This is a genomic window from Rhizobium sp. SRDI943 (genome assembly GCF_057653695.1).
The window spans coordinates 4465001-4580343 of the sequence record NZ_CM172787.1; the positions used below are offsets into that span (position 1 = coordinate 4465001).

The window sequence follows — 115343 nt, forward strand, 5'->3', positions numbered from 1 at the left end:
AGCATTGGCAATGAGAACGATTAAGTGTCGTAAGGGCATTTGGTGGATGCCTTGGCATGCACAGGCGATGAAGGACGTGATACGCTGCGAAAAGCCGTGGGGAGCTGCGAATGAGCTTTGATCCATGGATCTCCGAATGGGGCAACCCACCTTAAATACCTAGAAAATCATTCTGGTTGTCGGATCTTCGATCCGACATTACGGCGAACGATCGCCGACGGCCTCTGGCCTGTATGGGAGTTTCCCATGCTGTGCGGAGTGCGTCGCCGGTCGTCCGGCGCGCTAACGCAGCGCTGCACGAAGTGCAGAACGAGCGTGAGTGAAAACCCGAATGGTTTCTAGGTATTGTGATAAGGTATCTACACCTGAATACATAGGGTGTAAGAAGCGAACGCAGGGAACTGAAACATCTAAGTACCTGCAGGAAAGGACATCAACCGAGACTCCGCAAGTAGTGGCGAGCGAACGCGGACCAGGCCAGTGGCAATTGTGATTAAAGTGGAACGCTCTGGAAAGTGCGGCCGTAGTGGGTGACAGCCCCGTACGCGTAGATATCATGATTGTCCTAGAGTAGGGCGGGACACGAGAAATCCTGTCTGAACATGGGGAGACCACTCTCCAAGCCTAAGTACTCGTGCATGACCGATAGCGAACAAGTACCGTGAGGGAAAGGTGAAAAGCACCCCGACAAGGGGAGTGAAATAGAACCTGAAACCGGATGCCTACAAACAGTCGGAGCCCGCAAGGGTGACGGCGTACCTTTTGTATAATGGGTCAACGACTTAGTGTAACAAGCAAGCTTAAGCCGGTAGGTGTAGGCGAAGCGAAAGCGAGTCTGAATAGGGCGATTTAGTTTGTTGCATTAGACCCGAAACCGAGTGATCTAGCCATGAGCAGGTTGAAGGTTGGGTAACACCAACTGGAGGACCGAACCCGCATCTGTTGCAATAGATTGGGATGACTTGTGGCTAGGGGTGAAAGGCCAATCAAACTCGGAAATAGCTGGTTCTCCGCGAAATCTATTTAGGTAGAGCGTCGAGCGAATACCCCCGGGGGTAGAGCACTGGATGGGCTATGGGGACTCACCGTCTTACTGATCCTAACCAAACTCCGAATACCGGGGAGTACTACTCGGCAGACACACGGCGGGTGCTAACGTCCGTCGTGAAAAGGGCAACAACCCTAACCTCCAGCTAAGGTCCCCAAGTCATGGCTAAGTGGGAAAGGATGTGAGGATCCCAAAACAACCAGGATGTTGGCTTAGAAGCAGCCATCATTTAAAGAAAGCGTAACAGCTCACTGGTCTAAATAAGGGTCTTTGCGCCGAAAATGTAACGGGGCTGAAGCCATGCACCGAAGCTGAGGATGTGTAGCAATACACGTGGTAGCGGAGCGTTCCGTAAGCTGATGAAGGGAGACCCGTGAGGGCTCCTGGAGGTATCGGAAGTGCGAATGTTGACATGAGTAACGATAAAGAGGGTGAGAGACCCTCTCGCCGAAAGACCAAGGGTTCCTGCTTAAAGTTAATCTGAGCAGGGTTAGCCGGCCCCTAAGGCGAGGCAGAAATGCGTAGTCGATGGGAACCACGTTAATATTCGTGGGCCTGGTGGTAGTGACGGATTGCACAAGTTGTTCATTCTTATTGGATTGGATGGGCAGCGGAGCGGTTCCAGGAAATAGCTCCACCGTATAGACCGTACCCGAAACCGACACAGGTGGTCAGGTAGAGTATACCAAGGCGCTTGAGAGAACTATGTTGAAGGAACTCGGCAAATTGCACGCGTAACTTCGGAAGAAGCGTGACCCCATGGTAGGCAACTATTATGGGGTGGCACAGACCAGGGGGTAGCGACTGTTTATCAAAAACACAGGGCTCTGCGAAGTCGCAAGACGACGTATAGGGTCTGACGCCTGCCCGGTGCTGGAAGGTTAAGAGGAGAGGTGCAAGCTTTGAATCGAAGCCCCAGTAAACGGCGGCCGTAACTATAACGGTCCTAAGGTAGCGAAATTCCTTGTCGGGTAAGTTCCGACCTGCACGAATGGCGTAACGACTTCCCCGCTGTCTCCAACATAGACTCAGTGAAATTGAATTCCCCGTGAAGATGCGGGGTTCCTGCGGTCAGACGGAAAGACCCCGTGCACCTTTACTATAGCTTTACACTGGCATTCGTGTCGGCATGTGTAGGATAGGTGGTAGGCTTTGAAGCGGGGACGCCAGTTTCCGTGGAGCCATCCTTGAAATACCACCCTTATCGTCATGGATGTCTAACCGCGGCCCGTCATCCGGGTCCGGGACAGTGTATGGTGGGTAGTTTGACTGGGGCGGTCGCCTCCGAAAGAGTAACGGAGGCGCGCGATGGTGGGCTCAGACCGGTCGGAAATCGGTCGTCGAGTGCAATGGCATAAGCCCGCCTGACTGCGAGACTGACAAGTCGAGCAGAGACGAAAGTCGGTCATAGTGATCCGGTGGTCCCGCGTGGAAGGGCCATCGCTCAACGGATAAAAGGTACGCCGGGGATAACAGGCTGATGACCCCCAAGAGTCCATATCGACGGGGTTGTTTGGCACCTCGATGTCGGCTCATCGCATCCTGGGGCTGGAGCAGGTCCCAAGGGTTTGGCTGTTCGCCAATTAAAGCGGTACGTGAGCTGGGTTCAGAACGTCGTGAGACAGTTCGGTCCCTATCTGCCGTGGGTGTAGGAATATTGACAGGATCTGTCCCTAGTACGAGAGGACCGGGATGGACATATCTCTGGTGGACCTGTTGTCCTGCCAAGGGCATAGCAGGGTAGCTACATATGGACGGGATAACCGCTGAAGGCATCTAAGCGGGAAACCCACCTGAAAACGAGTATTCCCTATCAGAGCCGTGGAAGACGACCACGTTGATAGGCCGGGTGTGGAAGTGCGGCAACGCATGAAGCTTACCGGTACTAATAGCTCGATTGGCTTGATCGTTCTCATTGACTATGCTCATCTCAAGGCGACCGCAAAGCGGTCGTCCTGACAAGGCGAAGGCGCCAGCCTTTGCCCGGTCCCGGCGAACACGAAGTGTTCGTCCGGTTGGAGCTCTAAAACGTGTTCAAAAACGAAGTCATAGCACTTCACCAGCTTCTCAAAACATATAGTTGCGCTTTGCCGACCTGGTGGTTATGGCGGGGTGGCTGCACCCGTTCCCTTTCCGAACACGGCCGTGAAACGCCCCTGCGCCCATGGTACTTCGTCTTAAGACGCGGGAGAGTAGGTCGCTGCCAGGTCTGCAAAGCGCAACTGATGTAAAACAATCTTCTCATCACAAACTCTGCGGCCCATGCCGAACAAAAAGGGCCGCTCGCAAGCGGCCTTTTGTGTTAGAATGCATCGGCAGGAAAACACGAGACAAATTGCAAAAGCAATTTGCTCGGGCAGTCGGTATTTTGCCAGATGGCAAAACCTGGACGGACGACGCAAGCGTCGCCTGGATAACGCGGGGTGGAGCAGCCCGGTAGCTCGTCAGGCTCATAACCTGAAGGCCGCAGGTTCAAATCCTGCCCCCGCAACCAAACAAATAGCCGCCTTCAGGGCGGCTTTTTGTTTGGTAACGGGTCGAGGGTTTAATGCCTAATCAGGGGCCCGCAAGAAGGCAAAGCCGACGCAGCGGGACAGAAACTACAAATCCTGCCCCCGCAACCAATCCTTTCCTTAGATACTCCCAAGCCCCTGCCATGCAGGGGCTTTTTGTGTTGCCAGAAGAGAGCAATATCGCTGGCGCGAAGACTTCATCTTCGCTGGCGATGGTAGCTCCTCGTCCTGCGGACCATAACCTGAAGGCCGCAGGTTCAAATCCTGCCCCCGCAACCAAACAAATAGCCGCCTTCAGGGCGGCTTTTTGTTTGGTAACGGATCGAGGAGTTGACGCCTCTTCAGGGGCCCGCAAGAAGGCAAAGCCGACGCAGCGGGACAGAAAACTACAAAGCCTGCCCCCGAAACCAAATCCTTCCTCTTAAAGATCAGCATCTACCTTCTTATCGCTGGCGGAAAAGCTTCGCTTTCCCTGGCGATGGTAGCTCCTCGTTCGCAGAGCTCACCATAACCTGAAGGGTGAGCGGTCGATCGGGCCCGCCCGATAAAACAGTCCACTGAACTGTTTAAGACCCAACGGGGCAAAGCCTCAAACCGAAACCAAATTCCCAATAATACGCAAAAGCCCGCCTCGTGCGGGCTTTTGCGTTTGGCCAGATGTGGTCGAGGCAAGCATCCAGGATCAGTAATCGGATTCGGATCCTTCAGTTCAATTCATTCCGGGCCAGGAATTCGGCTGCCTGTATTGTCTTCAAGGCACTCGCTGTCTCCCTGAAGTAAGGCAGGGTTTCCCAGAGGGTGCGATCGCCGACGATATAGAAGCGGCGTTTGGCGCGCGTCAGGGCAACGTTCAACAGGTTCGGCTTCGATGCGGCCCAGGCTGCAGCCCCGCTATGAGCGGCATCGGCGCCGAGCACCATGAAAACCACGTCTTCTTCCTTGCCCTGGAAAGTATGCACCGTGCCGATCCTTTCCTTCAGCCACTTCGACAGTCTTGGCGGAGCCGAGCGCGTATTTCCGTTCCAATCAACCCATGTTGCATGGGCCAGAGCCTGCTTCAGACTGTTCTTGATCTCCTTGAACGGCGAAATGATATAGAGGTCCGGCAATCCGCCGTCCCGGCGATAAGTGGCGGTGAGGAGATCGACGATGAAGCCCGTTTGTTCTGGAACGGCCTGTTTGCCTGACACCCTTCCCCTGACGTCGATCCAGGCGCTGTCGCCATAAAACGGCGGAGCGTCGCCGGCCGGCCGGCGCTCTTCCAGCCCGAAGACCATCTTGTTCTGATAGGCGATCTGGTTGGCAAGGCCGAACATCGGATCGATGCAGCGCCGATGTACCCTGAGGGGGCTGCCGATCCAGAGCCCATCGGCCTCCTCGCCCGAGACCGTCGTCCCATAGCGGTTGTTGGCATCGGCCAACATCTGCACCGACGCACTGTTCGGCGAATATTGTCCTGCCGCCGTATGCGGCGAGAGAGCCGAGGTGGCGGTGATCAGCGCGCTGGGCAGCGTGAAGACCGGTTCGATCTGCTGGGGATCACCGATCACCATGACGCGCCGCGCCCGCAACAGGGCGCCGACGGCCGCCTGCGGCACCGCCTGACCAGCTTCATCGATGAAGACCCAGCCGACCGAGCCGGTGTCGAGACCGTGGAACTGCCGGGCAAAGGAGGCGAAGGTTGTCGAGACGATGGGAACGATCATGAAAAGGCTCTGCCAGATCAACGCAATGTGCTCGCCGTCGGCGGGACCGTTGTTGGAAAGCAGTTTGTTGATGGCGACGATGTTCCCTCCAAAACCTCCGCCTTTCTTGCCCACATCCGCCAGCCACGCTTCATGCAGCGTCAACGCTGCTTCCAACAATGCCGAACGCAGACCTGCCAGTTCGTCCTGATGCCACAGACCGTCAATCTGGAACTGATCGGTCTCGAGATCGGTCAGGCGACCAGGTAGGGTGGGGTGATTGAGAATTTCCCCTAGGCGGCCAAACTCCTCCCTTTTTCTGGACCAGATTTCTCGTTGCGACCGCAGTGCCTGTTCGGCACGTCGATGTCTCCGCAAAGACTGTTCCAGCGCAGGTCTGAGGGTTTTCGTAAGATGATGTTCGCATTCCGCCAGCGCCTTGCGCAGTTCCAGCTGTCTTCGTGCATTGGCGACGACATTGTGCCGATGCTGCCGGGCAGGGTTGGTCGACAGCACTTTCTCCCACCACGCAGGAGCGCCTCGGTCGAGCAGCAGTTCCTCCTCCTTCAGAGGAGACAACCCTTCCCTGAGGCGGAGCATGTCGGCGGCAACCATATCGCATCGGTCCTGTGCGTGTCGAAGTTCGGCCGCACCTGCTCTGACCTTTTCAAGCGCCTCGCGGCAGAAACCATCCTGCGAAACCAGGGCGATTTCGTCATGGAGATCGGCATAGCGTGCATATTCGCCGATCTTGTCGCGAACCACCTTGTCGGCGGCCTGAAATGCCGCCGATGCTTCGGCGAAGTTTGGTCCCTTATAACCCTTTAACCACTCCCAGATGGTCTGTGGTTTGTCGGCACCGGACCAGCCGGGCTTCGGCCTTTCGGCGATCTCCATGAAGGCGAAACGTTCCTTGAAAGCTCGGCGATTCCGGGAATTGCCGAGCGCACAGGCGATTAGCCCCCATGGGCGGTCGCCGTCCGAGAGCCTGACGACCGCCCCATTGTCCTTCTGGCAAGCGACTTTGTGCGCGATGGTCTGCAGATATTGGAAGGAAGACGTTCTCGCGACCGAGCTTCGCTTCGGAAGGTCGCGCGAAATATTCTCCACGGCGGCGTTGTTGGAGGAGGCGACAACCATTTCGAATCCTGCCAGGGCCGGGATCAGCGCCGATATCGTGGCCGTGCTCCGGTCCGCGAAAATGATGCGGCGCGGCGCGCCATCGAAGGCTTCGCGCGCCGTCTTCAAGGAGGCCAGGATGCGAGCGCGCCGAACGATATTATCTGCGAACATGTCGCGAAGCAGCGTCGTCTTTCCCGTCCCTGGCGGGCCGTTGACCGAGAACAGTCCCGTTTCCGACAGCTCGTCGATTGCCGAATTGATCGCGAACTGTTGCATCAGGCTCATGGCGTGGTGAGGTTCGCTGAGCCAGCGCCCGCGGTTGAGTTTTCCAGGATGCAAGGCCCGAACGATCGCCCGGCGTCCATCCTCCGAGTAGAGGTCGATCCGTTTCTCATGCACCAGCGCGGTGAGATATTGCCTGAGCGGCGCGGGGATATCGCCATGCGTGACGCGTATCATCGCCCGCTCGATGTCCTCGATGAAGAAGCTGTTCAAGATACCGATATCGTCTTCAGCACTGGTACTCTCATCCTCCTCGTCGTCGGCATCGAGCGCATTGCTTTCCGGCGGTGGTGGCAAGGAGATGAACTCTGATTTTTCCACCCGGTCCCGGTAACGCATTTCAACAGCGGCAATGGGTTTCTCCTGCTTCGAGGCAAAGCCGGCCCAATCGCAGAGCAATTCATGCAGCGTCAGGATTTCGGCAGCATCGATCGGCTGATCGGTCGTGTCCTCGGAGGATGAAGATCTCAGATGCCGCTGCGCCCGAAAGTTTTGAAGCAATTCCGAGAGTTGCCGCTTGCTGTCGGCAAATGCCTGGTAGCCGAGCGAGGAGAGGCCGGATTTCCGCACCCGTCCCAGAGCCCATGGCAGCGTGGAAACTGAAAATGTTTCGAACAGCGGCTGTCCCAAGGGAGAGAGCTGCAAGCTGGCAAAGCAGGTATCGCCATCGAGGTCGCTGCGTTCGGCGTCGTCATATTCGGCGGTATCGGTCGCAACGCAATCGAAGTGTCTGCGAATATCGGCAATTTCGGATTTGCTGAAAACGCCGAGGAACAGGGTAAAACCCGTGATCTGCTTCTCCTCGGGGATCGCTGGACGACTGAGTGCGGCACCGTCATCGCCGAGCGTTTTCGCATGCAACCAGAAAACACTTCGGCCTTCACCGGAGACGATACGACTGGAGAGATCGTAAGGAATGAAGAACTCGATTTTGTGCCAGAAATCGAGAATGGCCAGAAGCCGTTCCCTTTCGGCGCCGTCTGCATTCGTCTGCATGACTTCTCACTGAGGAGTTGCAAAAATAGGCTCGCGCTTCTTTTAGCAACGATCGCAGCGCAAAATCAAAGACCATGGTGACTGTGCGTCCCGGAGCTGCCGGACCGCATTTCCGCACCATGGCGAAACCACATCAATGCAGACGTGGCCGGCGTCGCTCGCTGAGCTGCCGTCCTCGGTTCCAGCGGGCGATGGTCTCCGGCACGACGTCCGTCTTGCCAGCGGCGGGCTCGGTGATCGAGCGCAGGCGTTCGAGGGCAACGCCCGCCTTGGCGGCATAATCGAGTGCGGTCGGATCGTCCGAATGCACGTCCTGGATCGCGGCGAAAACCGCCTCCGCCTCGGCCAGCCGTTTGCTCGCCGCAAGGGCGATACCACGCTTGTAATGCGCCTGGATGAGATGCGGCCCGATCTCGCCGATCTGACGGAAAGTCTCTGCGGCCTGCTCATATTGATGCAGCGCAAGTTGCGTGTCGCCAAGCCGCATTTGGATCGGTGTCGGGTCGGGTGCTTGCTCGACGAGAGCCTTGTAGGCAGTCAATGCCTCCGTCAGTTTGCCTCGGTCGAACAGCAGATTGGCGAGCCCGAATTCCGCGCCGGTATGGCCTGGCGCCGATTGCAGGACCTGGTTGAAGGCGATCTCCGCCTTGCTCCGGGCTCCATTGCGGTACATGTCGAGCGCCTGTTCATAGACGAAACGAATGCTGCGCGGGTTGAGCGCGCCATGCAGGTTCTGGCCGTTGCGGGTGCGGAACAGGGTGCAGCTGATCCGCCTTTCCTCCACCCCGAACATGTACTTATAGGGTTCGTTTCCGCGCAGGAAGTCATAGGTCTTGAAGCCCTGCTCGATCGCCCGCCGGATGCAGTAGCCATGCAGGATGAGGCCGGGAGACGGCGTCTTCCAGTTCTCGTCGCGGCCGGTGATATAGAAGAGGATGGCCTTCTTCTGCCGGTCGACGATATTCGCCAGCGCGCCGAGCGGCTGGTCGCCATACCAAAGGACCGGCACCTCGAGATTGCCGCAGTTGAAGCTGTCCATCAGCATCTCGCGCGTGGTGATGATCAGCCGCTCGGTCCGCTCTGCGCCTTTGCGGGCACTCCATTTGATCCGCCAGAGATTGAAGAGGGTGTCCAGGTCCCGATCGATGGTCTCGGGAGTTGCCATCGTGATCCTGTAAATATCGTCGCCTTCGACCTTGCGCAGGAACCGCCGGAGCTTCTGGCGCGTCTGGCTGCTCATGCGCTGCTCGAGATAGTCGTCGAAGCTTGCCGGCAGGGGGACGATGGGACAGATCGTATTGTCGATATTCTCGCTGTTCTTGGGCGAGCTGTCGCGAAACATCACCTCCGGTCCCTGCAGCGCCTCGATCATCTTCTCGCGCCGGCTGGCAGGACCGCTGAAATATTCGAGTTTCAGGTCGGTCCAGTTTTGATGTTTGATAAACGAAGCAAAGCCCGCAATGGCGTGATGCTCGTAATCCGGCCTGACGATGAAGCCGGTATAATCGGCCGCAAAATTCCCGGCCATGATGATCTCGTCATAGAAGAGCCCGGTCTTTTCGTTCAGATGCGTGATGAGGCGCAGCGGAAGGAAGGCGACATAGGGTGCTTCGGGATCGCGTTCGCGAAGGGCGAGGATGAACCAGCGGCGTCGGCGCGACAGATAGTTCTTCAGCCATATCCAGGAGAGGAAATGCTGCGCGTCTGGATCTTCCAGGAAGACCTGATCCCAGTTCTCGCGCACCGCCTCGAACCCCGCAATGGTATCGATGATATCTATGCGCATGTCCGCCCCCCAATACCCCATACGTCACTTGGGAGGTTTCATTCTAAAGGGAAACACCGATCTTCAAATAAACCGTCCGGATGATTTGAGGCGCCTAAATGGGATTAGTCCTGAGCCCGGCGCATAACCCAAAATCGCAATCGGTTTTGGTCAAAATCATACACAGATTCAAAGCGATAGAGCCAAACGCGTCCTGAAGGATAACGAGCTTCAACGGACCTCGCCCGAAAGTGTGCAGCGGTTTTGAGAACATGAGTACATAAGGATTAGATCAGAGCTCGCCGGAGATCCGCGGGCTCGCATGGATGAAGGCCCAGAGCGTCCGGCTGATGGCGACGATCTCGGCGATCGACTTTTCCAGAAGGTCGAGCTCGCGCGCGTCCATCTGTTCGATCTTGCCGTAGCGGATCTGCTTATCGTCCTCGACGAGCCGCATCAGCTGTGTGCTCGAGATCTCTCCCTTTTCGTCGAAGGAATAGATGCAGTGATTGTACTTGTTGCGTATCTTGGATTCTTTCTTCAACCGCGACATGGCTGAAAGGATCGCCTTCCGGTCGGAAGGGGAGGTCGAAGCGAGCTTGGACAGCCGTTCGATGAGATCGATCCGTGCGCGTGTGGTGTTCAGCGTCAGGAAAACGACGATTGCTGCATCCTTTTCCACCCGGAGAAGATGGGCGATGATGTAGATCAGCAGGCTTTCGGTGTTCGTCCAGACATAGTTCAGGCGGCCGACCCGCAGCAGGACATCGGACATCGCCGCCATGCTTGACCCTTTCTCCCCGGAGGGAATCCATCCCTCAAGGGATGACATGTGGACATTACATTAGAACAACGCGCAAGTCCGTCATATCTACAGGTCCGCCCGTGCCGGATCGCGAGCGATCAGCGCTCCTTGAAAGCCCGGGACATGCTGTCGGTAATCGGTTTGCTCAAATATTCGAAGAAGGTGCGTTCCGACGTCTGAATCAGCACTTCGGCCGGCATGCCGGGAACGGGATGGAAATTATGCACCCGCGCAATCTCGGAATCGGGTATTCCGACGCGGACGATATAGACGTCCTTGACCGAAGCTCCCGAATTTTCCTCGATCGAATCGGCCGAGACGTAGAAGACCTTGCCCTGCAGAACAGGGGTCGTGCGCCGGTTGAGCGCCGTGAGGCGGATCGAGGCCGTTTCTCCCTCATGCAACTGGTCGATCGAGGTGCGCAATACCTGCGCTTCCAGGATCAGCGGCACATGCGACGGCAGGATTTCCATGATCGGCTTTCCTGTCGTGATGACACCGCCGGCTGTGTGAAAATAGGAGCGCACCACCGTGCCCGACACCGGCGAACGGATAGTGGTCCGTTCGAGCACGCCGGCGGCCTCGCGCATCTGTTCGCGCACACTGTCCAGATCGGTTTCGGCGGTCTCGAGTGCATCGAGTGCCGCCTGCTTGTTGGAGTTGACGGCGATGACGGCTTCCTGGCGGAATTTGGCGATCTCGGCCTCGCTCTCGTTGAGCTCGCCGTTCAGTCGAGCAATGTCGCCCATCGCATCGGCGATCGCCCGCTCGATTGCCAGCAGATCCGTCCTGCGCATATAGCCGACCTTCACCAGCCGAGCCTTGGAGTCGCGTTCCTCGGTCAGCAGCGACAGCTGCCTTTCGAAGGAATCTCTCTGGCCCCTATAGCCGGCGAACCGGAATTCCAGCGACGCGATGTTCTTCCCGATCAGATTGAGCTGCTCCTCGAGCTTGATCTGCTTGCTGTGGAAGACGACGTTCTGGCTCTGGATGATCGCGTTGATATCGGGATCGCTGGCCTCCTTCGTCACGATATTGGGAAGCTGGAGTTCACGCAGGCCCTGCGCTTCGGCACGGAGCCTTGCGACAATGGCTTCCAGGCGCAGACGGCGAAGCTGCAGCATCCGCTCGTTTGAGCGGGATGCTGTAGGATCGAGGGTCAGCAGGATATCGCCTTCCTTGACCGTATCGCCTTCGCTGACGCGCATCTCCTTGATGATGCCACCTTCCAGATGCTGGACGATCTTGTTGTTGCCGGTCGCGACGAAGCTTCCCTGCGCGATAACGGCGGAGGCGAGCGGCGCCGTCGCCGCCCAGAAGCCGAAGCCTCCGAACGAGGTGAAGAGAACCGTCAGGCCGACGATGCTGTGCATCCGGATTGAGCGCGGCACGTCGATATACCATTCGAGCTGCACCGGACCGGCCGTCTCCTGATTTTTCCGTCCCATGTCGTTCATCCCTCGATGCGCGGTGCTTGTTGACCGTTATTGCCGTTGTTCTTGGAAAGCGCCTGCAGCACCTCGATCCTTTCCCCGAACATGGCGACAGTACCCTCCTTGAGCACGAGGATCTTGTCGACGCATTGGAGAAGGGCCGGGCGCTGGGTGATGGTGACGGTGGTGATACCCTGCTTCTTGGCGTGTATCAGCGCCTTGGCAAGAGCTGCCTCGCCTTGTGTATCGAGGTTCGAGTTCGGCTCGTCGAGGACCACGAACTTCGGATTGCCGAAGAAGGCGCGGGCCAGCGCGATGCGCTGCTTCTGGCCGCCCGAAAGCGGAGCGCCGTCACCCGCCACAATTGTTTCGTAGCCCTGCGGGAAGCCTGCGATGAGTTCGTGCACGTCAGCGAGCACAGCGGCCTCATAGATCTGGTGATCGTCGACGTCGTCACGCATGCGGCAGATATTGGCCTTGATCGTACCGGGAAAGAGCTGCACATCCTGCGGCAGATAGCCGATGCTTTCGCCGAACTGGCGCTGGTCCCAGTTGCGCAGATCCATCAGGTCGAGGCGAACATTCCCCGATGTCGGGACGATCGAGCCGACGAGCATCTTGCCGAGCGTCGTCTTGCCGGACCCGGAATTACCGATGATCGCAAGTGATTCCCCCTTCCTGAGCGAGAACGAGATGCCGTTGAGAATGACCTTCTTCTGCGGCGGCGGCACGAAGAGAATGCGTTCGACATCCAGCCGGCCTTCGGGATTGGGAAGACGCAGGCGCGGGAAGTTCAATGGGGAGTTCAACAGCAGTCCTTTGATCCTGCCATAGGCGGCTGCCGATCGGTTGAACTGATGCCAGCCTTCGATGGCGCCTTCGATCGGCGCCAGGGCGCGTCCCGAGATGATCGAGGACGCAATCACCATGCCGCCCGTCAACTCACCGGAGAGCGACAGATGCGCACCCCAGCCCAGCAGGGTGATCTGGGTGATCATGCGGCAAGCCTTCGATATGCCGGAGAAGATGATGTTGCGGTCTTGCGCTTCGACTTGCGATTTCAGCGAGCCCGCCGTTTCCCGGCCCCACATCTTCACCGCCTCGGGGATCATCGCCATTGCGTTGATAATCTGCGAATTGCGCGACATGGAATCGAGATGGAAATTTGCCCGGCTGAGATAGCCGTTGGATTCGGCAAATTGCCGGGCGGTGAATTTCTGGTTCAGATAGGCGATCACGAAAAGCACCGCGCAGCAGACCATGATGATGATGCCGAGATGCGGATGCACGAAATAGACGACGACCACGAAGAACGGCATCAGCGGCGCATCGAGAAACGCGATCAGCGTGCCGGATGTCAAGAAGCCGCGCAAAAGCTGCAGGTCCTGCAGCGTCTGATAATCCTTGCCGCTGCCATGCAGCGACGCCCTCGCCGCGGCGCTGAGGATCGGCGCGCCGAGCTGAACTTCGAGCTCCACCGCGGTGCGCATCAGGATAAAGCGCCGCACCGTATCCATGAAGGCCTGCAGCAGCACGGCGCCGATCACGGCGATCGAGAGCATGACGAGCGTGTCGACGGAGCGGCTTGTCAGCACCCGGTCGGATATCTGGAAGAGATAAAGCGGTATCGCCAGCAGAAGGACGTTGATGGCGACAGTAAACACCATGACGACCACCATGTTGCGCCGTACCGCCGCCATCCCGCGCGAGAGGCTGGCGGCGAAATTCACAGGCTCGCTGCGCTTGTGAAAACCGCCGCCGCTTCCCCCGCCCCCGCCCCCGCCGCCCCCGGGATCGGAATTCTTGCCGTTTCCGCCGCCGCCGGTGCGCAGCCGCCTGTCGTTCTCGCTGATCGGACCGCTTTCTCCTTCGATGGTCTTGCCGAAAGGCATCGTCGGGCTCGATTTAAGCTCGGTCTTCTCTGTCGGCAGTTCGGGGGCCACCCGTGCTTCGATCTGCGGCTGGGCCGGCGCTTCCGCCGGTTTTGCTGTCGCCGGGCCCTGCGCCACCGCGACAGCAGGCGCCGTTTCCACTTTAGCTTCCGGCACCGCCGTCTTTTCCGGGAGGGGCGCCTGCGTTGCGCTTGCGCGTCCGGTATCGGCAGCCTCGGTTGCTGCAGCTTCGGACGTCTGCTTGCCGCCATCGGGAGACGAAGCAGCGGCACCGCTCAGCCTGCGAAGGTTCTCGACCGCCTCGTCGATCGCCGAGATGCACAAATCGGTCATCGTCGCTTCCGAAGGGGCAGCGGAGGGAATAGTGCCCGATCTCAGATCGAGGGCGCTGCCTGCCGCAAAGATTTGTTTCGAAATCTGGTTCATCGTGGTTCCCTCGCAATACTCAAGGTCACGCGACCATGGCTTGCATTACGTCGGCGGGGTGCGTCGACGACCATGAAAAATCATTCCCGGCATTGATGACGCCGTCAGCGCAATTGCCGCCCGCCGGATCGTCGTTGTCGAGAAAGGCGATGACTTCGTTGGCGAGCCTGTCGTCGGCCGGCTGCGGCTGTGTCGTGTCATGCTCCACCAGCCCGCCCTGAATGAGGATGGCGTCTGAATAGAGCTGGCCTGCCAGATAGGTCGTCTGGCCGAAACTGTCGTAGTCGACGATTTCGGCGATGTTGACGACCGCATTGCTGCCCGTGTCGATCGTAACCGTTGCGTCGGGATTGTTTTCGAGGATGGTTGATGCCGCCAGGGTCACATCGTCGGAATCGCCGAGGATGCTGACCTGTTTTATGATCGTCATGTCGTAGAGATTGCCGGTGATATAGAGCACATTGAGGCCGGCATAGCCCTGGAAATTCATATCGAAGGACAGCCCTTCCGGCATGTTGGGATCGCGATCTTCGATCGCTTTCTGCGTTGCGGCCATATAGTCCGGCATGGCCGCGAACGGGCTGTCCGTCCCGACATTGTGGATCGAGGCGAAATTCCAGAGCAGGTTGTTGCCGGTCTGTATGTCGGCGCCGGGATCGACGCCGTCTTCGGCCCGCACCCAGTCATTGTCGTAGAGCAGCGAGATCTGCGTGATGCTGTTGATGTCGAGCACATTGCCGCCGATGATCACCAGATCATACTGCATGCCCATCCCGAAAAAGGAGGAGAAGTTGATGGAGGTATTGCCGCCGGTCAGAACCGTGGCTTCGGATCCAGAAGTGGTGACCGTCATCGTGTCGTTGTCGGTGACGAAGTGATATTGCTCGATCCACTGTACGAAGGAGACGTCGCCGTCGATGACGCTGACGCGCCAGCTGTTCGGGAAAGTCGGCTCGACAGCATCGTTGTCGGCATGGCTCGATGCTTCGAAGGTGCTGTGTTCGAAGAGGGCGATATTCTTGGCGACCGTTCCCGCGTCATCGGCGGAATGGCCGGATGACTGCAGCGTCGAAGCAATCTCGTCGTTGTCGCTGTAGACAAAGGCTTGGGAGATCGCGTCGATCTGGTGATAGTTGCCCATCACCGCCGTGACCGAGGCGATGACGCCGGTATTGATCACCGAGGCGACGTTGACAAGGAGGTTTGCACCGGCGGTCACATCAAGGCTGTTGCCACTCGGGTCGGTCTGCTCGACGGATGTACTGCTGTCGTCTGGTTCTTCCTGGAACTTGGCGAGACCGCGGTCGGGCAGGAAGTCGTCGAGGACAGGGATATCGGTCGTCTCCTCGCCGTTGACATAGACCGTGTCGTTCTTGGGGGCGGTGGTGCTGAAATCATGCGTCGCGTCGCCGCTGCTGGGCGAGGCCGGCCCACTGTCCTTGCTATTCTGGATATAGCTTTCGAGATCCTCGGCGATCTTCAGCGCGCCATCATAGGTATCTGTCCGGTGGAGGCTCGCAAAAGGCGTGAAGATCTCGGCCTCGGTGCTGAAATCCGCGAGCCGCTCGATGACGAAACTCGTGTCTCGAAGGGGATGGACGCCGTCCGTCATATCCAGATAATCGTCGTCGTAGAGGACGTTGACCTGGAGGACATGACTGATCGCCGAACCAGGCCCGGCAAAGACTGTCAGTTCCGGCTCATCCGTGAGCACGATATCCGTAGGATCGCCGAAATGCGGTAACGGGATGTCCTTTCCGGCAATCGCCGCCAGCTTCTCGAGGCTCTCTTCGAAGACGCGGCCGAAATGGCGCGCCGGGCCAAATTCGATGTCGTAGCTGCCGCTTTTGTAGATGATGCCCGGATCGTAGTCCTTGAGCTGGAGATCGGAAGAGAAGGCGGCGGTAAAGGCATCCTGATCCGGCAGAGCCGGTCCATCCGCGCCCGGTCCTGCACCTTCGGCATAGTTCGTACGCAACCGCATCTCGTCGGTCGTCATCTCGAAGAGACCGATGAAGTGCGCAATGATTTCCGAAATCTTCTCGATATGCATGGTTCGGCCCTCCCATTCGAGATGACGATCGGCCTTGGAGGCACCCGCCGGGAGCCGTCGTGTGGTCGTCAAATCGTTTTCAAGCAGTCAAACTGCACCGGCTAGAGCCGGTGCAGTTCGTCTTGGTCGCTGGAGGTCGGTGTCAGGTGCCGGTATCCTCGCCGACGTCGGAGACATGAGAATTGCCGCCGATGACGCTGGAGTCGACCGTATTGCTGAGCAGGTTCGCACCCTGAACGAACTCGAGGTGGAAGCCCGAATTGGCAAGGATTGCCGAAGCATCGGCCGCGCTCGAGCCAGTGGCGTCGTCGCCGGCCTTGAGATCCCAGCCTTTGCCGTCCATCTCCATGCCTTCTGCGCTGTCGGCGGTGCCGCCATTGGCATTCAGGTTGTTCTGAGCGCCTTCGTTGTCCATCTTGACGTTCCAGGCGCTATCCTGGTCAGCCAGATGGTTCGCCTGGACGGCGCTGAAGCCGCTGTCATTGCCTTCGCCGGTCAGCGAATTGTTGAGGATGCTGTCGACGTCGAGAGTGAAGGAGAAGTCGTCGCCGAGGTCGAAGGTGAGGTCGTGTCCGGCAACGCCGAGGTTGGAGTCCTTGACGTCCTCGATGACGGCGAAGTCTGTGTCCGTCTTGTTGAAGCTGTCGGAGGTGTTGTTGCTGTCGGAGACCGTCTTCGTATCCGTATCCGTCTCCGTAACGGTCTTAATATCGGTGTCGGTCACGGTTTTCGTATCGGTGTCCGTGATCGTCTTGGTGTCGGTGTCGTTGTCGCTGTACGACTTGCTGTCATAGCTCCAGTCGTAGTCGGTCTTGGTGTCGGTATCGGTGATCGTCGTGGTCTTGGTGCTCGTATCGTCGTCGGACTTGTAGCTCCAGTCATATTCGTTGTCGCGGTTGTCGCCATTGTTGGCGGCGACGTCGATCTCCGCCTTGACGTCCACGTCGACGCTATTGTCGGTATTGTCGCGATTGTCGCCATTGGCGACGCCGCCGACATAACCGGTCGAATCGTCTTCGATTTCAGTCGAATTGATCGCGCTATTGGCAAAGCCGTCGGCAAGCGCCCCGACCTTTGTGATTTCGGTGTCGTCAGACATTGCATTCTCCAGAAAAAACCGGAGCAGCTTTTCGAAATCCCTCTCATCTCAAATGGGATTTTACTCGCGCTCGCTCCGATACGGTTAAGATCGGCAGATGTATTCGATACTAGTCATCTGCAGCTTCGTCGCGATTTGTTGATCAAATCGTTGGTATTGGGAACGTACGTACTCAGTACAAGGCCGCACATATCCAGCTCCGAATCCTGAAAAGGATAAGGAGTATTCAGGCTTTCTTTTCGTTGAGTTGCCCTAAATGGAAGCCATGTATCAAAAACGCATGACGATACCTGGATTTTCCAGTCGCCACTTGGACGACGATCACAGAATGCTGGAAAAAATGCGGATCCGATAGACACCAATTCGGGCTAAGGCGGATCCGCCCTGTCCGGATAGCCCGCAGATAGTCCCTGTCGTCGGAGTACTAAGATCTGTTCGGCAGCGGCGTCGGCGAGCGGCGACAATCCGGGGCTCCCGGCATTCGCTGCAGGGTTGAGGGGCACCTTTCGACGTTTCCCTGTCTCATATCCGACCCACCCTGCATGACGAAAATATGACAATTTGTACTGAAATATTACATTCAACTGAACATCTATAGTCGAAGCAAATATAGCCTTGAAGTATATATCATAGTGAAAATACAACCAAGGCATTGTATCGTATCGTTTTTCGTCCGCGAAAACTAATCACTTTGGGCCATTTCCTTCCTTCTCAATCCGTATTAACATAATTAAGAAATGTCTAAAAAATAAAGCGGTGACATCCGGGGTCGGCATTTCTTACTATCTTATACCCGCCATCGCTCCACGTTTGAGTAAAGTGTAACGCTAGGGGAGGCGTATATGTTCATGACAGGCTCAGGGATGGAGAATTCTGACCAGGGAAGAAAGTTGAGTACGTCCGGAGATACTATACTAGTGGTAGCCAAGGCGGATCTGTTTTCGGAATGCATGGTAGAAGCACTGGCAAAGAAATTTCCGAACTGTGAAGTGGCAAGCATAACGAGTACAAAGCCGATGCTGGAAAAAGATACCAGCGATTTTAAGCTTGTTTTATTCTATCATATACCCGGCCCGGAGCTTCATGAAGCGCTGCAGGCTGCCCGCGAAAACCACCCTGAAACCTCGATTGGACTTGTCGTCGAAGCGATCGATATGCTCGAGCCCTATGTCAGCCGGCTGGTAGAGGCGCGGATCATCGATGGCGTCCTGCCACTCAACCTGCGGCTCGATGTCTTTATGGCTGCAGTGGATCTGCTAATGAAGGGCGGCGAACATTTTCCGTCAGCACTTCTCAATCGCCTCACCAACAACAACGCCCAGCTGGAGCCTTCGCTCTATCAGACAAAATCGGTCGATGCGGCGCGCAGCAATGCGCTCAAGCTGAGACGCGACAGCATCTCTGCTTTGACCACCCGTGAGGTTCAGATTCTGGATCTCATATGCAAGGGCACGCAGAACAAGATCATCGCCGACAAGCTGCATCTTTCCGAAAATACCGTGAAGGTTCACGTCCGCAACATCTACAAGAAGATGAACGTCCGAAACCGCACGGAAGCTGCATCCCGCTTCTTCAATGAGCATTCCGCCGGTGAAGGCGACATGTCCGGTCGGTGGCGCAACTGATCTAACGCTTTCTTTTGCTTCAGATCGAAGGACGCGCAAAGCAACGTGACTTCTGTCCGAAGCCGCTTGGAGAGCAGATATAAGGCGCCGAGCCATGATAGGCTACGCTGCGGGCCGTTGCTGCAGTCGGGCGCTCGGCCCGATTTGCCGGATAGGCATAGGCCTTCGAGACGCGCGGTGCCTCGACCACGACGATGTTCTTTTTCGCGACGACCGCGATATCGTCATCAACGACCGCGCAAGCCGTTGGTCCGATTGCAACGAGCGCCGTTCCCCAGACGAACATCGCCAAGCGGAAACGCCGGCCTTTCAGCTGCGGTGTATCTTGTTTTTCTAACATGGCCAAAACCCCTCGCATATGGCGCTTCAGGATGCAAGACCGGCCGTGCCGTTGAGCGCGGCCAATCTCCCGCCTTCCCTCGTATATTAGCTGCATTGAGTGAAGCTTAAGCGGCGAGTGAGAGGCGTTGTTGCGGATCGGAAAATGACTAGAGTGATTAATCATTCGTTATCTTGAAGAATACTTGTGTAATTATTTGGATACTTGGAATTTTTAAAGTTGACCTCCACGCTAATCGTCTTATCATTTGAGTAGTAATTCAGTTATCCGAAGAATAACTACAAAGTTATTAGCGTCTTGATAGGAGGGTTCACGAACATCCAGGCGGATAAGGAAGACTTGAGGCGCATAAATAAATCAAAAGACTAAATACCTGGGAAGGAGTTTGTAATGCGTAGTTTCGTTCCCAACGAAGGCTATTCTAAAGTGTCAGGCATACCGGTGCTCCAAGGGCGACGCACCGTTCTTGTGAATGGTGGGGGCGGCTTCCTCGGTTCACATCTCTGCGAAAGGCTCCTGCAGCGCGGCCACAGCGTCACATGCCTCGATAATTTTTCGACCGGCCGTCGTGCGAATGTCGCTCATCTTGCGTCGAACACCCGCTTCCGCATCGTCGAGCACGATGTTAGGCAGCCCTTCGATATTGACGCGTCGCTCATCTTCAATTTCGCCTCCCCCGCCTCTCCGCCCGATTATCAACGGGATCCCGTGGGAACGCTGCTCACCAACGTGCTTGGCGCCGTCAATACCCTTGATTGCGCGCGAAAGACCGGTGCGATCGTCGTCCAATCGTCGACGTCGGAGGTCTATGGCGACCCAACCCAGAGCCCGCAGCACGAATCCTATTGCGGCAATGTTAACCCGATCGGACCGCGCGGCTGTTACGACGAAGGCAAGCGCAGCGCCGAAACGCTGTTCTTCGATTACCACAGGACTTACGGTGTCGACATCAAGGTCGGCCGCATCTTCAATACCTACGGACCGCGCATGCGCCTGGACGACGGGCGGGTGGTTTCCAATTTTATCGTGCAGGCCCTGCGCAATGCCGACCTGACGATCTATGGCGATGGTCAGCAGACCCGTTCTTTCTGCTATGTCGACGATCTCATCGAGGGTTTCCTGCGTTTTTCGGCCGCGGGCAGCGCCTGCAACGGCCCGATCAACCTCGGCAATCCAACCGAAATGTCCGTTCGGCGCCTGGCGGAAATCATCCGGGACCTGACGAACTCGCGTTCCCGGATCGTCCACCTGCCTGCGGTCACCGACGACCCTCGTCAGCGGCGACCGGATATTTCCCGCGCCATGGCCGATCTTGGCTGGAAGCCCCGCATCGGGCTCGAAGCCGGCCTGGCTCGCACCGTCGAATATTTCGACGGACTGCTGGCCGGCACAGAGAAGGCGGAGGTCCTATGAGATGCCCCGCTACATTCTCGTCACCGGCGGCGCCGGTTTCATAGGCAGTCATATCTGCAAAGCGCTGTCGCGCGCCGGCATGATCCCGGTTACCTACGACAATCTCTCCACGGGACATGCCGACAGTGTACGCTGGGGGCCGCTCATCCGGGCTGAGCTTGCCGATGCCGCCGCGTTGCGCCGGACTCTTGCGGAGTTTTCGCCCGATTGCGTCATCCATTGTGGTGCCAATGCCTATGTCGGCGAATCCGTCGACATGCCCAGGAAATATTACCGGAATAACGTCGTCGGCAGTCTGACGTTGCTCGAGGCCTGCCTCGATCAGGAGATCGATCGGATCGTCTTTTCGAGCAGTTGCGCCACCTATGGCGTCCCCGCTTCATTGCCGATACGGGAGGAAAGCCCGCAGCATCCGGTCAATCCCTATGGGCGCACCAAGCTGATCTTCGAGATGGCGCTGGAGGACTTTGCCGCCGCCTACGGCATCCGCTTTGCCGCATTGCGTTATTTCAATGCGGCCGGAGCCGACCCTGATGGTGAGCTTGCCGAGCGCCATCAACCCGAGACCCATCTCATCCCGCGCGCCCTTCTCGCTGCCGCCCGCAGGTTGGAGCGGCTTGATATCTTCGGCACCGATTATGCAACCGAGGACGGAACCTGCGTTCGCGACTATATTCATGTCAGCGATCTCGCGCAGGCGCATCTCGCCGCCGTCAATCATCTGATGGCGGACGGCGGCTCGCTCAGCGTCAATCTCGGCTCCGGCCGGGGCACCTCGGTGCGCGAGATTCTCGAGGCGATCCGTCGCGCCAGCGGCCGCGAAGTCCCCGTGCGTTATCGCTCCCGCCGCGCCGGCGATCCGCCGATCCTCTTTGCCAATACCGCAAGGGCGAAAGCGGAACTCGGCTTCGCGCCGGTTTTCTCGGATATCGATACGATCATCCGCACTGCCGGCCCCACCTTCGGGCTGGAGATGAGGGCATGAGCAATGTTTCGCAAATCGGCCATGGCGTCAGGACCGCCAAAGCCGTCAATGCTGATGCATTCGATCTTGTTTTCACCGGCTGGAACCGTGTCGCCTATGGCTTCGGCATTCTCTGCTGGCTGACGGCACTCGGCTTTTTCTGGATCTGGTGGTGCCAGTCCGCCCATATCATTTCTTGGGCCACATTCGTGCTCGTCACCCTCGTGCTTGCCTGGATCACGCTTGTACCGGCCTATTTCATCCTGATCTTTGTCGATGCGAGGACGGTCAGCCCTCGCGCAGGGCTGCCGGAAGGGCGGGTGGCTATGGTCGTCACCAAGGCGCCGTCCGAGCCCTTTGCCGTCGTCCGCACCACTTTGCAGGCGATGCTCGACCAGATCGGCGTCGATTTCGATGTCTGGTTGGCTGACGAGGACCCTTCGGAGGAAACCAGGCGTTGGTGTGCGGCGCACGGCGTGCTGATCTCCACCCGAAAGGGTGTGGCGGAGTATCATCGCACCACCTGGCCGCGCCGGACGCGTTGCAAGGAAGGCAACCTCGCCTATTTCTACGACCACTTCGGCTATGCGCGCTACGATTTCGTCGCCCAGTTCGATGCCGACCATGTGCCGACGCCGACCTACCTCCGTGAAGTCCTGCGCCCCTTTGCCGATCCCGGCATCGGTTATGTCTCCGCTCCCAGCATCTGCGATGCCAATGCCGGGGCAAGCTGGGCGGCGCGCGGCAGGCTCTATGCCGAGGCAAGCCTGCACGGTTCGCTGCAGACGGGTTACAACAATGGCTGGGCGCCTCTTTGCATCGGTTCCCATTATGCGGTTCGCACATCAGCCCTTCGTCAGATCGGCGGCCTCGGCCCAGAACTTGCGGAAGACCATTCGACAACGCTGATGATGAATGCCGGCGGCTGGCGTGGCGTGCATGCGGTCGATGCGATCGCTCATGGCGACGGACCGGCGAGCTTCACCGATCTCGTCGTCCAGGAATTCCAGTGGTCGCGCAGCCTGGTCACCATTCTGCTGCAACATTCCCGCCGCCACATCATGCACCTGCCTTGGCGGCTGAGGTTCCAGTTCGTGTTCTCGCAGCTCTGGTACCCGCTCTTTTCCGTCTTCATGGCCATGATGTTCCTGCTGCCGGTTGCCGCGCTGCTGACGGGCCGTGTCTTCGTCAATGTCACCTATCCGGATTTCCTGCTGCATTTCGTGCCGATGTCGATCGTACTGACGCTGTTTGCCTTCTTCTGGCGGGCAACGGCAACCTTCAGGCCGCACGATGCGAAACTGCTCGGCTGGGAAGGGCTTGCCTTCATCTTTCTGCGCTGGCCGTGGTCGTTGGCCGGCAGTCTTGCCGCTGTTCGCGACTATATCTGCGGCTCCTTCGTCGATTTCCGCATCACGCCGAAGGGAAAGCAGCAGCAGCGGTCTTTGCCGCTGCGCGTCATCGCGCCCTATATCGGGCTCGCTGCCCTTTCCGCCGCTGCAATGATGTTTGCGACCGATGCCGCGGCCGCCCAGGGTTTTTATGTTTTCGCCATGATCAACCTCTCGGTCTACCTGTCGCTGACGGTGCTGATCGTCGTTCGCCATGCGGTCGAAAACGATCTGCCGCTGCTGCCGCAATCGCGCGGGCTGTGGCTTGCGACAGCCACCGGACTGGCGATTTTCGTCGCTGGCGGCACGCAGGCGGGGAGCCACGGCCTGCGCGGCCTCGAAGCTCTTTCGCACGGCCAGACGTTTGTCAGTTTCACCGAAACGCAATTTGCCGTGGCCGGCGCCGGCCTCGGCGGCGGCAAGACCAGGATCGTGAAATTCCACCTGAGATGGAATGGTTTCGGCAGAACCGGCCGAGACGAACAGGGTGCGTGAGCCGGCGGAACCGGCAGGTGTCGAGTATGGAGGATGTAATGGGTATCGGATCGAGACTATGGGGAGCAGCGCTTGCTCTCAGCCTGTGCCTGCCGGTGGCAGCGCACGGCGCCGAGGTTGCCAAAATGAAGGCGCCGACGCCGCTCAGCGCCTATGAGCTCTATCGGATCTATGGCGACAAGACCTGGACCTGGAACACCGGCGGCGGCCGTTTCTTCGATGAGGGCCGACGGTTCGTCGCCTGGAGCAATGATAAGGGGAGGCCGTCCTTCGCCGAAGGCAGATGGGTGGTCGACGATCTCGGCCAACTCTGCATGCGCGCCACCTGGACGAATGCCGAGGGCGCGGCCCGCGCCAGCACCTGTTTCGGGCATCGCAAGATCGGCAACACGATCTATCAGCGGCGCCAGCCGGACGGCAAGTGGTACGTCTTCCGCCATGCATCGGGACTCCCGGACGACGAGTTCGGCAAGCTCGTTCCCATGGACACCGTGAGCGCGAAGGCAAGCGAAGTGAAGCAGATCCTGCTGAGCCAGGAAGTAGCCCGAAAAGGAGGGTGAGCCATGAAGAAGCTGATGAAAAAAAACCTCTCGACCGCCGCGTTAGCGCTGTTGCTGTTGTGCGTCGCGGATCTGCCGGGCCGAAGCGAAGTGCAATATGCCGGCATTGCCCCGAACCCGGCGGCGGCCGTGCGGACGATCATCGATAAGCGCCCCGTCCTTCACACCGACGGCATTAAGTTCGGGGCCTACGATCCGCACGGCGATTTCGGCGCGCAGGCGAATGTCGCGACCGAAGCCCTGTTTCTGCCATGGGAGGACGTCGATCTCGAGACGTTGCGCGTCGCCGATGCCTATGCGCAGGCCAGAGGCCGCAACCTGCTGATCACCGTGGAGCCATGGTCTTGGGACGTCGATTGGCGGCTGACCTCCGCAGAGCTTCGCGCCAAGGTTCTGCGCGGTGACTATGATGTCAACATGCGTTCGATCGCGCATATGATATCTGAGCTGAAAAGCCCGGTGATCGTCCGCTGGGGACAGGAGATGGAGGACAAGTCAGGGCGGTTCTCATGGTCCGGCTGGAGCCCGCAGGACTATATCACGGCCTACAAGCGGATGATGGACATCGTCCGCCAGGAGGCGCCCAGCACCGAGCTCATGTGGTCGCCAAAGGGAGAGCCTGGCCTTGAGGCCTATTATCCCGGCGACGATTATGTCGACCTCGTTGGGCTCTCGGTCTTCGGCCTGCAGCGCTACGACGAACTCGCCTACAATGAGCACCGAACATTCTCGGAAGCGCTGAAGCAGGGATATGATCTCGTCGCCGGCTACGGAAAGCCAATCTGGGTGGCGGAGCTGGGCTATGAAGGCGGCGACGCCTATATCAGGCCGTGGATCGAAACTGCCACACTGAAGCAGAGCGCCTTCCCGAATCTGCAGGAGGTCGTCTATTTCAACGACCGGGATGTGCATGCATGGCCGTTCGATCTTGGCCGGCCGGACTGGCGCGTGGCCGAAAACCTGGGCAACTGATAGTCCGGAAAACAGAGGCTTGAAAAACGGAGAGGCCCGCCGGGGTGTTGCGGGCCTCTCCGCATGTCGGGCGACCGATCATCCCTTGATCGTTGCCTTACCCTCTTCGATGAGCCGGGTCGCCGCATCGGCGGGCGAAATCCGTTCGAAGGCGAGTTCGTCACAAAGCGGGCGCAGCACGCGCTGGTCGAATTGGGTTGCGCCCATCGGCACCGGTGGCGGATATTCGCCGACCTGATCCTTGAGCAGATTCACGTATTTGACCGTTTCCTGCTCTGTCGGGTTGAGTTGCGGCAGGATGGCTTCGCGCACGGTAGGCGACATTGGCACGCCGCGTTCCACGCCAAGGATCTTGCCGGCTTCGGGATCGTTGACGAAGAAGCTGATAAACTTCGCGGCAGCTTCGCCATGCTTGCTCGTCGCGCCCACACTCCAGATCAGTGCCGGACGGTAATAATGGCCGGACGGACCGCCCTTCTTGTCCCGTGGCAGCATGGTGATGCCAAGCTTGTTCTTGATGATCAGTTGATATCCGACCATCTGGTTTGAATAGGCCATCCCAATCACCGATTTGCCGAGACCAAGGCAATTGGTGTCGATTGTATTTTGATCGAGCGTCTGCACGTCGGCGGCAACGGTGCCACCCGCTTTGCGCAGTTTCTCCCAGTAGTCGAACCATTCCTTGGCATCGTCAGCCGTGAAGCCGAGCCCAACGCTTTCCCTCGCAAAGAGGCTCTTGCCGCGCTGGCGCAGCCAGGCATCGAACACATAGGCGTAGCGCGCCGCATAGGGGCCGCCGCCCTTGCCGGAAGACTTGGCGAGTTCGACGGCGAGCTTGGCGTACTCATCCCAGGTGAGGTCGGGCGTCGGCAATGGGATGCCTGCCTTTTCGAATTCGACTGTGTCGAAGAACATCGAGAAGGAATTGAGGCCGAGGCCAACACCATAGAGCTTGCCGTCGATGGTGGTCAGTTTCAGCATGTCGGCGCCAAAGGACTGAACGTCCAGCGTGGAGGGGACGAATTCATCGAGTGGCAGGCAGGCGCCGCGCTTCGAGTAGTCTGAAATTGTTCCCGGCTCGAGCTGGAAGATGTCGGCGATCGAGCGCCCGGCCATCTGCGTTGCGAGCTTCGTCCAGTAGCCGTCGCCCGAAAGTGATTCACCGACGAGAGTGACGCCAGGCGATTTCGACTGATAGAGCTTGGCAACCTCAAGCGTGCGCTTGGCGCGGTCGTTGGATCCCCACCACATGGCGCGGAGCTGTGCGTCTTCGGCAAAAGCCGGAATGGCGCTTCCGGCACCAAGGGCGAGACCGGCGGCCGCACCGGCTGAACCCATCAGAAATGAACGGCGATTGACCTGCATTGATAATCCTCCTTGTCCCAACTGCCCGCTGCCATCCTCCAACGGCATTATCGAGCACTTCGGCAATCAGATTACGCAAAAAAAATATTATTGCAAGAAGCAACCATTTTCTTGCAAATTTGCATTACTTGCATAATGTTTGCCTATGAACGACCAAAAGATCAGACGGCCGCGTCAGGCCGATATAGCTACATTGGCCGGCGTTTCCGTCTCCACGGTGTCACGCGTGCTCGCCAACGAACCTGGTATCAGCGAAACGGTGCGCCGCCAGATATTGAAGGTGGCGGCCGAGAACGGCTATCCCGTCAAGCCTGCTTCCGAGGCCGTTGCGGGGGGGCTGGCACTGATTGCCAGTGACGGCGTCACCGGCACTCTCAGCGTCTTTTATGAAGCGATCGTCGACGGCCTGCGTGCCGGCGCTGCCGAAGCGGGCATGCCTTTCGAAGTCCGGTTGGTCCGCGAGGACCGAACCACCCCGGATGCCGTGCGTGACTATATGCAGACGGCAGGCGCCGAAGGCCTCTTTCTCGTCGGCATCGATCCGAACGAGACGTTGCGCGACTGGCTGCAAACCAGCATGACACCCACGGTTCTTGTCAACGGCACCGATCCGAGGATGCAGTTCGATGGCGTTTCGCCGGCTAATTTCTTTGGTGCCTATGAGGCGACCAGCCGGCTGACAAAAGCCGGCCATCGCCGCATCCTGCATCTGAGCGGTTCTCACCGCCATACGATCCGGGAGCGCGTGCGCGGTTTCGAGGCGGCGATCGCCGCCGTCCCCGGCGCTGAGGGCCGTCTCCTGTCCCTGGCCCTTCAAGGCAGCGCCAGCCGAGAGGCGCATGAACGCACGGTAGCAGCACTTGCCGAGGATGCCGGTTTTACCGCCGCCTTCTGCATGAATGATTTCATCGCCGTCGGCGTGCTCGAAGCCGTCACCGAGGCCGGCCTGCGTGTGCCGGAGGATTTCGCGATTGTCGGCTTCGACGATCTGCCCTGCGCGCAAATGACCAATCCGCAACTTTCCACCATGCGTGTCGACCGCGCTGCCCTCGGGCGCGAGGCCGTTTCGCTGATGCTGTCCCGTTTCCGCAACAGGACGGCCTCTGCGCGCCACATCTGCCAGGCGGTCGTTCCCATTCCGGGAGGGACCGTTCCGAACGCCTAGAACAGGATGATTGAGGCCGAGGCCTAAAATCTGAATCCTGTTCTAAATTAAAGAGTTAGAGCATGATGGCGTCCGAAAACCGCTCACACTTTTTCGGCGTCATGCTCTAGAACCTGTGAGTGATACCGATGCCCTATGATCCCGCCAGCGCCAACCCGCTCGCCGGCAATCCGCTGGAAACCCGCGCCGATATGAGCCGCGCCCTTCTTGCGCTCTTCGATCCGCTGCTTGCCTGTTTCTCGAACGGCAATGCCCGCGTCACGCTCAATGGCGGCGGCGCCCATTTCGACCGGGCGGCGGCCGATCTGGAAGGGTTCGCCCGCCCGCTCTGGGGATTGGCGCCGCTTGGCGCCGGCAACGGCGACTTCGCCCACTGGCATCGTTTTGCCGAAGGTCTCGCAAACGGCACCGATCCCGCCCATCCCGAATATTGGGGAACGGTCAATGGCCGCGACCAGCGGATGGTCGAGCTTGCGGCTCTGGGTTTTGCGCTGGCTCTGGTGCCCGAAAAGATCTGGGAGCCGCTCGATGCGCGCGCCCGTAGCAATGTCATCGCCTATCTCAAGCATGCCCGGCAGTTCGATTATGCCGACAACAATTGGAAATTCTTCCGGATCTTTGTCGATATCGCGCTCGATCGTCTCGGCGCCGATTTCGACCGCAGCCTGACGCGGCAATATCTTGAGGAGCTCGAAGGCTTTTATATCGGCGACGGCTGGTATCGCGACGGAAACGTCCGCCGCATCGACCACTACATTCCCTTCGCCATGCATTTCTATGGCCTGATCTATTCGAAGCTCGTCGACGACGATTATGCAAAGCGCTACCGCGAGCGCGCGGTCCTCTTCGCTCGCGATTTCCGGCATTGGTTTGCCGCCGACGGGGCGACGATCCCCTTCGGCCGCAGCCTGACCTATCGTTTTGCCTGCGCCGGCTTCTGGTCGGCGCTCGCCTTTGCCGATCTCGAGGCTCTGCCCTGGGGCGAGGTCAAGCATCTCTGCCTGCAGCATCTGCGCTGGTGGAAGGACAAGCCGATTGCCGATCGCGACGGTGTGCTGTCGATCGGTTTCGGCTATCCGAACCTGCTGATGTCGGAGAGTTACAATTCCGCCGGCTCGCCTTACTGGGCCTTCAAGGCCTTCCTGCCGCTGGCGATCGCTGAGGATCACCCATTCTGGACGGCGAAGGAGAAAGTGCCGGAACAAGCACCTGAGATCGTCCCCCAACGTCATCCCGGCATGGTGATCATGCGGGCGGGCGGCGATGTCATTGCGCTGTCGTCCGGCCAGGAAAACCTGCAGATGCGGTGCGGCACGGAAAAATATGCGAAGTTCGCCTATTCGGCCCGCTACGGCTTCAGCGTCGAGGCCGATGAGCGTGCCTTTGCGCTTGCCGCCTTCGATTCAGCGCTTGCCTTCAGCGATGACGGCCTGCACTACCGCGTCCGCGAAACGAACGAGGAAGCCAAGCTCGCAGGGGAGGTGCTTTATGCGAAATGGTCGCCTTTTGCCGATGTCGACGTTGAAACCTGGCTCGTGCCCGCTGCACCTTGGCATATCCGCCTCCATAGGATCAGGACAAGCCGGCCGCTACGGATTGCCGAAGGCGGATTTGCCATCGGCCGCCGGGACTTTGAGCTGGATACCCTGTCCGCTTCGGGTGGGTTTGCCTATGCGGTCGGCGAAGCCGACTTCACAGGCATTCTCGATCTCGGCTCTTCGGTCAAACGTTCGGGTGTTGTCCAGAAGGCAATGCCCAACACCAATGTGATCGTCGCGAAAACCCTCGTGCCGCAGCTGCGCGGGCAGATTCCGACCGGTGAAACCATCCTGATGACGGCAGTGCTGGCGCTTGACGATCCCGCCGCCCTCTTGTCTGCCTGGACGAGACCGCCGAAAGCGCCTGAGATTGCAGCGCTGGAGGCCCTGGTGAGGGAAAAGGGCGTGACAGTCAGTGCCATCGAAGCGCCCGGACAAATGCCATGAGCCAGCCGGCCATTATCCTTGCCATGCAACCGTCGCGCACGCAGCATGTCCTGCCGGATGAGGTCCTGCGCCGCCTGGGCGGCATCGGTCGCCTGCTGGATTCTGAGCCGCTACAGCGCTTCGACGACGAGCGTGCGAGGCGTCTGCTGGCCCAAGCCGAAATCCTGATCACCGGCTGGGGCGGGCCCTATGTCGGGCCTGAAATCCTCGCCGCAGCACCGCATCTGAAGCTCATCGTCCATGCCGCGGGCACGGTAAAGGGCGTCATCGACGACGCCATCTTCGAAGCCGGTATCCCGGTCAGCCATTCGGCCGAGGCCAACGCCGTGCCGGTGGCCGAATTCACGCTGGCGGCGATCATCTTCGCCGGCAAGCGTGTTTTCCGTTTCCGCGACCTCTACGTCGCCGACCGAAATCGCAACCGGACACATTTGATGCAGCGCGAAGCGATCGGAAACTACCGCCGCACTGTCGGCATCGTCGGCGCTTCGCGCATTGGCCGGCGCGTGATCGAGCTCCTGAAACCCTTTGACTATAGATTGCTGCTCGCCGACCCGACGCTTGATGCCGCCGAGGCAGCGGCCCTCGGAACGGAAAAGGTCGATCTCGACGAATTGATGCGGCAGGCGGATATCGTTTCCCTGCATGCGCCGTCGCTGCCGTCGACACAGCATATGATCGATGCGCGAAGGCTGTCGCTGATGAAGGACGGCGCGACGCTCATCAACACGGCACGCGGCATTCTCATCGATGAGGCCGCCCTGCTTTCGGTGCTGAAGACCCGCCGTATCGACGCGGTCCTCGACGTCACCGACCCGGAGATCCCGGAGGCGGGCTCCGCTTTCTACGATCTGCCGAATGTCTTTCTGACGCCGCATATTGCCGGCGCCATCGGGCTGGAACGGGCGCGCCTCGGCGAGATGGCGGTGGATGAAATAGAACGCTTCGTGACCGGCCAGCCGCTGCTTTACCAGATCCACCAGGCAAATCTCGAAAACATCGCCTGAGGCGGCCTCAGGCGAAGGGTATCAGCGCGACGTCCTCAGCGAATTTGGCGAACCGTCATTGGCAAGTTCGGGCATGAGATCGGCAATGTTGACCACCTTGCCGGTGCGCGAGCTCTCCAGCGCCGCAATGCCGCAAAGCACCGACATGGCGCCCGCCCGCGTGCCGGCGCGTTGCGCAAGCTTGTCTTCCATATCGGGCTTGAAGATCATGTTACGCATCCGGTCGTCGCCGCCGTAATGGCCGCCGGTGAAATGCGGAACAACGATGCGCTCCACTGCCTCCTTACCATCAGGGAAATTGCGGATGAGCAGGATCGTGTCCTGCTTCGGCTCTTCCCAGGGCTGGGCTTCATACTGGCGAAGCTCGATCCGCCCTTTGGTGCCGTTGAAGGCAAGGTGATGGCCTTCGATCGGCTGGAAGGTGTTCAGCGAATAGGAGACGTGGACATTGTTGCGGTAACGGAGCGACACCACCATCGTATCGGGAATGTCGATGTCCTCGCGGAAGACGCAGCCGTCACGGAAGTAGCCGTCGATCTTCGAGGGATCCTCGTAGAGTGAATCAAGGAAGGGATCGGCCTCGAGATCGAGATAATAGTCGCATTCATGCGCGTGCGGACAGAGCTTGCAGCGCGGGCCGCGGAACGGGCCCTTGCGGCCGTAATTCTGCAGGTCGGCGAAAGAGGTGACGGCATCGGGATCGCTGTCGAGGTACCAGTTCAGCAGATCGAAATGATGCGTTGCCTTGTGGACGAACAGACTGCCGGAATTTTCCGTATAGGCATGCCAGCGGCGGAAGTAGTCGGCGCCGTGCTTAGTGTTCAAATACCAATGAAAATCGACTGAGGTGACTCGGCCGATCTCGCCGGCATTCAGCAATTCCTTGATCTTCGCGGCCGTCGGCGCATAGCGATAGTTGAAGGACACGTCGACCCGGCGACCAGTGCGCTTTTCGGCATCCAGAATCCGGCGAATCTTCTCGACCGAGGTCGTCATTGGCTTTTCGGTGATGACGTCGATGCCGGACTCCAGCGCCCGCACGACGATATCGTCATGCGTATGGTCGGGCGTACAGACGATGACGAGATCCGGCTTCTGCTCAGCAAGCATCGAATCGATGTTTTCGTAGAGCGGCGCATTACTGCCGATCATGTTGCGGGCGCGCTCGCCGCGCAGCGAATTCTTCTCGACAATGGCGGTCAGGTCGACATGCTCGCGCCAGCCGGCAAGCAGATCCTTGCCCCACATGGTGGTGCCGCGGTTTCCCGTACCGATCAAGGCAAAACGGCGTTTCTCCATCGAATGATCCTCCTGCATACGTGATGAAACAGATACTGAAATCAGGCCTGGCAGCAGCTCCTGAAGCGCTCGACGCAGGTGGCGATCACTTCGTCGGCCGGGCGTTTCCACCAGTTTTCGGCCGAAAAGATCTCCACCTCCTGAGCGCCGAAGAAACCGGCGGCCTCCACCATCCGTCTTATGCCTTTGAGGTCGATCACACCATCGCCCATCATGCCGCGGTCGAGCAGCATGTCCTTTGTCGGCACCAGCCAGTCGCAGATGTGGTGGGCAAAAATACGTTTCATGCGCCCGGCGCGAGCGATCTGATTGGCAAGATCGGGATCCCACCAGACATGGTAGACATCGACCGCAACGCCGACATCCTCGCCGAGCTGCTCGCACATATCGAGCGCGTGGCCGAGCGTATTTACGCAAGCACGGTCGGCGGCATACATTGGATGCAGCGGTTCGATGGCGAGCTTCACGCCGGCAGCCTGCGCATGCGGCAAAACGGCGGCGATGCCGTCGAACACCATTCGGCGCGCGGCGACGATGTCCTTCGAACTATCCGGCAGACCGCCGACGACGAGCACGAGGCAATCGGCGGAAAACGCTGCCGCCTCATCGATGGCCCGCCTGTTGTCGTCGAGGTTTTTCTGCCAGTCGGCATCGTTCGCCGCCGGGAAGAAGCCGCCGCGGCAAAGGCCGGTCAGCTTGATGCCGTTCGATTTGACGATCCGCACCGCCTCGTCGAGACCGACCTTGGCGACCTGGTCGCGCCACGGTGCAATCGAAGTGATGCCGTGTTTGAGGCAGATATCGACGGCTTCGGCAAAACCGCATTGCTCGCGAATCGTCGCCAGGTTGATTGAAAGTCCTTCGACCTGCATGTCATTCTCCTCCCATCACTACAGCGCCGCGCGTCTTTTCAGACGCGCAAAGGACGCTGTAGCACTTTGAATTGCTGCATAATTTTGTCCTCAAATCGGTTCCGACTTAAGGACAAAATTATGCAGCAGCCCGTGCTTCAGTTGACGCCGTGGACGGCAAGCACCTGTTTCATGCGCGCCGTTGCGAGTTCCGGATCGGCGAGAACCCGGGCCTTGTCGGCCAGGCGGAAAAGTTCGGCCAGATGCGTCAGCGAGCGGGTGCTCTGCTGGCCGCCGACCATGACGAAATGATCCTGCAGGCCGTTGAGATAGGCGAGGAAGACGACGCCGGTCTTGTAGAAGCGGGTCGGCGCCTTGAAGATGTGGCGCGACAGCGGCACGGTCGGCTCCAGCAGGTCGAAGAATTCATGGTTGCTCTTGCGGCCGAGCGCCTCGAGGGCCGCCGAGGCTGCCGGAGCGATGGCATCGAAAATGCCGAGCAGTGCGTCGGAATGGCCCTCTTCGTCGCCGGCGATCAGTTCGGCATAGTTGAAATCGTCGCCGGTATACATGCGCACGCCTTTCGGCAGCCGGCGGCGCATCGCCACTTCCTTCTCCTTGGAGAGCAGCGAGATCTTGATGCCGTCGACTTTTTCGGCATGGGCTTCGATTACCTCGAGGCAGGTGGACATTGCCTTGATATGATCACCATTGCCCCAGTAACCTTCGAGCGCCGGATCGAACATTTCACCGAGCCAATGGATGATGACAGGTTCCTTGACCTGGCGGAGGATCCGGTCATAGACGCGGATGTAGTCGTCCGGCCCTTTGGCGGCAGCGGCAAGCGCCCGGCTTGCCATCAGAATGATGCGGCCGCCGGCCGCCTCCACGGTTTCGATCTGCTCTTCGTAGGCCCTGAGGATCGTGTCGATAGTGACGTCGGGTCCCGGCGTCAGATGGTCGGTGCCGGCGCCGCAGGCGATCAGCGCATCCTTGCGGCCGGCCGCCTCACTGAGCGCCCGGCGGATGAGGTCGCGCGCTTCCGGCCAGCCGAGGCCCATGCCGCGCTGCGCCGTATCCATCGCTTCGGCAACGCCGAGGCCGAGATCCCAGAGCCGATGGCGGAAGGCGAGCGTGCGCTCCCAATCGATCGCCGGCGTCAGCCAGGGATCGTTGTCGGCGAGCGGATCGGCGACGACATGGGCGGCGGCAAAGGCGATGCGCGGAAAGGCCTTGGCGTCGCGCTTGGCGAGCACGATCGGCGTGCCGGTCAGCGTGTAGGGAACGATCTTGCCGTCGAGAGGGAGATTGATCGTCGTCACGGCTCAGAACTCCAGTGCTGGAACGTCGAGCCAGCGACGCTCGGCCCAGGATTTCAGGCCGAGTTCGGCAAGCTGCACGCCCTTGGCGCCGGCTTCCAGGCCATAGGGCCACGGCGCGTCTTCGACGACATGGCGGATGAACATTTCCCACTGCGCCTTGAAACCGTTTTCGAAGGCCTGCGTGTCTGGAACCTCATCCCAGGTCTTGTAGAAGTCGATCGTCTGCGGCTGGTCCGGATTCCAAACCGGCTTCGGCGTGTTGACGCGGTGCTGACTCCAGCATTTCGTCAGACCGGCGACGGCCGAACCATGCGTGCCGTCGACCTGGAAGGTGACGAGGTCATCGCGGCGGACGCGGACGGCCCAGGAAGAATTGACCTGCGCGATCGCGCCGCCTTCGAGCTCGAAGGTCGCATAGGCCGCATCGTCGGTGTCGCAGTCATAGGGCTTGCCCTGCTCGTCGATGCGGCGCGGAATATGCGTAGCACCGAGGCAGGATACGGCTTTGACCTCCCCGAACAGGTTGTCGAGCACGTAGCGCCAGTGGCAGAGCATGTCGAGGATGATGCCGCCGCCGTCGCCCTTGCGGTAGTTCCAGGACGGGCGCTGGGCCGGTACGCCCCAATCGCCTTCAAAAACCCAGTAGCCGAATTCGCCGCGCACCGAGAGGATCTTGCCGAAGAAGCCGGAATCCCTGAGCAGCGCCAGCTTGCGCAGGCCGGGCAGGAAGAGTTTGTCCTGCACGACGCCATGCTTGAGGCCGGAGCCGCGCGCCTTGCGGGCAAGGTCGAGTGCCACCTGCAGATCGTCGGAAATCGGCTTTTCGCAATAGACATGTTTGCCGGCATCGAGCGCCTTGGACAGCAGCTCGGCCCGCATCAGCGTTGTGCCGGCGTCGAAGAAGATCGTGTCGTCGGGATTGGCGAGAGCCGCATCGAGATCGGTCGACCAGCGCTTGATGCCGTGCTTCTTCGCCAGCTCTTCCATCTTGGCGCCGTTGCGGCCGACGATGATCGGGTCGATCTCGAGTTTCTCACCCGATTTCAGCGTAATGCCGCCCTCGTCGCGGAAGGCGAGAATCGAACGCACCAGGTGTTGATTGTAACCCATGCGGCCGGTGACGCCGTGCAAGATGATCCCCAAGCGTGCCATTTTTTCCTCCCAGCAGATTTTTGCGGCGGGAGCGGGCATCCTCGTCCGGTCCTCCCGAGCCGGTAACTAAACAGTTACTTGATGGCAGAAGAGCAGCGCGGCTGTCAATAGTCAAATCGGAATTTCGAGATCAGAGCCTTTCCGGGTCAGATTGCGGCATTCTGCCGGAGCAGGTTTTCGTCAGGGCAAAGGCGATTGGCGAAGGGCATACCTTGGTACGTCCGAGGCGATCGCCTTTGCCCTGGCGGAAAGATGCCCGGCCCTTCGGGTTGGCTGAAACGGGCCGGTCGACCATCCGACTCCGTTTGAGCCAACAGAATGCTGCAATCTAACCCGGAAAGGGTCTAGCGCTTGATCGAGGTCAGCGTCACGTGGACGATATGCCTTTCCCAGGCATTGAGATGGGTCGGCTCGATCAGATCGCGGCCGAAGATCGTCGAAAGCGTGTACTGGTTGGACAGGTAGAAATAACCGAGCGACGCGATCGTCAGGTAGACATGCAAGGGATCGGCGGTCTCGATGAAGACGCCCTGCTTCTTTCCCCGCTCGAGCACGTCCGAAAGCTCGCCGATCAAATGCGAATGCAATTCCTTGAGCCGGACGGACTGGCGCAGCCAGCGGGCCCGATGCAGATTTTCCGTGCCGAGCAGGCTGAGGAATTCCGGATGCTGGAGGAAGTAACGCCAGGTGAAGAGCGCCAGTTCGCCGATGCCTTCCTCGGGGCTGCGGTCGCCGATATGCAGCGCGCGTTCGGCGGTCCGGATGCCGACATAGGCCTCTTCGAGCACTCTGAGGTAGAGCTGCTCCTTGTCGCCGAAATAATGATAGAGCATGCGCTTGTTGGTGCCGGCGCGCTCGGCGATGGCGTCGACACGAGCCCCGCCCATGCCGTTTTCGGCAAATTCCCGGGTTGCCGCGTCAAGGATCGCGGCGCGCGTCCGCTCCGGATCGCGTTGGGCCGTTCGTTCGGCAGGTGGGCGCCGAGACCTTTTCTTTTCCCCGTTCTCGCCGCTGTCGTTCATTTCTCCACCTCCGCCTTCCCATGTTGCGCTCATAAGCCTTCGGTGCGAAATTGTAAAAACCGAATTTGAAAAGCCCGCGAGCGACACCGCTTGACACGCTCGCCGCTTTGCCCGTAGCTTGTAACCAATTAGTTATTTATGCAAGGGTAACTAGGTCCGGAAGCGTGTGGAGGCGCTTCCCTTTGGAGGAGGAAAAGAAATGACATTCCGTGTAAGCAGACGTAATTTCGTTGCGGGAGGAGCGACGCTTCTTTCGCTCTCGGCGCTGGGAACCAGCGCTTTGGCACAGGAAACGCGCTTGCGTCTCCTGTGGTGGGGCTCGCAGCCGCGTGCGGATCGCACCAACAAGGTGTCGCAGCTCTATCAGTCGAAGAAGCCAGGCACCTCGGTGACCGGCGAATTCCTCGGCTGGGGCGACTACTGGCCGCGCCTTGCGACCCAGGTCGCCGGCCGCAACGCGCCCGACGTCATCCAGATGGATTATCGCTATATCGTCCAGTATGCGCGGCGCGGCGCGCTCGCCCCGCTCGAATCCTATATGCCGGCCAAACTCAACCTCGACGATTTCGACAAGGCGCAGATCGAAGGCGGCAGCGTCGACGGCCATCTCTACGGCGTCAGCCTCGGGGCGAATTCGGCCGCCACGGTCCTGAACACCACCGCCTTCAAGGAGGCCGGCGTCGATCTGCCGACCCAGGCGACCACCTGGGAAGAGTTCGCCCGCATGGGTGCGGAGATCACCAAGGCAGGCAAACGCAAGGGCATGTTCGGCTTGGCCGACGGCAGCGGCGGCGAACCGCTGTTCGAAAACTGGCTGCGTCAGCGCGGCAAGGCGCTTTATACCGCCGACGGCAAGATCGCCTTCGACGTGGACGATGCCTCCGAATGGTACGACATGTGGGCCAAGTTCCGTGCGGCCGGCGCCTGCGTTCCTGCCGATGTCCAGGCTCTCGACAAGAACGATATCGACACCAACACGGTTTCGCTCGGCAAGTCGGCCGCCGGTTTTGCCCATTCCAACCAGTTCGTCGCCTATCAGGCAATGAACAAGGACAAGCTGGCGCTGACCAACTACATGCGCATTAAGCCGGAATCGAAGGGCGGCCACTATCGCAAGCCTTCGATGTTCTTCTCGGTCTCCGCCCAGTCGAAAGCCGTGGACCTGGCCGTGGACTACGTCAATTTCTTCGTCAAGAACCCCGAGGCAGCGCTGCTTCTGGATGTCGAACGCGGCATTCCGGAATCGAGCGCCATGCGTGAGGTCGTCGCGGCGAAGCTTGATGAGAACGGCAAGGTTGCGCTGGCCTATGTCAGCGGCCTGGGCGATCTCGCCGGCAAATTGCCGCCGCCGCCGCCTGCCGGCGCCGGTGAAGGTGAGTTGATGTTACGCAACATCGCCGAACAGGTCGGCTTCGGACAGCTGTCTCCCTCCGACGGCGGCAAACAGCTTGTCGCTGAAATCACGCAGATTCTCGCACGAGGCTGATCCCGTATGAGCAATGCGATGCGCACGCCCGCAGGGGCCATCAATGTGGAAAGATATCAGGGGGCCGTGGCCGAAGGACGCTTCAGGCGTCTCTGGAATGCCAATGCTCCCGGCTATCTCTTCCTTCTTCCATGGCTCATCGGCTTTTTCGGGCTGACGCTCGGGCCGGCCCTGATTTCGCTCTACCTTTCCTTCACCGACTTCGACATGCTTCAGTCGCCGCGGTGGGTGGGAATGGCGAATTACGTGCGCATCGCCACGGCGGACCCGAAATTCTCGGCCGCCATGCATGTCACCCTGACCTATGTCGTCTTCTCGGTGCCGTTCAAGCTGACCTTCGCATTGCTGGTCGCCATGGCGCTGAACCGCGGCTTGCGTGGGCTGTCGGTCTATCGTGCCATCTTCTATCTGCCGTCACTGCTGGGCGGTAGCGTGGCGATCGCCGTGCTCTGGCGTCAGCTTTTCGCCAGCGATGGCCTCGTCAATGCCGCGCTTTCATATTTCGGTATCGAAGGTCCAAGCTGGATCTCGCATCCGAACTATTCGATCTACACGCTGGTGGCTCTTTCCGTCTGGCAGTTCGGCTCGCCGATGATTATTTTCCTGGCCGGCCTGCGCCAGATCCCGCAGGATATGTATGAGGCCGCGAGCCTCGATGGCGCCTCCAAGTTCCGGCAATTCTACAAGATCACGCTGCCGCTTCTGACGCCGGTGATCTTTTTCAATGCCGTCGTTCAGACGATTGATGCTTTCAAGGCCTTCACGCCGGCCTTCATCATATCAGGCGGCACCGGCGGTCCGATCAACTCGACGCTGTTCTACACGCTCTACCTCTATCAGGAAGCCTTCGGCAATTTCCGCATGGGCTACGCCTCGGCGCTCGCCTGGATCCTGGTGGTGATCATCGCGATCTTCACCGCCTTCTCCTTCCTGACCTCGCGTTATTGGGTGCACTACGATGACTGAGATGACCGCTTCCGTCACTGCGGCCAGGCCGCCATCCGACATCACCAAACGCAGCCTGCCGGCGTCGCTGATCATCCACGCCCTGCTGATCGCTGCTTCACTGTTGATGCTTTATCCGCTGTTGTGGATGGTTTCGGCATCGGTCAGGCCGGAAAACGAGATCTTCTCGTCGACCTCGCTCATCCCGTCGTCGATCGATTTCTCCTCCTATGCGCGCGGTTGGGTCGGCCTCGATGTCAGCTTCGGCCGGTTCTTCTGGAATTCGCTGGTCATCTCGCTGCTGGTGGTGACAGGCAATGTCATCGCTTGTTCGCTGACAGCCTTCGCCTTTGCGCGGCTGCGTTTTGTCGGCCGGAACTTCTGGTTCGCGATCATGCTCGGCACGTTGATGATCCCCTATCACGTGACGCTGATCCCGCAATATGTGCTCTTTCTCGATCTCGGCTGGGTCAACACCATCCTGCCGCTTGTCGTGCCGAAGTTCCTGGCAAGCGATGCCTTCTTCATCTTCCTGATGGTGCAGTTCTTCCGCGGCATCCCGCGCGAACTCGATGAGGCGGCGATGATGGATGGCTGCAGCGCTTGGCGCATCTACTGGAAGATCATGCTGCCACTGTCGCTGCCGGTGATGGCAACGGCTGCGATCTTCTCCTTCATCTGGACCTGGGACGATTTCTTCGGTCCGCTGATCTACCTGAACGATATGAACACTTATACGATCCAGCTCGGCCTGCGCACTTTCGTCGATTCCACCAGTGCATCGGATTGGGGCGGTTTGTTCGCCATGTCGACGCTGACGCTCGTGCCGGTGTTCTTCTTCTTCCTGTTCTTCCAGCGCCTGCTGATCGAGGGCATCGCCACGACGGGTATGAAGCGTTGATGGCGATAACGGGAAAGAGCGACATGAGCATCAGGACGGTGGCGATCGTTGGTTGCGGTATCGGCCGCTCCCACATCGTCGAAGGTTACCTGCCGCATTCCGATAAGTTCAGGGTCGTGGCGATCTGCGACCTGAACGAGCAGCGCATGGCGGTGGTCGGCGACGAGTTCGGCATCGAACGGCGCACCACCTCTTTTGCGGAACTGCTGGCCGACGACACGATCGACATCATCGATATCTGCACCCCTCCCGGCATCCATCTGGAACAGGTTGTCGCGGCCCTGGCTGCCGGTAAACATGTCGTCTGCGAAAAGCCGCTGACGGGCTCGCTTGCCGCCGTCGATACCATCATGGAAGCGGAAAAGACCGCCAAGGGCGTGCTCATGCCGATCTTCCAGTACCGTTACGGCGACGGCATTCAGAAGGCCAAGCGGATCATCGACGCCGGTATTGCCGGCAAGCCCTATACCGCTTCGGTCGAAACCTTCTGGCTGCGCAAGCCGGAATATTACGCCGTGCCTTGGCGTGGCAAATGGGCGACGGAGCTTGGCGGCGTGCTCGTCACCCATGCCCTGCATCTGCACGACATGCTGATGCATCTGATGGGTCCGGCGGCCAGGGTCTTCGGCCGCGTCGCCACCCGCGTCAACGATATCGAGGTCGAGGATTGTGCCTCCGCCAGCCTGCTGATGGAAAACGGCGCCTTTGTCTCGCTGTCCTGTACGCTTGGTTCGCAGGAACAGATTAGCCGGCTCAGGCTGCACTTCGAGAATGTCACTTTCGAAAGCAGCCACGAGCCCTATACCCCCGGCAAGGACCCCTGGAAGATCATCGCCGCGAATGACGATGTGCGGGAGCAGATCGAACGGGTGGTTGGCGACTGGCAGCCGGTCGCGCCGCGTTTCACCACGCAGATGGGCCAGTTCCACGCTTTCCTGAGCGGCCATGCGCCGCTGCCGGTGACGACAAAGGACGCTCGCCGCGCGCTGGAACTCGTCACCGCCATCTACCAGTCTTCCGACAGCGGCGCTGACGTGCCGCTGCCGGTCGGTCCCGACAGTCCGAAATACGCCGATTGGCGCGCAAGAACGAAGTAACCGGTAAAATAAGAAGAGAGGGTTTGAGAAGATGGCAACCAGTGTCGTTCTTCAGAAGGTCGAGAAGCGCTACGGCTCGCTGGATGTGATCCATGGCATCGATCTGACGATCGATCCCGGCGAATTCGTCGTTTTTGTCGGCCCCTCGGGCTGCGGAAAATCGACCCTTCTGCGCATGATCGCCGGTCTCGAGGAGATCACCGGCGGCGGGCTGCTGCTCGACAACGAACGCATGAACGAGGTCGCGCCCGCAAAGCGCGGCATCGCCATGGTCTTCCAGTCCTATGCGCTCTATCCCCATATGTCGGTCTACAAGAACCTCGCCTTCGGCCTGGAGACGGCGGGTTACAAGAAGGCCGATATCCAGCCGAAGGTGAAGCGCGCCGCCGAGATCCTGCAGATCGAGAAGCTGCTGGAGCGCAAGCCGAAGGCGCTCTCCGGCGGCCAGCGCCAGCGTGTCGCCATCGGCCGCGCCATCGTGCGCGAGCCGCGGATCTTCCTGTTCGACGAGCCGCTGTCGAACCTCGATGCCGAACTGCGTGTGCAGATGCGCGTCGAGATCTCCCGCCTGCATCGCAGCCTCGGTAATACGATGATCTATGTCACCCATGACCAGGTCGAAGCCATGACGATGGCAGACAAGATCGTAGTGTTGAATTCCGGCCGTATCGAGCAGGTCGGCGCGCCGCTCGATCTCTATAACAACCCGGCCAACCGCTTCGTTGCCGGTTTCATCGGCAGCCCGAAGATGAATTTTTTGAAGGCCCGCATCGAGCAGGTCGGCGAGACCGAAACCAGCATCCATGTCTGCGGCAATTCCGTCCGCCTGCCGCGCCGGCTGAAAGGCGGGGCAGGAGAGGAGGTCACCTTCGGCATTCGCCCCGAGCATCTTTCGCTGGCCGAAGGCGCCATCACGCTCTCGACCGTCAATGTCGATCTCGTCGAAAATCTTGGCGGTGCCACCATGCTCTACACCACCACGCCGGATAACCAGCTCCTGACCGTCGCGCTTGACGGCCAGCAGAAGGTGGAGCGCGGCGCCAATGTGAAGGCTTCCTTCGATCCGGCCCGCTGTCACGTCTTCGACGCGGCCGGCAAGACGATCTGACCCCACGGCATAATTCCTTAAATCGGAATCGATTTAAGGATAAATTATGCAGTAATTTAAAGCTGTTACAGCGTCCATTGCGCGTCTGAAAAGACGCGCGGCGCTGTAGCGGCTGCTTGACAGCCGATCCTCCTCTGGCCCATCATTTCACAAGGGGCCGCAAGGGGGTTGAGCATGACGCCTGAAGATAGGATTCATGCGCTTGGCATCTGGCAGGGGCCGATCGCAATCTCGCCGATAGCAGGCGGCATCACCAACAGAAACTATCTGGTCAGCGATGCCCTCGCGCGCTGCGTGGTCAGGCTCGGCACCGATATTCCCATCCATCACATCAACAGGCAGAATGAGCTTGCCGCAAGTCGTGCCGCCCATGCAGCCGGCATTTCACCGGCGGTCATCCACCATTCGCCAGGCGTCCTGGTGCTCGAATATATCGAGGCGCGGGCGCTTTCGCCGGAGGATATCAGGACGCCGCAAATGCTCGCCCGGGTCTTGCCGCTGGTGCGCGCCTGCCATCGCGACATCGCCCGGCATTTCCGCGGCCAGGCGATGATCTTCTGGGTCTTCCACGTCATCCGAGATTACGCCGCCAATCTGAAGGCGTCGGCGAGCAGCTATCTTCCTCTGCTGCCGGGGCTCGTCGGCAGGGCTGAGGCCCTGGAAGAAGCGGCAGGGCCTTTCGAGATCGCCTTCGGCCACAACGACCTGCTGGCCGCCAACTTTCTCGATGACGGCAAGCGGCTCTGGCTGATCGACTGGGACTATGCCGGTTTCAACACGCCGCTCTTCGATCTCGGCGGATTGGCCTCCAACAACGAGTTCTCGCAAGCGGCTGAGCGCACGATGCTGGAGACCTATTTCGACCGGCCGCTGACCGATGATCTCAACAGGCGCTACGCCGCGATGAAATGCGCCTCGCTGCTGCGCGAGACGCTCTGGAGCATGATTTCGGAAATCCATTCCAGCATCGATTTCGATTACGCCGGCTATACGGCCGAAAATCTCGCGCGCTTCGAGCGCGCCTATCAAGCCTTTGAACAGGAACAATAAATGACGAAGGAATTACCGAAGACGGCGAAAGCCGTGGTCATCGGCGGCGGCATCATCGGCTGCTCGACGGCCTACCATCTCGGCAAGCTCGGCTGGACCGATACCGTGCTGCTGGAGTGCAAGAAGCTTACCTCGGGCACCACCTTCCACGCCGCCGGCCTCGTCGGCCAGTTGCGCACGAGCGCCAACATCACCCAGCTTCTCGGCTATTCCGTCGATCTCTACAAGCGGCTGGAAGAGGAAACGGGCCTCGGCACCGGCTGGAAGATGAATGGCGGCCTGCGCCTTGCCTGCAACGAGGAACGCTGGACCGAGGTCAGGCGCCAAGCGACCACCGCGCAGTCCTTCGGCCTCGAAATGCAATTGCTGACGCCGCAGGAAGCCTTCGATCTCTGGCCGCTGATGACGGTCGACGATCTCGTCGGTGCCGCCTTCCTCCCGACCGACGGTCAGGCCAATCCCTCCGACATCACCCAGGCGCTGGCAAAAGGCGCCCGCATGTCGGGCGTTTCGATCTTCGAGGATACCGAAGTCCTCGACCTTGAAATCGACAAGGGAAAGATCCGCGCCGTGATCACGGCGCAAGGGCGCATCGAATGCGAGCGCGTCGTCGTCTGTGCCGGTCAATGGACGCGTGCCTTCGCCGCCCGCTTCGGCGTCAACGTGCCGCTGGTCTCCGTCGAGCATCAATACATCATCACCGAATCCTTCGGCGTGCCCTCCAACCTGCCGACGCTGCGCGATCCTGATCGCCTGACCTACTATAAGGAAGAGGTCGGCGGCATCGTCATGGGTGGCTACGAGCCGAACCCCATTCCCTGGGCGAAAAACGGTATCCCGGACGGTTTCCACTACAGCCTTCTGGACAGTAATTTCGATCATTTCGAGCAGATCATGGAACAGGCGCTCGGCCGCGTTCCGGCGTTGGAAAATGTCGGCGTCAAGCAGCTGTTAAACGGCCCGGAAAGCTTCACGCCGGATGGCAACTTCATTCTCGGCGAAGCGCCGGAGCTGAAGAATTTCTTTGTCGGCGCCGGTTTCAACGCCTTCGGCATCGCTTCGGCCGGCGGCGCCGGCATGGCGCTTGCCGAATGGGTGACGAAGGGCGAACCGCCCTATGATCTCTGGCCGGTCGATATCCGCCGTTTCGGACGTCCGCATTTCGATACCGACTGGGTGCGGACACGCACGCTCGAAGCCTACGGCAAACATTACACCATGGCCTGGCCGTTCGAGGAACATTCGAGCGGCCGCCCCTGCCGCAAATCGCCGCTCTATGACCGGCTGAAGGCGCAGGGCGCCTGTTTTGGCGAAAAGCTCGGCTGGGAGCGGCCGAACTGGTTTGCCGACCTCTTCGCCAACGAGGAGCCGAAGGATGTCTACAGCTACACCCGGCAGAATTGGTTCGACGCGGTCGGCCGCGAGCACAAGGCGGTGCGTGAAGCGGCCGTCATCTTCGACCAGACGTCCTTTGCCAAATTCGTGCTGAAGGGCAGGGATGCTGAGGCAGCGCTGTCCTGGATCGCCTCCAACGATGTCGCAAGGCCGGTCGGCTCGCTCATCTACACGCAGATGCTGAACGACAAGGGCGGCATCGAATGCGACGTGACGGTCGCCCGCATCGCCGAGAACGAATATTACATCGTCACCGGTACCGGTTTCGCCACCCATGACTTCGACTGGATCGCACGCAATATCCCGGCGGCGATGCAGGCCGAGCTGGTCGACGTCACATCTGCCTATTCCGTGCTGTCGCTGATGGGACCGAATTCCCGCGCCGTGCTGGAAAAGGTGACGGGCAGCGACGTCTCGAATGCAGGCTTCCCCTTCGGCAAGGTCAGGACCGTCGGCATTGCAGGCTGCCCCGTGCGGGCCCTGCGCATCACCTATGTCGGCGAGCTCGGCTACGAACTGCATATTCCCATTGAATATGCGACCACGGTCTATGACGTGCTGATGGCATCAGGCGGCGAGCTCGGCCTCGTCAATGCCGGCTACCGCGCCATCGAGAGCTGCCGCCTGGAAAAGGGCTATCGCGCCTGGGGTTCGGATATCGGTCCCGACCATACGCCTGTTGAAGCCGGTCTCGGCTGGGCAGTGAAGATGCGGAAGAATATTCCGTTCCGCGGCCGTGAGGCGATCGAGCAGCAGCTTTCGGAAGGCGTCAAGAAGCGCCTAGCCTGCTTCATTCCCGAGGATGCCGATGCCGTGCTGCTCGGCCGTGAAACGATCTATCGCGACGGCAAGCGCGTCGGCTGGCTGTCGAGCGGCGGCTTCGGTTATACGCTGGGCAAGCCAATCGGCTACGGCTACGTCCGCAATCCCGACGGCCTGACCGAGGATTTCGTCCTCTCCGGCACCTATGAGCTTGACGTCGCGCGGGAGCGCATCCCCTGCAAGGTGTCGCTATCGCCGCTCTACGATCCCGATATGGCGCGGGTGAAGGCCTGACGATCGGAACTCTCTCATTCTTTGCTTTCGAGCGAAGCTTTGAACAGAGATGACGAGGAGAGGGCACGCCGTGTGAGCCCCCTCTGCCCTGCCAGGCATCTCCCCCACAGGTGGGGAGATCACAAGTGGCTAAACCTTCGTGCCCATCTACCGTTTCGCCCTGCTGTGACACCAGTTGTTTGGGGAAGCCGTCGCGCCCAGCCAATCTCCCCACCTGTGGGGGAGATGCCCGGCAGGTGTCCGACCCGGATAGATAGGTAACAGAACGGACCGTTTACATAGGTGACAGTTCTCTAGCAGCCGGGAGGGCCCGGCGATGGTTTGGAGAGAGACTGGCATCATGGACGAGCGGCTGCGCTTTGTTGGGGAATGTCTTGCGGGCGAGGAGACGATGACGGCGCTGTGTGCGGCCTACGGGATATCGCGCAAGACGGGCTACAAATGGTTGGAGCGGTATCGGGCGCTCGGCCCTGCGGGGCTTATCGACCTGCCGCGGGCGCCGCTTGAGCACGGGCGGGCAACGGCGGCGGAGCTGGTGGCGCGGATCGTGGCGGAGAAGGAGGCGAATCCGCAGTGGGGGCCGAAGAAGGTGCTGGCGCGGCTGAAGCGGTCGGCGCCGCAGCTTTGCTGGCCGGCGGCCTCGACGATAGGCGAGATCCTGAAGCGACACGGGCTGGTCGGGCGCCGGCGGCATCGCTGGCGGGCGGCTGGTTGCGGCCCGTTCACGCCGGCCAACGGGCCCAATGCGGTGTGGAGCGCCGATTACAAGGGCTGGTTCAGGACCCGCGATGGGCGGCGCTGCGAGCCACTGACGGTGATGGATACGGCGAGCCGCTTTCTGCTGGCGCTGGAAGCCTGCGCGACGCCGGCCGAGGTAGAGGCCTGGCCGGTGTTCGAGCGGCTGTTTGCCGAGCACGGACTGCCGGAGCGCTTTCGCAGCGACAACGGTTCGCCCTTCGCGGCGATCGGCGTCACCGGGCTGACGACGCTTGCTGTACGGTTCATCAAGCTCGGCATCGGCCTCGAGCGCATCCAGCCGGGCAAACCGCAGCAGAACGGCCGCCACGAACGCTTCCATCTGACGATGCTGCCGCTGGCCATGGCGCCGGAGGTCGACCATGCCGCGCAGCAGGCGGTCTTTGACGCATTTCGCCAGAATTACAACGCCGAGCGTCCACACGAGGCGCTCGCTATGGACGTGCCTGCTGATCATTACCGACCATCACTGCGGCGCCTGCCCGACCGCCTGCCTGAACCGGACTATCCGGCCGAGGCGGCGGTGCGCCGGGTGCGCTCCAATGGCGAGATCAAATGGAACGGTGACCTCGTCTATGTCGCAGCAGCGCTGGCCGGCGAGGTCGTGGCGATCGAGGAGAGTGAAGCGGGCATCTGGACGCTACGCTTCCATGCCCATCCGCTCGGCATCATCGACAAGAAGACCAAGCGGCCTGTCCGCCCCAGCGCCCTGCAACCCCGACCAGCCGGCGCAGGGGCGGACACTGGTCTACAAGGGGGAGAACTGTAACCCATCTATTCGGTTCAATCTGTTACCCATCTATCGGCTGGACACAGGGCAGAGGGGGGCGACCACGGCACGCCCTCTCATTACAAGAACCCAGCCACCCCGCGTTGGCGTGACCTATTATATTTGCGGAAAACGACTCTCCTGGGCTAAAGAAGAGCCTGAGCCAGAGGCTCCAAGCCTCAGAACAGCGGCAGCCGGTCGTCTTGAATCAGGATCTCCAGCTTGTCGGAGACATCCTGCGTCCACGCCCGATTTCCTGTCAAAGCTGCCGGGAAAAGTCCAGGAAGGGTGAAAAGAGCTGCCGAAATCGCAAGGCCGGTGCGCGGGACATCGGCGATCAGAGCGGCAATTTCCGCCGCACGGGGATCGCGCAGTTCATAGCGCTCGCCATTGCCATGCTCGCCGATCGCATAGCGCATCCATGCCGCAACGGCGATCGCATAGGTCTCCGCCTTGTCGCCATGCGCCAGTGCCTCGCTTGCCGGTTCCAGCAGCCGCTGCGGCAGTTTCTGCGTGCCGTCCATGGCGATCTGATAGGTGCGATGCGCGATCGCCTTGTTTGCAAAGCGCGCTATCAATTCGCTGGCATAGTCATCGAGGTCGATGCCGGGAACCGCATCGAGCGTTCTCGCAGCCGCATGCATGTGGCGGTAGGCAAGGGCCGCCAGGCCGGCATCATCCATCACGTCGCGGATGAATTCATAGCCGCCGATATAACCGAGATAGGCGAGCAGTGAATGCGCGCCGTTCAGCATCCGGAGCTTCATCTTCTCGTAAGCCGAAACATCGGTGACCATCAGCGCGCCGGCCTTGTCCCAGGCCGGCCGGCCATTGGCGAAATCATCCTCGATCACCCATTGCGTGAAGGGTTCGGTCTCGATCGCCGCCAGATCCTGCCGTCCGGTCAGCCGTTCGGCATCCTGGTAAGTCGCCTCGGTGCTGGCCGGCGTGATGCGATCGACCATGGTCGAGGGGAAGGGCACATTTGCCTCGATCCATTGACGAAGCGAGGGGTCGACGCGTTCGGCAAAATCGAGAACCAGCCGCTTCAGGACGGCGCCGTTGCTCGGAAGATTGTCACAGCTGAGCGGTGTGAAGGGGGCGATGCCCTTCGCCCGGCGCCGGGACAGTCCCTCGACCAGATAGCCGATGACGCCGCGCGGCGCATGGCGGTTGGCAAGGTCGGCCGCCACATCGGCATGGTTGAGATCGAGCCCTCCCGTCGCGGTATCCATGCCATAGGCTTTTTCCGTCACCGTCAGGCTGACGATGCGGATGGTCGGATCTTCCAGACGATCCAGCAGTCCTGACGGATCGCGTGTCGCCACATGTGCCCGCAAAATGGGGCCGGTCACCTGCGCCACCGTGCTCGACGTATCGCGGATCAGCATCGTATAGAGGCCGTTCTGTTCGTTCAGGTGATCGGCGACATCAGCAGTGCGCAGACTTGCCACCTCGATGCCCCAGTCTCCGCCCTCTGCGGCAAGTGCGGCATCGGTAAACGGCGCGAAATGCGCGCGGAAAAAGGCGCCTGGCCCAAGATGCAGGATGCCGCTTTTCAGCTGGTCGCGGTCATAGGCGGGAAGCTTCGCCGTCGAGGCGAGGCCGGAAAGGGTCTGCAGTCGTTCGGTCACAGCTTGTAGGCCTTCTTTGCGTTGCCATAGGAGAGCTCGCCCGCGACGATCTCGGCTTCCCGCTTGGAAATCCGGTGCTCGGCGGCAAGCTGGGCAAGGAAGCGGCAGACTTCGCGGCGCCAGACGTCATGCCGCGCGGGGATCGAAAGCAGCGCCCGCGTATCGTCGTTGAAACCCGCCATATTGGCAAAGCCCGCCGTCTCGACGACTTGGTCGAGGTAGCGGCGGATGCCGTTCGGGCTGTCGTGGAACCACCAGGGCGGTCCGATCATCAGGCAGGGCCAATGGCCGACCATTGGCGCCATCTCGCGCGCATAGGTCGTCTCGTCGAGCGTGAAGAGCAGCACGCGCAGCCCCGGCGCATGGCCGTATCTGGAAAGCAGCGCATTCAGGCCGCCGACCCAGTCGCTGCTTGTCGGGATATCGGCGCCCATATTGGGGCCTCGGGTCGAGAAAAGTCCGCGGTCGGTATTGCGTCTGGAGCCGGCATGGATCTGCATCACCATGCCGTCCTCAGCCGAAAGCCCGGCCATCTCGGTCATCATCTGGCCACGGAAGAGCTCGGCCTCTTCGGCCGAAAGCGGACCCTTCAGCGCCTTCTCGAGCAGCGCCTGCTTTTCCGCAAGCGGCAGGTCGGCGGTAAAGGCTGTGGGCACGCCGTGATCGGTCGCGGTGGCGCCGAACTGGCGGAAATAGGCGCGCCGTCGCCGATGCGCCTCGATCAGGCCGTCCCAGCGCGTCACCTCTGTGCCGGTGATCTCTCCGAGCTTGACGAGATTGTCGCGGAAGCCGACGGCATCGGGATCGGTGACGCTGTCCGGCCTGTAGGTGGTGCGCACCTTGCCGATCCATCCGTCGGCCGCCATCTTCTGGTGATGCGCCAGAGGATCGAGCGCCCCATCCGTCGTCGCGATCGTTTCGATGCCGAATCGCTGATGCAGCGCCCGCGGGCGGAATTCGGGAAGGGCAAGCTGGGCATTGATATGGTCGTAGAGCGCATCGGCATTGTCAGATGTCAGCGGCTCGGTGCAGCCGAGTACGGCCGACATGGCGTGGTCGACCCAAAGGCTCGAAGGCGTCCCGCGGAAAAGGTGATAATGCGCGGCAAAAGTCCGCCATATCGCCCGTCCCGTTGCCACCTGTTTGCCGTCGAGCCGCGGCACGCCGAGCTCGTCTAACGTGACGCCGACGCTGTGTAGCATGCGGAAGAGATAGTGATCGGGAATGACCAGCAGCGAGGCCGCGTCTTCAAAGGGCTTGTCGTCGGCGAACCAGGAGGGTTCAGTATGCCCATGCGGACTGACGATCGGAAGATTGTGCACCGTCTCGTAGAGATCTCGCGCGATGGTCCGTGTTGCCAGATCAGCCGGAAAAAGCCGGTCCGGATGAAGAAAGCCGTTTCCTGCATCCATCAGTATTCCTCCCAGATGGATAACGGCCTACCCCACAACATCCGGCGCGGCAAGGTCTTTTAGTAACCAAACGGTACAGTTTTGCGCATGGCCGCGCCGGGCATGGAAAGCATTGACGCGGCGGCCTATTTCCGCTTTGGGAGAACCATCTGTTCTGCCGGTTTCGGCAAAGGAGGATCTAGAGCCTTTCCGGGTTAGCTTGTATCATTCTGTTGGCTCAAACGGAGTCGGATGGTCGACCGGCCGGCGCGCGTCGTAGCCCGGCTCTACGGCCAAGCCGGCCGGTCGATCAGCCGGCCCGTTTCAGCCAACCCGAAGGGCCGGGCATCTTTCCGCCAGGGCAAAGGCGATCGGCTCGGACGTACCAAGAGGTATGCCCGTCGCCAATCGCCTTTGCCCCGACGAAAACCTGCTCCGGCAGAATGCTGCAATCTAACCCGGAAAGGCTCTAATGTCCGACGAGACGAACCGCATCACCCAGCTGGAAGAAATGCTGGCCCACCAGGCAAAGACGATCGAAGAGCTTTCCGATCAGCTCGCCGAGCAATGGAAGACGGTCGAGCAGATGCGCACCAAGCTCGACCGGCTCACCGAACGCTTCCTGTCGCTGGAAGAGCAGTCATTGGAAGCGCCTGGCATTACCCGCCCGCCGCATTATTGACGGCACGCGGCGCAATGCCGCGTGCCCGTCTCATTAGGATGATCAATCAGACGCCGCCGATGCAGAGATATTTCATTTCCAGATAGTCGTCGGCGCCGTGCCGCGAGCCCTCGCGGCCGAGGCCGGATTGCTTGATGCCGCCGAAGGGTGCCGTCTCGGATGACATCAGGCCGGTATTGATGCCGATCATGCCGTATTCCAGCGCTTCCGCCACCCGCCAGACCTTCTTCAGGTCGCCGGCGTAGAAATAGGCGGCGAGGCCGAATTCCGTATCATTGGCTTGGGCGATGACATCCTCGACCGTCTCGAAGCGAAAGAGCGGCGCCACCGGCCCGAAGGTCTCCTCGCGCGCTACCTTCATGCCGCGCGCAACGCCTGTCAGGACCGTCGGCGTGAAGAAGGTGCCGGCGCCGTCGATGCGCTTGCCGCCGGTCAGTACCTTGGCGCCCTTGGCAAGCGCGTCGCTGACATGGTCCTCCACCTTGGCAAGGCCTTGCTCGTCGATCAGCGGCCCGATCACGACACCCGGCTTGAAGCCGTCGCCGACCGACATCTCGGCGACCTTGGCGGCAAGCTTGGCGGCGAAGGCGTCATAGACGTTCGACTGGACGTAGAGGCGGTTGGCGCAGACGCAGGTCTGGCCGGCATTGCGGTATTTGGAGGCGATCGCGCCTTCGACGGCAGCGTCGAGATCGGCATCGTCGAAGACGATGAAGGGCGCGTTGCCGCCGAGCTCCAGGCTCACCTTCTTGATCTGGTCGGCGCACTGCCGCATCAGGATACGGCCGACCTCGGTCGAGCCGGTGAAGCTGATCTTGCGCACCTTTTCATTGCCGCAGAGTTCGCGGCCGATCGCCGGGCCATCCACGCCGACGATGACGTTGAAGACGCCGGCCGGAATGCCGGCCTGCTCGGCGAGCACGGCAAGCGCGATCGCCGTCAGCGGCGTCTGTTCGGCCGGCTTCGAGACCACGGTGCAGCCGACGGCAAGCGCCGGGGCGATCTTGCGGGTGATCATCGCCGCCGGGAAGTTCCACGGCGTGATCGTACCGACGACGCCGACTGGCTGCCGGATGACGATCATCCGTTTATCGTCGGAAGGCGCGGGGATCGTCTCGCCATAGATGCGTTTGGCCTCTTCCGCATACCATTCGATATAGGCCGCGGCATAAAGGATCTCGCCGCGCGCTTCCGGGAACGGCTTGCCCATTTCGGCGGTCAGGATCGCCGCGAGTTCGTCGGCATTGGCGACCATCAGGTCGAACCATTTGCGCAGGATCGTGCTGCGCTCCTTGGCCGGACGGGCCGCCCAGCCAGGCTGGGCGGCATGGGCCGCATCGATTGCCGTCCGCGTCTCGGCCGCGCCCATATCGGGCAGTGAGGCGAGCAACTCGCCGGTTGCCGGGTTCAGCACGTCGAAAGTCCGAGTGGCATCGCCTGATGTCCAGACGCCGTCGATATAGCCGGCATCGCGCAGCAGGGGCGAGGAGAAGGGAACGTGCTTGGTCAGTGCGCTGGTGAAAGCCATGTCATATCCACCTTGGGAGTGCGGTTGCCGGTTGCCGGCAGCCATTGAAATCCAGTTCGGGTGCGATCACTTGGCCGCGCTTGCTTGCAGCATGGAGGCCTCGAGAATATCGAGCGCTTCGCCGAAGATCTCGTCCTGGATGGTGATCGGCGCGAGGAAGCGGATGACATTTCCGTGGACGCCGCAGGTGAGCAGGATCAGGCCCTTATCGAGCGCGATCAGCCGCACCTGGTTGGCGAATTCCGCGCTCGGCAGTCCCGTCGTCCGGTCGTTGAATTCAACCGCATTCATGAAGCCCGGTCCGCGAATATCGACGATCTCGGGCACCGTCTCGCGCAACGATTCCAGCCGCTGCTTCAGCCGTCCGCCAAGCTGGTTGGCGCGATTGCAGAGATTCTCATCGACAATGACGTCGAGCACGGCATGGGCGGCGGCGATCCCGAGCGGATTGCCGCCATAGGTGCCGCCGAGCCCGCCCGGTCCCGGCGCATCCATGATTTCGGCGCGGCCGGTGACGGCGGCGAGCGGAAAGCCGCCGGCCAGGCTCTTTGCCATCGTCGTCAGGTCGGGCGCCACCTCGTGATGATCCATCGCGAACATCCTGCCGGTGCGGGCAAAACCGGTCTGCACCTCGTCGGCAATCAGCAGGATGCCGTGCTGGTCGCAGAGCTCGCGCAGCGCCTTCATGAAGGCGACGGGTGCGGAGTAGAAGCCACCTTCCCCCTGTACCGGCTCGATGATGATGGCGGCGACGCGCTGCGGATCGACATCGGCGGCGAAGAGTTTCTTCAATGCCGCCAGCGACTGATCGGCGGTGACGCCGTGCAGCTCGACCGGGAAAGGTATATGGAACACGTCGCCAGGCATCGCGCCGAAGCCGACCTTGTAGGGCACGACCTTGCCGGTCAGCGCCATGCCCATGAAGGTGCGGCCATGGAAGCCGCCGCCAAAGGCGATGACGGCCGAGCGGCCGGTTGCGGCGCGCGCAATCTTGACGGCGTTCTCAACCGCTTCGGCGCCCGTCGTGACGAAGATCGTCTTCTTCTCGAAATCACCAGGCAGCAGCGCGTTCAGCCGTTCGGCAAGGTGTACGTAGCTCTCATAGGGAACTACCTGATGGCAGGTATGGGTGAAGCGGTCGAGCTGGTCCTTGACCGCTGCGATGACCCGGGGATGGCGGTGGCCGGTGTTGAGAACGGCGATGCCGGCGGCGAAATCGATGTAGCGGCGGCCCTCCTTGTCCCAGATCTCCGCATTCTCTGCACGATCCGCATAAATCTGTGTCGTCATGCCGACTCCACGTGAAATAGCGGCGTTCTTCCGGTCCGTAAGGCTTGTCGCGTTCATCGATGGCTCCTCCGCTTAAAAGGGGTTGAAAACTATCTTGCATATTTGCTGCAAGATGTATACAAAACACCTACATTTTTCCTGCAAGAAAACAAGCGGCATTTTTTGCTTCAAACATCACGTTTTTTGATGAAAGCTTTGGAGCGATTGGAATCAGGGATATTGGCGGATGAACGATAACGGGCCTGTGCGCTACAAGGTGGCGGAAGCCGCGCGGCTGGCGGGCGTGTCGGCCTCGACGCTGCGCCTCTGGGAAAGCCAGGGTCTGGTGGTTCCCGGCCGTTCCGAAACCGGCCATCGGCAATACAGCGCCGACGATGTGGCGCGGTTGAAGCGCATCTCCTGGTATCGTGTCGAGCGCGGGCTCAATCCCGCGGCAATCCGCGAGGCGTTGGAGAGCGAGGAACCTTCCGCCGATGGCGCCGAGGCAAGCCAGGATGCCGGCCTCGGCCGCAAGCTGCGCAGCCTGCGGCATGCGAGCGGCAAGACGCTCGATCAGGTGGCCGGCGACATCGGCGTCACCTCGTCGACGCTCTCGACGCTGGAGCGCACCTCGCAGGGCGTCAGCTTCAAGACGCTGCATGATCTCGCCGAATATTACGGCACCACCGTCTCCCGCCTCTCCGGTGAGGAAAGCGGGGAGGTATCGGCGCATGTGCGCGCCGGCGAATGGCGCGCCTGGCCGGAAACGACGCCGGGTGTCGCGGTGCAGCTCCTTGCCGAAGGCCGCAGGATGATGGATTGCCATCGTTTCGTACTGGCGCCGGGTGCTGCCAGCGAAGGCGCCTATCGCCACGAGGGCGAGGAATTCATGCATGTTCTGTCCGGCCGGCTCGAACTGGTGCTCGACGGCGATCAGTTCTTCGATCTCGGGCCTGGCGATTCACTCTATTTCGAAAGCCGCCGCGACCATTCCTGGCGCAACCGCCATGATGGCGAAACCGTGCTTCTCTGGATCAACACGCCGCCGACATTCTGAACCGCTAGCACGATGCGGAGATTAAAAGAGGCAGAGTGTCCTATGTCCATCCGAGAGGACGTACGGCGCTCCAGCGGCAGGAAAGCGGTTTCGCACTCTGCGCCTTTGCGCTATAGCGCTGCTGCATAATTCCTGAAATCGGAATCGATTCAAGGATAAAATTATGCAGCCATTCAAAGTGCTACAGCGTCCTTTGCGGCTCTCGAAAAGACGCGCGGCGCTGTAGGGGATGCATTCGAACGAAAGATAGTCTCATGGCGGCGACCATACGTTATCACGAAGGCGATATTTCCGCGGCCGATGCCGCCCGCTACACCGGCGCGATTGCGATCGACACCGAAACGCTCGGCCTGGTGCCGCGCCGCGATCGGCTCTGCGTCGTCCAGCTTTCGCCGGGTGACGGCACCGCCGATATCATCCGGATCGCCGCCGGTCAGAAAGAGGCGCCCAATCTCGTCGCCCTGCTCGAAGACCCCACCCATCAGAAGATCTTTCATTACGGCCGCTTCGATATTGCCGTGCTCTTCCATACCTTCGGTGTCACGACGACCCGGGTTTTCTGCACCAAGATCGCCTCCCGCCTGATCCGGACGTATACGGATCGCCACGGCCTCAAGGATAATCTCAAGGAGATGCTCGACGTCGACGTCTCCAAGGCGCAGCAATCTTCCGATTGGGCGGCCGAGACGCTGTCCCCGGCCCAGCTCGAATATGCCGCCTCCGACGTGCTTTATCTGCATGCGTTGCGCGATAAGCTGACGGAACGGCTGATCCGCGACGGCCGCTACGATCATGCGACGGCCTGCTTCGAATTCCTGCCGACCCGCGCCAAGCTCGACCTGCTCGGCTGGGAAGAGGCCGATATATTCGCTCATAGCTGAGCGAATTGCCTTCATTCTGCGCTTGTTAATAGCCGTGCGGCAGGCTTGCCCGCGGCCGTTAGCGATTCGTTAACGCCTGTTTATTAATATTCCTGTTAATTTTTATGCATTTCGATGACGCCGGAACTGCGTCATGCGGACAGGAGGATCTGCTGGGATGCAAGGGGACCGGATGAGCGCGGTCCTTTTCTAGAGCCTGCTTTCATCGTCACTTTACGAAAGGAGCATGCCATGTTGACTCCCGTTCGTGCAGCGTCCAATGCAAGCTTTTCGTCCCAGGGTCAGACAGCGGCGATCGTCGCCAGTGGTCTCGGTCACTCCGTAATTGCCCCCGCGCCTGTCAACGCCGTCGAAGCCGCCGACCTCAATTCCGCCATTGCCGGCAAGCTCAATATTCTGCTTCTTGCGGCGCGCGAACGCATGGTCGAAGCCCTTTTCGATGTCATCGACGCGGCAGGCCACTCGCTCTCGCTGGATCGTGGCGAGGACGAGAGCAATCTTGCCTTCGCCTCTCGGCTCGCCGATGCCATCCGGCAGCTGCCAACCGCCAGGATCGACGAGGTTGAGCGCCAGCTCACCGAGCAGGGGCATAGCGTGCCGCTCCGGACGATCGCCGAGGCTCTGAAGAACCCGACAGGCCCTGAAGCCGCCCGCATCGTCGCCTATCTGGAGATCGTCCGCTACAAGGATCGCGATCTCGCCGCCCGCGCCGTCGTCCGCTCCTATGGCCAGAACGATGCATCGCCGATGCGCGCCGAAGCTCGCCCCGAGATCCGGCTGCCCGAGATAAGACTGCATGAGGACAGGCTGCCTGCCGCCATGCGTCAGTCGGCTGACACGACGCCCGCGTCAGCCGATTCGCTGATCGAGGCCGCAGCTTTGGCGACGACCGAGGAAGCGGTCATCGCCGAAGCCGCGGAAGCTGCCGATCCCGAAGCGCCGAAGGCTGAGAACCGGGCTCAATCCGCCCCGGCGACGGCAAGAGAGATCGCCCCGGAAAAATCTGCGCCGCAGGAGATCGAAGCCGGGCAACCGCTGCCGATGGAAGCCGCAGCGGCCGACGATACGCAGGCAACGCCGGAGCCGGCTGCCATCCAAACCAGCGCGATGTCGGAAAAGGTTGATCCTGTCATTCCCAGGAACTGGGCAGGAATTGTCGCCTCCATGACCGAAGAAGTCTCCGAGATGATCGCCACCATCATCCGCGAGCAGGACATCGAAACCGTGCTGGAGGATGTTCCCGTCGAGGCGGCAGTGGAGATCGACACTATCCTCGACGACGCCGTCATCAGCGATGCGACCGAGACCTTGACCAGGCAGCCGGTCGAATTCACCGCACCCGATCCCCGCCAATCAGCAGCACTCCGCCCACCGCAGATGGATGAGGCCGCGGCGGCGGCAGCCCGTCAGCCGAAAGAAATCTCCGCGCAACCGCAGATGATGCCGATACCCGAGACGGCCGAGGCTTCCTATCTGCCGCTGGCGGCAAGGATGCCGGAGGGATTTGCCTACAGCCAGCTGCCCTACCAATTCGCCAAGGATACACCGTCGAACGAGAAGGCAGGCGAAACGCACCACCAGCATCAGCACCAGCGCGACGATGGGTCCGAGGATCAGCAACAGGCACAGTCCGGTGGCGAGGATGCCGAGCCCGATGCCGAAACGACCGATGCGGCACCCGAGCGCAGGACGCCGAGGATGATTGATGCCGAACCTTCGGCTTATCAGCCAGGCCGCCCGGACGATGACCCGGTCTACGCGCTCTATCAGCGCATGGTCGGCTGGGAATAACATTCTCATCGCCTAAAAATGAAGAACCCGCCGGATCGCTCCGGCGGGTTCTTCAATTCAAAGGCGGATGCGAGGCTTATTCGCCGCCGCGGTTCTTCAGGGCTGCGCCCAGGATGTCGCCGAGCGAAGCGCCACTGTCGGACGAACCGAATTGGGCAACGGCTTCCTTCTCTTCCGCAATCTCCAGAGCCTTGATGGACAGCATGATCTTGCGGTCCTTCTTGGAGAAGTTGGTGACGCGGGCGTCGAACACCTGGCCGACCGAGAAGCGCTCAGGACGCTGCTCGTCGCGGTCGCGGGCGAGGTCGGCGCGACGGATGAAGGAAGTGATGTCCTCGTGGTTGACGAGCTTCACTTCGACGCCGCCGTCGTTGACCGCGATCACTTCGCAGGAAACGACTGCATTCTTGCGCAGGTCGCCAGAAGCAGCGGCGTCGCCGACTGCATCCTTGCCGAGCTGCTTGATGCCGAGCGAGATGCGTTCCTTCTCGACATCGACGTCGAGAACGACGGCCTTGACGACGTCACCCTTGTTGAACTCCTCGATGACCTGTTCGCCTGGACGGTTCCAGTCGAGGTCGGAGAGGTGCACCATGCCGTCGACATCGCCGTCGAGGCCGATGAACAGGCCGAATTCGGTCTTGTTCTTGACTTCACCTTCGACTTCAGTGCCGGCCGGATGGCTGCGGGCGAATGCTGCCCACGGGTTTTCCAGCGTCTGCTTGAGGCCGAGCGAAATACGGCGCTTGGACGGATCGACTTCGAGAACGACGACTTCGACTTCCTGGCTCGTGGACAGGATCTTGCCGGGATGAACGTTCTTCTTGGTCCAGGACATTTCCGAGATGTGGATCAGGCCTTCGATGCCCGGCTCCAGCTCGACGAACGCACCGTAATCGGTGATGTTCGTGACGGTACCGGAAATCTTCTTGCCTTCCGGATACTTGGCCTGGATGCCATCCCACGGATCGCTCTCGAGCTGCTTCATGCCGAGCGAGATACGGTGGGTTTCCTGGTTGATGCGGATGATCTGAACCTTGACCTGCTGGCCGATGTTCAGGATTTCCGACGGATGGTTCACACGGCGCCATGCCATGTCGGTGACGTGCAGCAGGCCGTCGATGCCGCCGAGGTCAACGAACGCACCGTAATCGGTGATGTTCTTGACGACGCCGTCAACAACCTGGCCTTCTTCGAGGTTCTGAACGATTTCAGAACGCTGCTCGGCACGGGATTCTTCCAGAACCGTACGGCGCGAAACCACGATGTTGCCGCGGCGCTTGTCCATCTTGAGGATTTCGAAGGGCTGCGGGTTGTGCATCAGCGGGGTCACGTCGCGGATCGGGCGAATATCGACCTGAGAACGCGGCAGGAAGGCGATCGCACCGTCGAGGTCGACCGTGAAGCCGCCCTTGACCTGGTTGAAGATCACGCCTTCGACGCGCTCGCCAGCTTCGAACTTGGCTTCAAGCTTGACCCAGCTTTCTTCGCGGCGAGCCTTCTCGCGCGACAGAACGGCTTCGCCAAGCGCGTTTTCGATGCGCTCGACATAAACTTCGACTTCGTCGCCGACCTTCAACAGGCCGTCCTTGGCGCGCGCGCCGAATTCCTTGAGCGCGATGCGGCCTTCAACCTTCAGGCCGACGTCGACAACGGCGACGTCCTTCTCGATGCCCGTGACGATGCCCTTGGTGACATAGCCTTCGGCCAGGTCGTTCTTGGCAAAGGACTCTTCGAGAAGAGCCGCGAAATCCTCGCGGGAGGGGGTAGCTACTGACATAAAATCTCCTGCGTGTCCTGAAACGGAAGCGGACACGTATGCGCCGGTTGGTTTGCGTTGAACGGGCCTGAACCCAGTCCGCCCTCTCTGACGAAGGCAATCCGGCGCTTGGACGGAATTTCAGGCTTGCTGTATTAGAAGCGATCCATGCTCAGAGCACGCAAAATCGCTTGAATTTAGGCATTTCGGCTCAAGACCGCATCGATGATCGATTGAGCAGCTTGAAACGCGGCCTCTATACTCATTTCCGACGTATCAAGCAAGTGCGCATCATCAGCTGGTTTCAAAGGGCTGTCGGCCCGTCCCATGTCGCGTTCGTCGCGCCGCTTGACGTCCTCGAAGATCGCATCGAAATCCGCCGCAGCACCCTTGCCCAGGATCTCGTCATAACGACGTCTTGCGCGAACCTCCGGCGACGCCGTTACATAGAATTTCACCGCCGCTTTCGGACAGACGACCGTGCCGATATCGCGCCCGTCGAGTACGGTTCCCGGCACTTTCGTCGAAAACCGCTGCTGCGCTTCGACCAGCGCCCGGCGCACCGCGGGCATGACGGCAATCTTCGAGGCAGCTTCGCCGATCTCATGTTTGGAAAGTATATCGCGATCCAATCCAGCGAGTTCAACCTCTCGTGCGATCTTTTCCGCCACCGCCTCGTCGTCGAGCGGCAGGCCGGCATCGAGCAGCGCCTTGGCCGTGGCGCGATAGGTCAGGCCGGTATCCAGATGATGGAAGCCGTATTGGTCGGCGATGCGGCGTGAAAGCGTGCCCTTGCCGGCCGCCGCCGGGCCATCGATGGCGATGGTGAAGGTCTCGTTCGTCATATGATCAATCCTGCGGCAGCGCCGAAACGGCGAATGAGTTTGTCTTCGCGGATTGCCGCGGCCGGTAGATCATTCCGGCACCTCCTCGATCTTCGCTCCAAGGCCGGTCATCAGCTGCATGAATTCCGGAAAACTGGTCGCGATCATCGCCGCGTCGTCGATCGTCACGGGATGCTCCGAGGCAAGCCCCATGACAAGGAAACTCATGGCGATGCGATGGTCGAGATGTGTGCTGACCCTGCCGTCGGCAGCATTGCCGAGGCCCTTGCCGTCAGGCCGGCCGCGCACGATGAGAAAATCCTCGCCTTCGTCGCAGTCGACGCCATTGAGTTTGAGGCCATCGGCGACGGCGGAAAGACGGTCGGACTCCTTGACGCGCAGTTCCTCCAGCCCCTTCATGATAGTCGCGCCCTCGGCGAAACAGGCAGCGACGGCGAGGATAGGATATTCATCGATCATCGACGGCGCACGTTCTTCGGGAACGGTGACGCCCTTGAGCTCGGAATGGCGCACGCGCAGATCCGCCACGTCCTCGCCGCCGGCAAGACGCGCATTCGCCACCTCGATATCGGCCCCCATCTCCTGCAGCGTCAAGATCAGCCCGGTGCGGGTCGGGTTCATCAGCACGTTGACGATGGTGATGTCGGAGCCGGGAACAAGCAGCGCCGCAACCAGCGGGAAGGCGGTGGAGGAGGGGTCGCCCGGAACGTCGATCACCTGGCCCGCCAGCTTGCCGCGCCCTTCGAGCCGGATTGTGCGCACACCCTCGCTATCGGTCTCGACTGAAAGGGCAGCACCAAAACCCTGCAGCATCTTTTCGGTATGGTCGCGCGTCATCACCGGCTCGATGACCGTGGTGATACCCGGCGTATTGAGGCCGGCAAGCAGCACGGCCGATTTCACCTGGGCGGATGCCATCGGCACCCGATAGCGGATCGGGCTCGGCGTTCCCGGGCCTCTGAGCGTCACCGGCAGCCTGTCGCCCTCGGAGGCGCTGACCTGCACGCCCATTTCGCGCAGTGGATTGAGCACGCGGCCCATCGGCCGTTTCGAAAGCGAGGCGTCGCCTGTGAAGGTGGAGCGAAAATCGTAGGTGCCGACGAGGCCCATGGTCAGACGTACGCCGGTGCCGGCATTGCCGAAGTCGAGCGGCGCGTCAGGCGCAAGCAGTGCACCGTTGCCGGTGCCCTCGATCACCCATTGCGCGCCATCCTTGCGAATTCGGGCGCCCATCGCCTGCATCGCCCGTCCGGTATTGATCACGTCCTCGCCTTCGAGCAGGCCGGTGATCCGGGTTTCGCCGGAGGCGAGTCCGCCGAACATGAAGGAACGATGCGAGATCGACTTGTCGCCCGGAATACGGACGCTGCCCGTAAGGCCGGCGGATTTGCGGGCGGTGGCGGGCTTTGGCGCGGAGCCGTTCAGCATGGCGCAATCCTTTGCAAATGCAGTCTATTTTTGCCGCGAGACAGGCTTGGCCGGTCGCAATTCCCGTCCGCTTCTGCAGCTGTTGCGGCTCGTTAACATAAACGCGCCGGGCGGTCATCCGTCGGCTTGCCAAAAACCCGGCGCCCGGCTCGCAAAGTTTGGCTTTGACATGGGAAGCCACAGCGATTAAGGGGACCGGCTTATAAATTCCGATGGAACGCCGGCTTGATCGGCATTTGCCGAATCTTGCATTCGGTCATTCACACGAGGCTTATAGTGGCGAAAGCGGAACTTGGAACCAAGCGTACCGATCCGGAAACCGGCAAGAAGTTTTATGATCTGAACCGGGATCCGATCGTCTCTCCTTATACCGGCAAGTCCTACCCTCTGTCCTTCTTCGAAGAAACCTCGGCGATCGCCGAAGTTGCCGAGGAAGAGGAGGTCGCGGAAGTCGATACTGAAAACACCGAAGTCGAACTGGTTTCGCTGGAAGATGCCGATGACGCCGCCAGCGGTGACGACATCCCCGATATCGGCGATGACGATGTCGAAATCGAGGGCGACGACGACGACGATACCTTCCTCACACCCGACGAAGATGACGATGATGACGACATGAGCGATATCATCGGCGTGACCGGCGACGACGACGAAGTCTGAGACCGCATTTCGGCCCGGCGAGGAAAAAATTCTCCGGGCCAGATTTTTTAGGCTTGCTATCTCCGGAATCCGGAAGTAATAAGCCGCCACTCCGAAGGGCACGCCTTGAGGAGTATCCCAGGACCGGCCGCGAGCCGGACCACCTTGATGGGGCTATAGCTCAGCTGGGAGAGCGCTTGCATGGCATGCAAGAGGTCAGCGGTTCGATCCCGCTTAGCTCCACCACGCTTCGCCCTTACGGGCTTCGCGTGGCGCAGCCGCGAGAAACCGTTAGGCCGAAGCAGTGCCCGGCATAGCCCGAAGGGCGACGACGGGCTGAAACGCTGATGTGGTACGTCTATATTCTCCGCAGCGTCGATTTTCCCGATCAGGAATACACCGGGTCTACCGCAGATCTGAAACAACGATTTGCGGCACACAATGCCGGAAAATCCGCCCACACTGCCAAATTCGCACCATGGAATTTGCTCTGGTATTGCGCCTTTCCCGACAAACTCAAAGCCCTTGAATTCGAAACATATCTGAAATCGCATTCCGGCAGGGCTTTTGCCAGCAAGAGATTGGTCCAGCCGAACCGGACCCGGGTGGCCCTCGCCAATTGGAAGACTGATTCCCATTAAGTGCCGCCTACCGCCGTGCAAACTGTTGCGCAACGCCGACCACTGGGTCCACGCGCAAGCCGCTTGGCGATGGAAAGATGCATCGCTGCAGGCCACAAGTGAGAATTCACCGGCAATAAGAAAATATCGAAGGCGGCTGTTTCGGGCAAACAGTCAAAATTAGAATATTTTGTCTATTGATTTGATGGATTATAGCGTTCCATAGCCCTGTCGATTTTAACAATAAGATTTTCGAACGTCCGGCGAATGCGTCGTTGGGCGCATGTGACTTGCCGTCTTCTTCCAAGATCAGCCAGGAGATATCCATGAGCAATCCAGTTCTCGTCAATCAGATCATTCCCGAGTCCGATGTCGTGCCGCTGACCGGCCGCGTCGGAGCCGAAATCAGGGGTATTCGCCTCGGCGGAGACCTTTCCGACGCGACGGTCGCAGCCATCAACCAGCTTCTCCTGAAACACAAAGTCATCTTTTTCCGCGATCAGGACCATCTTGGCGATTCCGAACAGGAATCCTTCGCGCGCCGCCTGGGCGACCTTGTGCCTCATCCAACTCAGGGTCCGGTGGCCGGCACGGCTTCCATCCTCAATCTCGATTCCAGCCGCGGAGGCGGCAGGGCGGACCAGTGGCACACCGACGTCACCTTCGTGGATGCCTATCCCAAATTCTCGGTCCTTCGCGGCGTCGTCATTCCGGCGGCTGGAGGTGATACGATCTGGTCCAACACCCATGCCGCATACGAAAGTCTGCCAGCATCGCTCAAATTGCTGGCGGACAATTTGTGGGCCATTCACAGCAATGCCTATGACTACGCAGCCGTGCGCCCTCGCGCCACCGCTGACGAGAAGAAGCATTTCGAGGAAGTTTTCACGTCGACCATCTACGAGACCGAGCATCCAGTCGTGCGTGTCCATCCCGAAACCGGCGAAAGATCGCTGCTGCTCGGCAATTTCGTTCAGCGTCTCGTCGGCTTGTCGAAGAGCGACTCCGCAAAACTCTACGAGGTGTTCCAGTCCTATGTTACCGCGCCGGAAAATACCGTGCGCTGGCACTGGAGAGCCGGTGACGTCGCGATCTGGGATAATCGTGCGACCCAGCACTACGCTGTCAACGACTACGGCGACCAGCACCGGGTCGTGCGCCGCGCCACCGTTGACGGCGACGTCCCCATCAGCGTCGACGGCCGCCGCAGCGTAACCCACGTCAAGGCCGCCAAGCCGAAAGCAAAGGCCGCGTGAGCGCGGCCGGACTAGGAACAACCATGAAGCTTGATATAGCGCGGCGCTTTCCGCGCTACTCGATCGGCGAACGCGCGTCATAAAGGGCGAACTGAGCGCGGTCACATTTCCAGGCATGCTGGTTGTGAACGCGCCCGCGACACGGCGACAAGGGGTGCGCCGGTAGTGCCCAGATGGCGAGCGCTCGGTTTGCTTGAAGCAAATTCCTGATACACCAAGGAGAAATCCGAAGAGGAGAACACCCATGGTTAGTCAACCCGTTACCACCCGCATCGTCCTTGCATCGCGCCCATCCGGAAAGCCGGTGGCTGCGAATTTCCGGCTCGAGCGGGAGACGGTTCGGGATCTCGCCGAGGGCGAGATTCTTCTCAAGACGCTCTATCTTTCCCTTGACCCCTACATGCGGGGCCGCATGGACGACGCCAAGTCCTATGCCAAGCCGGTCGAAATCGGCGGTGTGATGGAAGGGGGCACGGTTGCGCAGGTCGCGCGCAGCCGCAACACGGCGTTCAAGGCGGGGGATATCATCCTCTCGCATTCCGGCTGGCAGAGCTATGCGATTTCCGATGGTACGGGCTTGCAGAAGCTCGATCCGGAAACTGCACCGATCACGACAGCACTCGGCATTCTGGGAATGCCCGGCTTCACGGCTTATGCCGGACTTCGCAATATCGGCAAACCCAAAGCCGGCGAAACACTTGTGGTCGCTGCAGCGAGCGGCGCGGTTGGCTCGGCAGTTGGGCAGATGGCAAAGATTTACGGTGCGCGTGTTGTCGGAATCGCAGGCGGGTCCAAAAAATGTGACCACTTACGCCAGGAACTCGGCTTCGATGTCGCGATAGACCATCACGCGAGCGATTTTCCGGCACAACTCGCGGCCGCTTGTCCGAACGGAATCGATGTCTATTTCGAGAATGTTGGTGGCCACGTCTGGAGCGCCGTGTTTCCATTGCTGAACGACTTCGCACGCATACCGGTCTGCGGGCTCATCGCGCATTACAACGAAACCTCCTCTGTCTCGAGCGGACGTGATCAGCTTCCTGCTGTGATGCGTGCCATCCTGCGGAAAAGCCTCACCATACGAGGCTTCATACAGCGCGAATTTGCCGACCACCGTCCTGACTTCTATCAGCAAGCCGCGGCGTGGATCTCCCAAGGACGGCTGAAGTACAAGGAAGATGTCGTTGACGGCCTTGAAAACGCTCCGGAGGCTTTTCTTGGCCTTCTGGAAGGGAAGAATTTCGGAAAGCTGATCGTACGCGTCACGCCCTGACCCGACGCCCCGGTGTTCTCTATTTCGCGGCGCAGTTCTTTTTGCTCACGGTCGGAACAGAACAAAAAAGCGAATCCCGAAGAAGCGTGTACCGGAGCACGTATATTCTATCAAAAATATAGAGACGCTTTTAATTTGGTCTCGTCTTATTCCGGAGGGTATGATGAAGATCACAAGGCGAGCTTTTACTGCAGTGGTGGCAGGTGCCATCGCGACACCTTTGACTCATGTTCGGCTGGCCGGCGCCGCTGACAAGGTCGTGCGTATCGGCTACCAGAAATATGGAACGCTGGTGCTTCTCAAGGGCAAAGGCACGCTGGAGAAGAAACTGGAACCCATCGGCTACACGGTTGAATGGACCGAGTTTCCGGGCGGTCCTCAACTGCTCGAGGCCCTGAACGCTGGCGCTGTCGATTTCGGATCGACCGGCGAAACGCCGCCGATCTTCGCCCAGGCCGCAAACGCTCCGCTTGTCTATATCGCACACGAGCCGCCCGCCCCGCGCGGCGAAGCCATACTGGTCCCGAAGGACAGCCCCATAAAGTCCGTCGCGGAACTGAAAGGCAAGAAAGTCGCCTTCAACAAGGGCTCGAACGTGCATTACCTGCTCGTCAAGGCGCTCGAAGAAGCCGGCTTGAACTATGAGGACGTCGAATCATCCTTCCTCGCTCCGGCCGACGGCCGCGCAGCCTTCGAAAAGGGCGCGGTGGATGCTTGGGTCATCTGGGATCCCTTCCAGGCAGCGGCGGAAGTCGCGGTCGAAGCGCGAGAACTCAGAAACGGCGAAGGCATCGTTCCCAATCATCAGTTCTATCTCGGCACCAAGGCGCTGGTCGACGGTCACGCCGAGGCGATCGATGTCTTGATCGACGCCATTTCCGAGATCGACGAATGGACCAAGTCCGACACCGCGGCTGCGGCTGCGGAGCTCTCACCATCGGTCGGCATCCCCGAACCTGTCCTCGTCAAGGCGCTCGAGCGCCAGTCCTACGGGGTCAAGAGCCTGGACGACACCGTCGTCGCGCAGCAGCAGAATATCGCCGACACCTTTTTCAAACTCAAGCTCATTCCCAAGGAGGTGACGATTGCCGACGTTGTCCACAAGGGCAAGGCGTAGTGCTCCTCTCCCCACCGACGTCTGCATGCCGGACGTCGCGACGTCCGCCTGCAGAAGGAAGCTAGCATGACGGTTCCACTGGTCAGCGTGAGCAATCTGTCGACGGAGCCATCCCCTTCGCCTCAGGTTGCCGCGATATGGGAGGCTCTTTGCGCGGAGGCCGTCAATGCTTCGGCCAAGGATGCAGCACTCACGCGCGCCATGAATTCCGCAGTGCTTTATCATGCGAGTTTCGCCCAGGCGCTCGCTCAGCGGGTCGCGATCAAACTGGCCAATCACGACCTCGACCATGAAGAGCTGCTGGCGGTGATCGCCCAGGCGTTCGTCGGTAATCGCAATATTGTCGCCGATGCCGCCGCCGATCTGACCGCGATCAAGGAACGCGATCCATCGAACACGGAAATCCTGACGCCATTTCTGTATTTCAAAGGCTTTGTGGCGTTGCAGGGACAACGGGTCGCCCACTGGCTTTGGCATCATGACCGCCTCCATTTGGCGCGCCACATCCAGAGCCGAATTTCTGAAGTTTTCGGCGTGGACATTCATCCCGCCGCAAGGATGGGCAGGAGCATCATGCTCGATCATGGAAGCGGCCTGGTCATCGGCGAGACTGCGGTCGTCGAAGACGACGTCTCCATCCTCCAGAATGTTACATTGGGAGGGACGGGCAAGGATACCGGCGACCGGCACCCTAAGGTACGGCGCGGCGCTCTTATCGGAGCGGGGGCAAAGATTCTCGGCAATATCGAAATTGGCGTCGGCGCCAAGGTGGGTGCAGGCAGCGTGGTCATCAATACTGTTGCAGCCTACACTTCGGTCGCCGGCATTCCGGCGAGGCAGGTGGGCAAGCGCCACTTCAACCTTCCGGGCATCACGATGGACCAGACCTTGTCTGAACCGGAGTATACGATCTAAGGCCTGGGGTAGGCTTGTCTGGGCGAGGTTGGCGTCACGAGTGACTTGAAATCGCGCCGCCCTACATCACCTCCGGCAGGCCGCTCTCAAAGCCCGCCGGCGCGCCTCTCACCTCACATCTCGACGACAACAGCCGTCACCCGCTTTACCACCGGCAGCATCAATAGCAGGACGGGAAAGGCGATCGCCCAGGAGAGCGCCCAAGCGGAGGGCCACATGGCAAGGGCAGGGGCGGTCAGGCCCTGTGCTCTGACGATGCTGATCGCCGAGACGACTGATGTCATCAATAACGAGAGGATGAGCGGCATGACGATCGTATTGTAACGTTTGGGGAGTTTGCCTTTGGGCATTTTGATCTCCGTAAGGTGCCAATCAGACAATTGCGCAGCGCCGATCGGCGGGTTGCGCGTTGATTGACGTAAACGCTTACGGAGCTTCGATCTGAAGCAACGCCGTTTCTATGGCCGAAAATGTCTTGCCGTTCAAGTCCACCCATCCCGCTTCCGATCGCCTTTGCCAATTCCTCAATGAGAGGATGTATGTTCGGTGCTGGAATCTCAGCGATTCGGCTCCAGGACCCTCAGCCAATGACCAGAGCAAGACGCCGCCGCATCATCCGGACCCGACGAACCCTGACCGGGCTCGCCCTGGTCGGCTCGATCTCGTTTCTGGCGGGTATGACTGATGCCACCGGTCTTCTGCTGACCGGCGACTTTGTCTCCTTCATGACGGGCAACACGACGCGGGCCGCACTGGCCTTGAGTGAGGGCAATCTTTATCACGCGGCGGTCCTGATCTCCGCCATCGTCGTTTTCGTGCTCGGCAATGCGGCTGGCGTCGTCATCTCCCATGTCTCCGAGCGCCGGATCTTCGTGGTACTCGGCTGCGTCGGGCTGGTTCTGGCGCTCGCCTCGATGATGACGGTGCAGAACATGCTGTTCGCGCGGTTCTACATGATCGTCTTTTCCATGGGCATGGTGAACGCTGCCGTCGAGCATATAGAAGGCCTGCCGATCGGGCTGACCTACGTGACCGGCGCCCTGTCGCGTTTCGGCCGCGGCATCGGCCGCTGGATCATCGGCGATCGTCGTGTCGAATGGACGATCCAGATCGTGCCCTGGGGCGGCATGGTGCTCGGCGCGATCGCCGGCGCCGTCCTGACGCGCCTGACGGGCGCGCATGCACTGTGGCTGGTCTCCCTCTTCGCCATGCTGCTTGCACTTGCCGCCATGCTCATCCCGCGGCCGCTTCAGCGCCGCTTCAATCAGAAGGTCGCACCGAGCGGATCGGCCATCACGCGCGCGAAATAAAACCGTCGCATTCCTGTCACCGTCGAATCGGATAGGAAGGATCGCCGCCAATCCTCAAGGAGTGGGTCTTGTTCCTGATTTCGAAGCTTGTCTGGATTTTTGCTCAGCCGCTGTCGCTGGCATTCTTCCTCGTCTTCTTGGCCCTCATTGCCGGCCTTCTGCGCTGGCGTACCTTAAGTATCCTGGGCGCAACGGGTGCGGCCCTTATCCTCTTCGTCACGCTCTACACCACGGCCGGCAACCAGCTGATGCAAGGTCTCGAGCAGCGCTTCGCAAAGCCCGCCGCCGATCCAGATAGCCTGCAATGCATGATCGTGCTCGGCGGCGCCTTCGAAAACGAGGTCAACACGGCACGCCACGGCATAGAATTCAATGGTGGAGCTGATCGCTTCATCGAAGCCCTGCGGCTTGCGCAGAAATTTCCGCAGTCGCGCATTCTGGTGTCCGGCGGCGACGGCTCCATTTCGGGCATCTACGAAGGTGATGCGGCGGCATCGGAGCGTTTCTTCCCGCTCTTCGGCGTTGGCAGGGATCGACTGATCGAGGAGAGGCAATCGCGCACGACCTTCGAAAACGCCGTCAACACCAAGGAATTCCTGGCAAGCCAGGGGCTTTCCAATTGCCTGCTGATCACATCGGGTTTTCACATGCCGCGCTCCGTCGGCATCTTCCGCAAACTCGGCATCGATATCGTGCCCTGGCCGACCGACTATCGCACCGACGGCCAGGTGAGGCTCGGGCTCGATTTCACTCAGCCGAACCTCAATACGCAAAACCTGGCGACGGCAATCCGCGAATGGTACGGGCTGGTAGGATATTATCTCGCCGGCCGCACATCCGAACTTTATCCGCAATAGACCGCCGCGCGTCCGATAGGACGCGCAAAGGACGCTCTATCACTTTGAATTCGCGCATAATCCCGAAAATCTTTCGGGATTATGCGCTGAAATTTACTTTTTCGAGATGGTGACGAATTTCGTGCCGCGGACACGCGCCGTTACGATGCAGGGATCACCTTCGGTGCGGTCGCAGAAACGCGGATGCATCTTCATCGCCAGCACCATGTTGCCGAAGCGCTGGACGAAATCGTAGCCGTAGATCTGTGCGGTCGCGATCATGAAATAACCGCCTTCGGCAACCTGCAGGTAGAAATTATAGGTACAGCCGTCGTCATTGCATTGCGGCCCCTTCTGGCCGTCGCAGGTCAGTTGGCCCTCGTTGACCACGGCGTCGATCAGGCCGTCATTGTTGATGTCCTGCCGGATGATGAAGCCGTCGGCAAATTCAGCCGTCTTGCACTGCTCCTGGAAATGTTTCTTCTCGTAGATCTCAGGATCGGAAATCAGCGATTGCTGACTGAGGGCGACAGCCGGCATGGCAAGCAGCAGGACGATATTCAGAACGGCGAGCACCAGCGTTTTCACGGCTTTCCTCTTTTGGATAAAGGCTCTGCAGCCTAATGCACGTCGCCCTAAACTGTGCAGCGGTTTTTGGACGACGACATGCATTAAATCAAAGACTTCAGCTTTATGGCCGCGCCGCCTTGCGCCGCCCTTGCCGCCGTGATTGATTCCGCAAAACTTCTGCCGGTTCCGGGGTTCGCATGTCTCTACTCGTCTATCTCGATTATGCCGGCATTGCGCTGTTTGCCGCGACTGGCGCGCTCGCCGCCTCGCGTAAGCAGCTGGACCTGATCGGTTTTTTGTTTTTTGCCATGGTGACGGGAACGGGCGGCGGCACCGTACGCGATATCGTGCTCGGCCGCGTGCCGGTCTTCTGGGTGCTGAACCCCGCCTATATCCTCGTCTGCTGCATCATGGGCGTCATCGTTTTCTTCACCGCCCACCTGCTGGAATCGCGCTATCGGCTGCTGATCTGGCTGGATGCGATCGGCCTTGCCGCCTATTGCGTGATCGGCGCCGCCAAGGGCCTCGCCGCCACCGGTTCGCCGACCATCGCGATCGTCACCGGCACGCTGACGGCGACCTTCGGCGGTATATTGCGAGATCTGATGGCAAACGAGCCTTCGGTGTTGTTGAGGCCGGAAATCTACGTGACCGCAGCCCTCATCGGCGCCGGCGTGTTCACGCTCGCCAATGCGCTCGGAATGCAGCTCTATCTGGCGTCTGCCTGCGGCGTCGTGGCGGCCTTTGCGGTGCGCGGTGGAGCCCTGTGGTTCGGCTGGACCTTCCCGACTTACCGGCACAAGCCCGGCCGGCATCCCGACGATGTCATGTGAAGCCTAATGCATGTCGCCCAAAACTGCGCAGCGGTTTTGGGACAACAATATGCATAAAAATAAAGATTTAAAGGGCGTCGTATTGGCCCGATGCGGTGCGATGCGCTTTAGTCGTCAGCCCTGCTTCGCTCGCAGGCGGATCACCACGTCGACATGGGCGATCTCCATGCCCTCCGGCGGTTCCGGCAGATTGGCGATCGTCAGGTTGCTGACGGGAATGTCGAGCACCTCGTTTTCGCCTTCGACGAAGAAATGGTGATGGTCGGAAATATTGGTGTCGAAATAGGTCTTGGCGCTCTCGACGGCGAGAACGCGGATGAGACCGGCTTCGGTGAATTGGTGCAGCGTGTTGTAGACGGTTGCCAAGGAGACTGGCACGCCGGCGGCAACCGCCTCCTCATGCAGTTCCTCGACGGTCAAATGCCGATCGCCCTTGGCAAACAGGAGGTCGCCGAGCGCGACACGCTGGCGGGTGGGGCGCAGGCCTGCACCGCGCAGCCTTACCTCTATTGCGATCGGGAGTGCACCCGTCATCAAAACCAACTCCGGTTATTCTGGCATAAAGCAATCATGTTTCTTTAAGGGGTATAACTTTTGCATCGGAGCCTTTCAATAGTTCAATGGGGACAGGAGCCTGATAAACGCGGCAAAAACGGGCTTTTGACGCAAATAGGTCTGGTCCCGGCCCTAGCCTTCCTGTATGCGACCACCAAATAATGGCGCAAGCCTGGTCCGGGGAGATGAATGAAGCTGCCTTGCTTGTGCTTCATTTTCTGAAGAACTTGGACTACACGTTCACATCCATCGGCTTGGCGCGGGGGGGAAAAGAAACTTTATGACGACCAGACAGTCCAGCTTCTCGTATGAAGAACTCATCGCTTGCGCACATGGCGAGCTGTTCGGCCCCGGCAATGCGCAGCTGCCCCTGCCGCCCATGCTGATGGTTCACCGCATCACGGATATTTCCGAAACGGGCGGCACCTTCGATAAGGGCTACCTCCGGGCCGAATATGACGTTCGCCCCGACGACTGGTATTTTCCTTGCCATTTCGAAGGCAATCCGATCATGCCGGGCTGCCTCGGTCTCGACGGCATGTGGCAGCTGACCGGTTTCTTTCTGGGTTGGCTCGGCGAGCAAGGCCGCGGCATGGCGCTTTCAACAGGCGAAGTGAAATTCAAGGGCATGGTCCGGCCGCAGACGAAGCTGATCGAATATGGCATCGACTTCAAGCGTGTCATGCGCGGCCGTCTGGTCCTCGGCACCGCCGACGGCTGGCTAAAGGCTGACGGCGAGACCATATATCAGGCGGCCGACCTTCGCGTCGGTCTATCGAAAGACAAGACGGCCTGAAACCGCATTTCGAGCGGCTGACGAAAACAACAAAGGTTTGATCAGATGAGACGGGTAGTTGTCACAGGTCTGGGTGTCGTGTCCTCGATCGGAAACGACGCGGCCGAAGTCACCGAATCCTTGCGGCAGGCAAAGTCGGGTATCTCCTTTTCGAGCGATTTCGCTGAACATGGGTTCAAGTGCCAGGTCTGGGGCAGTCCGAAGCTCGGTTCGGCGGAACTTGCCGAACTGGTCGACCGCCGCGCCATGCGTTTCCTGTCGCAGGGCGGCGCCTGGAACCATGTCGCCATGAAGCAGGCACTTGCCGATTCCGGCCTGGAAGAGAAAGACTACGCTCAGAACGAGCGCACCGGCATCATCATGGGCTCCGGCGGTCCGTCCACCCGCACCCTGATCGAAGCTGCCGAGATCACCATAAAAAACAACAGCCCGAAGCGCATCGGCCCCTTCGCCGTGCCGAAGGCGATGTCCTCGACCGCATCGGCCACGCTCGCCACCTGGTTCAAGATCCACGGCGTCAATTATTCGATCTCGTCTGCCTGCTCGACCTCGGCGCATTGCATCGGCAACGCCGCCGAGATGATCCAGTGGGGCAAGCAGGACGTGATGTTCGCCGGCGGCCACGAGGATCTCGACTGGACGATGTCCAACCTCTTCGACGCCATGGGCGCGATGTCCTCCAAATATAACGACACGCCGGACAGCGCCTCGCGCGCCTATGACGTCAACCGCGACGGTTTCGTCATCGCCGGCGGCGCCGGCGTGCTGGTGCTCGAGGAGCTGGAGCGCGCCAAGGCCCGCGGTGCCAAGATCTACGCAGAAATCGTCGGCTACGGCGCAACCTCGGACGGCTACGACATGGTCGCCCCCTCGGGCGAAGGCGCTATCCGCTGCATGCGCCAGGCGCTCGCCACCGTCAAAGGCGACGTCGACTACGTCAACACCCACGGCACATCGACGCCGGTCGGCGACAGCAAGGAAATCGGCGCCATCCGCGAAGTGTTCGGCTCGAAGATCCCGCATATCCAGTCGACCAAGTCGCTGACCGGCCATTCGCTTGGCGCTGCCGGGGTGCAGGAATCGATCTATTCCCTGCTGATGATGCAGCAAGGCTTCATCGGCGAAAGCGCCCATATCACCGAGCTCGATCCCGAATTCGAAGGTGTCCCGATCGTGCGCAAGCGCATAGACGACGCCAAAATCGACATTGCCCTCTCCAATTCCTTCGGCTTCGGTGGCACCAACGCCACGCTCGTCTTCCAGCGTTATAACGGATAATAATATGACGGGATTCATGCAGGGTAAGCGCGGGCTCGTTATGGGCGTCGCCAATAACCACTCGATCGCCTGGGGGATTTCAAAAGCTCTCGCCGCACAGGGTGCGGAACTCGCCTTCACCTATCAGGGCGATGCGCTCGGCAAGCGCGTCAAGCCGCTTGCTGCCGATGTCAACTCGGATTTCGTGCTGCCCTGCGACGTCGAGGACGTCGCCTCGGTCGATGCCGTGGTCGACGCGATCAAGGAGCGCTGGGGCAAGCTCGATTTCATCGTCCATGCCATCGGTTTTTCCGACAAGAACGAGCTGAAGGGTCTCTACGCCGATACGACGCGTGAGAATTTCAGCCGCACCATGGTCATTTCCTGTTTCTCCTTCACCGAAATCGCCAAGCGCTGCGCTCCGTTGATGGAAGATGGTGGTGCGATGCTGACGCTGACCTATAATGGCTCGACGCGCGTCATCCCGAATTACAACGTCATGGGCGTCGCCAAGGCAGCGCTCGAGGCTTCGGTGCGTTATCTCGCCGCCGATTACGGCCCGCGCGGCATCCGCGTCAATGCCATTTCCGCCGGCCCGATCCGCACGCTTGCCGGCGCCGGCATCTCCGATGCGCGCGCGATCCTCTCCTGGAACCAGCGCAATGCGCCACTGCGCAAGACCGTCACCATCGATCAGGTCGGCAGCTCGGCTCTCTACCTGCTCTCCGACCTTTCCTCCGGCGTCACCGGCGAAATCCACTTCGTCGACGCCGGCTTCAACATCACCTCCATGCCGACGCTGGAAACGCTGCGCAAAGCGGACGTCGAGTAAACACTATTCGATGGAAACTCAAAGGCCGTGCGCAGATGATGCGCACGGCCTTTTGCTATCGGTAGGGATGATCGTATCGAGGCCTTGAGCCTATTTCTTCGCCCAGAGAACCTTGAACCGGGCGTTGCGGCAAGTTTCGCCACTTTCCCTGAAATTCGCCGCCAGAACCGGCTCGTAAGGCAGGCCGCGATTGGCGACGAGCAGCAGGCGGCCGCCGCCGCGAAGGGCGGATGCGGCAGTCTTGATCATTGCCTGGCCGAGCGCCGGATCGGCCGCGTGTCCCTCATGGAAGGGTGGGTTCATGATGACGAGATCGTATTTGTCTTTGACCGGCTCACCCGCCAGATCGTGCCAGAAGAAGCGTGCAGGCGCGTTCGGGCAGTTCTTAGCCAGATTATCCCTGGCAGCCTCCAAAGCCGCGTGATCGGCCTCGTAGAGGTCGAGACGCGTCAGTCCACGCGACTTCCGCGCCTGCTCGACGGAGAGATAGCCCCATCCGGCGCCGAAATCGGCAACGTCGCCGGTGAAATCCTCAGGCAGGCGCGAGGCCAGCAGCTCCGATCCTGCATCGATGCGGTCATGCGAGAACATGCCTGGAGTCGCTTGGAAACGACCATCGACGCGCACCGGCGCCTTTGCCAGCTTGGAGATAATCTCGTCTGCATCCGCCGGCCGGCCGAACCAGAAGGCGACGCCGTGATATTTCGGCATATAGTCGACGGCAATATTGAAACCTTCCATCCGCTTGCGTAGCGGCTGGATGCCGTCTTCCTTGGCGCCGGCAACGACGATCAGGCCGCCGAGCCGGGTGCGGGCGATCGCAGCGGCGAGATTGGCCTCGTTCTCGCCCTTGTGCTTGGTGCAGAGCACCAGAGCCGCATCATAGTCTTCGCCGTCGATCTCCGGCTTCGCTTCGATCCGCTGGGCCAGCAGCTGCCGATAGAGCGGCCGGAAGCCCTGGACGGCGCTGAGCGAGGCGGCAAAGCCTTCCGGCAGCGCAAAGCCTGCCTCGGCGCCGAGGAAGAGCACGCGCTCGCCCTCGCCGGGCGCCGCGACTGTGCCGCTGGCAAAGGGATGGAACAGGGTCTTCAGCGTCTCGCTGCTCATGGTCTCGTCTCGTCCTAAAGCATGTCGCGCAAAAGTGTTCAGCGGTTTTGCGAGCACGACATGCGCAAAACCAAAGACCTGAAGTGCGGCTAGAGCGCCGCGCGTCTTTTCAGACGCGCTAAGGACGCTCTATCACTTTGAATCTGCGCATAACCCCTTCCGAAAATCGATTCCGACTTTCGGGGTTATGCGCTAGCGATCTGAAAGATCGCGCCGCGCTTTAGGATACAAAAAAGGGCGCGGAAGCATTCCCGCGCCCGGTATTGAATCTGGAAGGCGGCTTATTCGGCCGCTTCTTCCTTCTTCTTCTCGTTCGGGATTTCCTGGCCGGTGGCCTGGTCGACGACCTTCATCGACAGGCGAACCTTGCCGCGTTCATCGAAGCCGAGCAGCTTGACCCAGACCTTGTCGCCTTCCTTGACGACGTCCTGCGTCTTGGCAACACGCTCGGAAGCGAGCTGGGAGATGTGGACGAGGCCGTCACGGGCACCGAAGAAGTTGACGAAGGCGCCGAAGTCGGCGGTCTTGACGACCGTGCCTTCGTAGACCTGGCCGATCTCAGGCTCGGCGACGATCGAGTGGATCCACTTGCGGGCCGCTTCGATCTCCTTGCCGGAGGACGAAGCGATCTTGACGGTGCCGTCATCCTCGATGTTGATCTTCGCGCCGGTCTTTTCGACGATTTCGCGAATAACCTTGCCGCCGGAGCCGATGACTTCACGGATCTTGTCGACCGGGATGTTCATGACTTCGATGCGCGGAGCGAATTCGCCGAGCTGGCCGCGGCTTTCGGTGATGGCCTTGGACATTTCGCCGAGGATGTGGACGCGACCGCCTTGGGCTTGGCCAAGGGCGACCTTCATGATCTCTTCGGTGATACCGGTGATCTTGATGTCCATCTGCAGCGAAGTGATGCCGTCGGCGGTACCGGCGACCTTGAAGTCCATATCGCCGAGGTGGTCTTCGTCACCGAGAATATCGGAGAGGACAGCGAAGCGATCGCCTTCCAAAATCAGACCCATGGCGATGCCGGCAACCGGCTTTGCCAGCGGAACGCCGGCGTCCATCAGAGCGAGTGAGGTACCGCAGACGGTCGCCATCGAGGACGAGCCATTCGACTCGGTGATCTCGGAGACGACGCGCAGCGTGTAGGGGAATTGCTCAGGCGTCGGCAGCATCGGACGGATCGCGCGCCATGCGAGCTTGCCGTGGCCGATTTCGCGGCGACCCGGGGAGCCCATGCGGCCGGTCTCGCCAACCGAGTAGGGAGGGAAGTTGTAATGGAGCAGGAAGCGCTCCTTGTACATGCCCGTCAGACTGTCGACATACTGCTCGTCTTCGCCGGTGCCGAGCGTGGCAACCACGATCGCCTGGGTTTCGCCGCGGGTGAAGAGTGCCGAACCGTGGGTGCGCGGCAGAAGGCCGACTTCCGAAACGATCGGACGAACGGTTTCGAGGTTGCGGCCGTCGATGCGGCTCTTGGTGTCGAGGATGTTCCAGCGGACGATCTTCGCCTGCAGATGCTTGAAGATCGCGCCGACTTCTTCGGCCGTGTACTTGGCTTCGCCTTCCTCGGGGAGGAAATGCGCCTTCACCTTCGCCTTGACGGCGTCGACGGCGGCGTAGCGATCAGCCTTCTGGGTGATCTTGTAGGCTTCGCGAAGTTCACCTTCGGCAAGGCCGAGCATTTCGGTTTCGAGAGCGGAGTAGTCTGCCGGCTGGAAGTCGCGCGGCTCCTTGGCGGCCACTTCGGCGAGCTTGATGATCGCGTCGAGAACCGGCTGGAAGCCCTTGTGGCCGAACATGACGGCGCCGAGCATGATGTCTTCGTTAAGTTCCTTGGCTTCGGATTCCACCATCAGCACGGCGTCATAGGTGCCGGCGACGACGAGGTCGAGGCTCGATTCGTCCATCTCGTCGAGATGCGGGTTGAGAACGTATTCGCCGTTGATGTAGCCGACGCGCGCACCGCCGACGGGGCCCATGAAGGGAACGCCGGACAGCGTCAGCGCAGCCGAGGTGGCAACCATCGACAGCACGTCGGGATCGTTTTCGAGGTCATGCTGGATAACGGTAACGACAACCTGCGTGTCGTTCTTGTAGCCCTCAGGGAAGAGCGGGCGGATCGGGCGGTCGATCAGGCGGGAAACCAGGGTTTCCTTTTCGCTCGGACGGCCTTCGCGCTTGAAATAGCCGCCGGGGATCTTGCCGGCGGCATAGGTCTTTTCCTGGTAGTTGACGGTGAGCGGAAAGAAGTCCTGGCCGGCCTTCGGCGCCTTGGCCGAAACGACGGTGGCGAGAACGACGGTTTCGCCGTAGGTGGCGAGAACGGCGCCGTCGGCCTGACGGGCGATCTTGCCGGTTTCGAGTTTCAGCGGGCGGCCAGCCCACTCGATTTCCACTGTGTGTGTATCAAACATGTCTTGTCCTTCAATGCGGGAGCACGCGCCATCGCCGATATCAAGGCGCAGCGCACAGTCGACCGCAATCAATGTGACGTATCACGGGCAAGACAACGGGAGGCTTTTCATCCTCGGTTTCCTCAGGCATTCCTGAGAAACCGGGCCAAAGCTCATTGACAAGCCTTGGCCGAAAGCATCCGGCAATCCTGCCCCATGACAGGTCAACGGTTGGTTTGGCAGAACCGGCCCATCCGGGTCTGCCGGTCTTTCCACCGCTAAAAGATAGGGCGCGGCTGGAACATTTCATCGGGAGACGTGTCCCGAAACAGATCCGGCGGGCGCTCGGAAAGCGCCCGCCGGATAATCTTAGCGGCGGATACCCAGGCTGGTGATCAGCTTGGAATAGCGGCCTTCATCCTTCTTCTTGAGATAATCAAGAAGCGAGCGGCGGCTCGAAACCATCGTCAACAGGCCACGGCGGGAATGGTTATCCTTCTTGTGGTCCTTGAAGTGTTCGGTCAGGTTATTGATGCGTTCGGTCAGGATAGCGACCTGGACTTCCGGAGAACCGGTATCGCCTTCAACGGTCGCATATTCCTTGATCAGCGCAGACTTGCGCTCAGCAGTGATCGACATCGGGTTATCCTTTCTAAGAGGAGGAGATAAAGTCGCCAAAAGCCGGGATGTCGTCCAGCTTTGGCCGTGAATGCAAACGGGCGTACCCGATGCTGGCGCTGCCTATAAACCAAATATGGATCGATGGAAAGAGGGGTCGTCCTTGGCGGCTTCAACGGCCCGCCATGGCGCCCCGGACCATCCCGTCATAGGCTGCAGGATCCTGCAGCATGGCGAAATGGCTCACATCTTTCAGGATAACGAGTTTGGCGCCCGGAATCTGTTTTGCCATCATTTCCGTATGGTCGAGCTTTACGGCTTCATCATGATCGCCGATGGCAAGTGTGACCGGCACCGAGATCTTGCCAAGATCGGCGGCCGTCCAGGCCGGCTGGGTTGCCCACATTTCGGAGATCTGCTTGACGAAGGCGTCGTATTCGTTCGGCGTCGGCGAAAGCTTCCGGTACTGCTCGCCGGCGACGTTGATGTAGTCGTTGAAGGTCTTGTTGTCCATGACGTCAGCCTTGACGCCGTCTGTTGTGACGTTGGCTGCCTGGGCAATGACGCGGGTCAATTTTTCCGGGTGTTTCATCGCCATGTCGATGCCGATGATGCCGCCGTCCGACCATCCGACAAGCGTCACCTTGTCGATCTTCAGATAGTCGAGAAGTGCCACATAATCCGATGTCATCAGGTCATAGCCGAAGGGCTGCTGGCTGCGCGTCGAACGTCCATGGCCGCGGCTGTCGGCAACGATGACCCGATGATCCTTGGCAAAATCGGCGACCTGGTGACCCCAGACCTCGGCATTTCCAAGACCGCCATGAATGAACAGGATGGGGTCGCCTTCGCCGTATTCGGCGTAATACATCTTGATGTCGTTCACCTCGGCCATGCCGCTCGTCTTTGCCACCGGCATCGAAGGAAAGGCCGGAAGCTCGGCCCAGCGCTCGGCGGATTGAGCGCCGGTGACGGCGAGAAACATCGAAAAGAACGTCAGGATTGCGATAGCAGTTACGCGCATAATCTTTCCCTCTGTCAGGCCCCCATGGCCCCTCGGGCCGCTATGGCTGCCCGACAGGGAAGATATCGCATCGCGACCGGCTGACAATCGCTGTCTTGTCGGAAAGCCAGATAGGCTCAGGCGAAAACCCGCTTCGGGCGAAACTCGCCCTGGCCGATCTCGCCGATCGCGATCAGCTTGCCGCGGGCCGTCGCATAGGCTTCGCTTTCGGCAACCGGCGCATCGCGGCCACGCACCAGGATCGGGTTGCCCATCTTCAGCCGGTGCGCCTGGTCGTCATTGATGACCAGATGGGGCAGGGAGGATAGCGCTTCGCAGGTGTTGATCAGCAGCGCGTCGAGGGCCGCCAGGCGCTCGTCCATATCCTCGATCGCCTCCAGCGCCACGAGATCCGCGAGCGGCACCATGGCCTCTTCCGCGAAAGGCGCGACGAAGGTGCGCCGCAGCCCGGACACATGGCCGTAGCAGCCGAGCTCGCGCCCGAAATCGCGCGCCAGCGCCCTGACATAGGTACCCTTGCCGCATTCCACTTCGAAATGCGCGCTATCGGCGTCCGGGCAGGCAATCAAGGTCAGCCGGAAGATATCGACCTCACGCGAGGGGATTTCGACGGTTTCGCCTTCGCGCGCCAGATCATAGGCGCGTTCACCTGCGATCTTGATAGCGGAAAACTGCGGCGGCACCTGGCTGATGGTACCGATATATCCAGGCAGGATGTCGCGGATCTGCTGTTCGCTCGGGCGTTTGTCCGAACTCTCCGTCACTTCGCCCTCGAGATCGTCGGTCGCCCGCTCCTCGCCCCAGCTCACCGTGAATTCATAGATCTTGCGGCCGTCCATCACGTAGGGGACGGTCTTCGTCGCGTCGCCAAGCGCGATCGGCAGCATGCCGGAGGCGAGCGGATCGAGCGTGCCGGCATGACCGGCCTTCTCAGCCTTATAGAGCCACTTGATCTTGGAGACGGCTTCCGTCGAGCCGAAATCCACCGGCTTGTCGAGGATCAGCCAGCCGGAAATCGGCCGGCCTTTGGGTTTGCGTGGTTTGGACATGCGTCTCTTCTGTTTATTGTTCGTCATTATCGCCGTCGAGGTCGCGGCTCACCTCGGGCGAACGCAGCAGCTCGTCGATCTTCTTGTAGTTGTCGAAGCTGGTATCGTCGCGGAAGCGTACCTCCGGCATGTATTTCATCTGCCGAAGCTGCGGCCCGAGCCGGCCACGGATGAACCTTGCATGGCGGTTCAACGCCTTGATGACGATGCTGTGGTCTGAAACGCCGAGCGGCGTCACATAGGCGGTAGCGATCTTGAGGTCCGTCGACATGCGCACTTCCGAGATCGAGATCACGGTCGCCTCGATGATTTCGTCACGCACTTCGCCGCGCTGCAGCACCTGGGTGAGAGCGGCGCGAACCTGTTCGCCAATGCGCAGCATGCGCTGCGAAGGCGCGGAAGAAGTTGGTCTGGTCATTGTTATCTCTATCTGCCGATGCGGCTGGGAATCGAACCCGTCAAAGGAGAGCGTCCATGACTCTTTTGGTCCAAAAGGTCAAGTCAGCAGATGCCCGAAAGCCATCCGCCGGCTGGCGGATGGCTTTCGGAAAAGTTCAGGCGCAGCAGCTTAGAGCGTGCGCGTGATATGCTCGACGCGGAAGCACTCGATGACGTCGCCGGCGCGCATGTCCTCGTAGTTTTCGAAGGCCATGCCGCATTCCTGACCCATCGGCACTTCGGACACTTCGTCCTTGAAGCGCTTGAGCGTCTTGAGCTTGCCTTCGTGAACGACGACGTCGTTGCGGATGAGGCGGACGCCCGCACCACGTTCGACCTTGCCTTCGACGACACGGCAGCCTGCGACCTTGCCGACCTTGGTGATGTTGAACACCTCGAGGATCTCGGCATTGCCGATGAAGGTTTCGCGCCGCTCCGGAGACAAGAGGCCCGACATCGCTGCCTTCACATCATCCACGAGGTCGTAGATGATGTTGTAGTAGCGGATTTCGATGCCTTCGCGTTCGGCGAACTGGCGTGCCTGCGTATTTGCACGGACGTTGAAGCCGATGATGGCCGCGTTCGAGGCTTCGGCGAGCGAGATATCCGACTCGGTGATGCCGCCGGCGCCCGAATGGACGATGCGGGCGCGCACTTCGTCGGTGCCAAGCTTCTCCAGCGCACCGGCAATCGCTTCGATCGAGCCCTGCACGTCACCCTTGATGACCAGCGGGAACTCCTTGATGCCGACGCTCTGGCGTTGCATCATCATCTGTTCCAGCGAACCGCGCTGTCCCGACTGGCGGGCAGCCGCCTTGTCGCGGGCCAGACGCTGACGATATTCCGAGATTTCGCGGGCGCGGCTTTCGCTTTCGACGACGGCGAACTTGTCGCCCGCCTGCGGCGTGCCGGAAAGACCGAGAACCTCGACCGGCGTTGCCGGACCGGCTTCCTTCACATGGTCGCCCTTGTCGGTGACGAGAGCGCGCACGCGGCCCCAGACGTCGCCGGCGACGATGATCTGGCCGGGACGCAGCGTGCCCTTCTGCACGAGCACGGTCGCGACCGAACCACGGCCACGATCGAGCTGGGCTTCGATGACAGTGCCTTCCGCCGTCCGGTTCGCATTGGCCTTGAGATCGAGAATTTCCGCTTGCAGCAGGATCGCCTCGAGCAGTTTGTCGAGGTTCTTGCCGGTCTTGGCCGAAACCTCGACGTCAAGCACTTCGCCGCCCATCGATTCCACGAAAACTTCGTGCTGCAGCAGCTGGTTGCGGACCTTCTGCGGATCAGCCTCGTGCTTGTCGACCTTGTTGATCGCCACGATGATCGGAACACCGGCCGCCTTGGCGTGGTTGATCGATTCGATCGTCTGCGGCATCACGCTGTCGTCGGCTGCGACGACCAGGATCGCGATGTCGGTCGCCTGCGCACCACGGGCACGCATTGCCGTGAAGGCGGCGTGGCCGGGCGTATCGATGAAGGTGATCTTCTGACCGTTCTGCTCCACCTGATAGGCGCCGATATGCTGGGTGATGCCACCGGCTTCGCCGGAGACCACGTTGGCATGACGGATGGCGTCGAGCAGCGAGGTCTTGCCGTGGTCGACATGGCCCATGATGGTAACGACGGGCGGGCGCGAAACCAGTTCGCCATCGTCGTCGGACACGTTGAAGATGCCGAGTTCGACGTCGGATTCCGACACGCGCCTGACCGTATGGCCGAATTCGCCGGCGATGATTTCGGCAAGGTCGGCGTCGATGACGTCGCCCGGCTTCATCATCTGGCCTTCCTTCATCAGGTACTTGATGACATCGACGGCGCGTTCGGACATGCGCTGCGACAGTTCCTGAATGGTGATGGTCTCGGGCAGAACCACTTCGCGGGAGATCTTCTCGCGGGTTTCCTGCATCTGACCGCGGCGGAACTTCTCCTGCCGGCGACGCATCGCCGAGAGCGAACGACCGCGGGCATTGTCCTCGCCGTCGACGTTGGCAGTGGTGATCGTCAACTTGCCGCGACGGCGCTCTTCATCCGTCTTCGGACGAGTCGTGACCGGCTTTGCGGGTTCCGGGCGAACGACGCGGCCACGGACTGGGCCGCCACGCGCTGCGCCACGATCGTCTTCTTCCTTTTCGTCGCGGCGACCGCGAACGGCTCCTGGAACGGCAGCTCCGGGTGCCGGACGGGCAGCAGGTGCTCCAGCCGCATCGGGCCGGCGTGCGGCCGGTGCCGACGTTGCGGGCTGCTGCGGCCGTGCGGCGTCGGTGCGTGCTTCGGCAGGAGCCGGTTCTGCGGCTGCAGGTTCAGCAACAGCGGGTGCCTCAGCCTGCCGGATAGCCTCTTCAGCGGCCCGGCGGACTGCCTCTTCCGCTTCGGCTGCCTTGCGGATAACCTCTTCGGCGGCACGGAGCTTTTCTTCCTCGGCGCGGCGGATCGCATCCTGCGCGTCACGCGCCTGGGAGTCGGCAAGCGCGCGGCGGCGGGCGTCCATCTCTTCCGGCGACAGATGGTTCAGCACCACCGGGCGCGGACGATCGTTCTGGCGCGGCTGCTGGTGAGACTGCTGCGGCGGACGCTGGTTCGTCTGGTTGTTGTTGCCCTGCTGAACCCGCGGTGCCGGCGTCGGCTGCTGCGGACGCGCCTGCACGGGTGCGGGCGCCGGTTCGGCTGCGCGCACGGGGGCCGCCGGAGCGACAGGCGTGATCGGCTTTTCGTCTTCCGGGCGCATCGGGCGCCGCTTACGGGTCTCGACGACGACCGCCTTGGTGCGACCTCGACCCATATCCTGGCGAACGGTACCCTGGCTCATCCCCGATGGTTTCAGGGTGAGTGTCTTTTTGCCCGCTACGCTGATTGTCTTGTCGTCGTTACTATCGGTCATTCGTTCCCGTTCCTTCGGACAGGGAGCGATGACTAGATCAGACCCTGTCGTTCAATACTGTCGATCAATGAGGATGGGACCGGCCGATGCCGGTGACCGCCTCATTGTTTTAGCCGGCCAGCGCCGCCCGCTGCCCGGGACTGACCGCCAATACGGTACTGTTCGAGCATCTTTGCGCGCTTCACTACACCTTCACCCGCCTGCCCTGCAAGCACTGCGGCATGGATAAAAGCATTCTGGCCCATCAGGCCTTCCATTTCGCTCTCCGAGAAGAGACGGAAGGAAGGTATCTCCTCCTCGGTCTCCATTCCGAGGTGCCAGGCCTTGCGGGCCTGGTCGATTTTCCGGACGCCGTCGTCCGCTGCACCAGTCGCGTGGAACACCGCAAGGGCTGCTCCACTTCTGACCGCGGCATCCACTTTCGAGGAGCCGCTGACGAACTGGCCGGCTTTCCGCGCCATGTTCATCATCTGCATCAATTGCGCCGCGAGCAGCCGATCGACACTCGCGCCGAGATCGTCCGCCGCCTTTACATCCGTCTTCAGCGCGCGGGCGAAGAGCTTCTTCGCCACTGCCCTGTCGACCAGCGACCGGTCGATCTTCACCCAGCATCCGCGTCCCGGAAGCTCGCGCTTCAGATCGGCGACAACTGTTCCATCGGGAGCGGCGACGAAGCGGATCAGCTCTTCCGGCGATCCGCTTTCGCGCGTCACGATGCACATACGTCCGTTCACGTCATAACCTGCAAGATCGTCGTCCTCGAGAGGAGCGTCCGGTTCATGCGCGGTCATCATGCTTCTTGTTCGGCTTCGGTGACCTCTTCTTCGGTCCCCTTATCCAGGTCCTCTTGCGTGATCCAGCCAGCCGAAAGGCGGGCCTGGACGATCATCTGTTCTGCTTCGACGCGTGAGACGTCGAACTTCGAGAACAGGCCTTCGAACTTCTTCGTTTCGCCGTTCTTGCGTTCCGACCAGCCGACGAGATCGTCGGCAGCGCAGCCGGCAAAGTCCTCGATCGACTTGATGCCGTCTTCGCCGAGCGCCACCATCATCTGGGCGGTCATGCCGTTGATTTCACGCAGTTCGTCCTGGACACCGAGCGCCTTGCGCTTCTCGTCCATCTCGGCTTCGAGACGCTCGAGGAATTCGCGGGCGCGCTGCTGGATTTCCTGCGCCGTCTCCTCGTCGAAACCGTCGATCGAGGAGATTTCGTCGAGATCGACATAAGCCAGTTCTTCAACTGCGGCAAAACCTTCCGAAGCCAGAACCTGGCCGACCATCTCGTCGACATCGAGCGAATCCATGAACAGGTTGGTGCGCTCGTTGAATTCCTTCTGGCGGCGTTCCGATTCCTCGGCCTCCGTCATGATGTCGATATCCCAGCCGGTCAACTGCGAAGCGAGGCGGACGTTCTGGCCGCGGCGGCCGATCGCAAGCGACAGCTGCTCGTCGGGAACGACCACTTCGATACGCTCGGCATCCTCGTCGAGAACGACCTTGGCGACTTCGGCCGGCTGCAGGGCGTTGACGACGAAGGTCGCCGGGTCCTGGCTCCACGGGATGATGTCGATCTTTTCGCCCTGAAGCTCGCCGACCACGGCCTGAACGCGTGAGCCGCGCATACCGACGCAGGCACCGACCGGATCGATCGAACTGTCGTTCGAGATCACCGCGATCTTGGCGCGCGAACCCGGGTCGCGGGCGACCGATTTCACCTGGATGATGCCGTCGTAGATCTCCGGCACTTCCATGGTGAAGAGCTTCACCATGAATTGCGGATGCGTGCGCGACAGGAAGATCTGCGGGCCGCGCTGCTCGCGACGGACATCATAGACATAGGCACGGACGCGATCGCCATAACGGACGTTTTCGCGCGGGATCATTTCGTCGCGGCGGATAATGCCTTCGCCACGGCCGAGATCGACGATAACGTTGCCGTATTCGACGCGCTTGACGGTACCGTTGACGATTTCGCCGACGCGATCCTTGAATTCGTCGAACTGGCGGTCGCGCTCGGCTTCACGCACCTTCTGCACGATCACCTGCTTGGCCGACTGTGCGGCGATGCGGCCGAAATCCATCGGCGGCAGCGGATCGGCGATGAAATCGCCGAGTGCGGCGTCCGGGTTGCGGTCGCGGGCCAGCTCCAGCGGGATCTGCGTCGAATAATCCTCGGCCTTCTCGACGACTTCGAGCAAGCGCTGCAGGCGGATTTCGCCGGTCTTCGGATTGATGTCGGCTCGGATGTTGGACTCGGTGCCGTAACGGGAGCGTGCCGCCTTCTGGATGGCATCGGCCATTGCGGCCAGCACGATCTCGCGGTCGATGACTTTTTCGCGCGCCACTGCATCTGCGATCTGCAGAAGTTCGAGCCGGTTCGCACTGACTGCCATTGTCTTGTTTCTCCGTCTTTACTCCAGGGTTCCCGTCCCTGGAGCGGTCTGTTGATCGGTTATTCTTCGTCGTCCGCTTCGTTCTGGTTGGCGGCCTGGGCTTTCGCCAGCTTGTCGGCGCGCAACGCGTCGCGGATCAGGTCGTCGGTCAGAATGAGCTTCGCATCGCTAAGCGCCGTGAAGGGAATGGTGACCTTCTGCTCTTCCCCATAGGCGATCTGGTCACGCTCGAGCGTGAAACCATCTGTGCCTGCTTCGACGATCTTGCCGCGGAAGCGCTTGCGATTGTCGATCAAGATCGACGTCTCGCATTTCACAAGGTGGCCCTGCCAGCGGACGAAATCGGATTTCCGCACCATCGGACGGTCGATGCCGGGCGAAGACACTTCCAGATGATACTCTTTATCGACCGGATCTTCCACATCGAGGACGGGAGAAATCGCCATCGAGACTTCTTCGCAATCCTGGACCGTCATCGTGCCGTCGTCGCGTTCGGCCATGACCTGCATCGTCGCGCCGTTCTGGTTCATCATGCGGACGCGGATAAGCCGGAATCCCAGGTCGACGAGAACGGGTTCGATGATATCGGCAAGACGCTGGTCGAGCCCGGTTTCGGTAATCAGCCGCGGCTCACGTTCGTTGTCTGCGTTTGTCAGATCCGACAAGCGGTGCGCTCCTCGCAATTTCATGCTTTTTCGGCGATCGCGGTAATAAAAAAGAGCGGGTCCTTGCGGCCCACTCTTCATCAAGCGATCAAGAATTTGAGAGGCATATAGTCGGGTTTTTCCGAAATTGCAAGGTCTGCGACCGATTCGGCCAATTCGCTTCCGGCGACGTGATGAGGCCTATGGCCAGCGCCGGTGTTGCGCATATATTGCCGTTGGCGCGCAATAACAAAAGCGGGAGAAATCGTGGCCTACACTTCGTCGACATTGGCGCCTTTGCGGCACGATACCTACCGCACCATCTGGTTTGCGAGCCTTTCTTCGAATTTCGGCGGCCTGATCCAGGCGGTCGGCGCCGCCTGGATGATGACGACGATCACCGCCTCGGAGGACATGGTGGCGCTGGTGCAGACCTCGACGGCGCTGCCGATCATGCTGTTTTCGCTGATATCGGGCGCGCTGGCCGACAATTATGACCGCCGCCGGGTGATGCTGACGGCGCAGTGCATGATGCTCACGGTCTCGGCGCTGCTGACGGCCTCAGCCCTTCTCGGCTGGATCACGCCCTGGCTGCTGCTCTTCTTCACCTTCCTGATCGGCTGCGGCACCGCGCTCAACAATCCCTCCTGGCAGGCCTCGGTCGGCGACATGGTGCCGCGCGCCGATCTGCCGGCCGCGGTCACGCTGAACAGCATGGGATTCAACATCACCCGCAGCGTCGGCCCGGCGATCGGCGGCGTCATCGTCGCGGCTGCCGGCGCGGCCGCGGCCTTCGCGGTGAACACGCTGAGTTACCTCGCCTTGATCTATGCCCTGCTGCGCTGGCGTCCAGTCGCGCCCGTCTCGACCCTGCCGCGCGAGGCGCTCGGCAGCGCCATCTTCGCCGGCCTGCGTTATGTCTCGATGTCGCCTAATCTCGAAAAGGTCCTTGTCAGGGGACTGCTCTTCGGCATCGGCGCCAGCTCGATCCTGGCGCTGCTGCCGGTCGTCGCCCTCGATCTCGTTGCCGGCGGGCCGCTGACCTATGGTTTCATGCTCGGCGCCTTCGGCATCGGCGCGATTGGCGGTGCGGTGCTGAATGCCAGGCTTCGCCAGGTGCTTTCCAGCGAGATGATTATCCGCCTCTCCTTTGCCGGCTTCGCATTGAGCGCGGTCATCGCAGCCGTGAGTCCGAGCGCCGTCCTGACCTCTGCCGGGCTGCTCGTTTCCGGCGCCTGCTGGGTCTCCGCACTTTCGCTCTTCAACACCATCGTCCAGCTTTCGACGCCGCGCTGGGTGGTCGGCCGGGCGCTGTCGCTCTACCAGACCGTCACCTTCGGCGGCATTGCCGGCGGCAGCTGGCTGTGGGGCGTCGCCGCCGATCGTTACGGCGTTGCCGATGCGCTGCTGATGTCATCCGTCGTCATGCTGCTCGGCATCGCCATCGGCCTGCGTTTTTCGATGCCGGCCTTCGCCTCGCTCAATCTCGATCCACTGAATCGCTTCACCGAGCCGGCCCTCAGTCTCGACATTACACCGCGCAGCGGCCCGATCGTCATCCAGGTCGATTACGAGATCGCCGATGAGGACCTTGCCGAGTTCATGGAATTGATGGGGGAACGCCGACGCATCCGCATCCGCGACGGCGCCCGCAACTGGGCGCTTATGCGTGATCTCGAAAATCCCAGCCTTTGGACGGAAACCTACCACACGCCGACCTGGGTCGAATATATTAGACACAACCAGCGGCGCACGCAGGCCGATGCCGAAAATACCGACAGGCTGCGTGCGCTTCACCGCGGCGAAGGTCCGCTGCATGTCCACCGCATGATCGAACGCCAGGCCATTCCGCCCGGCGACGACGTCTTCCACAAGGCGCCGATCGATCTGCATCATTGAGACTAGCTAGCAGAGATCAAAAATGTATAGATTCAGGCTCGCCCGCCAATCCGATCTGGCCGCCATCATCCGGCTTCTGGCCGATGACGATCTTGGCGGCAGCAGGGAGATCGTTTCGGATCCTGTCGACGCGCGTTATCTCTCGGCCTTTGCCGCAATCGAGGCGGACGCCAATCAGCTTCTGGCCGTCGCAAGCGATGCGACCGATCGGGTCGTCGGCTGCCTGCAGCTGAGTTTTGTTCCCGGTCTTTCGAGGACGGGTATGTGGCGCGGCCAGGTTGAAAGCGTGCGTGTGGCAAGCGATCTTCGCGGTTCTGGCCTCGGCGCGCAATTCATCGAATGGGCGATCGCCCAATGCGCCGAGCGCGGCTGCGGCCTGGTGCAGCTGACATCGGACAAGACGCGAGGGGATGCGATCCACTTCTACGAGAGGCTCGGTTTCGTCGCCAGCCATGAAGGTTTGAAACGCAATCTCTGAAGCCGGTTACTTCAGCTTGCCCTTCATCGTCGCCTCCGGAAAGCATGTCGGCTTCATATCGTTCTTTGCCTGCCACTGGCCGATTGAACGCCGGGTCTTGTAGCCCGGCAGACCGTCGGAACCGCCGACATCATAGCCCTGCCGTTCCAGCGCCTTCTGCATGGCGGCGACATCCGAGCGCAGCATCTTGCCGACATCACCCCATCTGCCCTGGAAGGCGCCGTCATTATAGGCGATCCGGTCGGCGAGGTTGCCGATATAGAGCGCGTAGAGATCGGAATTATTGTATTCCTTGATGATGTAGAAATTCGGCGTGACGATGAATTCCGGTCCGTCGCGGCCGGCCGGAACCAGCATCATGCCCTCAGCCTTCATCTCGCCGGAGGGAAAGCCCTTGCCGGAGATGCGGTCGATTCCGAGCGAGGCCCAGTGCGACAGCGGCTTTGCCAGATCGGGTCCTTCCTGCGCGCAGGAAACCGCCTCCGGTATCGACACCTCGAAGCCCCAGTCGCGGCCGCGCTGCCAACCTTTCTTGACCAGGTAATTGGCGATCGAGGCGAGCGTATCGGGCACCGAGGTCCAGATATTGCGGTGGCCGTCGCCATCGAAATCCACGGCATATTTCAGATAGCTGGTCGGCATGAATTGCGGCTGGCCGAGTGCGCCCGCCCACGAACCCTTGAAATTAGCAGGTGTGACGTCACCGCCGTCGAGAATATGGAGTGCGGCCACCAGCTCGGTGCGGAACATCTCCTTGCGCGTCGACATGAAGGCCTTGGTCGCCAGCACCTCGATCGCCGAATTCGGGATCTTCGCCGCACCGAAGCCGGTCTCACGGCCCCAGATGGCCAGCACGATCGAGCCCGGCACGCCATAAGTCTTTTCGATCCGCTTCAGCGTCGAGCCGTATTGGGCGGCAAAGCCGCGACCCGTTGCGGCAAGTTTCTTCAGCTGGTCTTCGTTGAAATAGGGAGCGGGCGAGGAAAATTCGGCCTGCGTCTGCTTCTGCTCCTTCGGCGGGAAACCGGGCGGGGCGAGATCGGGCAGGTTCCAGTTCAACGTGATGCCGGAGAAAGCGGCTTGAAAGACCTTCTCCGAAATGCCGTTCGCCTTCGCCTCCGGCCAGAGGTCACTCTGCACCCATTTCTCGAACTGCGCCTCGACATCGGCTTTCGAAGGGGCCGCGTAACAGGAGAGGGGCAGGAGAGCTGCCGCCAACGCGAGTGCGAATATCCGCAGCCGCCGTGGAACACCCCCCTCTGCCCTGCCGGGCATCTCCCCCACAGGGGGGGAGATCGGCCGGGCGCGGAGGTTTCCGCCGATAATCGACGTTTCTGCGCGGCAAGCTGACAATGAAGCGGGAAACCAAAGCCACTTGTGATCTCCCCCCTTGGGGGGGAGATGCCCGGCAGGGCAGAGGGGGGTGTGGTGCAACATACGCAAGCCTCTCATATCACCGTCCGCGCCCGAAGTGCCGCCGCAAGCGTGCCCTCGTCGAGATAGTCGAGCTCGCCGCCGACAGGCACGCCATGCGCCAGCCGCGTGATCTTCACATCGAGCCCCTGCAACTGGTCGGTGATGTAATGCGCCGTCGTCTGTCCCTCGACCGTGGCATTGACCGCGATGATCAGCTCCCGGATGCCGCCTTCGCCGACCCGGTCGATCAGGCCGCGAATGTTGAGATCGTCAGGACCGACCCCGTCGAGTGGTGACAGCGTGCCGCCGAGCACGTGATAGGCGGCGTTCATCGCGCCTGCCCGTTCCAGCGCCCAGAGATCCGAGACGTCCTCGACGACGATGATGACGGATTGATCGCGTTGCGTGTCGGTGCAGACAATGCAGGGATCGACCGTATCGACATTGCCGCAGCGCGAGCAGATCTTCACCTTGTCATAGGCCTCGCCCATCGCATTCGACAGCGGGCCGAGCAGCTGGTCCTTCTTCTTGATCAGATGCAGTGCCGCCCGGCGCGCCGAGCGCGGCCCAAGGCCCGGCACCTTTGCCAGAAGCTGGATGAGTTTTTCGATTTCGGGGCCGGTGACTCGTTTTGCCATGCGCCGTTCTTAACTGATATAGAACGAAAACGGAATCGCGGAAGGATTGCCCGTCCCATGAAAATCCTGGCCTTGTGCACCGGCAATCCGGAAAGACTGCCGGGCAAGAGCTACAAGACCGGCATCTTCAAACACGCCGTCAACGGCGCGGTGATGATCGACGCCGAAGGTCTTGTCGGCGATGCGATCTGCAACCGCAAACACCATGGCGGCGTCGACCAGGCGGTCTATGTCGAGGGATCGCTGACGCTCGACTGGTGGGCGCAGGAACTGGGCCGACCCTACGAGGCGGGTACTTTCGGCGAGAACATGGTGATATCAGATCTCGACAATCGCGACGTCGCCGTCGGTGACCGCTTCGCCGCTGGCGATCTCATCCTCGAGGTCACGGCATGCCGTATGCCCTGCGCCACCTTCGCCGCCAGGATGGTCGATCCGAAATTCGTCAAGCGTTATACCGCCGCCGCCCGTCCCGGCATCTATTGCCGCGTCATCCGAGGCGGCGTGGTCGAGCCCGGGATGCCGATGGAATACACTTCTTTTTCGGGAGACAAGATTACGATGCCCGAGCTAATGGAGACCTTCGGCCGAAGGCTTCAGGGCGCAGATCGGGCGCGATATCTCGCGGCCCCAATTCACTACAAGCTTCGGGCCATGCTGGAATCCCAAGCCGACGAAGCACACTAGCTCACACACCTTGATATGTGGACCGCCTCAGAACGGCAGCTTGAAGCCGGGCGGGATCGGCAGGCCTGCGGTCAGTGCCTTGGTCTTTTCGGCGGCGAGTGCCTCGGCCTTGTCCTTGGCGTCCTTGTGGGCGGCGACGATCAGGTCCTCGAGGATCTCGACATCGTCTTCCTTGAACAGCGACGGATCGATCTTCAGGCTCTTCAGCTCGCCCTTGCCCGATATGACGACGGCAACGAGACCGCCGCCCGCCTTGCCTTCGGCCGTGAGCTCGGCGATCTCCGCCTGCATCTGCTCCATCTTGGCCTGCATTTCCTTGACTTTGCCCATCATGCCCATGATGTCGCGCATCGTCTCGCTCCTTCTTAAACCTAGAATTCTATATCGTCGCCCGGCAGGATGTCACCTTCCTCGGATTCGGCGGCGGCCGGCGGCGTCGCCTCGCCTTCCTCCTCCGGTTCGGGCGCCCGCACGCGCACGTCGATGATCTTGGCACCCGGAAAATGCGCAAGGATCGCCGCCACGTCAGGGTCCTGGCGCGCGTCGATCACATGCTGTTCCCGCGTCCTGGCCTCCGCTTCGACAAGCGTCGGCTGGCCCTCGTCGCGGCTGAGGCTGACGATCCAGTGGATGCCGGTCCATTCCTTCAGCTTGACGGCAAGCTCGTTGAGCAGCGTCGTCGGCGCACCGGGAGCCAGGCTGACGTCGAGCCGGCCGGCTTCGATCCGGACCGGGCGCAGGAAGGTGCGCACCATCGCCTTCAGCTTCGGATCGCGTTTCTCGGTGGCGAGGTTGACGATATCATTGACCGAATTGACCGGGACGAGCGGCTTAAGGGCTTCCGCGGGCTTTGGCTCGATCCGCCCGACAGACATGGTCTCGGGCTGGCTGCTCGGCACGGCACGCAGCATCGCCACCGGCGCGGAAGGCTGTGGCGGGCTCGGTGCGGTTTCCGCGGCGCGCGCCGCGACACTGTTCTGATAGGAAACCCGTGTCCCGTTGCCGCCGCCATTGCCGGACGGCGGGGAAGAGGGCCGTGGGCCGGTATTGTCACCGGAAAATTCGGCAAGCCGCCGCGCCGCGTCTTCGGGCGCCGGCAGATGCGCGGCATGCGCAAGCCGGATCAGCACCATCTCGGCCGCCCCTGCCGTCCGCGACGAGCCTTCCGTTTCCGGAATGCCCTTGAGCAGCATCTGCCAGATGCGCGACAGCGTCGTCACTGCAACACCCTTCGCAAATTCCGCTGCCTTAGTGCGTTCGACCTCGCTGAGCGAAGGATCGTTGGCCGCATCCGGCACATATTTCAGCCGCGTCACCAGATGGGTGAAATCGGCAAGATCGGTCAATACGACCACGGGATTGGCGCCGGCTTCGTACTGGTTCTGGAACTCGCCGAGGGCTGAGGCCACATCGCCTTTGACGATGTGCTGGAAGAGATCGACGATCCGGGCGCGATCGGCAAGGCCGAGCATGCCGCGCACGGCTTCCGCCTGCACCACGCCTGCGCCATGAGCGATCGCCTGGTCGAGCAGCGACAGGCCGTCGCGCGCCGAGCCTTCGGCCGCACGCGCGATCATCGCCAGCGCGTCGGCTTCCGCCTCGATGCCTTCCTTGGCCGCGATCGTCGTGAACAGCCCAACGAGATCCGAGGCGCTTATGCGGCGCAGGTCGAAACGCTGGCAGCGCGACAGCACGGTGATCGGTACCTTGCGGATCTCGGTGGTGGCGAATATGAACTTCACATGCTCCGGCGGCTCTTCCAGCGTCTTTAACAGGCCGTTGAAGGCCTGCGTCGACAGCATATGCACTTCGTCGATGATATAGACCTTGTAGCGCGCCGAAACCGGCCGGTAGCGCACCTGCTCGATGATCTCGCGGATATCGTCGATACCGGTATGGGAAGCGGCATCCATCTCGATCACGTCGACATGCCGGCCTTCCATGATTGCCTGGCAGTGCTCGCCCGGCGTGCGAAGGTCGATCGTCGGCTTGTCGATTTCTGATGTCTTGTAGTTCAGCGCCCGCGCCAGGATGCGCGCCGTCGTCGTCTTGCCGACGCCGCGCACGCCGGTCAGCATGTAGGCTTGGGCGATGCGACCGGTCTCGAAGGCGTTGGTGAGGGTGCGGACCATCGGCTCCTGGCCGACCATCAGGTCCGTGAAATCCTTGGGGCGGTATTTGCGAGCCAGCACTCGGTATCCGGTGCCCGTCGAGGCGGCATCTTTTGATTGTCGCTCGGTGTCGCTCATCGCCCTGCTTGTCGCCCGGCTATCGGGCACTTCGTGGAGAGAAGGTGGGAGGCTGGCACGATGACCCGTGCCGGGCTCGTTAGGGCTGCTTCCTTCCGGACCTGACCCGGTTGGCGAGTGGCTCGTCCACCACCAACCTCCCGGATGCACATATCGGCAATATCGTCATCAAAAGCAAGCCAACATGCGAAAAAACTGCTAGTCGTTGGAAAACATGAGGAGAATGCCCTTTGAAAGGTTTCGCGCTCGATCCCCGGCTGGAAAACGACAGCGTCAGCATCATGGTCACCGGTCTCTGTGATCTGAGATTGTCGAGGGACGCCCGCTGGCCCTGGCTCATTCTCGTGCCGCGCCGGGCTGACATTACCGAAATCTTCGAGCTGACGCCGCTCGACCAGGTGCTGCTTGCCTTCGAGACGGAGCTGGTCACCAAGGCGCTGAAGGAGATCACCGGCGCGACAAAAATCAATGTCGGGGCTCTTGGCAATATCGTCCGCCAGCTTCATGTTCATGTCATTGCCCGCTTCGAAGGCGATGCCAATTGGCCGGGTCCCGTCTGGGGCTTCGGGCGCGCGGAACCCTACGAAGACGGAAAGAGAGACGAATTTATAGCGAAGCTGCGGGAAGCCCTTTCATCATGAGTCATTCGCTTTTCGATTCGGATGTGCCGCATCCGGAACCCAGCAATCTCACGGCCTTTGCCGCCAACGACCTCAACCGCGATTCCGAGCATCGCGACGAACAATCCGTCGAAAAGGCGCTGGCCAAGGAAGGCACCCATATCTTTGCCTTCGCGGGGGATAAGCTGGTGCTGAAGCATGACGGCCAGGTGCTCGACCCGCTCTTTGCCCGCTATGAGCTGCAGGGATTGCAGCCGGATTGGGATGCAACGGTGCTTCTCGGCTACCGCAAGACCGGCGAGCCGCGCCTTGCCGTTCCCGTCGGCATCGATGTCGACGACCTCACCAGCCAGTACAAGCCTGCCGACGGCCGCACGCTGTTTCGCGAAATGCTGATCGACGAGGTGTTGCTCGGCGAATTCGCCCAGGCCGCGAGCCTCATCCGCTGGAACGGTGACAACCGCTTCTGCGGCCGCTGCGGCTCGGCGATGGAGATCCACATCGGCGGCTATAAGCGCGTCTGTGCCGCCTGCGAGCACATGATCTTCCCCCGCACCGACCCCGTCGTCATCATGCTGACGGTTGACGAGCAGCGCGACCTCTGCCTGCTCGGCCGCAGCCCGCATTTTGCGCCCGGTATGTATTCCTGTCTTGCCGGCTTCCTCGAACCCGGCGAGACCATCGAGAACGCCGTGCGTCGGGAAACGCTGGAGGAATCCGGCATCCGCACCGACCGCATCCGCTATCATGCCTCGCAGCCCTGGCCGATGCCGCATTCCCTGATGATCGGCTGTTATGCCGAGGCGAAATCGACCGAAATCAGCCGCGACGAGACCGAGCTGGAAGATTGCCGCTGGTTCACCCGCGAGGAAACGATCGAGATGCTGGAACGCCCGAGCGCGACAGGCAAGGCCTCGCCGCCGAAAGGGGCGATCGCCCACCGCCTGATGCGCGACTGGGTGGAGTGGAAGCGCTAGCGCCATGCCGGTCGCCCGCTCGGAACGGCTGCTGACGCTGCTCCAGACGCTCCGGCGTTACCGGCGACCGGTGACCGGAACGGTGCTGGCACAAGAGACCGGGGTGAGCCTGCGCACGCTCTATCGCGATATTGCCAGCCTGCAGGCCCAGGGCGCGATGATCGAAGGCGAAGCCGGCATCGGCTACGTGCTGAAGCCCGGCTTCATGCTGCCGCCGATGATGTTTTCCGAAGAAGAGCTGGAGGCATTGGTGCTCGGCTCGCGCTGGGTGGCCCGCGCCGCCGAGCCGCGCCTTGCCGGTGCCGGCGCCGATGCACTGGCCAAGATTGCCGCCGTGCTGCCGGCCGATATGCGCGAGATGATCGATTCGGCAGCGCTTTTTGTCGGTCCCAAACGCAGGGACGAAGACAAGGCTGACGTTTCGGCCATCCGCAGGGCGATCCGCCTGGAGCGTATCCTTGAACTGCATTATGGCGACGAGCAAGGCCGTATCTCACGCCGCCGCGTCTGGCCTTTCGGGCTCGGCTATTATGAGCATGTGCGCGTCCTCATGGCCTGGTGCGAACTGCGCCAGGATTTTCGCCATTTCCGCACCGACCGCATCATCGACATGGCGTTGCATGAGGGGCGCTATCCGCGCCGCCGCACGGTGCTCCTCAAGGAATGGCGCGAGACGCAGGACGTGCCGATCGAGAGCTGAACGCTGCTGCCATAAACTGTCAGCAGGACGGGTTATTATCAGTACCAATCCAACAGGAAAGGAGTACTGATCATGGTAACGCCTTCAGCCATTCATTTCGCGAACGACCGTTTTGCTGCCGAGTCCTTTGCCGATGTCATTTCGGCCGAGACTTTTGCCGATGTCCGCCAGTCAGCGCGCTCCGGCCTGCTGGACTTGTTGATGAACGTTTTCCGATTCCGCAGGGGAGAGCGCACCAGCCTCGACCTTGACGCGACTCCGGACTACCTGAAGCGCGACCTTGGCTTCATGGATGGACGCGACCCGCATTGCGAGGACCGTTTCCCGCTCTAAATCATATCGTGCAAAAGTGCGCCGCGGTTTTGCGACAACGACATGCGTAAAAACAAAGACCTAAAGCGCCAGTAGCGAATCTGAAGATCGCGACGCATTAGGCCACCCTAGCCTTATCAACATTCCACCCGACGAGAACGGGGGCGTTGCGATCGCTGCGCCCTCTGCACTCTGCTGCCATTCATTGTCAGCAGGTGATCCCTCGCGGCGCCATTCTACAACAACGGGAGAACCGAAATGACCAGCCCCAATCTCATTATTCTTTACGTCAAGGACCCAGGTGAAAGCGCCAGCTTCTACCGGAACCTGCTCAATCGCGAACCGGCCGTGGAGGCGCCGAATTTCGTCGCTTTTCCGCTTGAGGGCGGCTTCACGCTCGGTCTCTGGCGGCGCAGCAAGGTCGAACCGCAGCCCTCCGCCATCGGCAATCGCGGCGAAGTGGCCTTCATGGTCGAGGGAGAAAATGCTGTCGCCAGGCACTACGAAGACTGGCGCCAGCGCGGCCTGCCGATCGCCCAGGAACTGACCGAACTGGATTTCGGCCCGACCTTCGTCGTGCTCGATCCGGATGGGCATCGGCTGCGTGTCTGTGAGCCGGATAAATAATTTAAGGCCTCGCAAGGCCTGTTTAAAGCAGGCCTCGCATCGCATGCCCCTTGTAGACGCCGAGGATGCGCACTTTCTCGGAAAAGAACCGCAGTTCCTCCAATGCCCGGCGCACGTTCGGATCGTTCGGATGGCCTTCGATATCGGCGTAAAACTGCGTCGCCACGAATTTTCCGCCGAGCTGGTAACTTTCGAGCTTCGTCATGTTGATGTTGTTGGTGGCAAAACCGCCGAGCGCCTTGTAGAGCGCGGCCGGAATGTTGCGGACGTTGAAGACGAAGGTGGTGACGACCTTTTCTTCCGCCGAATTCCGTTGCGCCCATTCCTCGTCGCGGGACAGAACGACGAAACGGGTCACATTGTTTTCCGTATCCTCGACATTTTCGGCGATGATCTCGAGCCCGTAGAGATCGGCGGCAAGGCGGGGCGCCAAGGCGGCCATCGAGCGGTCGCCGGTTTCCTGCACGAGCTTTGCCGCCCCTGCGGTATCGCCGGCGATCACCGGTTTCCAGCCATTGGCGCGAACAATCTTGCGGCACTGGCCGAGCGCGTGGATATGGCTGTGGACCGTGCGGATCTCGTCCTTGGTAACACCGGGCAGTACCATCAGCTGGAAGCGAATCGGCATGAAATATTCGCCGATGATGTGCAGTCGCGACTCCGGCAGCAGATGGTGGATATCGGCGACGCGCCCGGCGATCGTGTTCTCGATTGGGATCATCCCGATATCGGCATCGCCGTTGTCGACCGCCGTGAACGCATCCTCGAAGGTCTGGCAGGGCAGCGGCTCCATGGTCGGAAACATGTCGCGGCTGGCCATGTCGGAATTGGCGCCGAATTCGCCCTGGAAGGCGATCCTGTTGGTCTTGATGTTCATGATGGTTCCGTCAGTTCGACTTTGCGGAGAGGATGCGCCGCGCTTTTTCGAGGTCGGCGGGAGTATCGACACCGAGCGGAACCGTGTCAACGATCTCGGCGTCGATGCGCATGCCGGCTTCCAGCGCCCGCAGCTGCTCCAGCGATTCGCGCTTTTCGAGTGTCGAGGGACCGAGCGAGACGAACCGTTCCAGTGCCGTACGCCGATAGGCATAAAGGCCGATATGATGGTAGAGCGGCCCCTGGCCGTAAGGCGCGGTTGCGCGCGTGAAGTAGAGCGCGTGCAGCCGGTTGCCGGAAATCGGCGAGCCGACAATCTTGACGATGTGCGGCGCGGTCTTGTCCTCGTCGTTGTCGATTTCGGTTGTCAGCGTTCCGATATCGACCGCCTCGTTCTCGAGCGGGCGCAAAGCCGCGCGCACTGTTTCCGGATCGATCGTCGGCAGATCGCCCTGGACGTTGACGATGATTTTCGCCTTGCTCTCCGGATCGACTTTCGTCAGCGCCTCAAAGATCCGATCAGAACCCGACTGGTGGTCCGTGCTGGTCATGACGACTTCGAAGCCGGCGGCGGCCACCGCATCGAACACTCGGGCGTCGTCGACGGCGACGACGACACGGCCGATGGCTGCCTCCCTGGCGCGCAGCGCCACCTGAACGATCATCGGCAGACCGCAAATATCGGCCAACGGCTTGCCCGGAAGCCGGGTGGAGGCCATGCGCGCCGGGATCAATACGAGCACGCCGTCTAAATTTGAATCACTCATTGTTCGGGCCTTCTATTCCGGGCTGAAAAGTGTCAAAAAGTCTCACGCACAAGACCATTTAGACAGTTGCAACGATCAACCAAAAGACATAGGTTCCGCGCGATTTCAAGATGGTCCGGTTTATGGTCTGCCGGCTGCAAGGGGAGCATTGCAGATGAATTCATACGTCAATACGGCCGTCGGGGCGCTGCTCGGAACGATTTTCGTTCTGATGTCGGTCTCCATCGCGTCCGAAGGGATCTTCCATTCCGAAGCACCGGAAAAGGAAGGTTTCGCGATCGTTGCCGAAGAGGCGCCCGCCGCTGGCGGCGAGGCTGCGCCTGCCGTTGCCGTTCCGATCGCGCAATTGCTCGCTTCTGCAGATGCCAAGGCCGGTGAAACGGTCTTCAAGAAGTGTCAGGCCTGTCATGACGGCACCAAAGGGGGACCGAACAAGGTCGGTCCCAACCTCTTTGGTGTCGTAGATCGCCCGATCGCCTCGCATGCAGGCTTCGCCTATTCCGCTCCCATGAAGGATTTCTCCAAGGGCAGCAGCGAGAAGTGGACCTTCGAATATCTCAACAAGTTCCTGCTGGCACCGAAGAAGGACGTCCCGGGCACCGCCATGGGCTTTGCCGGTTTGGCGAAGGATCAGGACCGCGCCAACGTCATTCTCTACCTGCACACGCTCGCCGATTCGCCGGTGCCGCTGCCGGATCCGAACGCCGCGACCCAGTGACGCGGCAGACAATCGGATGACATCGAAGCCCGGCCCGCAAGCCGGGCTTTTTGCTGTGCAGAGAACCAATTAAAACATGTCGCGCAAAACTGTGCAGCCGTTTTTAGACTACGACGCGCTTCAGGCGCCGAGGAAATAGGCCCAGAGCGAGACCGTGATGGCGCCGAGCGCCGTCGTCACGGTGATCGTCGAGGCGGCGAGGCTGTGACCGACGCCGAAGCGATTGGCGATCAGCCAGGCGTTGACGCCTGTCGGGACGGAGGAGGTCAGCACGATCGCTGCCGTCCATTCGGGGCTGAGACCGAGGAGACGGCTCGCCGCCCACACGCAGCCAGGCAGCAGCAGCAGCTTCAGGCTTGAGGTGACGCTGGCGATGCCGAGATTGCCGGAGACACCGTATCTCTCCAGCGCCATGCCGAGCGATATCAGCGCCGCCGGGCCGGCAATGCCGGCGATCTGCCCGACGACCGTTGCCAGCGTCGTCGGCATGGTGAGACCGGAAAGGTGCATGGCCATGCCGGCCGCAAGGCCGATCACCAGCGGGTTGCGCACGAGATTGACCGCGATCTGGCGGAGCACGAGCATCATGCTGCGATCGCTTTTGCCGGCGATCTTGCGCTCCGCATGCTCCATCAACACCGTGCCGGCGACCATCATCACGGGCAGATGCACGGCAAGCAGGATCGACAGCGCCACCAGCCCTTCGTCGCCGACGGTCCGCTCGACGAGCGGCAGGCCGATGAAGATATTGTTGGCGAAGGCCGAGGAGACGCCGGCCAGCACGCCGATACGTTCGTCGCGGCCGAAGAGCCGTGTCGCGGCGATATGGCCGGCTGTCCAGGTGATGGCGACGCCGGAAAAGTAGACGACCCAGAGACGAAAAGGCGAGGCGCCATGAAAATCCGCCTCGGCGATGGTGCGGAAAAGTAGAAGCGGCACGGCGATCTTGAAGACGAATTCGCTGAGCGCTTCGCCGACATTCGACGCCATCAACCCGCTGCGGACGATCACCCAGCCGATGAGAATCAGGATGAAGATGGGAAGGACGTCGAGAATGATGGCTGACATAGGGGAGGCTGCTCTGCGCGGGGGAATATTCGACGTCTACAGCGCCGCGCGTCTTTTCAGGCGCGCAAAGGACGCTGTAGCACTTTGAATTGCTGCATAATTCCTTAAATCGATTCCGATTTAAGGAATTATGCAGTAGCAGCAAACTGCTTGGATTGAAAAGGCAACCGCCGTCCAATCAGGCGCATCGGCAAAACAAAAAAAGCGGGCATAGCCCGCTTTTCCGCTCCGGCCTTGCCGGATACCCGGATCACGAAGCTGCCAGTTCATCCGTGGTCAGCAACGCGCCGGTAAGATCGAAGGGATCATCCCTCGTGCGCCCGGCTGCAACTGAAAGCTGCTCATGCCGGTCTTCTTGCGAGCATTTCTAGATTTCGAAAGTGACAGGGACATGACGAATAGGCGGCACTTTTGCGAAGAAATAGAGAGGCCATCCACCATTTATCCTTCCAAACCGCGGAAATTTCGCTAAGACCAAACCCCGGCTATCACAAACTCCGGGACCCCCCATTTCATGACAAGATTCGATGTTCTGACAGTCGGCAACGCAATCGTGGATATCATTGCCCGTTGCGACGACCAGTTCCTCATTGACAACCAGATCACCAAGGCGGCGATGAACCTCATCGATGCCGAACGCGCCGAACTCTTGTATTCGCGCATGGGACCGGCGCTCGAAGCTTCCGGCGGCAGCGCCGGCAACACGGCGGCGGGCGTTGCCAGCCTCGGCGGCAAGGCTGCCTATTTCGGCAATGTCGCCCAAGACCAGCTCGGCGACATCTTCGCGCACGACATCCGCGCCCAGGGCGTCCACTACCAGACCCGGCCGAAGGGCACCTTCCCGCCGACGGCGCGTTCGATGATCTTCGTCACCGAGGACGGCGAGCGTTCGATGAACACCTATCTCGGCGCTTGCGTCGAGCTCGGCCCGGAGGATGTCGAGACCGACGTCGTGGCCGACGCCAAGGTTACCTATTTCGAAGGATATCTCTGGGATCCGCCACGCGCCAAGGAAGCGATCCTCGATTGTGCCCGCATCGCCCATGAAAACGGCCGCGAAGTGTCGATGACGCTGTCGGACAGCTTTTGCGTCGGCCGCTATCGCGACGAATTCCTCGATCTGATGCGCTCAGGCAAGGTCGATATCGTCTTCGCCAATCGCCAGGAGGCGCTGTCACTCTACGAGACCGACGATTTCGAAGAGGCGCTGAACAGGATCGCGGCCGATTGCAAGATCGCCGCCGTCACGATGAGCGAGGACGGTGCCGTCATCCTCAAGGGCAAAGAGCGTTATTACGTCGACGCCATCAGGATCAGGGAAGTGGTCGATACGACAGGCGCCGGCGATCTCTTCGCCTCCGGCTTCCTCTATGGCTATACGCAGGGCCGTTCGCTTGAGGATTGCGGCAAGCTCGGTTGCCTGGCTGCCGGCATCGTCATCCAGCAGATCGGCCCGCGTCCGATGAGCTCGCTTTCCGAGGCCGCCAAACAGGCAGGGCTTATTTGAAGGCTTCGCCGGGATAGGCGCCCCAGATCTCCGACTGCGCCACCCAGCCAGAGGCGCCGTCGGATTCGGCGCGGCACCAGTCGCCGTTGCATTCGCCGATCGTCAGCATCACGCCGGGTTCGAGCTTCGCGACGATCGAGGCGGAGGGCTGCGCCTCGCGGCGCAGATTGACATAGATGCCCTTGCCCTTGGTCTTCATCCACGGGGCGGCGATCGCCGCGCGCTGGCCTGACAGCAGCGACTGGTTGACCCAGCCTTCGGTGCCGTCGGCATCGCGGATACGGCGCCAATTGTCGTATTCCTGGATAATCTCCACCGGCAGGCCAGATTTCAGGTACATCCACGACACGGCGTAATCCGTTCCCGGACCGATGCGCAGGTTGACGCGCTTGGATTTCAGCGTGACGAAACGCGGCAATGGCAGCCCGCTTGGCCCCTTGGCCGCCTGCGCATGGGCGAACTCGACGCTTCCCATGGATGCAGCCAGAACGATGGCAAGGGCGAGGCAGGACGTCAGGACTTTGCTGCGCATGGAAGTTTCCGTTTGCTCGAATTCGCGGGCAGGCCCGGCCTGTTCGCGGTCCGGGCTCTGACATTCCCCGGCTGCACCACGAGTTTTGTTTGTCTTCGCGTGCGGGTCTGGTAGAAAATGCCCGGATGGGAAAATTATCACCCCTCTTGGTTAAAGACCTCTGAACAAGGCACCACAGGCAGCCATGACAGCGAAGAAAAAACCGAAGGTCTACATCACCCGCAAGCTGCCGGATGCCGTCGAAACCCGGATGCGCGAACTCTTCGACGCCGAGCTGAACATCGACGACGCGCCGCGCTCCGTTGCCGAGCTGATCGCCGCGGTCAAGACCGCCGACGTGCTGGTGCCGACCGTCACCGATCGCATCGACGCGGCGCTGATCGAAGAGGCGGGACCGCAGATGAAGCTGATTGCGAGCTTCTCCAACGGCACCGATCACATCGATGTCGAGGCGGCGGCGCGCAAGGGCATCACGGTCACCAACACGCCGAACGTCCTGACAGAGGACACCGCCGATATGACCATGGCGCTGATTCTCGCTGTTCCGAGAAGGCTCGGCGAAGGTGCGCGCGTGCTGACCGACAAGCCGGGCGAGTGGGCAGGCTGGTCTCCCACCTGGATGCTCGGCCGGCGCATTCACGGCAAGCGCATCGGCATCGTCGGCATGGGCCGCATCGGCACGGCAGTGGCCCGCCGTGCCAAGGCTTTCGGCCTGTCGATCCACTATCACAACCGCAAGCGCGTCAATCCGGCCGTCGAGGACGAACTGGAGGCGACCTATTGGGAAAGCCTCGACCAGATGCTCGCCCGCGTCGACATCGTTTCGATCAATTGTCCGTCGACGCCGGCGACCTTCCACCTGATCTCGGCCCGCCGTCTGGCGCTGCTGCAGCCGACAGCCTATCTCGTCAACACTGCGCGCGGTGACGTGGTCGATGAAGCTGCACTGATCAAGTGCCTGAGGGAGGGCCGGATCGCCGGCGCCGGCCTCGACGTCTTCGAAAACGAGCCCGCCGTCAATCCGAAGCTCGTCAAGCTCGCCAATGAGGGCAAGGTCGTTCTGCTGCCGCATATGAGTTCGGCGACGATCGAAGGCCGCGTCGACATGGGCGACAAGGTCATCATCAATATCCGCACCTTCATCGACGGCCACAGGCCGCCGAACCGCGTGCTGCCGGGTCGCTAGGCGCATCTCAGGATCGAATCACGCGAGGCGCATCACGGCGCAAGAACCTTGCGCATTTCGACGAACGTCGTCCTGGCAAAGCCGGGATGCGCCTTTTCGCCGGTTCTGGAAAATCCCCAGGCGGCAAAAACGGCGTGGTTGTCGGTGAGTTCGATCCGCGTTTCCAGCCGCAAGGCGGGAAGGCCGAGCGCCGCAGCCGTCTCCTCGGCAATCGTCAGCAGCCGCTTGCCGAGGCCCTTGCCCTGTACCTCAGGCAGGACGGCGAGCTTGCCGACATAGAGACAATCGGCCTCCGGCCGCAGGAAGAGGCAGCCGATCAGTTTTTCGCCGTCGATGGCGACATGGCCGATCTCGGTCCTGGCCTTTTCGGCCAGTGATTCCGTCGTCAGCTTGAGCGCCGAAGATGGCGGGTCGATCCTGCCGTTCATCGAGGCGAAGGAGGCGAGGATGAGTGCCAGCAATTCGTCCCAGCGCGTGAAGGTCTGATTAAGAGAAATAATCGTCATCCGGCCTGTCTCTGTGTCGTACGGCGTCGTTTGTAGCGGATGGTGTCGAACCGGGCCGAGAGCGCGTCGTAGAGCAGCAACCGTCCGACCAGCGGTTCACCGGTGCCGGTGACGAGCTTGATTGCCTCCATTGCCATCATCGTGCCGATGACGCCGGTCAGCGCGCCGATGATCCCGGCCTCGGCGCAGGCGGGAATCAACCCGGCCGGCGGCGCTTCCGGAAACAGGTCACGATATCTGGGGTTGGGCGTTCCGTCCTCAGCCGTCTCATAGGGCTTGAGAACAGTCAGCGAACCGTCGAAGCGCCCGACGGCGCCGGTGACGAGCGGGATGCGCCCTTCATCCGCGGCATCCGCGGCGGCATAACGGGTGTCGAAATTGTCGGAGCCGTCGATCAGCAGATCGAAACCGGAGAGCTGACGGCGGGCCGCCTCCGGGGAGAAGCGTTCCTCGAAGCGGATCAACCGGACATGCGGATTGAGCCTGGCGATGGCGAAGGCGGCACTCTCCGTCTTCAATTCGCCGATCGTGCCGGAATCATGGATCACCTGGCGCTGCAGGTTCGACAGCGACACCCGGTCGTCGTCGACGATACCGAGCGTGCCGACGCCGGCTGCGGCCAGATATTGCAGGACCGGCGCACCGAGACCGCCGGCGCCGATCACCAGCACCCGGGCGGCTTTCAGTTTCTGCTGGCCGGCGCCGCCGATCTCGGGCAGCAGGATATGGCGGTGATAGCGCGCGATTTCTTCCGGGCTGAGCGGTTCCATGGCGCCGATGTTATCATGACGCCCGACGCCGGGAAAAGCTGCCTCCGTCATTCGAACACTCTTCCGTCGGAAACCGTGAAAAACTGCGCCCTGTCGCCGAGTGCCGCAAACATCGCGCGATCCGTTCCGGTCATGAAGGACTGGCCGCCGAGCCCGTCGATAAGGTCGAATAGCGCGGCGCGGCGGCCCTCATCGAGATGCGCCGCGATCTCGTCGAGCAGCAGAATCGGCGCATGGCCGGTGAGGTTGCCGACGAGCCGCGCATGCGCAAGCACCAGGCCGACTAGCAGCGCTTTCTGCTCGCCGGTGGAGCAACGCTCCGCCTCCATCGCCTTTTCGCGGTGATGCACGATGAGATCGGCCCGATGCGGCCCCTCGAGCGTGCGCCCTGCGCCGGCATCGCGGTAGCGGCTCTCCGCCAGCATCGCCGCGTAGTCATCTTCGAGGTCGACCGAGGGGCGCGAGAACTGACCGTCCATGAAGCCCGAGAGCTGCAGCGATGCCGAAGGGAAGGGCGAGCTTTCCCGTGTTTCCTCGATCAGCCGGGTCAGCAGGCCGAGCATCTCCTGCCGGGCGAGCGCCATGGCGATGCCGAGGCTTGCCATCTGCTCCTCGATGCCAGCAAGCCAGGAGGGATCAAAGCGCCCTTCGTCCAGCAATTTGTTGCGGCTGCGCATGGCGCGCTCGAAATCGCCGGAGCGGCGGCCATGGGCGGGATCGAGCGACAGCACCAGCCGGTCGAGAAAGCGGCGTCGGTCGGAAGAGGCGCCGGTAAAGAGGCCGTCCATTGCCGGTGTCAGCCAGAGAAGGCGCAGATGGTCGGTGAGTTCGTCGGCAGTCTTTGCCGTCGTGCCATTGATGCGCAGCCTGCGGGCGGTGGTCTCCTCGCTCGTTTCGATGCCGGTGCCGATCTCGACGTCGCCTTCCATGCCGTCGAGTGCGGCGAAGATCGAAAAACCGCCGGCGGCGCCGACACGGGTAATGTCGCCATAGGCCGCGCGGCGCAGACCGCGGCCAGGCGAAAGCAGAGAAACTGCCTCCATGAGATTGGTCTTGCCGGCGCCGTTGTCTCCCGTCAGTACGGCATGCCGACCATCAAGGGTAAGGGCCGCCGCCGCATAGTTGCGGAAGTCTGTCAGCTTCAGACGGGAAAGAGAAACCTTGTGCGGCATCGAATGTCCGGAATCGTAAAGCGTGACAGCTAAGCCGAAGCGGCGCTGATGGCAAGGCTGGCAGCTCTTTGGCCGTGGATCGCGCACCATCGGCGCTGCGGGAAATTAAGTCTTTGATGGTATGTAGGGACGCAGCGGCTGGCGCCACACAGGACATATATTCCAGATGATCCCGTGACCAAAGCCCTTGTGTCCGACATCCCCCGATGGAACGACAGCCATGGCACTTTCGAAATTCGGTTAAAAATACAACCACCGGAGATGGTTTGACATCGCCAAACCGATCCCGTCGACAGTCATTGGCAATGTCTTCCAGCGCCGGATATTCAAGGTTTGCCGCCATCCCTTAAGGCTACTGACGTTACGTAATGCCCAAAAAAAGTCGGTTGAATTTTGCAACTGCAGGGTTGAGTTATCTGGCGCAGACGATATGGTAAACGAACCGTTTATGTATAAGAGAGTGATGAAGTGCCAGATCCGGTTGATATTATCGTCGGTCGCAACGTCAGACAGTTTCGCGCCCTTCGCCGTGTTTCCCAGCTCGAGCTTGGCGAAGCACTCGGACTGACTTTCCAGCAGATCCAGAAATACGAAAAGGGGGCGAACCGCGTTTCCGCCAGCAAGCTGCATCAGATCGCGGTTTTTCTCGACGTCGAGATCTCTGCTCTCTTCGAGGGTGCCGGCATGTCGCCATTCGGCAGCCGCGTCGAACTCAGCCCCGACGCCTATGCGCTCGCGCTGAGCTACGACAAGCTGAACTCACCGGCAGGCAAGGAAGCGGTCAAGACGATCGTCACCCTCATGACGGGCGAAGCGGCCGAAACCGCCGCCTGATTCCACTGGGCAATCAGGATTCCCACGGAAAAGCACGACCTATTCAAGATCTGGATGATTTCCGGACACGTGCAGGTGTACATGTGGTCTTGGAGGGATGACGTGCATCAGGACAAAGACCGGTAGCAGACCGCCTGATTGAGGTTCGATGCCGCGCGCTTCAGTGAATCTCGCATTCGTGCAGCGCCATCAGCAGATCGTCCTGCGTCTGGTGGCCGGCATGATAGAGGTCGATCGCGATGCTGGCGATGGAAAGGCCTTGCTGGCTGCGAAGCTTGATGTTGCGCTCGGCGCACCATGTGTAGATGGCGCCGGCGAGAACGTCGACGTCTTCGGACTGAGATGAATAGGCTGGCGCCATGGTCGATACCCTTGGTTTGTTTGTTCCCGCTAGCGCTAAGGACGCTCTATCACTTTGATTTGGTGCATGACCCCGAAATCGATTCCGATTCTCGGGGTCATGCACTGACGGCAGAGACTGAATTCATTTGGAAAACTTGCAAGCGGCATCATCTGGCTGCGTTAACGCAAGTCGTCGTCCCGCCCGCCGCCGTATCGATCCGGGACAGATTCGCCGGCATGGACGGCGAATGTCGCAAATCAGGATTCTTAAAACAAAAAAAGCCGGAAACGTTTCCGTCCCGGCTTTTCTTAATGGGTATGTCGGTCGCGGCTCAGCCTTCGAAGAATTCTTTCATGCGGGCAAAGAAGCCCGTCGATTCGGGATTATTCTCCTTGGAGGAAAGCTGCTCGAATTCCTGAAGCAGTTCGCGTTGGCGCTTGGTGAGCTTTTGCGGCGTCTCGATCTGGATCTGTATGTAGAGGTCGCCCGTCTGCACCGAACGCAGCACCGGCATGCCCTTGCCCTTGAGTCGAAACTGTTTGCCGACCTGCGTGCCCTCGGGCACCGTCACGCGCGACTTGGTGCCGTCGAGCGTCGCCACGTCGAAGGTGCCGCCGAGCGCCGCCGTCGTCATCGAGATCGGAACGGCGCAATAGAGATCGGCTCCGTCGCGCTGATAGAATTCATGCGGTTTGACGGACAGGAAGATATAGAGATCGCCCGCCGGTCCGCCCCGGGCGCCGGCCTCGCCTTCGCCCTGCAGGCGGATGCGGGTGCCGTCCTCGATGCCGGCGGGAATATTGACCGAGAGCGAACGCTCTTCCGTCACCCGGCCCTGGCCGTGGCACTTTGGGCAGGGATCGGGAATGATCTGGCCGCGGCCGTGGCAGGTCGGGCAGGTCCGCTCGATCGAGAAGAAGCCCTGTGCCGCGCGCACGCGTCCCGTTCCCTGGCAGGTGCCGCAGTTCTTCGGCTGCGTGCCGGGCTTGGCGCCTGAACCGGAACAGACGTCGCAGGTGATCGATGTCGGAACGCGGATCTGCGCCGTCTTGCCGGAGAAAGATTCTTCCAGCGTTATTTCCATGTTGTAGCGAAGATCGGCGCCACGCTCGCGGCCGCCCGACGAGCGCTGGCGCGCGCGCCCACCACCCATCATCTCGCCGAAGATATCCTCGAAAATGTCGGAGAAACCGCCGCCGGCAAATCCGCCGCCACCGCCGCCCATTCCGCCATGCTCGAAGGCCGCATGGCCATAGCGATCATAGGCCGCCCGCTTCTGCGGGTCCTTGAGCATCTCGTAGGCTTCGTTGATTTCCTTGAACTTCCGCTCGGCGTCCTTGTCATCCGGGTTCTTGTCCGGATGGAATTTCATCGCCAATTTGCGAAAGGCGCTTTTCAGCTCTTTCTCGTCCGCCGTCTTGGCTACACCCAGAGTTTCGTAAAAGTCCGCTTTTGCCATTAAGGATTAAACCCCGGAAATGGATTTTCCGGCTGCCATGGTGAGCAGCCGGATCAGGTGTTGAAGCATAACCACGCCGTCGCGGATTACGCGGACTTCTTGCGGTCGTCGTCCTTGATTTCCTCGTAGTCGGCATCGACGACATTGTCGCCGCCTTCCGCGGAGGCATCGCCAGCAGCGCCGCCTTCGGCCTGTTGTGCTTCATAGATCGCCTGGCCGAGCTTCATCGACACTTCCATCAGCGTCTGGGTCTTGGCCTTGATGTCGTCGGCATCGGGCTCCGATGCTTCCGACGCCGTCTTCAGCGCGGCGATCGCATCCGAGATCGCGGCGCGGTCGGCCTCGGAAACCTTGTCGCCATAATCCTTCAGCGACTTTTCCGAGGAATGGATCAGGCTTTCAGCCTGGTTCCGGGCTTCGACCGCCTCGCGGCGCTTCTTGTCTTCGCTGGCATGGGCTTCGGCATCCTTCACCATCTTCTCGATGTCGGAGTCGGAAAGACCGCCGGAAGCCTGGATGCGGATCTGCTGTTCCTTGCCGGTGCCCTTGTCCTTGGCTGAAACCTGCACGATGCCATTGGCGTCGATGTCGAAGGTGACTTCGATCTGCGGCATGCCGCGCGGCGACGGCGGCAGGCCGACGAGGTCGAACTGGCCGAGCAGCTTGTTGTCGGCAGCCATTTCACGCTCGCCCTGCGAAACGCGGATGGTCACAGCCTGCTGGTTGTCTTCGGCGGTCGAAAACGTCTGGCTCTTCTTCGTCGGGATCGTCGTGTTGCGTTCGATCAGGCGGGTGAAGACACCGCCGAGCGTCTCGATGCCGAGCGACAGCGGCGTCACGTCGAGGAGCAGGACGTCCTTGACGTCGCCCTGCAGAACGCCGGCCTGGATGGCGGCGCCAAGCGCCACGACTTCATCCGGGTTGACGCCCTTGTGCGGCTCTTTGCCGAACAGCTGCTTGACGACTTCCTGCACCTTCGGCATGCGGCTCATGCCGCCGACGAGAACCACTTCGTCGATTTCGGCAGCGGTGACACCGGCATCCTTGAGCGCTGCCTTGCACGGCGCGATCGTGCGCTGGACGAGATCGTCGACCAGGCTCTCGAGCTTGGCGCGGGTCAGCTTCAGCGTCAGATGCTTCGGGCCGGAGGCGTCGGCGGTGATGAACGGCAGGTTGATTTCGGTCTGCTGCGAGGACGAAAGCTCGATCTTTGCCTTTTCCGCAGCTTCCTTGAGGCGCTGCAGGGCAAGCTTGTCGTTCTTCAGGTCGATGCCGTTGTCCCTCTTGAACTCACCGACGAGATATTCGACGAGACGCATGTCGAAGTCTTCACCGCCGAGGAAAGTATCGCCGTTGGTGGACTTCACTTCGAAGACGCCGTCACCGATCTCGAGGATCGAAATATCGAAGGTGCCGCCGCCAAGGTCGTAGACGGCAATCGTCTTGCCTTCTTTCTTGTCGAGGCCGTAGGCCAGCGCTGCGGCGGTCGGCTCGTTGATGATGCGCAGGACTTCAAGACCAGCGATGCGGCCGGCATCCTTGGTGGCCTGGCGCTGCGCGTCGTTGAAGTAGGCGGGAACGGTGATGACGGCCTTCTCGACCTTTTCGCCGAGATAGGATTCGGCGGTTTCCTTCATCTTCTGAAGGATCATCGCGGAAATCTGTGCGGGCGAGTAGCCCTTGCCATTGGCTTCGACCCAGGCGTCGCCATTGTCGCCCTTGACGATGGTGAAGGGAACGAGGTGCTTGTCCTTCTCGACGGTCGGATCTTCGTATCGGCGGCCGATCAGGCGCTTGACTGCAAAGAGCGTGTTCGTCGGGTTGGTGACTGCCTGGCGCTTGGCCGGCTGGCCGACGAGGCGTTCGCCATCTTCGGAAAATGCCACCATGGAAGGGGTCGTGCGTGCACCTTCCGCATTTTCGATAACCTTCGCGTCCTTGCCGTCCATGACTGCGACGCAGGAATTCGTCGTTCCAAGGTCGATACCAATTACTTTTGCCATGTCATTCTCTCCTTGAAGCAAGCTGTCGGAACCCCGAGAAGGCATTTCCCTGACAGCCCCTTACGGGATGGGTCTACTTGAGATTACGCAATCGTGATTGCGGTGATGCGGCGTATATAAGGAGCGGTTTTCTGGACTGCAAGGCGAGAAATGCCCCGGAATCCAGCAAAACGAATGTGTTGCGTTCAATTTTTACAGTAGCCGGGAAAGAGGTCGCCCCATGTCCGGAAAGCGGTCGTTTTTTACGGCATGTCGCGCAAAACTGTGTGGCGGTTTTGCGACAACGACATGCGTAAAACAAAGACCTTAAGCGCGAGGCGCGAATCTGAAAGATTGCGACGCGCTTTAAAGCATCGGGCGTGTGCCGGACATGCAGCAAAGATCTCACTGGCCCATGATCAGATCGAGCAGCGTCGTGCGCCGCGGCTGGACGGAAGAGGTTGTCTGCGCGCCCCCGACATCGCCGGGTGGAACCATGCCCTCATAGTTCGGACCCCCGCCTTCGGCAATGTCTGCGGGCGGAACCGGGCCGCCATTGCCGGAGCTTGCCCCTTGCTGCCGGGCAGGCGCTTGCGGATAGCGGTTTGCATGGTCGTCGCCGCCGAAGACGCCGGAAATAATGCCGCCGATCGTCGAAGGCGGCGCTTCGGCCGTCATCGGTTGCCCGCTGCCCAACTGCCCATTGCCCGGTGCCTCAGCCATTGGCTGACCATTGTTCGGATCGGCGATCAACTGGCCGTTGCCGAAGAGAGGTGCCGGCGAAAGACCCTTGTGGGCGGCGATCATGAATTCCTTCCAGGCCTTGGCGGGCAAGCCGCCGCCGGTCACCTTCTTCATCGGCTTGCCGTCGTCATTGCCGAACCAGACGCCCGTGGTCAGGTTGCTGGTGAAACCGACGAAGAGCGCGTCGCGCGAATTCTGCGTCGTGCCGGTCTTTCCCGCCGCCTGCCAACCGGGGATCTTGGCGCTTTTCCCGGTGCCGCTCTCGATGACGCCCATCATCATCGTATCCATCTGGGCGACGATCTGCTCGGAGAGCACGCGCGGCGGGCTGTCATAGGTATTTTCGTAGATAACCTTGCCCTCGGCCGTCGTCACCCGGCGGATGACGTGCGGCGTCGCCTTGTAGCCGCCGTTCATGAAGGCGGCATAGGAGGCGGTGAGTTCCATCAGCGACACTTCGGACGTGCCGAGCGCGATCGAGGCATTCGGCTGCAGCTCGCTTTCGATGCCGAGCCGGTGGGCAAGCTTGATCACCTGATCCGGCCCGTCATACATCACCAGCTGCGCAGCCACCGTGTTCAGCGATTTGGCAAGCGCGGTCGCCAGCGTCACTTCGCCATTGTATTTTTTTTCGTAATTTTCGGGCGTCCAGTCGCCGATCCGGATCGGCGCGTCGTTGAACACCGAATACGGCGTCAGCCCCTTCTCGAGTGCTGCGGCATAGACGAAGGGTTTGAACGAGGAACCCGGCTGGCGTTTGGCCTTGACGGCGCGGTTGAACTGGCTCGTCGCATAATCCCTGCCGCCGACGAGCGCTCGGATCGCGCCGGTGCCGTCGATCGAGACGAGGGCCGCCTGCGAGGCGTCGAGCTTGCCGCCCTCCTTGTCTAGTACGTCGACCAGCGATTGCTCGGCCTTCTTTTCCAGCGACTTGTCGATGGTCGTATCGACGATGACGTCTTCCTTGACGTCGCCGATCAGACCCGGCAGCTCGTCCATCACCATGTCGGCGACATAGTGCCCGGCGCCCGACCAGTAGCTCTTGGCCGAAGCCGGGGTCTGCGACATCGCCGTCTTGACCTCGGAATCGGTGATGAAACCCTGCTCGCGCATCGCCGCGAGCACGAGCTGGGCGCGGGCATTCGCCGCATCGGCATCGCGGGCCGGTGAAAGCCGCGACGGCGCCTTGAGCAGGCCGGCCAGCACCGCGGCCTCGCCGAGGTTTACGTCACGCGCCGATTTGTTGAAGTAGCGGCGCGAGGCGGCCTCGACGCCATAGGCGTTCGATCCGAAGAACACCCGGTTGAGATACATGGCAAGGATCTGGTCCTTGGTGTATTTCTGCTCCAGCCAGAGCGACAGCAGCACTTCCTGCACCTTGCGTTCCAGCGTTCTCTCGGGGGAGAGGAAGAGGTTCTTGGCAAGCTGCTGCGTCAGCGTCGAGCCACCCTGCACCATGTGACCAGCCGTGAGATTGGTCACGACAGCCCGGCCGAGGCCGAGCGGATCGACGCCGAAATGCGAATAGAAACGCCGATCTTCGATGGCGATGACGGCTTCCGGAATATAGGGCGACATGTTTTCGAGCGACAGCGCCTCGCCGCCGGTGGCACCGCGATTGGCGATGACGCTACCGTCGACGGCGGTGATCTTGACGTTCGGCGGCCGCTCCGGGATCGCCCATGTGCTGGCGCTCGGCATGCGCGAGCCATAATAGACCACAAGCCCGGCAACGCCGATGCCGGCCCAGATGAAAAGCACGACGCACCAGTAGATCACACGGCGCAGGAAGCCGAAAAAAACGCCGCCTTCACGCTCCCGCGGCTCGCGCCGTCGCCGGGGGGCGGCGCGTTGCGGCGGGGGTTTCGAGCCGCCGCGGCGCTGAGATCGGCCTCCGGCGATGCGATCGTCGGCATCGAGCGAGAATTCGTCATCGTCGCGCGCCGGCCGACCGCTGAAGGAGGGTTCTATTCTGTCGCCTGATCTGCCTCTGCCTGCCATCGCGGACCGGTCACACCCCATGTTCGATCGCGAAGCCAGCTTCGCATAACGGCGCTCTTCTGCAGCGCCGCGCGTCTTTTCAGGCGCGCAAAGGACGCTGGAGCACTTTGAGTGCCGCCGGGATCATCCGACTGAACTGTAAATGCGGCGATTTAACGGGGTGTTAATAATGGAAAGCAAAGCAGATCGCGCCGGGCGATAGCATTGGCCTTCAGAACTGCCGCGCCTCGTAATCGTCGAGCGTTTCCGGGTCCTGCTTGTATTCCCACTCGCCCAGATGAAAGCGGCGCCAGATCTGGCCGGAAGGGTTGAGGTTCGCCCCATCGGAAAGGCGTACAGGCAGGAGTGGGTTGTGTTTATGCCAAACGGTAACATCTATGGCGGCTGCCCGAGGGGCGAAAAGCCCGAAGAAAGCCAGGTAGTCTTGCGTCATCAGGGTCCAGCCTCGAACGGATTAAAATCAATCCGCAACTTCACAAAACTGCAATAAAGAATCCCGCAAAACAAGAGCCTCGCGATGGCTTCACATGAAATTGTCGGTGACTGCATCCGAGGATCGATATTTCCCCCACGGCTCCTGTCTTGCGCTCGCTGGCCAAGCGGCACGTCTGATGAAAACAAAGACCTGAAGTGCGTCACGTGAATCACGCGCGATACGACGCATTTTACAGCGTCGCGCGTCTTTTCAAGAGGCGCATGAAGGCTGTAACAAATTGAATTGCTGCATAATTTTTTCCTCAAATCGGTTCCGTTTCAAGGAATTATGCAGGAGGCGGAACCAATAGGCTTCGCGATTGTTTATGAAGAAGCGGGACAACCCCTCACGTCCCGCGAATGATCGGCCGTCTCCCCTCAACGCGTGCCGATCGACATCAGGCCCGGTGCATCCCTCCCAAGGGAGCGCCGGGCTTTTTCTTGGGTGTTTGCCCTTGGCAAACCTCGGAAGAGGACGGCGTTGCCGTCCCCTTTCTGTTTCATTCGTCGCAGGAGGGATCGCCGGGGCGGCAATCAAAGTCCCTGCGGTCCGGCCTGCGATCATCGCTTCTCCGGTCGTCCCTCTGCCGTTCACCTCTTTGACGATCGTCCCTTTGCCGATCGCCTCTTTGATTGTCGTCGCGCCAGTCACGATCGCGGTCGCGCCCATCTCGGTCGCCATCCCGCCCGCGCCAGTTCCGGTCACGATCCCGGTTATCCCGATCGCGATCCCGATTGTCGCGGTCGCGGTAGTAATAATCCGGGCCGCGGCTCCAGCGGTCACGGTCGCGATAGAAATCGCGGTTGCGGTAGTAGCGGTCCCAATAATTGTCGACGCTGAAGCGAATCATCGGAATGCCGAGCGGACGGTAATATTGCGGGCCGACATAGACGCGGCGCTGCTGGTAGAGGGCCTGGACGTACTGGCCGGAAACCCAGCCGCGGCCGCCGTAGAATTCGACGTCGCACCAGTTGACGTCGGAAAGGCATCCGCGGATCTCGACGGAAGAACCGGCCGGGATGACCGCGACGGCAGGATAACGGGTGCTCGGACCGGCACGCATGTTGACGTTCGCAGTCGAGTAGCCCTCTGCAGCCTGCGCTATGGCGGGAGCCAGCATAAGCATGCCGGCGGCTGCGATTTTAACAAAGAGATTTTTCACGCTTCTCAGTCCTTATTGGCACGTTTTCAGGCAGCGCTTAGCCGCGTTTCCTTGGCATATGCCATTGAAACAAAAGATAGAGCGATCGCCCACAGCTGTCAGGGCGTTATCATTCATCTTATCTTTCAATGGCTTATATGTCGCTCGCCATGAACGCAGCTTGAACGGCGAAATGTCTGTCAGCGCCCTGGAGCCGTGCGTGGCGCTTCCGGCTTTGTTAACGGTCCGTTAACCTTTCGGCGGCAATCTCGTTGCAATACCCGCTTGCTCCTTGACCACGGATGAACTGGCACTGAGGTGAGCGGATGACGAAAGGCCGGGTCGAACCGGCCTTTTTGTTTCTTGCGATTTTGCTAGAGCGCCGGCTTGCAAGGCGAGCCACGTCTGTTCAGGCGGCGA

97 protein-coding genes, 2 tRNA genes, 2 rRNA genes and 1 other RNA gene (1 of these 102 cut by a window edge) are annotated in these 115343 nt (G+C 60.6%); 49 read left to right on the forward strand and 53 right to left on the reverse strand.

The genetic code is table 11. The features are described 5' to 3' along the window. The first annotated feature begins 18 nt into the window (after positions 1 to 18). From AC245Y_RS22295 to AC245Y_RS22305, 3 genes are all read left to right on the forward strand, one after another. Positions 19 to 2958 (forward strand): 23S ribosomal RNA (locus tag AC245Y_RS22295). A gap of 184 nt (positions 2959 to 3142) precedes the next feature. After that, positions 3143 to 3257, forward strand: a 5S ribosomal RNA gene (rrf, locus tag AC245Y_RS22300). Between the two features lie 208 nt (positions 3258 to 3465). Beyond that, a tRNA-Met gene (locus AC245Y_RS22305) sits at positions 3466 to 3542 on the forward strand. 723 nt (positions 3543 to 4265) lie between these two features. On the opposite strand, the gene AC245Y_RS22310 is transcribed toward AC245Y_RS22305, so the two are convergent. The 7 genes from AC245Y_RS22310 to AC245Y_RS22340 form a co-directional block, all read right to left on the reverse strand. Beyond that, positions 4266 to 7646 carry a DEAD/DEAH box helicase gene (locus AC245Y_RS22310; RefSeq protein WP_017995619.1) on the reverse strand — a complete coding sequence of 1127 codons (3381 nt, stop codon included), beginning with the start codon at positions 7644 to 7646 and terminating at the stop codon, positions 4266 to 4268. Positions 7647 to 7779: 133 nt separating this feature from the next. Continuing rightward, a complete protein-coding gene (locus AC245Y_RS22315; protein WP_017995620.1) occupies positions 7780 to 9432 on the reverse strand; it encodes a GNAT family N-acetyltransferase in 1653 nt (550 codons plus the stop codon). A gap of 271 nt (positions 9433 to 9703) precedes the next feature. Next, on the reverse strand, positions 9704 to 10195 hold the full coding sequence (locus AC245Y_RS22320; RefSeq protein WP_012759596.1) for a hypothetical protein: 492 nt from the start codon (positions 10193 to 10195) through the stop codon (positions 9704 to 9706). Between the two features lie 119 nt (positions 10196 to 10314). Next, positions 10315 to 11664 carry an HlyD family type I secretion periplasmic adaptor subunit gene (locus tag AC245Y_RS22325; RefSeq protein WP_017995621.1) on the reverse strand — a complete coding sequence of 450 codons (1350 nt, stop codon included), beginning with the start codon at positions 11662 to 11664 and terminating at the stop codon, positions 10315 to 10317. Between the two features lie 5 nt (positions 11665 to 11669). Next, the gene (locus tag AC245Y_RS22330) at positions 11670 to 13967 is read right to left on the reverse strand and encodes a type I secretion system permease/ATPase (protein ID WP_017995622.1); all 2298 of its coding nucleotides are present in this window, start codon (positions 13965 to 13967) and stop codon (positions 11670 to 11672) included. A 25-nt stretch (positions 13968 to 13992) separates the two neighbouring features. Next, positions 13993 to 16020 (reverse strand): hypothetical protein, encoded by a 2028-nt coding sequence (locus AC245Y_RS22335; protein ID WP_032996748.1) that lies wholly within the window; start codon positions 16018 to 16020, stop codon positions 13993 to 13995. A 142-nt stretch (positions 16021 to 16162) separates the two neighbouring features. After that, positions 16163 to 17119, reverse strand: coding sequence for a hypothetical protein (locus AC245Y_RS22340; protein ID WP_012759600.1), 957 nt, complete (start codon positions 17117 to 17119; stop codon positions 16163 to 16165). Between the two features lie 842 nt (positions 17120 to 17961). Here AC245Y_RS22340 and AC245Y_RS22345 point away from each other — a divergent pair. After that, positions 17962 to 18744 (forward strand): helix-turn-helix transcriptional regulator, encoded by a 783-nt coding sequence (locus tag AC245Y_RS22345; RefSeq protein WP_012759601.1) that lies wholly within the window; start codon positions 17962 to 17964, stop codon positions 18742 to 18744. A 19-nt stretch (positions 18745 to 18763) separates the two neighbouring features. On the opposite strand, the gene AC245Y_RS22350 is transcribed toward AC245Y_RS22345, so the two are convergent. Next, positions 18764 to 19084, reverse strand: a complete 321-nt coding sequence (locus tag AC245Y_RS22350; protein ID WP_012759602.1) for a hypothetical protein — start codon at positions 19082 to 19084, stop codon at positions 18764 to 18766. Positions 19085 to 19474: 390 nt separating this feature from the next. Between AC245Y_RS22350 and AC245Y_RS22355 the strand changes: the two genes are divergently transcribed. Genes AC245Y_RS22355 through AC245Y_RS22375 form a run of 5 tightly spaced genes read left to right on the forward strand, consistent with a single transcriptional unit; the run spans position 19475 to position 24879 of the window. Beyond that, entirely contained in the window at positions 19475 to 20497 is a 1023-nt protein-coding gene (locus tag AC245Y_RS22355) for a UDP-glucuronic acid decarboxylase family protein (protein WP_017995624.1), read from the forward strand. 1 nt (position 20498) lies between these two features. Beyond that, positions 20499 to 21482, forward strand: a complete 984-nt coding sequence (gene galE / locus AC245Y_RS22360; protein WP_017995625.1) for a UDP-glucose 4-epimerase GalE — start codon at positions 20499 to 20501, stop codon at positions 21480 to 21482. Continuing rightward, positions 21479 to 23347: a glycosyltransferase family 2 protein gene (locus tag AC245Y_RS22365; protein WP_017995626.1), complete on the forward strand. Its 1869-nt coding sequence runs from the start codon at positions 21479 to 21481 to the stop codon at positions 23345 to 23347. The genes galE and AC245Y_RS22365 overlap by 4 nt, the downstream gene beginning before the upstream one ends. A 38-nt stretch (positions 23348 to 23385) precedes the next feature. After that, positions 23386 to 23907: a DUF995 domain-containing protein gene (locus AC245Y_RS22370; RefSeq protein WP_012759606.1), complete on the forward strand. Its 522-nt coding sequence runs from the start codon at positions 23386 to 23388 to the stop codon at positions 23905 to 23907. Positions 23908 to 23910: 3 nt separating this feature from the next. Continuing rightward, positions 23911 to 24879, forward strand: coding sequence for a glycoside hydrolase family 26 protein (locus tag AC245Y_RS22375; protein WP_012759607.1), 969 nt, complete (start codon positions 23911 to 23913; stop codon positions 24877 to 24879). A 78-nt stretch (positions 24880 to 24957) separates the two neighbouring features. On the opposite strand, the gene AC245Y_RS22380 is transcribed toward AC245Y_RS22375, so the two are convergent. Next, positions 24958 to 26244 carry an ABC transporter substrate-binding protein gene (locus AC245Y_RS22380; protein ID WP_012759608.1) on the reverse strand — a complete coding sequence of 429 codons (1287 nt, stop codon included), beginning with the start codon at positions 26242 to 26244 and terminating at the stop codon, positions 24958 to 24960. A 145-nt stretch (positions 26245 to 26389) separates the two neighbouring features. Here AC245Y_RS22380 and AC245Y_RS22385 point away from each other — a divergent pair, with 145 nt between their 5' ends. From AC245Y_RS22385 to AC245Y_RS22395, 3 genes are all read left to right on the forward strand, one after another. After that, entirely contained in the window at positions 26390 to 27409 is a 1020-nt protein-coding gene (locus tag AC245Y_RS22385) for a LacI family DNA-binding transcriptional regulator (protein WP_012759609.1), read from the forward strand. 128 nt (positions 27410 to 27537) lie between these two features. Then, on the forward strand, positions 27538 to 29394 hold the full coding sequence (locus tag AC245Y_RS22390; RefSeq protein ID WP_012759610.1) for a DUF2264 domain-containing protein: 1857 nt from the start codon (positions 27538 to 27540) through the stop codon (positions 29392 to 29394). Then, positions 29391 to 30401, forward strand: a complete 1011-nt coding sequence (locus AC245Y_RS22395) for a hydroxyacid dehydrogenase (protein WP_012759611.1) — start codon at positions 29391 to 29393, stop codon at positions 30399 to 30401. The genes AC245Y_RS22390 and AC245Y_RS22395 overlap by 4 nt, the downstream gene beginning before the upstream one ends. 21 nt (positions 30402 to 30422) lie before the next feature. On the opposite strand, the gene AC245Y_RS22400 is transcribed toward AC245Y_RS22395, so the two are convergent. The 5 genes from AC245Y_RS22400 to AC245Y_RS22420 all read right to left on the reverse strand — a co-directional run bounded on the left by AC245Y_RS22400 (position 30423) and on the right by AC245Y_RS22420 (position 36047). After that, complete coding sequence (locus AC245Y_RS22400; RefSeq protein WP_017995628.1) at positions 30423 to 31700, reverse strand: Gfo/Idh/MocA family protein; 1278 nt, start codon at positions 31698 to 31700, stop codon at positions 30423 to 30425. Positions 31701 to 31741: 41 nt separating this feature from the next. Further along, a complete protein-coding gene (locus tag AC245Y_RS22405; RefSeq protein WP_012759613.1) occupies positions 31742 to 32572 on the reverse strand; it encodes a sugar phosphate isomerase/epimerase family protein in 831 nt (276 codons plus the stop codon). Between the two features lie 137 nt (positions 32573 to 32709). Next, complete coding sequence (locus AC245Y_RS22410; protein WP_012759614.1) at positions 32710 to 33873, reverse strand: dihydrodipicolinate synthase family protein; 1164 nt, start codon at positions 33871 to 33873, stop codon at positions 32710 to 32712. Between the two features lie 3 nt (positions 33874 to 33876). Further along, positions 33877 to 35025 (reverse strand): Gfo/Idh/MocA family protein, encoded by a 1149-nt coding sequence (locus AC245Y_RS22415; RefSeq protein ID WP_012759615.1) that lies wholly within the window; start codon positions 35023 to 35025, stop codon positions 33877 to 33879. Positions 35026 to 35369: 344 nt separating this feature from the next. Next, complete coding sequence (locus AC245Y_RS22420) at positions 35370 to 36047, reverse strand: TetR/AcrR family transcriptional regulator (protein ID WP_012759616.1); 678 nt, start codon at positions 36045 to 36047, stop codon at positions 35370 to 35372. 199 nt (positions 36048 to 36246) lie between these two features. On the opposite strand from AC245Y_RS22420, the gene AC245Y_RS22425 reads away from it, so the two are divergent. From AC245Y_RS22425 to AC245Y_RS22460, 8 genes are all read left to right on the forward strand, one after another. Beyond that, positions 36247 to 37533 carry an ABC transporter substrate-binding protein gene (locus AC245Y_RS22425; protein ID WP_012759617.1) on the forward strand — a complete coding sequence of 429 codons (1287 nt, stop codon included), beginning with the start codon at positions 36247 to 36249 and terminating at the stop codon, positions 37531 to 37533. Between the two features lie 6 nt (positions 37534 to 37539). After that, on the forward strand, positions 37540 to 38499 hold the full coding sequence (locus AC245Y_RS22430) for a carbohydrate ABC transporter permease (RefSeq protein ID WP_003555743.1): 960 nt from the start codon (positions 37540 to 37542) through the stop codon (positions 38497 to 38499). After that, positions 38492 to 39379 (forward strand): carbohydrate ABC transporter permease, encoded by an 888-nt coding sequence (locus tag AC245Y_RS22435; RefSeq protein WP_026157525.1) that lies wholly within the window; start codon positions 38492 to 38494, stop codon positions 39377 to 39379. The genes AC245Y_RS22430 and AC245Y_RS22435 overlap by 8 nt, the downstream gene beginning before the upstream one ends. Further along, entirely contained in the window at positions 39379 to 40476 is a 1098-nt protein-coding gene (locus AC245Y_RS22440; protein ID WP_020487052.1) for a Gfo/Idh/MocA family protein, read from the forward strand. The genes AC245Y_RS22435 and AC245Y_RS22440 overlap by 1 nt, the downstream gene beginning before the upstream one ends. A 31-nt stretch (positions 40477 to 40507) precedes the next feature. Next, positions 40508 to 41584, forward strand: a complete 1077-nt coding sequence (locus AC245Y_RS22445; RefSeq protein ID WP_017995630.1) for an ABC transporter ATP-binding protein — start codon at positions 40508 to 40510, stop codon at positions 41582 to 41584. A gap of 174 nt (positions 41585 to 41758) precedes the next feature. Continuing rightward, on the forward strand, positions 41759 to 42634 hold the full coding sequence (locus AC245Y_RS22450; protein WP_017995631.1) for a phosphotransferase: 876 nt from the start codon (positions 41759 to 41761) through the stop codon (positions 42632 to 42634). After that, positions 42635 to 45085, forward strand: a complete 2451-nt coding sequence (locus tag AC245Y_RS22455; RefSeq protein WP_017995632.1) for a GcvT family protein — start codon at positions 42635 to 42637, stop codon at positions 45083 to 45085. It begins immediately after the preceding gene. A 316-nt stretch (positions 45086 to 45401) separates the two neighbouring features. Beyond that, entirely contained in the window at positions 45402 to 46610 is a 1209-nt protein-coding gene (locus AC245Y_RS22460) for a helix-turn-helix domain-containing protein (protein WP_026157526.1), read from the forward strand. A gap of 179 nt (positions 46611 to 46789) precedes the next feature. Here AC245Y_RS22460 and AC245Y_RS22465 read toward each other — a convergent pair whose 3' ends face one another. Next, the gene (locus AC245Y_RS22465) at positions 46790 to 48244 is read right to left on the reverse strand and encodes a mannitol dehydrogenase family protein (protein WP_017995634.1); all 1455 of its coding nucleotides are present in this window, start codon (positions 48242 to 48244) and stop codon (positions 46790 to 46792) included. After that, positions 48241 to 49656, reverse strand: a complete 1416-nt coding sequence (gene uxaC / locus AC245Y_RS22470) for a glucuronate isomerase (protein ID WP_017995635.1) — start codon at positions 49654 to 49656, stop codon at positions 48241 to 48243. Before uxaC ends, AC245Y_RS22465 begins: the two co-directional genes overlap by 4 nt. A gap of 451 nt (positions 49657 to 50107) precedes the next feature. Between uxaC and AC245Y_RS22475 the strand changes: the two genes are divergently transcribed. Continuing rightward, the gene (locus AC245Y_RS22475; protein ID WP_012759624.1) at positions 50108 to 50317 is read left to right on the forward strand and encodes a SlyX family protein; all 210 of its coding nucleotides are present in this window, start codon (positions 50108 to 50110) and stop codon (positions 50315 to 50317) included. Between the two features lie 46 nt (positions 50318 to 50363). On the opposite strand, the gene AC245Y_RS22480 is transcribed toward AC245Y_RS22475, so the two are convergent. Beyond that, positions 50364 to 51845 (reverse strand): NAD-dependent succinate-semialdehyde dehydrogenase, encoded by a 1482-nt coding sequence (locus AC245Y_RS22480; protein ID WP_012759625.1) that lies wholly within the window; start codon positions 51843 to 51845, stop codon positions 50364 to 50366. A 66-nt stretch (positions 51846 to 51911) separates the two neighbouring features. Then, positions 51912 to 53192 (reverse strand): 4-aminobutyrate--2-oxoglutarate transaminase, encoded by a 1281-nt coding sequence (locus AC245Y_RS22485; protein ID WP_017995636.1) that lies wholly within the window; start codon positions 53190 to 53192, stop codon positions 51912 to 51914. Between the two features lie 169 nt (positions 53193 to 53361). On the opposite strand from AC245Y_RS22485, the gene AC245Y_RS22490 reads away from it, so the two are divergent. From AC245Y_RS22490 to AC245Y_RS22500, 3 genes are all read left to right on the forward strand, one after another. After that, positions 53362 to 54171, forward strand: a complete 810-nt coding sequence (locus AC245Y_RS22490; RefSeq protein WP_017995637.1) for a MerR family transcriptional regulator — start codon at positions 53362 to 53364, stop codon at positions 54169 to 54171. Positions 54172 to 54425: 254 nt separating this feature from the next. Further along, the gene (locus AC245Y_RS22495; protein ID WP_017995638.1) at positions 54426 to 55052 is read left to right on the forward strand and encodes a ribonuclease D; all 627 of its coding nucleotides are present in this window, start codon (positions 54426 to 54428) and stop codon (positions 55050 to 55052) included. A gap of 231 nt (positions 55053 to 55283) precedes the next feature. Beyond that, complete coding sequence (locus AC245Y_RS22500) at positions 55284 to 56843, forward strand: hypothetical protein (RefSeq protein ID WP_017995639.1); 1560 nt, start codon at positions 55284 to 55286, stop codon at positions 56841 to 56843. 76 nt (positions 56844 to 56919) lie between these two features. On the opposite strand, the gene rpsA is transcribed toward AC245Y_RS22500, so the two are convergent. The 3 genes from rpsA to aroA all read right to left on the reverse strand — a co-directional run bounded on the left by rpsA (position 56920) and on the right by aroA (position 60875). After that, complete coding sequence (rpsA, locus tag AC245Y_RS22505; protein WP_003544285.1) at positions 56920 to 58623, reverse strand: 30S ribosomal protein S1; 1704 nt, start codon at positions 58621 to 58623, stop codon at positions 56920 to 56922. A gap of 176 nt (positions 58624 to 58799) precedes the next feature. Further along, the gene (gene cmk, locus AC245Y_RS22510; RefSeq protein ID WP_017995640.1) at positions 58800 to 59447 is read right to left on the reverse strand and encodes a (d)CMP kinase; all 648 of its coding nucleotides are present in this window, start codon (positions 59445 to 59447) and stop codon (positions 58800 to 58802) included. Between the two features lie 69 nt (positions 59448 to 59516). Beyond that, complete coding sequence (aroA, locus tag AC245Y_RS22515) at positions 59517 to 60875, reverse strand: 3-phosphoshikimate 1-carboxyvinyltransferase (RefSeq protein WP_017995641.1); 1359 nt, start codon at positions 60873 to 60875, stop codon at positions 59517 to 59519. Positions 60876 to 61151: 276 nt separating this feature from the next. Here aroA and AC245Y_RS22520 point away from each other — a divergent pair, with 276 nt between their 5' ends. From AC245Y_RS22520 to cysE, 7 genes are all read left to right on the forward strand, one after another. Then, positions 61152 to 61535, forward strand: coding sequence for a TIGR02300 family protein (locus tag AC245Y_RS22520; protein ID WP_012759632.1), 384 nt, complete (start codon positions 61152 to 61154; stop codon positions 61533 to 61535). Positions 61536 to 61684: 149 nt separating this feature from the next. Next, positions 61685 to 61760, forward strand: a tRNA-Ala gene (locus AC245Y_RS22525). Positions 61761 to 61861: 101 nt separating this feature from the next. Next, a complete protein-coding gene (locus tag AC245Y_RS22530) occupies positions 61862 to 62155 on the forward strand; it encodes a GIY-YIG nuclease family protein (RefSeq protein WP_017995644.1) in 294 nt (97 codons plus the stop codon). A gap of 305 nt (positions 62156 to 62460) precedes the next feature. Beyond that, a complete protein-coding gene (locus tag AC245Y_RS22535) occupies positions 62461 to 63390 on the forward strand; it encodes a TauD/TfdA dioxygenase family protein (RefSeq protein WP_017995645.1) in 930 nt (309 codons plus the stop codon). A gap of 244 nt (positions 63391 to 63634) precedes the next feature. Next, on the forward strand, positions 63635 to 64663 hold the full coding sequence (locus AC245Y_RS22540; RefSeq protein ID WP_017995646.1) for an NADP-dependent oxidoreductase: 1029 nt from the start codon (positions 63635 to 63637) through the stop codon (positions 64661 to 64663). Positions 64664 to 64826: 163 nt separating this feature from the next. Continuing rightward, complete coding sequence (locus AC245Y_RS22545; protein WP_026157527.1) at positions 64827 to 65780, forward strand: sulfonate ABC transporter substrate-binding protein; 954 nt, start codon at positions 64827 to 64829, stop codon at positions 65778 to 65780. A gap of 66 nt (positions 65781 to 65846) precedes the next feature. Further along, positions 65847 to 66695 (forward strand): serine O-acetyltransferase, encoded by an 849-nt coding sequence (gene cysE / locus AC245Y_RS22550; protein WP_017995648.1) that lies wholly within the window; start codon positions 65847 to 65849, stop codon positions 66693 to 66695. Positions 66696 to 66808: 113 nt separating this feature from the next. Here the strand turns inward: cysE and AC245Y_RS22555 are convergent, their stop codons facing one another. After that, positions 66809 to 67045, reverse strand: a complete 237-nt coding sequence (locus AC245Y_RS22555) for a DUF2798 domain-containing protein (protein ID WP_017995649.1) — start codon at positions 67043 to 67045, stop codon at positions 66809 to 66811. A 237-nt stretch (positions 67046 to 67282) separates the two neighbouring features. On the opposite strand from AC245Y_RS22555, the gene AC245Y_RS22560 reads away from it, so the two are divergent. Next, positions 67283 to 68005, forward strand: coding sequence for a YoaK family protein (locus AC245Y_RS22560; protein ID WP_026157528.1), 723 nt, complete (start codon positions 67283 to 67285; stop codon positions 68003 to 68005). Between the two features lie 68 nt (positions 68006 to 68073). After that, on the forward strand, positions 68074 to 68862 hold the full coding sequence (locus AC245Y_RS22565; RefSeq protein WP_017995651.1) for a YdcF family protein: 789 nt from the start codon (positions 68074 to 68076) through the stop codon (positions 68860 to 68862). 93 nt (positions 68863 to 68955) lie between these two features. Here AC245Y_RS22565 and AC245Y_RS22570 read toward each other — a convergent pair whose 3' ends face one another. After that, a complete protein-coding gene (locus AC245Y_RS22570) occupies positions 68956 to 69429 on the reverse strand; it encodes a hypothetical protein (protein WP_003544300.1) in 474 nt (157 codons plus the stop codon). A gap of 179 nt (positions 69430 to 69608) precedes the next feature. Here AC245Y_RS22570 and AC245Y_RS22575 point away from each other — a divergent pair, with 179 nt between their 5' ends. After that, positions 69609 to 70244, forward strand: a complete 636-nt coding sequence (locus tag AC245Y_RS22575) for a trimeric intracellular cation channel family protein (protein WP_017995652.1) — start codon at positions 69609 to 69611, stop codon at positions 70242 to 70244. Between the two features lie 114 nt (positions 70245 to 70358). Here AC245Y_RS22575 and irrA read toward each other — a convergent pair whose 3' ends face one another. Then, positions 70359 to 70778, reverse strand: a complete 420-nt coding sequence (gene irrA / locus AC245Y_RS22580; protein WP_012759643.1) for an iron response transcriptional regulator IrrA — start codon at positions 70776 to 70778, stop codon at positions 70359 to 70361. A gap of 301 nt (positions 70779 to 71079) precedes the next feature. Here irrA and fabA point away from each other — a divergent pair, with 301 nt between their 5' ends. From fabA to fabI, 3 genes are read left to right on the forward strand one after another with little or no spacing between them, the layout of a single operon-like run. Next, a complete protein-coding gene (gene fabA / locus AC245Y_RS22585) occupies positions 71080 to 71595 on the forward strand; it encodes a 3-hydroxyacyl-[acyl-carrier-protein] dehydratase FabA (protein WP_003555774.1) in 516 nt (171 codons plus the stop codon). 45 nt (positions 71596 to 71640) lie between these two features. Then, positions 71641 to 72873, forward strand: a complete 1233-nt coding sequence (gene fabB, locus AC245Y_RS22590; RefSeq protein WP_012759646.1) for a beta-ketoacyl-ACP synthase I — start codon at positions 71641 to 71643, stop codon at positions 72871 to 72873. A 4-nt stretch (positions 72874 to 72877) separates the two neighbouring features. Then, on the forward strand, positions 72878 to 73684 hold the full coding sequence (fabI, locus tag AC245Y_RS22595; protein WP_017995654.1) for an enoyl-ACP reductase FabI: 807 nt from the start codon (positions 72878 to 72880) through the stop codon (positions 73682 to 73684). A gap of 90 nt (positions 73685 to 73774) precedes the next feature. Here fabI and AC245Y_RS22600 read toward each other — a convergent pair whose 3' ends face one another. From AC245Y_RS22600 to rimP, 10 genes are all read right to left on the reverse strand, one after another. After that, complete coding sequence (locus AC245Y_RS22600) at positions 73775 to 74791, reverse strand: class I SAM-dependent methyltransferase (RefSeq protein WP_017995655.1); 1017 nt, start codon at positions 74789 to 74791, stop codon at positions 73775 to 73777. A 281-nt stretch (positions 74792 to 75072) separates the two neighbouring features. Then, on the reverse strand, positions 75073 to 77211 hold the full coding sequence (gene pnp, locus AC245Y_RS22605) for a polyribonucleotide nucleotidyltransferase (protein WP_012759648.1): 2139 nt from the start codon (positions 77209 to 77211) through the stop codon (positions 75073 to 75075). A gap of 348 nt (positions 77212 to 77559) precedes the next feature. After that, positions 77560 to 77829 (reverse strand): 30S ribosomal protein S15, encoded by a 270-nt coding sequence (rpsO, locus tag AC245Y_RS22610; protein ID WP_003544317.1) that lies wholly within the window; start codon positions 77827 to 77829, stop codon positions 77560 to 77562. A gap of 151 nt (positions 77830 to 77980) precedes the next feature. Continuing rightward, the gene (locus AC245Y_RS22615; RefSeq protein ID WP_026157529.1) at positions 77981 to 78832 is read right to left on the reverse strand and encodes an alpha/beta fold hydrolase; all 852 of its coding nucleotides are present in this window, start codon (positions 78830 to 78832) and stop codon (positions 77981 to 77983) included. Positions 78833 to 78948: 116 nt separating this feature from the next. Further along, on the reverse strand, positions 78949 to 79881 hold the full coding sequence (gene truB / locus AC245Y_RS22620) for a tRNA pseudouridine(55) synthase TruB (protein WP_012759650.1): 933 nt from the start codon (positions 79879 to 79881) through the stop codon (positions 78949 to 78951). Positions 79882 to 79894: 13 nt separating this feature from the next. Continuing rightward, the gene (gene rbfA / locus AC245Y_RS22625; protein WP_012759651.1) at positions 79895 to 80299 is read right to left on the reverse strand and encodes a 30S ribosome-binding factor RbfA; all 405 of its coding nucleotides are present in this window, start codon (positions 80297 to 80299) and stop codon (positions 79895 to 79897) included. 150 nt (positions 80300 to 80449) lie between these two features. Then, positions 80450 to 83203 (reverse strand): translation initiation factor IF-2, encoded by a 2754-nt coding sequence (infB, locus tag AC245Y_RS22630; protein WP_017995658.1) that lies wholly within the window; start codon positions 83201 to 83203, stop codon positions 80450 to 80452. A gap of 101 nt (positions 83204 to 83304) precedes the next feature. Then, positions 83305 to 83997 carry an RNA-binding protein gene (locus AC245Y_RS22635; RefSeq protein WP_003544325.1) on the reverse strand — a complete coding sequence of 231 codons (693 nt, stop codon included), beginning with the start codon at positions 83995 to 83997 and terminating at the stop codon, positions 83305 to 83307. Next, positions 83994 to 85595 (reverse strand): transcription termination factor NusA, encoded by a 1602-nt coding sequence (gene nusA, locus AC245Y_RS22640; protein ID WP_003544328.1) that lies wholly within the window; start codon positions 85593 to 85595, stop codon positions 83994 to 83996. Before nusA ends, AC245Y_RS22635 begins: the two co-directional genes overlap by 4 nt. A gap of 59 nt (positions 85596 to 85654) precedes the next feature. After that, entirely contained in the window at positions 85655 to 86260 is a 606-nt protein-coding gene (rimP, locus tag AC245Y_RS22645; RefSeq protein WP_012759653.1) for a ribosome maturation factor RimP, read from the reverse strand. Between the two features lie 198 nt (positions 86261 to 86458). Between rimP and AC245Y_RS22650 the strand changes: the two genes are divergently transcribed. Further along, the gene (locus tag AC245Y_RS22650; protein WP_017995660.1) at positions 86459 to 88138 is read left to right on the forward strand and encodes an MFS transporter; all 1680 of its coding nucleotides are present in this window, start codon (positions 86459 to 86461) and stop codon (positions 88136 to 88138) included. 22 nt (positions 88139 to 88160) lie between these two features. Then, positions 88161 to 88616, forward strand: a complete 456-nt coding sequence (locus tag AC245Y_RS22655) for a GNAT family N-acetyltransferase (protein ID WP_017995661.1) — start codon at positions 88161 to 88163, stop codon at positions 88614 to 88616. Positions 88617 to 88622: 6 nt separating this feature from the next. On the opposite strand, the gene AC245Y_RS22660 is transcribed toward AC245Y_RS22655, so the two are convergent. Together AC245Y_RS22660 and recR are read right to left on the reverse strand one after the other, a co-directional pair. Continuing rightward, complete coding sequence (locus AC245Y_RS22660) at positions 88623 to 89891, reverse strand: lytic murein transglycosylase (protein WP_032996753.1); 1269 nt, start codon at positions 89889 to 89891, stop codon at positions 88623 to 88625. Positions 89892 to 90064: 173 nt separating this feature from the next. Continuing rightward, entirely contained in the window at positions 90065 to 90670 is a 606-nt protein-coding gene (gene recR, locus AC245Y_RS22665) for a recombination mediator RecR (RefSeq protein WP_003555792.1), read from the reverse strand. 57 nt (positions 90671 to 90727) lie between these two features. Between recR and AC245Y_RS22670 the strand changes: the two genes are divergently transcribed. Further along, the gene (locus AC245Y_RS22670) at positions 90728 to 91357 is read left to right on the forward strand and encodes an MOSC domain-containing protein (RefSeq protein ID WP_012759657.1); all 630 of its coding nucleotides are present in this window, start codon (positions 90728 to 90730) and stop codon (positions 91355 to 91357) included. Between the two features lie 27 nt (positions 91358 to 91384). On the opposite strand, the gene AC245Y_RS22675 is transcribed toward AC245Y_RS22670, so the two are convergent. The 3 genes from AC245Y_RS22675 to ffs all read right to left on the reverse strand — a co-directional run bounded on the left by AC245Y_RS22675 (position 91385) and on the right by ffs (position 93747). Continuing rightward, a complete protein-coding gene (locus AC245Y_RS22675) occupies positions 91385 to 91708 on the reverse strand; it encodes a YbaB/EbfC family nucleoid-associated protein (RefSeq protein ID WP_003555794.1) in 324 nt (107 codons plus the stop codon). 20 nt (positions 91709 to 91728) lie between these two features. Beyond that, complete coding sequence (locus AC245Y_RS22680; protein WP_017995663.1) at positions 91729 to 93606, reverse strand: DNA polymerase III subunit gamma/tau; 1878 nt, start codon at positions 93604 to 93606, stop codon at positions 91729 to 91731. 44 nt (positions 93607 to 93650) lie between these two features. Continuing rightward, an RNA gene (gene ffs, locus AC245Y_RS22685) (signal recognition particle sRNA small type) lies at positions 93651 to 93747 on the reverse strand. Positions 93748 to 93836: 89 nt separating this feature from the next. On the opposite strand from ffs, the gene AC245Y_RS22690 reads away from it, so the two are divergent. From AC245Y_RS22690 to AC245Y_RS22710, 5 genes are all read left to right on the forward strand, one after another. Beyond that, on the forward strand, positions 93837 to 94247 hold the full coding sequence (locus tag AC245Y_RS22690; RefSeq protein WP_026157530.1) for an HIT domain-containing protein: 411 nt from the start codon (positions 93837 to 93839) through the stop codon (positions 94245 to 94247). Further along, complete coding sequence (nudC, locus tag AC245Y_RS22695; protein ID WP_017995664.1) at positions 94244 to 95203, forward strand: NAD(+) diphosphatase; 960 nt, start codon at positions 94244 to 94246, stop codon at positions 95201 to 95203. Before AC245Y_RS22690 ends, nudC begins: the two co-directional genes overlap by 4 nt. Before the next feature lie 4 nt (positions 95204 to 95207). Next, positions 95208 to 95903 carry a helix-turn-helix transcriptional regulator gene (locus tag AC245Y_RS22700; protein ID WP_012759661.1) on the forward strand — a complete coding sequence of 232 codons (696 nt, stop codon included), beginning with the start codon at positions 95208 to 95210 and terminating at the stop codon, positions 95901 to 95903. A 72-nt stretch (positions 95904 to 95975) separates the two neighbouring features. Then, positions 95976 to 96236 carry a hypothetical protein gene (locus AC245Y_RS22705; RefSeq protein ID WP_017995665.1) on the forward strand — a complete coding sequence of 87 codons (261 nt, stop codon included), beginning with the start codon at positions 95976 to 95978 and terminating at the stop codon, positions 96234 to 96236. Positions 96237 to 96473: 237 nt separating this feature from the next. Next, positions 96474 to 96842 (forward strand): VOC family protein, encoded by a 369-nt coding sequence (locus AC245Y_RS22710; protein WP_003555800.1) that lies wholly within the window; start codon positions 96474 to 96476, stop codon positions 96840 to 96842. Positions 96843 to 96864: 22 nt separating this feature from the next. Here the strand turns inward: AC245Y_RS22710 and AC245Y_RS22715 are convergent, their stop codons facing one another. Both AC245Y_RS22715 and AC245Y_RS22720 read right to left on the reverse strand, forming a co-directional pair. Further along, complete coding sequence (locus AC245Y_RS22715; protein WP_003544355.1) at positions 96865 to 97719, reverse strand: prephenate dehydratase; 855 nt, start codon at positions 97717 to 97719, stop codon at positions 96865 to 96867. Between the two features lie 10 nt (positions 97720 to 97729). Next, the gene (locus tag AC245Y_RS22720) at positions 97730 to 98485 is read right to left on the reverse strand and encodes a 3-deoxy-manno-octulosonate cytidylyltransferase (RefSeq protein ID WP_017995666.1); all 756 of its coding nucleotides are present in this window, start codon (positions 98483 to 98485) and stop codon (positions 97730 to 97732) included. 154 nt (positions 98486 to 98639) lie between these two features. Here AC245Y_RS22720 and AC245Y_RS22725 point away from each other — a divergent pair, with 154 nt between their 5' ends. After that, positions 98640 to 99203 carry a c-type cytochrome gene (locus AC245Y_RS22725; protein WP_012759664.1) on the forward strand — a complete coding sequence of 188 codons (564 nt, stop codon included), beginning with the start codon at positions 98640 to 98642 and terminating at the stop codon, positions 99201 to 99203. A 120-nt stretch (positions 99204 to 99323) separates the two neighbouring features. Here the strand turns inward: AC245Y_RS22725 and AC245Y_RS22730 are convergent, their stop codons facing one another. Beyond that, on the reverse strand, positions 99324 to 100271 hold the full coding sequence (locus AC245Y_RS22730) for an AEC family transporter (RefSeq protein WP_012759665.1): 948 nt from the start codon (positions 100269 to 100271) through the stop codon (positions 99324 to 99326). Between the two features lie 514 nt (positions 100272 to 100785). On the opposite strand from AC245Y_RS22730, the gene AC245Y_RS22735 reads away from it, so the two are divergent. Further along, positions 100786 to 101778: an adenosine kinase gene (locus AC245Y_RS22735; protein WP_017995667.1), complete on the forward strand. Its 993-nt coding sequence runs from the start codon at positions 100786 to 100788 to the stop codon at positions 101776 to 101778. On the opposite strand, the gene AC245Y_RS22740 is transcribed toward AC245Y_RS22735, so the two are convergent. Continuing rightward, entirely contained in the window at positions 101771 to 102310 is a 540-nt protein-coding gene (locus tag AC245Y_RS22740; RefSeq protein WP_012759667.1) for an SH3 domain-containing protein, read from the reverse strand. The two genes, AC245Y_RS22735 and AC245Y_RS22740, sit on opposite strands and share 8 nt — an antisense overlap. A gap of 184 nt (positions 102311 to 102494) precedes the next feature. Here AC245Y_RS22740 and AC245Y_RS22745 point away from each other — a divergent pair, with 184 nt between their 5' ends. Further along, positions 102495 to 103496: a 2-hydroxyacid dehydrogenase gene (locus AC245Y_RS22745; RefSeq protein ID WP_017995668.1), complete on the forward strand. Its 1002-nt coding sequence runs from the start codon at positions 102495 to 102497 to the stop codon at positions 103494 to 103496. A 32-nt stretch (positions 103497 to 103528) separates the two neighbouring features. On the opposite strand, the gene AC245Y_RS22750 is transcribed toward AC245Y_RS22745, so the two are convergent. Genes AC245Y_RS22750 through recF form a run of 3 tightly spaced genes read right to left on the reverse strand, consistent with a single transcriptional unit; the run spans position 103529 to position 105944 of the window. Continuing rightward, on the reverse strand, positions 103529 to 104002 hold the full coding sequence (locus AC245Y_RS22750; RefSeq protein WP_017995669.1) for a GNAT family N-acetyltransferase: 474 nt from the start codon (positions 104000 to 104002) through the stop codon (positions 103529 to 103531). Beyond that, complete coding sequence (locus AC245Y_RS22755; RefSeq protein WP_017995670.1) at positions 103999 to 104823, reverse strand: molybdopterin-synthase adenylyltransferase MoeB; 825 nt, start codon at positions 104821 to 104823, stop codon at positions 103999 to 104001. Before AC245Y_RS22755 ends, AC245Y_RS22750 begins: the two co-directional genes overlap by 4 nt. Further along, complete coding sequence (gene recF, locus AC245Y_RS22760; protein WP_026157531.1) at positions 104820 to 105944, reverse strand: DNA replication/repair protein RecF; 1125 nt, start codon at positions 105942 to 105944, stop codon at positions 104820 to 104822. The genes AC245Y_RS22755 and recF overlap by 4 nt, the downstream gene beginning before the upstream one ends. Positions 105945 to 106412: 468 nt before the next feature. Here recF and AC245Y_RS22765 point away from each other — a divergent pair, with 468 nt between their 5' ends. Beyond that, a complete protein-coding gene (locus tag AC245Y_RS22765) occupies positions 106413 to 106778 on the forward strand; it encodes a helix-turn-helix domain-containing protein (protein ID WP_003544369.1) in 366 nt (121 codons plus the stop codon). 160 nt (positions 106779 to 106938) lie between these two features. Here AC245Y_RS22765 and AC245Y_RS22770 read toward each other — a convergent pair whose 3' ends face one another. From AC245Y_RS22770 to AC245Y_RS22800, 7 genes are all read right to left on the reverse strand, one after another. After that, positions 106939 to 107139, reverse strand: coding sequence for a hypothetical protein (locus AC245Y_RS22770; RefSeq protein WP_012759672.1), 201 nt, complete (start codon positions 107137 to 107139; stop codon positions 106939 to 106941). Positions 107140 to 107452: 313 nt separating this feature from the next. Beyond that, positions 107453 to 108580, reverse strand: coding sequence for a molecular chaperone DnaJ (gene dnaJ / locus AC245Y_RS22775; protein ID WP_017995672.1), 1128 nt, complete (start codon positions 108578 to 108580; stop codon positions 107453 to 107455). Between the two features lie 86 nt (positions 108581 to 108666). Then, the gene (gene dnaK / locus AC245Y_RS22780; protein ID WP_017995673.1) at positions 108667 to 110583 is read right to left on the reverse strand and encodes a molecular chaperone DnaK; all 1917 of its coding nucleotides are present in this window, start codon (positions 110581 to 110583) and stop codon (positions 108667 to 108669) included. Between the two features lie 384 nt (positions 110584 to 110967). Continuing rightward, positions 110968 to 113307: a transglycosylase domain-containing protein gene (locus AC245Y_RS22785; RefSeq protein WP_017995674.1), complete on the reverse strand. Its 2340-nt coding sequence runs from the start codon at positions 113305 to 113307 to the stop codon at positions 110968 to 110970. Between the two features lie 211 nt (positions 113308 to 113518). Then, on the reverse strand, positions 113519 to 113740 hold the full coding sequence (locus tag AC245Y_RS22790; RefSeq protein ID WP_017995675.1) for a hypothetical protein: 222 nt from the start codon (positions 113738 to 113740) through the stop codon (positions 113519 to 113521). A gap of 541 nt (positions 113741 to 114281) precedes the next feature. Next, a complete protein-coding gene (locus AC245Y_RS22795; protein ID WP_017995676.1) occupies positions 114282 to 114944 on the reverse strand; it encodes an SH3 domain-containing protein in 663 nt (220 codons plus the stop codon). A 388-nt stretch (positions 114945 to 115332) separates the two neighbouring features. Beyond that, positions 115333 to 115343, reverse strand: partial view of a dipeptidase gene (locus AC245Y_RS22800; RefSeq protein WP_026157532.1) — the final stretch only. The gene runs 1378 nt beyond the window's last position; 11 of the gene's 1389 nt are visible here — the last part of the coding sequence; the start codon falls outside the window, past its right edge; its stop codon occupies positions 115333 to 115335.

Coding starts and splice junctions, on each gene's coding strand:
- AC245Y_RS22655 (WP_017995661.1), top strand. CDS start 88,161: ATGTATAGATTCAGGCTCGCCCGCCAATCCGATCTGGCCGCCATCATC.
- AC245Y_RS22735 (WP_017995667.1), top strand. CDS start 100,786: ATGACAAGATTCGATGTTCTGACAGTCGGCAACGCAATCGTGGATATC.
- AC245Y_RS22730 (WP_012759665.1), bottom strand. CDS start 100,271: ATGTCAGCCATCATTCTCGACGTCCTTCCCATCTTCATCCTGATTCTC.
- AC245Y_RS22480 (WP_012759625.1), bottom strand. CDS start 51,845: ATGGCTTTCACCAGCGCACTGACCAAGCACGTTCCCTTCTCCTCGCCC.
- AC245Y_RS22475 (WP_012759624.1), top strand. CDS start 50,108: ATGTCCGACGAGACGAACCGCATCACCCAGCTGGAAGAAATGCTGGCC.
- AC245Y_RS22445 (WP_017995630.1), top strand. CDS start 40,508: ATGGCAACCAGTGTCGTTCTTCAGAAGGTCGAGAAGCGCTACGGCTCG.
- recR (WP_003555792.1), bottom strand. CDS start 90,670: ATGGCAAAACGAGTCACCGGCCCCGAAATCGAAAAACTCATCCAGCTT.
- fabB (WP_012759646.1), top strand. CDS start 71,641: ATGAGACGGGTAGTTGTCACAGGTCTGGGTGTCGTGTCCTCGATCGGA.
- AC245Y_RS22715 (WP_003544355.1), bottom strand. CDS start 97,719: ATGAACATCAAGACCAACAGGATCGCCTTCCAGGGCGAATTCGGCGCC.
- AC245Y_RS22750 (WP_017995669.1), bottom strand. CDS start 104,002: ATGACGATTATTTCTCTTAATCAGACCTTCACGCGCTGGGACGAATTG.
- aroA (WP_017995641.1), bottom strand. CDS start 60,875: ATGCTGAACGGCTCCGCGCCAAAGCCCGCCACCGCCCGCAAATCCGCC.
- AC245Y_RS22725 (WP_012759664.1), top strand. CDS start 98,640: ATGAATTCATACGTCAATACGGCCGTCGGGGCGCTGCTCGGAACGATT.
- AC245Y_RS22310 (WP_017995619.1), bottom strand. CDS start 7,646: ATGCAGACGAATGCAGACGGCGCCGAAAGGGAACGGCTTCTGGCCATT.
- AC245Y_RS22740 (WP_012759667.1), bottom strand. CDS start 102,310: ATGCGCAGCAAAGTCCTGACGTCCTGCCTCGCCCTTGCCATCGTTCTG.
- AC245Y_RS22405 (WP_012759613.1), bottom strand. CDS start 32,572: ATGCAGGTCGAAGGACTTTCAATCAACCTGGCGACGATTCGCGAGCAA.
- AC245Y_RS22400 (WP_017995628.1), bottom strand. CDS start 31,700: ATGGAGAAACGCCGTTTTGCCTTGATCGGTACGGGAAACCGCGGCACC.
- irrA (WP_012759643.1), bottom strand. CDS start 70,778: ATGACGGGTGCACTCCCGATCGCAATAGAGGTAAGGCTGCGCGGTGCA.
- AC245Y_RS22485 (WP_017995636.1), bottom strand. CDS start 53,192: ATGAACGCGACAAGCCTTACGGACCGGAAGAACGCCGCTATTTCACGT.
- AC245Y_RS22500 (WP_017995639.1), top strand. CDS start 55,284: ATGTTGACTCCCGTTCGTGCAGCGTCCAATGCAAGCTTTTCGTCCCAG.
- AC245Y_RS22455 (WP_017995632.1), top strand. CDS start 42,635: ATGACGAAGGAATTACCGAAGACGGCGAAAGCCGTGGTCATCGGCGGC.
- fabA (WP_003555774.1), top strand. CDS start 71,080: ATGACGACCAGACAGTCCAGCTTCTCGTATGAAGAACTCATCGCTTGC.
- pnp (WP_012759648.1), bottom strand. CDS start 77,211: ATGTTTGATACACACACAGTGGAAATCGAGTGGGCTGGCCGCCCGCTG.
- AC245Y_RS22575 (WP_017995652.1), top strand. CDS start 69,609: ATGTCTCTACTCGTCTATCTCGATTATGCCGGCATTGCGCTGTTTGCC.
- AC245Y_RS22325 (WP_017995621.1), bottom strand. CDS start 11,664: ATGGGACGGAAAAATCAGGAGACGGCCGGTCCGGTGCAGCTCGAATGG.
- uxaC (WP_017995635.1), bottom strand. CDS start 49,656: ATGGATGCAGGAAACGGCTTTCTTCATCCGGACCGGCTTTTTCCGGCT.
- AC245Y_RS22560 (WP_026157528.1), top strand. CDS start 67,283: ATGACCAGAGCAAGACGCCGCCGCATCATCCGGACCCGACGAACCCTG.
- AC245Y_RS22435 (WP_026157525.1), top strand. CDS start 38,492: ATGACTGAGATGACCGCTTCCGTCACTGCGGCCAGGCCGCCATCCGAC.
- AC245Y_RS22530 (WP_017995644.1), top strand. CDS start 61,862: ATGTGGTACGTCTATATTCTCCGCAGCGTCGATTTTCCCGATCAGGAA.
- AC245Y_RS22680 (WP_017995663.1), bottom strand. CDS start 93,606: ATGAGCGACACCGAGCGACAATCAAAAGATGCCGCCTCGACGGGCACC.
- AC245Y_RS22365 (WP_017995626.1), top strand. CDS start 21,479: ATGAGCAATGTTTCGCAAATCGGCCATGGCGTCAGGACCGCCAAAGCC.
- recF (WP_026157531.1), bottom strand. CDS start 105,944: ATGCCGCACAAGGTTTCTCTTTCCCGTCTGAAGCTGACAGACTTCCGC.
- fabI (WP_017995654.1), top strand. CDS start 72,878: ATGACGGGATTCATGCAGGGTAAGCGCGGGCTCGTTATGGGCGTCGCC.
- AC245Y_RS22490 (WP_017995637.1), top strand. CDS start 53,362: ATGAACGATAACGGGCCTGTGCGCTACAAGGTGGCGGAAGCCGCGCGG.
- nusA (WP_003544328.1), bottom strand. CDS start 85,595: ATGGCAGTCAGTGCGAACCGGCTCGAACTTCTGCAGATCGCAGATGCA.
- AC245Y_RS22460 (WP_026157526.1), top strand. CDS start 45,402: ATGGTTTGGAGAGAGACTGGCATCATGGACGAGCGGCTGCGCTTTGTT.
- AC245Y_RS22425 (WP_012759617.1), top strand. CDS start 36,247: ATGACATTCCGTGTAAGCAGACGTAATTTCGTTGCGGGAGGAGCGACG.
- AC245Y_RS22720 (WP_017995666.1), bottom strand. CDS start 98,485: ATGAGTGATTCAAATTTAGACGGCGTGCTCGTATTGATCCCGGCGCGC.
- AC245Y_RS22340 (WP_012759600.1), bottom strand. CDS start 17,119: ATGTCTGACGACACCGAAATCACAAAGGTCGGGGCGCTTGCCGACGGC.
- AC245Y_RS22385 (WP_012759609.1), top strand. CDS start 26,390: ATGAACGACCAAAAGATCAGACGGCCGCGTCAGGCCGATATAGCTACA.
- AC245Y_RS22670 (WP_012759657.1), top strand. CDS start 90,728: ATGAAAATCCTGGCCTTGTGCACCGGCAATCCGGAAAGACTGCCGGGC.
- AC245Y_RS22745 (WP_017995668.1), top strand. CDS start 102,495: ATGACAGCGAAGAAAAAACCGAAGGTCTACATCACCCGCAAGCTGCCG.
- truB (WP_012759650.1), bottom strand. CDS start 79,881: ATGTCCAAACCACGCAAACCCAAAGGCCGGCCGATTTCCGGCTGGCTG.
- cmk (WP_017995640.1), bottom strand. CDS start 59,447: ATGACGAACGAGACCTTCACCATCGCCATCGATGGCCCGGCGGCGGCC.
- AC245Y_RS22675 (WP_003555794.1), bottom strand. CDS start 91,708: ATGCGCGACATCATGGGCATGATGGGCAAAGTCAAGGAAATGCAGGCC.
- AC245Y_RS22540 (WP_017995646.1), top strand. CDS start 63,635: ATGGTTAGTCAACCCGTTACCACCCGCATCGTCCTTGCATCGCGCCCA.
- AC245Y_RS22790 (WP_017995675.1), bottom strand. CDS start 113,740: ATGACGCAAGACTACCTGGCTTTCTTCGGGCTTTTCGCCCCTCGGGCA.
- AC245Y_RS22320 (WP_012759596.1), bottom strand. CDS start 10,195: ATGGCGGCGATGTCCGATGTCCTGCTGCGGGTCGGCCGCCTGAACTAT.
- dnaK (WP_017995673.1), bottom strand. CDS start 110,583: ATGGCAAAAGTAATTGGTATCGACCTTGGAACGACGAATTCCTGCGTC.
- galE (WP_017995625.1), top strand. CDS start 20,499: ATGCCCCGCTACATTCTCGTCACCGGCGGCGCCGGTTTCATAGGCAGT.
- AC245Y_RS22545 (WP_026157527.1), top strand. CDS start 64,827: ATGAAGATCACAAGGCGAGCTTTTACTGCAGTGGTGGCAGGTGCCATC.
- AC245Y_RS22430 (WP_003555743.1), top strand. CDS start 37,540: ATGAGCAATGCGATGCGCACGCCCGCAGGGGCCATCAATGTGGAAAGA.
- rpsA (WP_003544285.1), bottom strand. CDS start 58,623: ATGTCAGTAGCTACCCCCTCCCGCGAGGATTTCGCGGCTCTTCTCGAA.
- AC245Y_RS22390 (WP_012759610.1), top strand. CDS start 27,538: ATGCCCTATGATCCCGCCAGCGCCAACCCGCTCGCCGGCAATCCGCTG.
- AC245Y_RS22600 (WP_017995655.1), bottom strand. CDS start 74,791: ATGAGCAGCGAGACGCTGAAGACCCTGTTCCATCCCTTTGCCAGCGGC.
- AC245Y_RS22705 (WP_017995665.1), top strand. CDS start 95,976: ATGGTAACGCCTTCAGCCATTCATTTCGCGAACGACCGTTTTGCTGCC.
- AC245Y_RS22315 (WP_017995620.1), bottom strand. CDS start 9,432: ATGCGCATAGATATCATCGATACCATTGCGGGGTTCGAGGCGGTGCGC.
- dnaJ (WP_017995672.1), bottom strand. CDS start 108,580: ATGGCAAAAGCGGACTTTTACGAAACTCTGGGTGTAGCCAAGACGGCG.
- AC245Y_RS22555 (WP_017995649.1), bottom strand. CDS start 67,045: ATGCCCAAAGGCAAACTCCCCAAACGTTACAATACGATCGTCATGCCG.
- AC245Y_RS22535 (WP_017995645.1), top strand. CDS start 62,461: ATGAGCAATCCAGTTCTCGTCAATCAGATCATTCCCGAGTCCGATGTC.
- AC245Y_RS22395 (WP_012759611.1), top strand. CDS start 29,391: ATGAGCCAGCCGGCCATTATCCTTGCCATGCAACCGTCGCGCACGCAG.
- AC245Y_RS22450 (WP_017995631.1), top strand. CDS start 41,759: ATGACGCCTGAAGATAGGATTCATGCGCTTGGCATCTGGCAGGGGCCG.
- AC245Y_RS22440 (WP_020487052.1), top strand. CDS start 39,379: ATGGCGATAACGGGAAAGAGCGACATGAGCATCAGGACGGTGGCGATC.
- AC245Y_RS22420 (WP_012759616.1), bottom strand. CDS start 36,047: ATGAACGACAGCGGCGAGAACGGGGAAAAGAAAAGGTCTCGGCGCCCA.
- rpsO (WP_003544317.1), bottom strand. CDS start 77,829: ATGTCGATCACTGCTGAGCGCAAGTCTGCGCTGATCAAGGAATATGCG.
- AC245Y_RS22615 (WP_026157529.1), bottom strand. CDS start 78,832: ATGCGCGTAACTGCTATCGCAATCCTGACGTTCTTTTCGATGTTTCTC.
- AC245Y_RS22660 (WP_032996753.1), bottom strand. CDS start 89,891: ATGCCCGGCAGGGCAGAGGGGGGTGTTCCACGGCGGCTGCGGATATTC.
- AC245Y_RS22710 (WP_003555800.1), top strand. CDS start 96,474: ATGACCAGCCCCAATCTCATTATTCTTTACGTCAAGGACCCAGGTGAA.
- cysE (WP_017995648.1), top strand. CDS start 65,847: ATGACGGTTCCACTGGTCAGCGTGAGCAATCTGTCGACGGAGCCATCC.
- nudC (WP_017995664.1), top strand. CDS start 94,244: ATGAGTCATTCGCTTTTCGATTCGGATGTGCCGCATCCGGAACCCAGC.
- AC245Y_RS22350 (WP_012759602.1), bottom strand. CDS start 19,084: ATGTTAGAAAAACAAGATACACCGCAGCTGAAAGGCCGGCGTTTCCGC.
- AC245Y_RS22785 (WP_017995674.1), bottom strand. CDS start 113,307: ATGGCAGGCAGAGGCAGATCAGGCGACAGAATAGAACCCTCCTTCAGC.
- AC245Y_RS22335 (WP_032996748.1), bottom strand. CDS start 16,020: ATGCATATCGAGAAGATTTCGGAAATCATTGCGCACTTCATCGGTCTC.
- AC245Y_RS22635 (WP_003544325.1), bottom strand. CDS start 83,997: ATGATGACCGCGCATGAACCGGACGCTCCTCTCGAGGACGACGATCTT.
- AC245Y_RS22495 (WP_017995638.1), top strand. CDS start 54,426: ATGGCGGCGACCATACGTTATCACGAAGGCGATATTTCCGCGGCCGAT.
- AC245Y_RS22330 (WP_017995622.1), bottom strand. CDS start 13,967: ATGAACCAGATTTCGAAACAAATCTTTGCGGCAGGCAGCGCCCTCGAT.
- rbfA (WP_012759651.1), bottom strand. CDS start 80,299: ATGACCAGACCAACTTCTTCCGCGCCTTCGCAGCGCATGCTGCGCATT.
- AC245Y_RS22415 (WP_012759615.1), bottom strand. CDS start 35,025: ATGGCACGCTTGGGGATCATCTTGCACGGCGTCACCGGCCGCATGGGT.
- AC245Y_RS22380 (WP_012759608.1), bottom strand. CDS start 26,244: ATGCAGGTCAATCGCCGTTCATTTCTGATGGGTTCAGCCGGTGCGGCC.
- AC245Y_RS22355 (WP_017995624.1), top strand. CDS start 19,475: ATGCGTAGTTTCGTTCCCAACGAAGGCTATTCTAAAGTGTCAGGCATA.
- AC245Y_RS22370 (WP_012759606.1), top strand. CDS start 23,386: ATGGGTATCGGATCGAGACTATGGGGAGCAGCGCTTGCTCTCAGCCTG.
- AC245Y_RS22770 (WP_012759672.1), bottom strand. CDS start 107,139: ATGGCGCCAGCCTATTCATCTCAGTCCGAAGACGTCGACGTTCTCGCC.
- AC245Y_RS22375 (WP_012759607.1), top strand. CDS start 23,911: ATGAAGAAGCTGATGAAAAAAAACCTCTCGACCGCCGCGTTAGCGCTG.
- AC245Y_RS22345 (WP_012759601.1), top strand. CDS start 17,962: ATGTTCATGACAGGCTCAGGGATGGAGAATTCTGACCAGGGAAGAAAG.
- AC245Y_RS22755 (WP_017995670.1), bottom strand. CDS start 104,823: ATGACGGAGGCAGCTTTTCCCGGCGTCGGGCGTCATGATAACATCGGC.
- infB (WP_017995658.1), bottom strand. CDS start 83,203: ATGACCGATAGTAACGACGACAAGACAATCAGCGTAGCGGGCAAAAAG.
- AC245Y_RS22700 (WP_012759661.1), top strand. CDS start 95,208: ATGCCGGTCGCCCGCTCGGAACGGCTGCTGACGCTGCTCCAGACGCTC.